We start from the raw sequence: 113,708 nt of genomic DNA on the forward strand, positions 1-113,708 counted from the left end.
GGTGAGATGTTCGTAGGATCGGACGCCATTGCGCTGGCCCCGTTAACCGACCGCATCACTTACCTTGAGGAAGGCGACCGCGCGGTGGTAACGCGCACTTCGCTTGAAATCCGCAACGAGGCCGGTGAACTGGCGAACCGCAAAACCCGCCAGATCAAGCTGGATCAGACACGCGCGGACAAAGCGGGCCATAAACACTTCATGGCCAAGGAAATCACTGAGCAACCTGTGGTAGTGGCCGAGGCTATCCGATCTTACCTGCCCACGGGCGGGGACGAGGTTGTTCTTCCGGGCAATCTTGATTTCTCCAAGCTGGACCGCCTTACAATGGTCGCCTGCGGTACAGCGTTCTATGCCTGCCTTACGGCGAAGTACTGGTTCGAACGTCTGGCCAAAATGCCCGTTGAGGTCGATATCGCCAGTGAATTCCGGTACCGCGAACCTCCGATTCCCGACCGAACGGCGGCTCTTTTTGTGAGCCAGTCGGGTGAAACCGCTGATACTCTGGCCGCGCTGCGCTATTGCGAGGGCAAGGCCGACAAGATTGTGTCGGTGATCAACGTCCCCGAAAGCTCAATCGCTCGGGAAAGCGACATCGCCCTGCCAATTCATGCGGGGGTCGAGATTGGTGTTGCGTCAACCAAGGCCTTCACCTGCCAACTCAGCGTGTTGCTGATGTTGGCTTTGAAAGCAGCCGCTGACCGGGGCACGTTGAGCGATGAGGATTTGGCCGACCATGCCGCCGCGCTGCGTGGCTTGCCAACGGCGCTGAACACGGCGCTGGATCAGGACCCCGCCATCAAGAAATCCGCCCAGCGCTTGTCCGAGACGCGCGACGTGCTGTTCCTAGGTCGCGGCCTGATGTATCCGCTAGCGATGGAGGGTGCGCTGAAACTCAAGGAAATCAGCTATATCCACGCCGAAGGTTATGCTTCGGGCGAACTTAAGCACGGCCCCATCGCCCTGATCGACAAGCACATGCCGGTGGTTGTGATGGCACCGCGCGATGCGGTGTTCGACAAGTCCGTCTCAAACATGCAAGAGGTCATGGCGCGCAAGGGTAAAGTCATTCTGGTTTCAGATGATGACGGCATTGCCGAAGCCGGGGATGGCACCTGGAGCACCATTCGAATGCCTCATATCCATCCTAGCCTGGCTCCGATCCTCTATTCGATTCCGGCGCAGCTGCTGGCCTATCACACGGCAATCGCCAAGGGCACCGATGTGGACCAGCCCCGCAATCTGGCGAAATCAGTTACGGTGGAGTGAACCATGGCCAAGCAATTCCCGGAACTGCACGACGCCCACAGCAAGTTCATCGAAGAGCAGCACATGTTCTTCGTTGGCACCGCCGCTCCGGATGGGCGCGTGAATATCTCGCCCAAGGGGATGGAGTCCCTGCGCGTTCTGGGACCCGGTCGCATCGTTTGGATGAACCTGACCGGCAGTGGCAATGAAACAGCCGGGCATCTGCTGGAGAGCAACCGCATGACCCTGATGTGGTGCTCCTTCACCACGCGGCCCATGATCCTGCGGGCCTACGGCACAGCTCGTACGCTGCATGTCGGAGACGCGGGCTGGGATGAAATGGCTGATCTGTTTCCCAGTCATCGCAGCGCGCGCCAGATATATGATCTGACGATCGATCTGGTCCAAACCTCCTGTGGCTACGCGGTGCCGTTCATGGAATATCAATCTGATCGCGACACCATGCAGAAATGGGTTGATTCAAAGTCCGATGACGATATCCGCGCCTATTGGATGGAAAGGAACCAACAGACGATAGATGGCAAGCCTACGCGCTTGGCCAAATGACCAACGGATGCTGAATACCTACCTCGACCAGATCAAGGCACAGGCTGATCCAGAGCGCGCTGTGCAAATGGCGGCCTATCACAAGGTCGAGCGCCCTTACCTTGGTGTTGCAAATCCCGTTCTGAACGACCTGACAAAAGCTTGGCGTAAGGAGCTGGACGTGCCCGTGCGCGTGGAATTGGCAGACGCCCTGTGGCAAACCAACATTCATGAGGGCAGGCTGGCCGCCGCGAAACTGCTGACACAGGCGCGCATTCGCCCGGATGAGGCAGTCTGGGCGCTATTGCAAAGCTGGCTACCCGATTTCGATGCCTGGGCCGTGGCGGATCACGCCTGCATGGCGCTGCAAAAACGCCTGTCAGCCGACCCGGCCCGGTTGGATCAGGTCGAACTCTGGACGACCTCGGACCATATGTGGACCCGACGCGCGGCGTTGGTGGCCACGCTGCCTTGGACCAAGCAGAACCACCCCAAACCCGACGACTTGGCTCGGCGCGACCGCATCCTTGGGTGGGCCGCAGGTTACGTACCCGACCGCGATTGGTTCATTCAAAAGGCCATCGCGTGGTGGCTGCGCGAGTTGTCAAAACACGACGCACCGAGAGTGGTTGCTTTTCTGGCCGAACACGGAAGCGCGATGAAACCTTTTGCCCGTCGCGAGGCCGGGAAATACCTGAAAGATCAGTTGGAATAGACCTCAAGTTCAACCAATTCGTCGAAGGGCAACAAAAGGGCACGCATCGCGTCAAGGGACAGCCGACTGCCGCCGCTTTCTGGCCCTCTGGCAGGGACCAGAGTGATGTAGGCCTGCGATCCGGTTCTTGGGACCACGACTCGCCCGGTGAATTCGGTGTCAACCAAAGGAGTCTCTAGCCACCGGCCCGGCGTGGTCGGATCACCCAACCCGGCGATGGTCGTCTTTGCCCCGACCCAGCCAACGGCTGTGGCCGCAACGGGCTCGGGCGCAACGGGTTCTTCCACCACGGCCTCTTCAACCGCGACCTCATCCGCCTCGGGTGGGGTTTGGTCCCCACCAAAGACGCGGTCTGTCGTTGACCGAACGGTGTCGCACCCGCACACGAGAACACATAGAGTGATTAGTACATACTTCATGCAGTCAGCTTATCTCTCCGCGCGCATCGGTGCCAGCGCAAAGGAAACTTCGCTCTTGTCGTTGGCGACCCTCGCCTTTACCTATATCGCATGACTGCTCCGCTTATTGACCCGTTCGCACGTGCGATCACTTATCTTCGCGTCTCTGTCACGGACCGATGCGATTTCCGCTGTGTCTACTGCATGTCCGAGGACATGAAGTTTTTGCCGAAGAAGGACCTGCTTACGCTGGAAGAGTTGGACCGCATGTGTTCGACCTTTGTGAAGATGGGGGTTGAAAAGCTGCGCATCACCGGTGGTGAACCGCTTGTGCGCCGCAATATCATGTCGTTTTTCAATAGCATGACGCGCCATCTTGATAGCGGCGCGCTGAAAGAGCTGACGCTGACCACCAACGGTTCACAGCTGCATCGTTTTGCCGACGATCTGTATGCGGCGGGTGTGCGCCGTGTGAACGTATCGCTGGACACGCTGGACGAAGACAAGTTTGCCAAGGTGACCCGCTGGGGTCGCCTGAAACAGGTGCTGAACGGGATCGACGCAGCGCAGAAGGCCGGACTGCGGATCAAGATCAACGCCGTGGCCCTCAAGGGGTTCAACGAAGAGGAACTGCCCTTGATCACAAAATGGTGCGCCGAACGGGATATGGACCTGACCTGGATTGAGGTCATGCCAATGGGCGACATCGGCAACGAAGATCGCCTGGATCAGTATTGGTCTCTCAAAGACGTGCGCAAGGAATACGAAAACCACTATACCGTCACTGATCTGGCCGAGCGTTCCGGCGGGCCGGCGCGCTATGTACGGCTTGAAGAATCCGGCCAAAAGATCGGTTTCATCACGCCGCTGTCCCACAATTTCTGTGAAAGCTGCAACCGCGTGCGGCTGACCTGCACGGGCGAGCTGTATATGTGTCTCGGGCAGGAAGACATGGCCGACCTGCGCGCCCCCCTGCGCGATCACCCCGACACTGAACAGCCATTGGAAGAGGCGATCCGCGCGGCGATCAACCTGAAACCCAAGGGCCACGATTTCGACTACTCCCGCCAAACGGTCGACGGCAAGATGAGCCGCCACATGAGCCACACAGGCGGCTGAAATGCCGGGCATTCCTGGCCGCCCTACGCTACTTTATCACCTGTATTGTGGCCTGACTTCCGTTGCGGCTCCGCTTGTCTGGCGCACTGTGCGCAACAAGCTGCAAGCCGCGGACGTTCCCAAGACCCGACAACAGGAACGCTTGGGGCATGCCAGCCTTCCCCGCCCGGAGGGAGTATTGGTCTGGTTTCACGCAGCCAGCGTTGGTGAAACCCTTTCGGTCATCAGCTTGATCAAACGGCTGGGTGAGCGCTTGCCCGGGGCCGAGTTCCTGATCACCTCTGGCACGCCTACATCTGCCGCGCTGATCGAAAAACGCATGCCGCCCCGCACACGCCACCAATTCCCGCCGCTGGACACCGCGGGTCCCGTACGGCGTTTTCTGGATCATTGGCGCCCGGATACAGGTATTTTTGTCGAAAGTGAAATCTGGCCACGCCTTGTTGTGGAAGGCGCCCGGCGGGATATTCCTTTGGCGCTGCTGAACGCGCGCCTTTCGGACAAATCCGTCGAAAACTGGAAAAAACACCCCGATACGGCTCGGTTCGTTCTGGATCATTTCCTTCTGTTCCTGACCCAAAATGAGAAAACGGCCCGAAACCTGATAGACATGGGCGCACGTCCTGAGCGCGTTCAACCGGGCACGAATCTTAAGGCGATGTCCGACCCCCTGCCCGTAGATCAGGACACGCTGTCTGACATCCGCGCGCAGATCGGGAACCGCCCGGTCTGGATCGCCAGTTCGACCCATGCGGGCGAGGAAGAAACGGTTCTGGCCGCCCATTCCGAACTGCTGAGACGGTGGCCAGATTTGTTGCTGCTGCTGATCCCACGCCACCCTGAACGCCGGTCAGAAGTTACCGCGCTGCTGGACCAAGCCGGACAGAGATCTGCGATCCGCTCGGCGGGCGACAAGATCTCAGAGGAAACTCGGGTGTACGTGGCGGACACGCTTGGCGAAACTGGTACGTGGTACGCGCTTTGCCCCATCGTGTTTCTGGGGGGATCGCTAAAAGAGATTGGCGGCCACAACCCGTTCGAACCCGCGCAAGCCGGTGCTGCGGTGATCACCGGGCCCGGCTATTACAACTTTGCTGAGACATTCGCCCCTTTGATCGCATCAGGCGGCGCGCTGCAAGTGCAGTCCTCGGCCGAACTGGCCGAGGCTGTAGCAACATGGCTTACTGACCAAACCGCGCTGGATAAGGCACGCGCCGCTGCAAAAACTTGCGTGAAGACCCAAAAAACGGCACTGGATGCAGTTGTCGAAACACTCTGCACCCAACTTAGCCTCTCAAGTCCGAATTCAACTGCGTCGGGCTGACGGCAAATCGCTGTCAGGGCTTACCCCCGCCGTTAACCTTCACGCCGCGGGCATCCGTTGCTCGACAATTTCGGCCCACCAGCTACACCCGGCCGGAATAGCCTCATCGTTGAAGTTGTACTCGGGATGATGCACTGCCGCCGTGTCGCCATTGCCAACTAGAATGTAGGCGCCTGGTCGCTCTTCGAGCATAAAAGCAAAGTCCTCGCCGCCCATGATCAACGGCGCCTCATCACAGTTTCCGGACACTGACCGCGCAACTTCTGCTGCAAAATCGGTTTGCTCGTCGCTGTTCACCATCACCGGATATCCCCGGTAATATGTCACCTCAGCCGCCCCGCCGAATGTCGCTGCAACGCCCTGACATATCTCGCCGATGCGTTTTTCCGCCAGATCCCGCATCTCTTTGCTCATCGTGCGGACCGTGCCCTTAAGGTAGACCTTCTGCGGGATCACGTTGAACGCTTTGGACGAGGTTTCAAACGACGTGACCGATACCACAACCTGATCCACGGGGTCAGCATTGCGCGCTGCGATCGTCTGCAACGCCAAAACCGCCTGCGCGGCCATGACTGTGGTGTCTATCGTCTCATGCGGTTTGGCCGCGTGTCCGCCCTTGCCCTCAAACGTGATGTCGAACTGATCGGTCGCCGCAAAGAAAGCGCCCGGACGAATGGCGAAACTGCCGACCGGACGACCGGGCCAGTTATGCATGCCGTAAACCTCCTGAATGCCCCAGCGGTCCATCATGCCATCTTCGCACATCTCACGACCGCCGCCGCCGCCCTCTTCAGCGGGCTGAAAAATCACAACGACCGTGCCGTCAAAGTTCCGGGTTTCCGACAGGTATTTGGTAGCGCCCAGCAACATGGCCGTATGGCCGTCATGGCCACACGCATGCATGGCTCCATCGGTTTTTGAGGCATAGTCCAGCCCCGTTTCCTCGTGGATGGGTAAGGCGTCCATATCGGCACGCAACCCGATCACCTTGCCGCCTGTGTCGGTTTTGCCCTTGATCACACCAACAACCCCGGTGCGGCCAATGCCGGTCACAACCTCATCGCAGCCAAATTCCTTAAGCTTGTCGGCAACCAAGGCGCTGGTGCGGTGCGTTTCGAACAGAATTTCAGGGTTCTCATGAATGTCGCGCCGCCATTCAGTGATCTGACCCTGCAATTCGGCAAAACGGTTTTTGATTGGCATAGTTCTCTCCCATCTTCTTTTGTCGGAGTGTAACCCCGATTGCGCCTTTGTGTCCTTAGTCCAAGCGGGCTGGCCGAAGCGCGCCGGACAGCAAGACGATCAAAACTGCCAAGGGCAACAAGGCCGCGAACGCCAAGCGTAATGTAAGCATTTCGGCAAGAAACCCAATAAGCGGTGGACCGATTAGCAAACCCCCATATGCCAGAGTGGCCACGCTGGCGATGGCCTGTCCCGGTGGCACGTTCAGATCGCTGGCGGCCCGGCTGAACGCCAGCGGCATGATAACGGCGTAGCCGATCCCCATCAGGGCAAACCCGATCAGCGCCAACGCCGGTTCGGCAGTTGAAACAACTGTGAAAACACCCATCGCCGCGCACACTCCGCCAAACCGCGCAGTCGCGACGGGACCAAACCGAGAGATTACGAACCCGCCTGCCAGTCGGAAGGCCACCATGGTCACCGAGAACACCGCATACCCCAATGCCGCAATGCTTTCTTCCGCGCCTGTCACGTCGCGCAGGAATATCGCGCTCCAATCGGCGACGGCCCCTTCTCCAAGTGCGCCGCACAGAGCGGTGAACCCCACAAGGATCAACGCGCCGGACGGCAGCGCGAACACCGCAGCCCCCGAAGATGAGGCCTTGCGTGAAGTCCACCGAACCCTGGACAGTGCCAATGTCAAAGCAACAACAATCCCACCCATCAGCAGAAAGTGCTGCATTACCGTCAGCCCCACCTGCACCGCGCCATACCCGCTAAGCGCGCCCAGCCCAGCACCCAAGCTCCACATCGCGTGAAACGAGGACATGACAGGTTTGTCATAGGCGTGTTCAACCTCGGCCGCCCAGGCATTCATGGCGACGTCCATCGAGCCGTGAAAGGCCCCAAACACGAACAGAAAACCTGCCAACGCCCAAAAGCTGTCAGCCAACGCCAGCAGAATCAGGGACAGCGTATAAAGCACCGCGATAACCCGCGTTATGGATACAGCCCCAAACCGATCGGTAAGGCGACCCGTCACCGGAAACGAACACACCGCACCGGCCGCCATGAACAGCAATCCATAGCCCAACGCCTCATGCGTCAGGCCCAGATGATCCCGCACTGCAGGAATGCGGGACGCCCAGATGCCAAACAGCGCACCGTTCAGGATGAACATGGCGGCAACGGCCCGCCAAGCAGCTGCGATTCCAATCACGGAGTATCCTTTAAGATCGCGTCAAACGGTCCTGTTTTACAGGCTTAGGATACTTTGGCAATCGCGGATTACCTGAGCTTTCCGCGGATCTTCCGGACCGCAAACCAAACGATCAACACCACGGGGATCGTTACCGCTGCCGTCAGGGTACCTTTGCTGACCTCGGAGCTTGTCAGGGGATACAACAGATAGCTGACCAACGAGACGGCATAGTAGCTGACAGCCACAACCGACAATCCCTCAACCGTGTGTTGCAACCGCAAGGCCAGGTCGGCACGGCGGTCCATGCTCTCCAGCAAGGCCTGGTTCTGTGCGCTGCGTTCCACATCCACGCGCGTCCGCAGCAATTCGCCCGCGCGGATCGCCCGATCGGACAAAGCCTGCAATCGGCGTTCGGTCGATTTCACCGTTCGCATAGCAGGATCGTAGCGGCGCATCATGAAATCAGCGAAACTCTGACCACCGTGAAACCGCTCTTCCCTAAGCGCCTCGATCCGTTGGTTGACAATCGCCTCATACGCGCCCGTAGCTCCAAATCGGAAAGAGCATTGGGCAGATAGGGTCTCCAACTCGATCGAAGTTGCCAACAAATCGGGAAGCAACTCGTCAGGATGGGCCGAATTGTTGGTCATCTGGCCCATCAGGTCGGTCAGTTTGCCATCCAAGGCCCCGATGCGGGGCGACAGCTGCTTGACGCGCGCAAAGCCCAGCATCGACATGGCCTTGTATGTCTCGATTTCGCACAGGCGCTGGATGATCCGCCCCGTCCTGCGTCGCCCCGTACCTTCAGCAACGAAAAGGGCAAAACGCATATGCCCTGTGGCATCTATCCGAAAATCGCTGGCACATATGGCCGAGTCGTCCAAAACTCGCGCCACTGCGAGGCTTTCCGGTTCGAACCAATCGGCCAAGGCGGTCTTGACCGCGTCATCCTCTTCGCGATCAACCACGCGCAGCATCACCGAAGTGACCCGCTGACCCGGACAGGTCGACAGCCAGTCTTTCGGAAAAACCTCGAAATCCACTGGGTCGAACGGGCGGTCACTGACGTTCTGCGTAATCGCAGTGTAGGTGACGAATTCGGTATGCTGTTCCCACTTGAGCCAGTGGCGACCGATCTGCCCCGCGAAATGAGTGGCGTTTGGCTGCGGATGCTGCGCACCGTGCCGGTCCAAAAGGTCGATCAGATGCGTCAAGTCCTCACTGCGATCACGGGCCACTGCGGCTACCGGCTTTTTGATCGCCAGAAAAACCACGGTACACGGCGTTTCGGCCACCGGAAAAGGGCGGGCGTGCAGTTCATTGGCCAAGGTATAGCGCAGCGGGTGGTCGTCCATGGGCGTCATGCGGGGCTCCGTTTCGTCCGTGGCACTATACGACACACCCAGAATACATCAATTCCGTTTTTTTTCAGTCACTTACACGGATACAACAGTATACATTCCCGCTATCTCATTGATTTGGCTGCCACAGCTCGATCGGATTGCCCTCGGGGTCGTGTATCCGTGCGAATTTTCCAACCTCGCTGTTCCAGTCCGGGTTGGTCTCAACCTCTATTCCCGCTGCCTTCAGCTGTTTGGTCAGGGCGTCCAAGTCATCAACGCGGAAATTGATCATCCATTGTTGCTCGTCCCGCCCGAAATACTTGGTGTCCTGAGCGAAAGGTGCAAAAACCGTATATCCCTCTCGCTGCTTCCACGGTACTGGATCGTAGTAACTGACGCCCAAGTGTCTCTCATACCAAGCGCTCAACGCTTGAGGGTCGCGCGCACGAAAGAAAACTCCTCCGATACCATTGACCTTTTGCATGCCCTTTCTCCGATACGGCTCGGACCAAGCATATCACACCCAGCGTGTTTTGACTGGCTACCAATATAGCGAAGTTCAGAAGGCAAAGCACGCGGCAAGACAAAGAAAGGGCGCCCTTAGGCGCCCTTGTTACTCGGATTTACCCTTTGATCACTCGATCATAGGTATCAGCTTGTCCAACGACTGCTTGGCGTCGCCATAGAACATGCGGGTGTTTTCTTTGAAGAACAACGGATTTTCGATACCCGAATAACCGGTGCCTTGGCCGCGTTTACTGACAAACACCTGCTTGGCGTTCCAGCATTCCAATACCGGCATCCCGGCAATGGGGCTGTTGGGGTCTTCCTGTGCCGCAGGGTTTACGATGTCGTTCGAGCCGATGACAATGGCAACATCCGTATCCGGGAAGTCATCGTTGATCTCGTCCATTTCCAGAACGATGTCGTAGGGCACCTTTGCCTCGGCCAGTAGCACGTTCATGTGGCCCGGCAGACGACCGGCAACGGGGTGGATCGCAAAGCGCACCTCTTTGCCCTTGGCGCGCAGCTTGCGGACCAGTTCGGATACCGACTGCTGTGCCTGCGCCACCGCCATGCCATAGCCAGGGATGATGATGATGCTGTCGGCATCGTTCAGAGCCGCCGCAACACCATCGGCGTCAATGGCCACCTGCTCGCCCTCGACAGCCATCTGTTCCCCCTGCGGACCGCCAAAGCCGCCGAGGATCACGCTGACAAAGTGCCGGTTCATCGCCTTGCACATGATGTAGGACAGGATCGCACCGGACGAGCCCACCAGAGCACCGACCACGATCAGCAGGTCGTTTCCTAGACTGAAGCCGATCGCCGCAGCCGCCCAGCCCGAATAGCTGTTCAGCATCGACACAACCACCGGCATGTCCGCGCCACCGATACCCATAATAAGGTGATAACCAATGAACAGCGCCGCCAGCGTCATCAGGAACAGCGGGAAGAAACCGCCTGAGCTGGTGTACCAGATCAGACAGATGAACGACAAACCCGCCGCCGCGGCGTTCAAAGCGTGGCCACCGGGCAGCTTGGTCGCAGCCGACGTCACCTTACCTGCCAGTTTGCCATAGGCCACGACCGAGCCGGTAAAGGTGATCGCACCGATGAAGATACCAAGGAACAGTTCAACGTGCAGGATCGCCAGCTCAGCCGAGGTTTTCTTGGCAATCAACGCGGCGAAGGTGCCAAAGCCCTCTTTCGCCAGTTCAACATCTGCCGACGCCAGTGCCTGAGCCACGTTGCCGATTTCAAAATGCGCGTTGAAACCAACAAACACAGCGGCCAGACCAACCAGCGAGTGCATCGCAGCGACCAGTTGCGGCATCTCGGTCATTTGGACGCGCTGCGCCACATATTGACCGATCAGACCGCCGCCGATGATCAGCAGGATCGACAGCAGCCACAGACCCGAACCCGGACCGACCAGAGTGGCAAAGACCGCCAGCGCCATACCGACGATGCCGTACCAGACCGCGCGTTTGGCGCTTTCCTGGTTCGACAGGCCGCCAAGGGAAAGGATGAACAGAACAGCCGCAACAACATAGGCAGCAGTGGTGAAGCCAAATTCCATGTGCCCGGCCTCCTTAAGATTTCTGGAACATGGCAAGCATGCGCCGGGTTACGAGGAAACCGCCGAAGATGTTGATCCCGGCCATGAAGACAGACAGCGCCGCTAGCAGAATAACCAGGAACGACCCCGACCCAATCTGCATCAACGCGCCCACAATGATGATCGACGAGATCGCATTGGTGATCGCCATCAGCGGCGTATGCAGCGAATGCGAGACATTCCAAATCACCTGGAAGCCCACAAAAATCGCCAGCACAAAGACGATGAAGTGCTGCATGAAGCTGGCCGGAGCAACCAGCCCTACCAACAGCATCAGCGCTCCGCCCACACCCAGCAGGGTGAACTGCTGTTTGGTTTGCGCCTTGAACGCCGCGATTTCCTGCGCCTTCTTCTCTTCCGGGGTCAGTTCCTTGACCTCGGGCTTTTTCTGCGCCGCAATCGCCTGCACCTTGGGCGGCGGCGGTGGGAAGGTGATCTCGCCCTCATGGGTCACGGTCGCGCCGCGGATCACGTCATCTTCCATGTCATGATTGATCTGGCCGTCCTTCTCGGGCGTCAGGTCCGTCATCATGTGACGGATGTTTGTCGAATACAGAGACGAAGACTGTGCCGCCATCCGGCTGGGGAAGTCGGTATAACCAATGATGGTCACGCCATTGTCGGTCACGACCTTCTCGTCCGGCACGGTGCCTTCGACATTGCCGCCCCGTTCCGCCGCAAGGTCAACGATGACCGAGCCCGGCTTCATCGCCTTGACCATATCCTCAAGCCACAGCTTGGGTGCCGGGCGGTTGGGGATCAGCGCTGTGGTGATCACGATATCCATTTCAGGCGCAAGCTCACGGAACTTGGCAAGCTGCGCGTTGCGGAATTCTTCCGACTGAACCGAAGCATAGCCGCCGGTGGCTGAACCGTCTTGTTGTTCTTCTTCAAAGTCCAGATAAACGAATTCGGCCCCCATGGATTCGACCTGTTCAGCCACTTCAGGGCGCACGTCGAACGCATAGGTGATCGCACCCAGCGAGGTCGAGGTCCCGATCGCGGCCAGACCGGCCACACCCGCGCCAACGATTAGCACCTTGGCAGGCGGCACCTTACCCGCCGCCGTCACCTGACCGGTGAAGAAACGACCAAAGTTGTTGCCTGCTTCGATAACCGCGCGATAGCCAGCGATATTCGCCATGGACGACAGCGCATCCATCTTCTGAGCACGTGAGATACGCGGCACCATCTCCATGGCGATCACGTTTGCGCCCTTGGATTTGGCCAGTTCCATCCCCTCGTCATTCCCTGCAGGATTGAAGAATGAGATCAACGTCTTACCCTTTGTCAGACGCTTAAGCTCTGTCTCGGTCGGCACCCGAACCTTGGCAATTATATCAGCCGCCTTCCACAATGCCGCAGCTGTTTTAACCACCTCAACTCCGGCAGATTCATACGCTGCATCGGAAAAACCAGCCGCCTGACCAGCCCCTTTCTCGATCAGGCATTCATAGCCCAGTTTCTGCAATTGCACGGCAGACTCAGGCGTCATTGCAACCCTGTTCTCGCCGTCAAAAATCTCTTTCGGTGTGCCTATTTTCACTGGCAGTCCCCCTAAATTTCACTCTGTTCGATCGGGTGAGCGGTATTGTTTGTTAAGCAAACGTTTATCTTGCGCAACATTGTTTCACAAGCATGGCAATCGTTACGCTGTGTCACCAGTTGTGCCATGCTAAATCCATCTGCGTGTTTTGCGTTCATAGCGGGCGAAATCCGCACGAAACGTGCGACGCAAGCGGTCCTCCTCGGGCAGGATAAAGCGGCGCTCCAACACCCAGACAAAAACCGGGATCAATAGCAAAGACAGTACTGCATCGAACCGCAGGACCAACCCAGCAAATATTAGAACATCGCCAACATAGATCGGGTTGCGGCTGCGCTTGTAGATACCCGATTGCACCAGCGCATCGGGTGTTTGATGCGGAACAACGGTTGTTTTGTGACGGCGGAATTCGACCACCGCCATGACCGCAATCAAGATGCCGCCCCCGATCAGAAAACCGCTCAGCAAATCAGTCAAACCGCTTTCCAGTGACAGCCCCATGGGCAGGTGACGCGCCTGTAGCCAAGCCAGCAATACAAAACCGGCAAGCCAAACAGGAGGGATATTGATCCAGCGCATAGTCAGTTCTCAGGCCTTACATCACGTAAAGCACGTGACATTTCTGAGCGCTGTCCTAACGCTTTGAGACCAGATTGGCAAAAGTTCAGGTTGTCGCATCGATGGACAGGCAGAAATGGATAGGATACGCCAGACGAAATCACCGCAACACAGTACGAAGGTAGAGACCCCAGTATGACCGACTTTGCCGCAACCAAAGCCATGTTCGATCTGCCCGAGGGCATCATTTATCTGGACGGCAATTCGCTTGGCCCCCTGCCAAGCACTGCGGGTAAGCGCGTGAATGACATGATGGCTAAGGAATGGGGGCAGATGCTGATCACGGGCTGGAACAAGGCCGGGTGGATGGCTCTGCCCACGGCTTTGGGGGATCGTATCGGGCGGTTGATAGGTGCCGCGCCCGGATCGATCGTGACCGGCGATACCTTGTCAATCAAAGTGTATCAGGCCGCCGCTTCGGCACTGGAACTGCGCCCTGATCGAAAAGTTGTACTGTCGGACAGCGGTAACTTCCCGTCCGATCTTTACATGGTGGAAGGTCTGTTGCGATCGCTCGGGTCCGACTATGAGCTGCGCGTTGTTGCGCCCGAGGATGTGGCCGCAAATATCACAGAAGATGTCGCTGTTCTTATGCTGACCGAAGTCGACTATCGCAGCGGCCGCATGCACGACATGAAAGCGTTGACCGAACTGGCACATGCAAACGGTGCAGTAACAGTCTGGGATCTGGCACACTCTGCCGGTGCGATCCCCGTAGATCTGACCGGCTGCAACGTCGATTTCGCGGTGGGGTGTACATACAAGTATCTGAACGGAGGACCGGGCGCGCCAGCCTTTATCTATGTCGCGCCACGCCTTGCGGATCGGGCACGACCGGCCCTGTCAGGCTGGCTGGGGCACGAGGCGCCCTTTGCTTTCGACTTGGACTACCGCCCCGGCACCGGGATTGAGAGGATGCGTGTTGGAACCCCTCCGATCCTGCAAATGACCGCCTTGTCAGCCGCGATGGATATCTGGGACATGGCTGATATGGCCGATGTGCGCGCCAAGTCCATTGAGCTGACCGAGTTGTTCATTGCCCGCGTCGAAGCAGCCTGCCCCGAGCTTGAACTGGTCAGCCCGCGTGATCCGAACCAGCGCGGCAGTCAGGTGTCGTTCCGCTTTGATGACGGATATGCCGCTATGCAGGCCTTGATTGCCCGCGGTGTGATCGGAGATTTTCGCGCGCCAAACATCATGCGGTTTGGCTTTACCCCACTTTACATCGACGAACAGGATGTGGAAGGCGCGGTTGAGATCCTCGCCGATATCATGAACAACCGCCTGTGGGACGCGCCCGAGTACAAGGTGCAGCAGCGGGTTACCTGACCTCAAGCCCCGCGCCGATCAGGGACGCGATCTGGGCAACCTGCTTTTCATAGGTCTCGGCCCCCGCGCCGGCCAGCTTGAGCCCCTTTAGCGTGGCGGTGATTGTCCACCCGGTTTCGGCTGCATCCGCTGGCATTTTGACCCGACCAGCCTGCGCTTGCTGAGTCAGCCAGTCTGCATAAAGACCCGCCAGTTTAGCTTCGCCCTCGGCAATAATGTCGGCCGCCATGGACTTGGTGTTGTCCAGCATCTCAAGCCCGTGAGGCGAGGCCAATATGGTCGCCATCCCGGCAGTTTGTGCCTGCACTGCACGTGTGAGAACCTCGGGCACCGTGCCTGAGGTTGCCAGCGCCTCGGCCACGGCAGCGCTTTTTTCGGAGTAATAAACCTCAGTCAGTTTTCTGACGATCGCCTCTTTGTTTTTGTAGTGCAGATACACTGCCGGGCGGGACATGCCGGCGCCGCGCGCGATGTCATCCATCGACGTTTTCCGGTACCCATAAGCGGCAAACGCCTGAAAGGCCGATGCCAGGATTGCCTTTTGCCGTGGATCGTCAATTGTGTCCGTCATGTCTGAACCCGTGACATCTTTTGTATATTTTGTCAATTGACACAGTGACATTTTACGACAATTATGTCAGAAACCAGCCACAGCTATGTGAGGTGCGCCATGGCAACCGCCCTTAAGATCAACGGGAAGCAACATCAGATTGACCTGCCCGACGACGTACCCTTGCTTTGGGTTTTGCGGGATGAGGTCGGTTTGACCGGAACCAAATTCGGCTGTGGTGTTGCGGCCTGCGGGGCTTGTACCGTTCATATTGATGGTGAAGCCGTACGCTCATGCCAAGTGGCACTGTCGGATGTCTGGGGCGATGTCACGACAATCGAAGGGATCGGATCGCCTGATGCGATGGCTGCAATCCAACAAGCGTGGGTCGATCACCAAGTGGCGCAATGCGGGTATTGCCAGTCGGGTCAGATCATGCAAGCCGCTGCGTTGCTGGCGGAAAATCCTGCCCCCTCGGACGCGGATATTGATGACGCCATGCAAGGCAACCTATGTCGCTGTGGCACCTACCCTCGCATTCGCGCTGCCATTCATGACGCAGCCAGCAAGTTGAAGGAGGCGTAAACAATGGCATCCGTTGGTAAAATCCTGCGTCGCACCTTCCTTATCGGTTCGGCCGCGATTGTCGGTGGCGTCGCGTTTGGCGCCTATTACGTCAGCCGCCCCGCTGCGAACCCGCTGAAACCCGGTGATGGTCAGGCTGCTCTGAACCCGTTTGTTTTGATCGACCAAAATGGCGTTACCCTTTTTGCCCCCCGCGCCGAAATGGGGCAAGGCGTACAGACGACATGGGCTGCACTGATTGCCGAGGAACTGGATGTCGATCTGGATCAGATCACGGTTCTGCACGGCCCTGCGGCGGCGGCTTACTATAACTCGGCCCTGATAGGGGAAGGCCTGCCCAACAAGGGGTATGATATCTCCGATTTCCAGCACAATCTGGGCGAGGCGTTAGGTGTTCTTGGTAAAACGCTCAGCTTGCAGGTGACCGGTGGCTCGACCTCAATGAAAGACGGGTTCGAAAGGATGCGTCAAGCCGGAGCCTCGGCCCGCGAGACGTTGAAACAGGCCGCGGCGAACCGGCTTGGCGTTGACCGCAGTGAACTAAAAACGGCGTCGGGTCATGTCATCGCCCCGAACGGAGACCAGATCCCCTACACCGAGCTGGCCACTGAAGTGGCCAAGCTTGAGCCGATCGGGGCCCCTCTGCGGGATCCGTCAGAATGGCGCTATCTCGGTCAGACCCAACCGCGTTTGGACATGGTGGAAAAGGCAACGGGCACCGCAGAATTCGGAGTCGACGTTCGCTTGCCCGGTATGAAATTCGCCGCCGTTCGCATGAACCCCAAGCTGGGCGGCGCGATGAGCGGCTATGACGACAGCGCTGCGAAATCCATGCCCGGAGTTGAGAAAGTGGTCGATCTGGGCACCGGGGTCGCGGTGATCGCCAACAACACATGGCTGGCCAATCAGGCGGTCGAAGCGATTGATGTCGACTGGGCAGACGCCCCTTACCCGCCGGACACCGAAGGCATCTTTGCAAAAATTGCCGAAGCGTTTGACGAGGCCCCGAACTCGACCATGCGGGATGACGGCGATGTCAGCGTCACACCCGACGGCGCGACCGAGATTACGGCAGAGTATCAAGTGCCGTATCTGGCCCACGCAACGATGGAGCCGATGAACGCAACAGCGCTGTTTACCGGCGATGCGCTGGAAGTGTGGTGCGGTAATCAGGCCCCGACCCTGATCAAGTTCCGCGTTGCAAACACGGCCAATCTGGACACAGAGGCAGTGCAAATTCACACCACTTACTTAGGTGGCGGTTTTGGTCGCCGGGGTGAGTTGGACTTTGGTGAAATTGCGACCAAGGTTGCCATGGCGATGCCCGGCACTCCGGTGCAGACAACCTGGAGCCGCGAAGAAGACATGCGCCATGACTATTTCCGCCCCGGTGCCATCGCCCGCATGCGGGGCGCAGTTCAGGACGGCAAGGCAGTGCTGATCGACGGCAAAGTCGCGGCGCAATCCTGCACACAGCAGGCAGTGACACGCTATACCGGAATGCCCGGCGCTGGCCCGGACAAAGTACTGGTCGAAGGCTTTTTCAACCAACCCTATGCGGTGCCGAACTACCGAATGAGCGGCCACATCGCCAAATTGGATGTTCCGGTGGGGTTCTGGCGTTCGGTCGGAAACAGCCATAACGGATTTTTCCACGAAACTTTCATGGATGAGATGGCCCACGCCGCTGGTCAGGACCCGCTTGAATTCCGACTGGAGCTGATGAAGGCCGAGCATGCCCCGTCGGCCGGATGTCTGGAAGCCGTGAAGGAAATGTCAGGCTGGACAGGCCAGGCGCCGGATGGTGTGGGCCGGGGCGTTGCCTTCACCTATAGCTTCGGCACTCCGGTTGCTCAGGTCATTGAGGTGGTTGACGAGGACGGCACCATTCGCATCAGCAAGGCCTGGATCGCCTGTGACATGGGGCTGGCCCTGGACCCCGAGAACGTCAAGGCGCAGATGTTTGGCGGCATGATGTACGGGTTGTCAGCCGCGTGTTACGGCGAGATCACCTTTGCCGAAGGTGAAGTCGAGCAGTACAACTTCCCCGACTATGATGCGCTGCGCATGCATACTGCGCCGCAGGTCGAAGTGCGCGTCTTGGAAACCAACCGCCATATGGGTGGCGCGGGCGAACCCGGAACACCTCCGTCGATGCCGGCGCTTGGAAATGCGCTGTTCGACCTTACCGGAGAGCGCGCCCGCAAACTGCCGCTGAATCAGCAGTTTAACCTTCTGATCTGACACGTATCAGGCGGGGTTGGGAACGCTTTCCGACATGGAAAACGGGACATCCACGTCGCTCTTCTGAGCGAAACAGACAGCAGGCTTCAAGCAATCCGGCGAAACGCGGCCCGCCCGCAGGTCGCCCATGTCCGAACGGCCTGACCAAATTTCTGAAACAGCGGTCGAGACACAGGATCGTTGATTGCATCCCATTCCGGGTGCCATTGAACCGACAGAGTAAAACCCGGGGCGTCTTGGATATACATCGCCTCGGGCGTGCCATCCGGGGCATAGCCGTCAATGACCACGCGTTCGCCAACTGTTTTGATCCCCTGCCCGTGCAGCGTGTTCGTCATAACCTCGGTCGCTCCGAACAGTTGATGAAAAACTCCGTCCTCGGACAAGGTCACCACATGGCGCAGCGCAAACTTTTCCTCCAACGTGCCATCGGGTGGCATGCGGTGATTCATCCGACCCGGCAGATCGCGAATTTCTGGGTACAGCGTACCGCCCATGGCCACGTTGACCTCTTGAAAGCCGCGGCAGATGCCCATGAATGGCTGACCGCGCTCGACGCAGGCCCGGACCAGAGGCAGCGTAATCGCATCCCGCGCCCGATCAAACTCTCCATGGGCGTCGGTGGCATCTTCGCCGTACTCCTCGGGGTGCACATTCGGGCGCCCGCCAGTCAGCAGAAACCCATCGCAGACCTCCAACAGTTCCTCGACCGAGACATAGCGTGGGTCGGACGGAATAAGCAGCGGCAGGCAGTTCGAAACATTTGCAACCGCGTCCGAGTTCATCGTTCCGCCCGCATGGGTCGGGTACTCATCATTCAGGATGTAGGAGTTACCGATGATACCGACGACCGGTCGAGACATGCCGCTTCCCTTGCTGTTTTCTTGTTCACGAGAACGCTATCCGCAGTGGATCGAACGTGCAACAAAACACGCCCTGTATGACAGCGCAAGGCTGTGTTCAGTGACGCACAGTGTGATCCAGAAACCTCAGGCGTACGGGAGAGTTGCCCACGCCGGGACCCGAACCTTAAACCGGCACGGCTCTGCCCCGGCGCGGTGATCCAACTCAGCTTTCTCCGGTCAAACCGACAGACTCGATCCCGGCCATGCCTGCAACGACGTCATTGTCGGACGTGTCGCCCGTGACACCAACCGCGCCGATAACAGCCCCTTTGCGATCCCGCAGAAGGATGCCGCCCGGAACCGGCACAACCTGCCCACCATAAACACCGTTGACCGCCGCCATAAAATAGGCCTGTGCCTCGGCCCGCTGCATTTGCGCGGTGCCCGCCATACCCAACATGACCGAGCCATAGGCCTTACCATGCGCGATCGGGAACCGGCCCGGCGCCGCGCCATCTTCGCGTTCAAATGCGATGACGTGCCCACCCGCATCCAGAACAACAACTGAAAGGGGTTTCAGGTCCATCTCACGACCCTTTTCAAGGGTTTTTCGGATGATCGTGCGGGCTTTGCGCAAAGAAACTGCCATTGTCTGTCCTATCGTGTTTTCAGGTTAAAGGCTGGCTTTCAACTCAAGACGGCGGGCATGCAGGACCGGTTCAGTATAGCCCGAAGGCTGTATCCGCCCTTTGAACACCAAATCGCACGCAGCCTGAAAAGCCACGCCATCAAATCCCGGAGCCATTGGGCGATATTCGGGGTCACCTTCGTTCTGGCGGTCCACCACTGCCGCCATTTTCTGCATCGCGGCCATCACCTGCTCTTTGCTGACAACGTCGTGATGCAGCCAGTTGGCCAGTGCTTGAGAGGATATCCGGCAGGTTGCGCGGTCTTCCATCAGGCCAATATCGTTGATGTCCGGTACTTTCGAGCACCCGACGCCTTGGTCGATCCAGCGCACCACGTACCCAAGAATACCCTGCGCGTTGTTCTCAATCTCGCGCGTGATTTCCTCATCGCTCAGATTGCGACCACCCAGTAGTGGTATCGTCAACAAATCCTCAAGCGAGGCACGCGCGCCACCAGCCGCCAGTTCGTCCTGGCGGGCCAACACATCAACACTGTGATAATGTGTTGCGTGCAGCGTTGCAGCGGTTGGGGACGGCACCCATGCGCAGGTGGCGCCGGACTTCGGATGGCCGATTTTGGCCTCAAGCATATCATGCATCCGGTCGGGCATCGCCCACATGCCCTTGCCGATCTGCGCCTTGCCTTTCAGGCCGCAAGCCAACCCGATATCAACGTTGCGATCCTCGTAGGACGCGATCCATGGTGTGCTTTTCATATCCCCCTTCGGCAGCATCGGGCCTGCCTCCATCGAGGTATGGATCTCGTCCCCTGTCCGGTCGAGGAAACCTGTGTTGATGAAGGCCACGCGCGATTTTGCAGCACGGATGCATTCCCTGAGGTTGGCCGAGGTGCGGCGCTCTTCGTCCATGATGCCCAGCTTCACGGTGTTGCGCGGCAAGCCGAGGATGTCTTCGACCATATCGAAAATCTCGACCGAGAATGCCACTTCCTCCGGGCCATGCATCTTGGGTTTGACCACATAAACCGATCCCATGACCGAGTTGCCGCCTTCGCGAGCCAAATCGTGCATGGCGATCAACGTGGTGCAGAGCGCGTCCATCAGACCTTCGCCGATCTCATTGCCCTCGGCGTCCAGAATCGCGGGGTTGGTCATCAGGTGCCCCACGTTTCGCACCAGCATCAATGAGCGACCTTTCAGCTTGGCCTGACCCCCGCCGGCGGTGGTGTACTCCAAATCATCTGCCAACTTGCGGGTAAATGTGTTGCCGGCTTTGGTGACCTGCTCGGTCAGGTCACCCTTCATCAGACCCAGCCAGTTACCATATGCAACCACCTTATCCTCGGCGTCGACACAGGCGACTGAGTCTTCGCAATCCATGATCGTCGACAAGGCCGATTCCAGCACGACATCCGCGATACCCGCCGGATCAGAAGCTCCAATAGTGCTGGAGGCATCAATAACGATCTTGATGTGCAACCCATTGTTTTTCAGCAGAATGAACTCCGGGTTTTCCGCAGCGCCACCATACCCAACGAAACGTGAGGCATCCGCAAGTGTTGGCACCAGCGCACCGTTTTCAACCCGCAACTCAGCCGCATCCGCCCAAGACCCGTTTGCCAAAGGCGCAGCGTCGTCCAGAAACCCCTTGGCCCAAGCGATCACCCTCGCGCCCCGGGCCGCGTCGTACCCGCTGCCGGTCGGCAGGTCACCCAGCGCGTCGGTGCCGTAGAGGGCGTCATACAAGCTGCCCCAACGCGCATTGGCTGCGTTTAACGCGAAACGCGCGTTAGTGATTGGCACTACCAATTGCGGTCCGGGTGTTTGCGCAATCTCCGGATCAACATCGGTGGTTTCAATCTGGAAATCGGTGCCTTCTTCAACCAGATAACCGATTTCGCGCAAGAATGCCTGATACGCGGCGGCGTCGTGCTGCTGCCCTTTCCGCTCCAGATGCCACGCGTCCAATTGCCCTTGGATTTCTTCCCGCTTTGCCAGCAGCGCGCGGTTTTTCGGACCCAGCTCAGCCACCATGCGGGACAGGCCGTCCCAAAATGCGTCAGCAGTTACACCCGTGCCCGGCAGAGCCCGATCTTCGATGAATTCGGCCAGAACGGTATCAACTTGCAGTCCGCTGCGCGTTTGTCTGCTGCTCATGAGGTCCCTCTCTCTCGTGTGTACGCCACTGTATTCCGGATGCATTTAGAACGATTGTTTCCGATAGGCAACGCGCACGAGGCCGCTGCGGTAAAACAGACTTACCAAAACTTCCGATCGCACCGTCTCAGTTGAAGATTGCACCGCTTGCAGCCCACCGCCGCAAGCCATAACGTCGCGCCAGACATGAACCGATGCGAGGCCCCCGATGCGTGACGCAGCCCCTACCACGATCTACCTTAAAGACTACACGCCCTTTGGCTATCTGGTGGACAGCGTGCATCTGACCTTTGATTTGGCCGATCACGCCACACGCGTCACGTCGCGCATTGCTTTCCGCCCCAATCCGGACGCCACAGATCGAACGTTTTTTCTGCATGGCGAGGATTTGACCCTAATCCGCGCCGCCATCGACGGGGCCGAGATCACACCCGATGTCACCGAGACTGGCCTGACCGCCGAAGTTCCAAACGCGCCTTTCATCTGGGAAGCGATTGTCGAGATCGACCCGGGCAACAACACCGCGCTTGAGGGGCTTTACATGTCGAACGGTATGTATTGCACGCAGTGCGAGGCCGAAGGGTTCCGCAAGATCACCTACTACCCCGACCGGCCAGACGTGATGTCCACCTTCACCGTGCGCATAAATGGCGATTTGCCGGTGCTGCTGTCGAATGGCAACCCCTCAGGCAAAGGCAAGGGCTGGGCAGAATGGACCGATCCCTGGCCGAAACCCGCCTATCTGTTTGCTTTGGTGGCAGGCGACCTGATCGCACATCCCGGCCAGTTCACCACGATGTCGGGCCGCGATGTTGCGTTGAACCTCTGGGTTCGCCCCGGCGATGAAGAGAAATGCGCCTTTGGTATGGAGGCGTTGAAAAAGTCCATGAAATGGGACGAAGACGTCTATGGCCGTGAATACGATCTCGATGTCTTTAACATCGTGGCCGTCGATGATTTCAACATGGGCGCGATGGAGAACAAGGGCCTGAACATTTTCAACTCTTCGGCCGTTCTGGCCAGCCCGGAGACGTCGACCGATGATAACTTCGAACGCATTGAGGCGATCATCGCGCATGAGTATTTCCATAATTGGACAGGCAACCGCATCACCTGCCGCGACTGGTTCCAACTTTGTTTAAAAGAGGGTCTGACCGTCTTCCGCGATGCGGAGTTCACCTCTGACATGCGCTCGGCCCCGGTGAAACGCATCCATGACGCCATAGACCTGCGCGCGCGGCAATTCCCCGAAGACAACGGGCCATTGTCGCACCCTGTCCGGCCCGAGAGCTTTCAGGAAATCAATAACTTCTACACGGCCACTGTTTATGAAAAAGGGGCCGAGCTGATCGGGATGCTGAAACGACTGGTTGGGGATGAGGCGTACAAACAGGCGCTAGACCTCTATTTCGACCGCCACGATGGGCAGGCCTGCACCATCGAGGACTGGCTGAAAGTGTTCGAGGACACGACAGGCCGCGATCTGACCCAGTTCAAACGCTGGTACAGCCAATCAGGGACGCCGCGCGTTACCGTGTCCGAAGATTGGGCGGACGGCGTTTATACTCTGACCCTGAAACAACGAACTGACCCGACCCCCGGTCAGTCAGAGAAGCTGCCGCAAGTGATCCCGGTCGCCGTTGGCTTGCTGAGCCCGAACGGGGATGAAGTGCGCCCAACCGAGGTGCTGGAACTGACAGAGGCCGAACAGAGCTTTGAATTCACCGGTCTGGCCGCCAAACCCGTTGCCTCGATCCTGCGGGATTTCTCGGCTCCGGTCATTCTCGAACATGACCATACGGATGCGGAACGTGCCTTTCTGTTGGCCCACGACACTGACCCGTTCAACCGCTGGCAGGCCGGGCGATCGCTGGCGCAAGACACCTTACTGCGCATGATAAAGCACGATGCCGCGCCGGGGGCGGACTATCTGGATGGTATGCTAACCGTGTTGCGGGACAGAGATCTGGACCCTGCCTATCGCGCCTTGATGCTCGGCCTGCCAACGCAATCAGAATTGGCAGCCGCCCTGTTCGAAAGCGGTGAAACCCCTGATCCGATGGCGATTTGGACTGCAGTCGAAACCCTCCGGCAGGCGACGGCCCAACATGTTCAGGACCTGCTACCGCGACTGCTCAGCGAAACGCAGATCGACGCACCGTTCCGCCCCGACGCCGAACAGGCTGGCAAACGCGCGCTTGGCGGTACTGTGTTATACCTGACTTCGCGGCTTGATGGCGGCATCAAAGCAGCCGAAGAATACGCCGCTGCTGACAACATGACCCGCCAGTTGACTGCTCTGTCCTGTCTCTTGCGGGCAGGCGCGGGCCAGGCGGAACTGACAAGCTTTTACAATCAGTGGCAACATGACCGGCTGGTGGTTGACAAGTGGTTTGCATTGCAAGTGTCTACAGCCACACCCGAAGCAACCGTTGACGTCACGCGCGCGCTGACACAGCACGCTGATTTCAATTGGAAAAACCCTAACCGATTCCGCTCGGTCATCAGTGCGCTCGCGATGAACCATGCCGGGTTTCACCGCCCTGACGGGGCCGGATATGAACTGCTTGCGGATTGGTTGATCCGTCTGGATCCGGTCAACCCACAAACAACGGCCCGAATGTGTTCGGCTTTCCAGACATGGAAACGCTACGACGCTGAGCGACAGGGCCTCATGCAAGCGCAGCTGACCCGTATCGCCGAAACACCAAACCTGTCGCGCGATACCACGGAAATGGTGTCCCGTATCCTTGGCGCATGAGCCCGTACAGTTTCACGAGCAACAACCGGACGCGACGCGGCGTCCTGACTCTGATCGGCATCTATGCGGGGCTGTTGGCGCTGGTGATCGTGTTTGATGCAGCATGGTGGCTTGTTGTGTTGCTCGGCCTGACCACCTTGCCTGCCCTTTGGGACATCATACAGGACACTCAAGCAGGGCTGACGTTGGATGCCGACCGGATTCGTTGGTTTTCTGGCAACCGCGAGGGCGAGGTCGCGTTGTCCGAAATTGATCACGTCCGTTTGGACACACGTTGGGACTTTTCGGTGCGCAGCGCACTGGTTCTGACGTCGGACAAACGGATTCGCCTGCCGGATGAGGCTATGCCGCCGCATAAGGAGCTTGAGGCCGTCTTGCAGAAAGCCGGATTGCGGGTTGAGCGGCATCATTTTCGCGTTTTCTGAAACAGTCATAATGAAAAATACCTGTTAGTTTCTGATTTATGCCCAATACAGTGCCGTAAGCTTGAATTTGACCCAACCTTCGGTCAGAGTTTTCGACAAGCGTAAAAGTTGTTTCGATTTCGAGTTTTTCCATGTTTCGGTTTTTCAGGGCACGTCAGGCCCAATCCTCTCATTCTTCCAAAAGCTCTACGCAGAGCCTTCCCAATGTGAATGGCGGCGTGCATTCGACGCTCCCGGATAGGGGGCAATTGAATATCCCATTGGCCGACGTCAAAGCCGAAGACTTGGCGGCCCGCGATGCAATTGGGCGTGGTCGCACGCTGGCCAGACAGGATCGATGGGCAGAATTGTCCCGTCAGATGCGCGCGGCAGACAAAAACCGTGCAGCCGCCCCGGATGGCACACCCATCGCGGATCTGCTTGCCTTTGGCGCTCGGTCCGATGTGGTTCTGGCAGTCGAACACGCGTTGTCGGATGGGAATGCACTGTGCGAGTACGACCTGCTTGGCGGGATTTCCGAGCTTGAAGACGAAATGCGCGCGCACCCGGATAATGCGATGATTGCGCTTGTGGTCGCGCTGACGCATATCGACCTAGCTTGGGCGTGGCGCGGAACGGCAACGGACGCGACCCTTCCGCCATTACACCGTTCCCGTTGTGCAGCCCATTTCGACCGGGCCGCAGCGTTATTGCCGAAATGTCGCGCGGCGTTGCCAGACAGCCCGATCGTCGCCGCCGCAGGCTGCGCACTTTTGGCTGGCCAACGCAAAGCCAGCCTTCGTGTTGCTGATGAATATGAGCGGCTGATCTCGCTAGACCCCAACAATCAGCGCCACATGCGCGCGATGGGCACCCATCTGCTGCCCCAGTGGTTTGGCAGCTACGCAGAGCTTGAGGTTCAAGCCCTGCGCAACGCAGCCCGGACCCACGACATCTGGGGCGCTGGCGGTTACACATGGGTGCAATTCGACGCCATCACCTTTGATGAAGAGGCCTGTGCCCGGCTGGATGTTGAGTACTTTCTGGAAGGTCTCTATGACATTCTGCACCATCGGCCGGATCAGCAAACAGTCAACATGCTATCGGCCTATTGCGCCATCACGATACAGAACGGCCTGAGGCAGAATGAAAAAGCCGAGATTGTACGCGCGCAGATTCACGAGGCCGCACACGGGCTGATCCGCGACCACATGACCGAGCTGCACCCAATGATCTGGGCGCATGCGGCGAACGGGTTCAACAACTCGGTCCGTATACACTCGGCCGAGCGGTTCGCGGCGCGCGGTCAGCGCGATGCACTGCGCGCGATTGGCGACCTGTTCCGCGAGGAGTTGCTCAGCGGCATGGATGTAACCTTTACGCCCACCGGCCTGCAGCTGTCCCAGCACTGATTCCCCCTTGCCCCTAGCCCGTGCCGGGCCTAATACGCAGGCTTAGACTTCTGCGGAAATGAGGCGCGCCATGCTCGACCTGACATACGAAATGCCCAAACCCAAGACCATCGCCGGGGCCAAGCACGATTGGGAACTGGTGATCGGAATGGAGGTGCACGCTCAGGTCTCATCCAATGCCAAGCTGTTCTCGGGCGCGTCGACGAAATTCGGGGCCGAGCCGAATGCAAACGTGGCCTTTGTGGATGCGGCGATGCCAGGTATGCTGCCGGTGATCAACGAGTACTGCGTGGAACAGGCGGTGCGCACAGGGTTGGGCCTGAAGGCAGATATCAACCTGAAGTCGGCTTTCGACCGCAAGAACTACTTCTATCCGGACCTGCCACAGGGCTATCAAATTTCTCAGTTGTACCACCCCATCGTGGGCGAAGGTGAAGTGCTGGTCGAGATGGGCGATGGCACTGCACGCATGGTCCGCATCGAACGCATCCACATGGAGCAGGACGCGGGCAAATCGATCCACGACATGGACCCGCATATGTCTTTTGTCGACCTGAACCGCACAGGCGTCTGCCTGATGGAGATCGTGTCGCGCCCCGACATCCGTGGGCCGGAAGAGGCCGCCGCCTATATCGCCAAGCTGCGCCAGATCATGCGTTATCTGGGCACCTGCGACGGCAATATGCAGAACGGAAACCTGCGGGCGGACGTGAACGTATCGATCTGCCTGCCAGGTTCCTATGAGAAATATCAGGAAACACAGGACTTTTCGCATCTGGGAACGCGCTGCGAGATCAAGAACATGAACTCGATGCGCTTTATCCAGCAGGCGATTGAGGTCGAAGCCCGCCGCCAGATCGCCATCGTCGAAGGCGGTGGACAGGTCGAGCAGGAAACCCGCCTGTACGACCCGGACAAGGGTGAAACACGATCCATGCGGTCCAAGGAAGAGGCGCATGATTATCGTTACTTCCCTGATCCCGACCTGCTGCCACTGGAGATCGAGCAGGCATGGGTGGACGATATCGCCGCCAAGCTGCCCGAATTACCGGACGACAAGAAAGCCCGCTTTATCAACGAGTTCGGGCTGACTGACTATGACGCATCCGTCCTGACTGCCGAGGTAGAGTCAGCCGCGTATTTTGAAGAGGTTGCCAAAGGCCGCAACGGTAAACTGGCGGCGAACTGGGTCATCAACGAACTGTTTGGTCGCCTGAAGAAAGAAGATCACGACATCACCGACTCGCCGGTCTCTCCGGCGCAACTGGGTGCAATCATCGATCTGATTTCCTCGGACGCGATCTCGGGCAAAATCGCCAAGGACCTGTTTGAGATCGTCTATACCGAAGGCGGTGACCCGGCGAAGATCGTTGAAGACCGCGGTATGAAGCAGGTCACCGACACGGGTGCAATCGAGGCCGCGCTGGATGAGATTATCGCCGCTAACCCCGCGCAGGTCGAAAAGGCGAAGGTGAACCCGAAGCTTGCAGGTTGGTTCGTGGGTCAGGTCATGAAAGCAACTGGCGGCAAGGCCAACCCCAAGGCGGTAAACGAGCTGGTCGGCAAAAAACTAGGCTCGTAACGTCTTAATGGCACCCAATCCTGGCGGCAGGTTTTTGCAAAATCCTGCCGCTTTCAATTTTCCGGGTGTTTTCGCGCAATGCTGACTTTCGCCAAATCAACCGCATGTTAAGTTGCCATAACCCGGCAATCAGGAAGATCCAATGCAGCGCTATGAGTACAAGGTCGTTCCCGCCCCGCAAAAAGGCACGAAAGCCAAAGGTGTAAAAACCGCCGAAGGCCGGTTTGCCGCAACGATTGAGCAAGTGTTGAACCAATTGGGTCAAGACGGCTGGGAATATCAACGCGCAGAGCTTTTACCAAGCGAAGAAAGGGCAGGCCTGACCGGATCTACCGTGAATTGGCGCAATGTGCTTGTCTTCCGCCGCGCGATTGAGGCGGTCGAGGTTGCCGCCCCTGTCCCGGAAGAAACCCCCGACGAAACTCCGGTTGCGCAGCCCGTTCCAGGACCAGAAATCGTCACAGCGCCGGAACCAATTTCCGAAGAGGTCAAAGACCCTCCGTTGACGCTCAAGGACGCAAAGATCGAATTCCGCCACTCAGACAAATCATAGGGTTTGGCGTCGCGGCGGCCCATCCCGCATCAAAACCAGGGGCTTGCCAGTATGATCGCAGCACTTTGCGTCTCCAAGCTCTGGGCTGAACTGAAGTAAAGCGCCTAACGCGCGCATTAGGTTCCGATATCCAGTGCCAGCGCATGTATCCGCGGCACGATGTCACCTAACGCCTTGTGCACCGCCCGATGGCTGGCGACACGGGATTGGCCTTCGAATGCACTGGCGCGAATAAACACGTTGAAGTGACTTTCCCCACCTTCCTGATAGCCTGCATGCCCTCGGTGGCTTTCGCTATCATCGACAACCTTCAGCTCTCGCGGGTGAAATGCTGCATCAAGACGTTCATAGATTTCGTCGGTCACGGTCATTTTTTCGCTCGGCAGCAAATTAATTGCCGCCCCCCTCTTCTACTTTTGGCTGCTTAGACTAAACTGCTGCCTCCGAGTCGAGAAGATGCGTTCTTAAGGATCACAGCATGACGAAATCAGACCCTTTCGGATTCGATATGTCCGTCTCCAGCGCCAAAAAGAAAAACCCGCGCGGGCGTCGGGGCATGTCGGGCGCGTCTGAAACTTCGGTCCGGATCTGTGACCACCCTGGGTGCCAGGAGCCAGGTAAATATCGCGCGCCCAAGGCGCCAGACGTGTTGGATGACTTCTACTGGTTTTGCCAGCAACACGTGCGCGAGTATAACCAAAAGTGGAATTTCTTCGACGGCACGACCGAGGCTGAACTGAACGCGCAGCGGTCAAAAGACAAGGTTTGGGAACGTGAAACCAAACCGATGGGTGACCCTGAAGCCCGCGCATGGGCGCGCCTAGGCATCGAGGACCCGCATCAGGTGCTGGGCGAGAATGCCACCAAGAACCCGGGCCGCGCCGCCACAGGCCGCCGCCTGCCCCCGACCGAACGTCGGGCGATCGAGATTCTCGAAGCCAAGGACAGCTGGACCAAGGCCGAGGTGCGCAAAGCCTACAAAAAGCTGATCAAGGTGTTGCACCCGGACATGAACGGCGGCGACCGGTCACAGGAAGAGCAGTTGCAAGAGGTCGTCTGGGCCTGGGACCAGATCAAGGACAGCCGGAATTTCAAGTAGTTGATTTACGACGTCAGCGTATCACGCAGCGCCTCGGCTTCGGAGCGTTTCAGGCAGGGCACGCGCGTTTGCATCCAAATGGATGCAGGGCTGCGTAGTTCGGGAAAAAGCGCACAAAGTTCCTCGGCATCTTCTCGACCGAAAGACAACAGCGCCATATCACCCAGAAACAAGCTTTCGGAAGGTAGCCCATTCGACATCAATATTGCGTGACGACTGCACGCAATATGGTAGTAAGTCACCGCTTCATTGGACCAGACTTGGCGAATTGTCTTGTCGTTGACCAGATGAATCGCAGCGACGAAGACTTTCGGCTCGCCGAACAGCAGTTCTGCGCGCCAGCCTTCCAGAACTATTCTGTGTTGCGGCGAAACGTATAAATCGCGGTCAGGCACCCCCGCGCCAATCGCTCCTTTTTGGATGCGAACCGGGCGCAATCGCGGGTTTCGCTTCAACATTTCCACGCTCAAGGTCTTTTCACCAATCCACTTAATGGGCAGCAGTTCACCACTGGAAACACGGACCTTGTCGCCAACGGATAATTCCTCGACGGCGCGATAGCCTTTTTCAGCTTCTATCAAAGTCCCCTTCACGAAACACGGCACCGTCCCTGCAGGAAGGTCGACAGCTACGATGAGGGAGTCGTTATTACCGTTACCAGGGCCCGTTGATGCGAATATTTCAACAGTAAGCTGTGTGTTTGGAGGAATGACGGCACCTGGGGTTAGTTCGACGCTCAAAACACCGCTTTGCGAAATCGAAACAGAATAGTCGGAAGGGGCCAATCCCCCGGTTCCTGAAACAACGACACTCCATGAAGCTCCTGCTTTGCTCGCGGTGTACAACTGCATAACAGAGGTCGATCCACTGGGGATCGCAATCGAAGAAGGACCTTGAATTGTTAACGCCATTCGCGCCTCTACCGCTTAACATCAAACCGGGAGCAGTCTTTGCATCAGAATATTTTAAGGTTAACTTGTTACATCCACATATTTCAATGTTAGTATTTCTTAGAAATCCGCAGACATGCGTACAGCATCCGAAAATCGGCGCTGTCGCAGGCTTTGCTGATCAACTGCGAACATTGGCGCGTGCATCAATAAGGCCAGTTTCAAAGAAAGCTTTGCCGAGTTCGCAGCACGCGCGGCTTTCCCTTGCCCTTGCCTGCAATATGTTGCACCACACACGGGTTCAGGCCCGACAATACGGGTCGAAGGATAAGGACTACGCACATGGCTGACGGATCGATTGACATCAACGCAAAACCCACCGAAGAAATCTCGGTCCGTGACGTATTCGGCATTGATACCGACATGGCGATCAAAGGGTTTGCCGAAGCAAGCGATCGGGTTCCGGCCATAGACCCGACATACAAGTTCGACCCTGAAACGACACTGGCGATTCTGGCAGGCTTTGCCCATAACCGCCGGGTGATGATTCAGGGGTATCACGGCACTGGCAAGTCCACCCACATTGAACAGGTCGCTGCCCGCCTGAACTGGCCAGCCGTACGTGTGAACCTGGACAGCCATATCAGCCGGATCGACCTGATCGGCAAGGACGCGATCAAGCTGCGGGACGGTAAACAGGTGACCGAGTTCCACGAGGGCATTCTGCCGTGGGCGCTGCGTAATCCGGTTGCCATTGTGTTCGACGAGTATGACGCAGGCCGCGCTGACGTGATGTTCGTGATCCAGCGCGTGCTCGAGCATGACGGCAAGCTGACCTTGTTGGACCAGAATGAGATCATTACGCCGAACCCGAATTTCCGCCTGTTCGCAACGGCGAACACCGTGGGTTTGGGCGACACGACGGGCCTGTATCACGGTACACAGCAGATCAACCAGGCGCAGATGGACCGTTGGTCGCTGGTGTCCACGCTGAACTACCTCAGCCACGATGCCGAGACGATGATCGTGCTGTCCAAGGCTCCGCATTACAACACCGAAAAGGGCCGCAAGACCGTCAGCCAGATGGTGACCGTTGCCGACCTGACCCGGACTGCTTTTATGAACGGCGATCTTTCAACGGTGATGAGCCCGCGGACCGTGATCAACTGGGCCCAGAATGCCGAGATCTTCCGCAATGTCGGCTACGCATTCCGCCTGTCTTTCCTGAACAAATGTGACGAGCTGGAGCGCCAGACCGTCGCCGAGTTCTACCAACGCTGTTTTGACGAGGAACTGCCCGAGAGTGCAGCGAGCGCCAGCCTCGGCTAGTCCATGCATTTCGCCAAGCAACACAGCGTTTTCATTCACGTACCGAAGACCGGAGGAAACTTCTTTACCCGCTGTTTTCTTCGGTTTTCCGATGACGCAATGGTAACCAGCGGTCATCAGGATGGCGCCGACCGGTTTGAGCTGAGTGGTGACACGACAAAATCCAAGCACCAGACGCTAGTTGAGTACAAAGATCTGATTGGTCCGGGTTTTGCCGATTACACGGTATATGCCTTTGCCCGCCCTCCGGTCGAGCGGATGATCTCGCTGTATTACTCGCCCCACCGTTGGATGCGTAAGAAGGACGGCGGTGGCTTTGACCTCGACGCGCGAAACGAACCCATTGATCTGGCGGAATTTAAAGCGCTCGTGTCGTCGAACAAATCTATTTCGGATTTGCTGGACGCCGGGAACATCTCGGGCAGGTTGAAGGTTAACGAAACTGCCCAACATGCGTCGGGCGCGCGCGTATCCCTGCTGGACTTTGCAGACCTGCGGGGCGGGCTCGAAAAATTCGGTCGTGAAAACGGATTTGACCTGACCGATATGCCTGTCCAAAAAGTGAATTCAAGCGCAGTCAATGATCCATTGTCGCTTAACGCTGGGCAGGTGGATCGGCTGAGGCAAATTGTTTTGGAGTCCCACCACGGTAAGGATCAGCAGTTCTTTCCGCGTAAAGGCGTTAAAGGCCTGCTAGACAGCCTTGCAAGGTTTTTCAATCGTTAGGCTTTAACCTTGTTTGCGCCTCTGCACGCGTTGGACGTTTGCTGAGCCGATGCAGGGTTTCGTAGGTTTTAGCGATTACAAGCTCCCCCTGAACAAGAGCTTTAATGCACGAACACAGAGAGGGCAGATACAGCAACGCACCTGTCCAGCTTCCAAATGCTTTCAACCCGATTTTGGTTTGATGGGAAAACAGGGTTCGCCCTATGGCCAAGACACCCGTTTGGCACTAGGTTGCCGGGACAGAACTAGACCGGACTGCCCCGATGAGCAAACCCAACGACAACCCCGCCGATCCGTTCAAAAAGGCCTTGGCCGAAGCCACCAAGGTTATGGCCGACGATCCCGAGTTGAACGTCACCTATACGGTAGACCCGTCTGGGATGACCGGCGAGTCGATGCGTTTGCCACAGGTGAGCCGCCGGATGACGCGCGAGGAGGTTCTGCTGGCACGCGGTACGGCGGATGCCTTGGCCCTGCATCGAAAGTACCACGATGACGCGACCCATACGCGCTATGCCCCCCCGGGGGATATGGCCCGTGATCTGTATGAAGCGATGGAAGTCGCCCGGTGCGAGGCGATGGGCGCGCGTGACATGCCGGGCACCGCGTCTAACATCGACGTCAAGATCGGGCATGAGGCGCTGCGGCGTGGATATGACCAATGCAAGCAACCTGCGGATGCACCTTTGGCAGTTGCCGCAGGCTACCTGATCCGCCATCTAGCCACGGGGCGCGATCTGCCTCCGGCGGCTGAGAACATCATGAATCTTTGGCGCGGATTCATCGAGGAACAGGCTGGCGGAACGCTGGAAAACCTTGATGAAATCCTCTCGGACCAGGCAGAGTTCGCCAAATTCGCCCGCCAGATGATCAAGGACCTTGGTTATGGTGATCAACTGGGTGACGACCCGGATGAGTTGGACGAAGAACAAGAGGATCAGGCCGAGGAAAACGCCGACGAACAGCCTGACCCGGACAGCACTGGCCAAGACGATCAGGACGAACAAGAAGCCGACGCCACCCCGGAACAGACCCAGGAAGAGCAGCAGGATCAATCCCAGGCTCAGGTCTCGATGGACGAGATGTCCGAAGATGAGCTAAGCGATGAGGCCGAGATGCCAGAGGGGGAAGCCCCGCTGGAACCCCCTGCCCCTCAGCCGGCGTCCGAAGCTGATCCAGATTACAAAGTCTATCTGAACACGCATGACGAAGAAATCGCTGCTGAGGATCTGGCGGAACCCGCCGAGTTGGAGCGCCTGCGCGCCTATCTGGACCAGCAGCTTGAACCGCTGAAGGGGGCTGTTAGCCGTCTTGCCAACAAGTTGCAGCGCCGCCTGCAAGCTCAGCAAAACCGAAGCTGGGAGTTCGACCGCGAAGAAGGCATTCTGGACGCTGGCCGTTTGGCACGTGTGGTGGCAAACCCGACCACACCGCTTAGTTTCAAGGTCGAAAAGGATACCGAGTTCCGCGATACCGTGGTGACGCTTCTGCTGGACAACTCGGGGTCAATGCGTGGGCGCCCGATCTCAATCGCTGCGATCTGCGCAGATGTTCTGGCGCGGACGCTGGAGCGGTGCAACGTGAAGGTCGAGATTTTGGGCTTTACCACACGCGCGTGGAAAGGCGGTCAGGCGCGTGAGGCGTGGCTGAACGATGGCCGCCCACAACAGCCGGGCCGTCTGAACGATCTGCGCCACATCATTTACAAGGGTGCGGATGCTCCGTGGCGGCGGGCGCGGCCAAACCTGGGCCTGATGATGAAAGAGGGCTTGCTAAAGGAAAACATCGACGGCGAGGCGCTGGAATGGGCGCACCGCCGGATGCTGGCGCGGCGCGAGCAACGCAAGATCCTGATGGTGATTTCGGATGGTGCACCGGTTGACGATTCAACACTCAGCGTCAACCCCGCAAACTATCTGGAAAAACACCTGCGCGACGTGATCGCCATGGTGGAAAAGCGGAAGATGGTAGAACTTCTGGCTATTGGGATCGGCCATGACGTCACCCGTTATTACGACCGCGCGGTGACAATAACAGACGTGGAACAGTTGGCCGGTGCGATGACCGAACAATTGGCTGCCCTGTTTGACAGCGACCCACGCGCACGCGCGCGGGTGATGGGGATGAAAAAAGCCAGCTGAAACTGGCCTTGCCGCCAATGCGCGGAATTTCCAAAAAGAAGAACGGGTAAAACCCGGTATGGGAGAGGTATGTGATGTTTCAATCCTTTGAGGTAACAGCGCGCCCGGAACAAGGGCCGCCCCGACTGGCGGCTTTGCGCGGTGAGATGGCAATAGAAGGGTTGGACGGGTTCCTGATCCCCCGCGCCGACGCGCATCAGGGCGAATATGTTGCCCCGCGGGATCAGCGCTTGGCTTGGTTGACGGGATTTACCGGCTCGGCCGGGTTCTGCGCGGTGTTGACGGATGTGGCCGGTGTATTTGTCGATGGCCGCTATCGCACTCAGGTCAAGGCGCAGGTCGCCAAAGAGTACACTCCCGTAGCTTGGCCGGAAATCAGCCTCAGCGCTTGGTTGAAAGATCAACTGCCCGATGGCGGCAAGGTTGGCTTTGATCCTTGGCTGCACGCCGCTGGCCAGATCGCCAGCACGCAGAAAGAGCTGGTCGGCAGCAATATCGAACTTGTCCGCTGTGACAATCTGGTGGACCGGGTGTGGGAAGATCAGCCAGAGCCGCCGATGAATCCGATCAAGGCGCATCCGATCGAGTTTGCCGGCGAAACGGCGGACAGCAAAATCACGCGTCTGGCCAAAACCCTGCAAGAGGCTGGCTGTACCGCCGCCGTGATCACCTTGCCCGACTCCATCATGTGGCTGCTGAACATTCGCGGTTCCGATATCGGATACAACCCGGTGGCGCATGGGTTCGCGATATTGCACGCCGATGGTCAGGTCGATCTTTTTATGGCTTCGAAGAAGTTGGTGGTGCCACTGGCGGATCAGGTCACATCGCATGAGCCCGATGGATTTCTGGATGCTGTCGCGGCGCTGAAGGGCAAGGTTCAGGTCGATTTGGGAACGCTCCCGCAGGCCGTGGCGGACGTGTTAAACGATCAGATGGTCGATGGCGGCGATCCCTGTGCCCTGCCCAAGGCCTGCAAGAATGACGCAGAAATCGAAGGCAGCGCCGAGGCACATTTACGCGATGCGGTTGCAGTGATCGAGACGCTGTGTTGGTTGGACGCACAGGCACCGGGTACCCTGACCGAAACGCAGGTGGTCACCCGGCTTGAAGAGAACAGGCGCAGGGATAATGCGCTTCAGGATATCTCTTTCGACACAATCGCGGGCACGGGTCCGAATGGCGCGATCATGCATTACCGCGTGACCGAAGAAACCGACAGCCGTCTGGAAGATGGCCACCTTCTGGTTCTGGACAGCGGCGGGCAATATCTGGACGGCACGACCGATATCACCCGCACCGTTGCCATCGGTACGGTCGGAGATGAGGAAAAAGCGTGTTTTACTCGTGTCTTGAAGGGCATGGTTAACCTATCCATGCTGCGCTGGCCGAGTGGGCTTGCCGGGCGTGATATTGAAGGGATTGCGCGGGAACCGCTCTGGGCCGCAGGGCAAGATTTCAACCACGGCGTCGGGCACGGTGTTGGTGCTTATCTCAGCGTTCACGAAGGCCCGCAACGCCTGTCCAAGGTCAGCCATGTGCCCCTGAAACCGGGCATGATCCTTTCCAATGAACCCGGCTATTACCGCGAGGGGTCTTTCGGAATCCGCATCGAGAATCTTGTGGTCGTGCAGGACGCCGCACCCCTTCCAGGCGGGGACGACGACCGTGCTATGCTGAACTGGCGCACGCTGACTTACGTGCCAATCGACCGGCGGCTGATCGTGGTTGAAATGCTCACGTCTGCGGAACGCGCGTGGCTGAACGCGTATCATCGCGATGTTGCAGAAAAGATCGGGCCAAGGCTGAGCGATGAGGCACGGCGGTGGTTGGATACCGCAACTGCGCCGATCTGACACCGGGCTGTTACATAAACCGGGCAGAGGAGAAGCCCGAAAAAACGAGGGAAGAGAAATGGTTGAGATCACGATTCACAAGGCACCAGGCAAATGGTGCGTCCGTTCCGGTGGGGCCGTATTGGGTGAAAGCACGAATGCACTGGAATTGACCGAGGGAGACCTGCCTTCGGTGATCTACTTCCCGCGCGCGGACATTGCGATGGCGTTTCTGGACATGACCGACAAGACCACGCATTGCCCGCACAAGGGCGACGCCACGCATTTCTCGATCGTCAACAAATCCTCGGTTACTGAAAATGCCGCCTGGAGCTATGAAGACCCGATCCCAGCTATGGCCGAACTCAAAGGCTATGTCGCGTTTTACCCGAGTGATACCGTCAAGGTCGAGCAGATTTAGGTAAGGGTCGCCGAGCCTCTTCTTACCGTTTCATCCATGACACCTATCCATGTTGCACAGCATCGGTGTGCTACGGCTACGAGTGTTCTTCGGCCGCCGTGGCCGCCAGCGCGCGATTATACGCCTTTAGCGCGTCGACGTGAAACAACGCACCTACAGGGTTTTCGCTGCCGTCTTCTTCGACGACCACCACAGGAATACAGGGAATGTCGTCTCGGTCGAAATAGGGCATCGCCGCTTCCAGCGTTGCGCTGGCATTTACACAAAGCCCCTGATTGATCAGGTCCAGCGCCTCGTCTTTCGTGATCGAACGGGGGTCGCCTATCGGTCGCATGACTGCACCGGCGCGTAACATGGCAAGAAGATAAGCCTGCGGTCCAGCCGCCAGATGCACGTCACGTCGTTCCAACTGGGTCAGGAAGAAAGATCGGTCCACCAAACGCGAGGCCAGCGCGGTGGACATTGAAACCGAAACCATCACCGCAATCCCGATCTGCCAATCTCCGGTCAGTTCAAAGACGATCATGGTAGTAGAAATCGGCGCACCCAGAACGGCTGCAGCCACGGCCCCCATGCCTGCAAAAGCATAGAGCGTATGCGTCCCCGATACATCTGGCAGCAGCCCGGTCGCGATCAGGCCAAAGGCCAGCCCGGTCAGTGCGCCGATCATAAGCGAGGGTGAAAACACACCGCCCCCCATTCGGCCGCCCATTGTTATGGCCACAGCAATCGTTTTGATTACGGCAAACAAAATTGCGGTCGTCAGGGTCAGGTCACCCGTCAAGGCGCGGATCGTCGTCTCGTACCCAACACCGATGATATGCGGGAACCAGATCGCCAGCAGCCCAAGCATCGCGCCAGATACCGCCGGACGCAGCCAGCGCGGCAAAGAGATGCGGGTCTGGATGTGGTTTCCGATATCCTCGGCAAAAAAGATCGACCGCATCATCAGCAGGGACACCAATCCGCAGATCAGGCCCAGGATCAGGAACGCAGGAAGCTCGACGTAGAATTGCAGTGACCCTGGTGTTTCAAGAACGAACTCAGTCACATCGCCGTATTCCAACCGGTTGATTACCGTACCGGCGACCGAAGCAATGACGATAGGTGCAAAGGCGTGAACGGCAAAGTGGCGCAACACCACCTCAAGCGCGAATAACGCCCCGGCAATGGGCGAGTTAAAGCTTGCTGATACCGCCGCCGCCACCGCACACCCCAACAGGTCGCGCCCCGTAATACCATCAGCGTGGATACGATTGCTGACCCAGGTCGAAATCACCCCGGCCATATGCACCACCGGCCCCTCCCGCCCGGTCGAACCACCCGTACAGAGAGTGATCAGCGACGCAAAGAATGAGGCAACACCAGCCTTTCCCTCGACCCGGCCATTGGTCAAAGCGGCACCTTCGATTACATCCGCGACCGACCGCACCCGACCATCATCCGTGAACTTGTGCAGCACGACACCCACTATCAGACCGCCGATGATTGGCGTGATCAGGATCAGAACCCACGGCAGTTTTTCAGCGTGGCTATGCAGCAAAAGGATATCATCGGTGTCGTAAACAAACGCCTGCAACGCCTGAATCGCCTTACGAAACCCCAAGGCCATAAAGCCTGCGGCAATACCGATAGCCAATGCAATGAACCAGAACTGAACTTGGCTTGGGCCGCGTCGTAACATGACCCGCCATGCGTCCTTGATCGCGGCCAGAGCCTGATTGAGCTGGTTGCGCAGAACGGTGCGGGTTGATTGGGTCATGGGCTCTCGGGGGTCAATACACACCCTTTAGTAAGCTACGGAGCCGCCTGATAAAAGTGCGATCGCTATGGTTTGAAGGTCGGACCGCGGCAGAATTTCCTCAGGTATCCAACAAGGCACGAGCGGCGGCGCGGGCCTCATCCGTTATGGTGTCTCCGGCGACCATGCGGGCGATTTCATCCACCCGGTCCGGCTGGGCCAGCGGAATGACGGTGGACAGTGTCTGGCCATCGGTTACTTGTTTTTGCACCCGCCAGTGATGGGACGCACGGGCCGCAACCTGCGGAGAATGCGTCACGACAAGCACCTGCCCCCCATGCGCCAGAGACGCCAAACGGCGCCCGACCGCGTCGGCTGTAGCGCCTCCGACACCACGATCGATTTCATCGAAGATCATGGTCCGCGCGCTGTCATCGCCTGTCAGACAAACCTTGAGGGCCAACAAAAACCGGCTGAGCTCACCGCCCGAGGCGATCTTGTTCAACGGTCCTGAGGGCGCGCCCGGATTGGTGGCGACGGTAAAGGCCACCGCATCTGTGCCTTCTGGGCCAGGATCGGTGGCGGTGATTTCGGTCTGAAACACCGCGCGTTCCATTTTCAGCGGTGCCAGTTCAGCCATCACCGCGGCATCCAATTGCCCGGCAGCGCGCCGACGCGCCGCACTCAGGGCTTCGGCGGCGGTATCATACGTGGACTGTGCCGCATCGACTGCCGCTTGCTGATCCGCCAGATCAGCATCACCCGCATCCAGCCGGTTCAGGCGCTCGCGCAGCGTGGTCGCAAATCGACTCAGATCATCAGGTGTGACATCGTGCTTGCGTGCCAACGCACGGATTGCGAACAGACGCTCTTCTGCGGCCTCAAGCTCTGCCGGGTTGAAATCCAAAGCCTGCAGACACGCGTTTACCCCGTCCTGCGCCTCACCCAATTCGATCAACGCGCGACCCAGTGCTGCGATCGGCTCTTCCAGCTGCCCACCTGCATTGTCCGAGACACCTTCAAGCCATCGTACGGCATCTGACATCGCGCCCTCGGCCCCTTCTCCGCCCAGCAGGTCAAACGCGCGCGCGACATCGTCTCTGATGCGTTCGGCCCCCTGCATCATACGGCGCCGCGCATCCAGTTCCGCGTCCTCCCCGGGCTGAGGGTCCAGCTTGTCCAGTTCAGCAACGGCGTGGCGCAGGAATTCTTCTTCGGCCCGCATGGCGGCAAGCGTCGCCTCGGTCTCGGCCAGAGCCTTTCGTGCGCGTGACATTTTCGTCCACGCCCCGCGTACGGCCGCCAGATGCTCGTCCGTTTTTGCATAGGTATCCAGCATCGCCCGGTGCCCGCGCGGGTTCAGCAACCCACGATCATCATGTTGACCGTGCAATTCTATCAGCGTGTCTGACAGGGCGCGCAACACTTCGCCTGAACAGCGGCGGTCGTTGACCCAAGCAGTTTTACGCCCTTCAGCCGTGTTGATGCGACGCAGGATCAGTTCCTCGCCACCCGGCAGGCCAGCCTCGGCCAGAACCAAATGTGCCGGGTGATCAGGGCCAAGTTCGAATACGGCTACAACTTCACCCTGCGCGGCCCCCTGACGTACCAGTTCTGCCCGTCCGCGCCAGCCCAATACGAAACCCAGCGAATCCAGAAGAATCGACTTGCCCGCCCCGGTTTCACCCGTCAAGGCGTTCAAACCCGGCTGAAATGTCAGTTCCAGCCGGTCAATGATCAGCATATCGCGGATATCAAGGGCGCGCAGCATCGGGTCTTAGCGTCCCACGCCTTTAACCATGGCGATTACAACCACTCACCTTTGATAGTCTGGCGATAAATCTGGCTCAGCCAGTTGTTACCGCGGCTCTTCAGGTCCAACCCGCGCGAGGTCAGCAACTGGTAACCTGCGTCGTACCATTCGGACGACTGGTAGTTATAGCCCAGGATAGCACCGGCAGACTGTGCCTCATCCACCAAGCCCAGCGACAAATACGCCTCAATCAGACGATAGAGCGCTTCGGCGGTGTGGGTTGTCGTCTGGAAATCCTCAACAACGACGCGGAACCGGTTGATGGCCGCGGTATAGTGATCCTGACGCAGATAATAGCGCCCGATCTCCATCTCTTTGCCTGCCAGATGGTCGAAAGCCAAATCGAATTTCAGCACAGCCGAGGTTGCGTATTCGCTGTCTGGATAAACCTCGATCACCGTCCGCAAGGATTGCAACGCCTGAAACGTCAGCCCCTGATCGCGACCGACCTCGTCGATCTGGTCATAGTAGCTGAGCGCCAGAAGATACTGCGCATAGGCTGCATCTTCGTCGGTTGGGTAAAAGTCGATATAGCGTTGTGCGGCGGCCCGGCTTTCTTCGTAATTCTTGTCCGTGTGATACGAAAACGCCTGCATGATCAGCGCACGTTTCGCCCAATCGGAATAGGGATACAGACGTTCAACTTCTGAGAAATACCACGCCGCGTCATCCGAGCGATTCTGCGACAGTTCGAATTCACCGCGCGTATAGATCTGCTCGGGCGTGAAGCCTTCCAGATTTTGATTGCGGTCCGCGCCACTGTTGCCGCACGCCGTCAAAACTGCTGTCAGAAGAATCGCGCCCGCGAATCTGACTGCCGCTTTGGTGCCAACCATTCCGCCTATCCTTGTTGTACTGCTTGTCGGGATATACCCCGGATTTGCCCTTGGTCTAGCATATATAATTCCGGGGCAAAACGCCTTAGTAGGTCAGTTCGCGGAATTGTAGACCGGGGCGAACCAATCAGGCAACTTCGGGAATTTCGTCCCAAACTAAACCCTGACCCGGAAGGCGCGCAGCCTGTTCGGGAGTACACAGGATCGGTCGCACCGCGCCTGGCGTTTCAAACAGCTTGCGCAGCAGCGTGTTGGTCATCGCATGACCGGACTTGTCGCCGGTGAAGTGGCCCAGAATCGGACCACCAGCCAAATAGAGATCACCCAAGGCGTCCAGCATCTTGTGGCGTACAGCCTCGTCCGCGTGACGGAAACCGCCGGGCGTCAGAACGTCGTCGCCCTGAACGACGACAGCATTGTCCAGCGTGCCACCCAAGGCCAAACCACTTTCGCGCATTGCCTCAACGTCGGTCCGTCGACAGAAGGTGCGGCAATCGCTCAGCTCACGCGCGAACGAGCCGTTGCGCATATCCAATGTTTTGGTCTGGCTGCCAATCGCGCTGTCTTCGAAATCAATGTGGAAGTCGATGATTAGACCGTCTGCCGGGACGATAGATGCGCTTGCGCCTTCACGCGTCGCGGTCACGGGTTTCAGAACCTCAAAGGCCAGGACCGGGCTGCTTTGGCGGCGCACACCTTTCGCCATAATTCCGCGCACGAAATCGATCGCAGATCCGTCCATGATCGGCACTTCGGGTCCATCGATTTCGATCAGCGCGTTATGCACACCGCAACCAGCCAGCGCGGCCATGATATGCTCCACAGTTGAGACCGATACGCCCGCGTCATTCACTAGGCGCGTACAAAGCGGTGTCCGCTCCACCACGTCGTAGATTGCGGGGATCAGCGCATTGCCCAGCTCAATATCCGTCCGTTTGAACCAGATTCCGTGACCGGCAGCTGCCGGTTTCAAAACCATCGTAGCCGGTTTGCCGCTATGCAGCCCGACGCCTTTAAACGTGATCGGGGATTTGAGCGTATGTTGCAAGGTGAGCCTCGATGAGTGGTGTCCGGCCTAGGCGGTCCGTGTTGGACATTCAGTTAAGGAAGCAAGCGTCAAGGCACAACTCACTCTTTGTAACCGAATGAAACATCAATGTAACAGATCGGCAAAAGCCTGCTTACATACAGCTTAAGTTATGATTTTAAAAAGAAAAGGGTCGCCAAGTGGCGACCCTAAATCGCTAATTTGTTACCCTGCTCAGTTGGCCTGGCGCCGCAAAAAGGCGGGAATTTCGATCCGGTCCTGTTCAGGATCAGTCTCATCATGCGCAGGTGCCGTAGCGTCAGCCTGGCGCACTGGGGGTTGTTGGCGGACCGGTTGAGCAGGTGTATCTGCCGCATGTCCGGTCATCCGATCAATGAGGCGATTGAAGCCGAACCGAGGACGATCCTGCGCCTCTGCCTGAGGCGCCGGTGCTTGTCGCGGAGCCTGCGGACGAGGCGCGGAAAACCCGCGTTCGGATGCAGGAACCTTTTGAACCGCCGTTTGCAAACGCTGCAATGCCTCGGGGGACGGAGTGCCAGCGGCGGGCTTGGGTTGCGGTGCGACGTAGCTTTCCGCGGCATGCTCAACCGGCTCAGGGGTCGGCTCAAACTCTGCCACGCGCGGCTGGTAGGCCGGCGGCGGCAAACCGTCATCATCCTGCTCCGCCTGAGGATGGAACTGCGGCTGTGCTGGTTCTTCTGCCGTCTCGAACAATGACGGTTCGCGGTTTTCTTCGGGTTGCGCAACGGGTTCCGCCATGTCAGCCGCAACAGCGGGGGTCTCATCCTGCTGCGGCTCTTCGGCGGATACAGTGCGTGTCAAAGGGGCTGACATGGTGCGGCGCGCGACCGGAATATCGACGCTTTTTTCGCTGGCATCGATACCGGTGGCCACGACCGACACACGCATGCCGCCTTCCATCGCGGTATCCAACGTCGAGCCAACGATGATGTTCGCCTCGGGGTCCACTTCCTCGCGGATGCGGTTGGCGGCTTCGTCCAGCTCAAACAGAGTCAAGTCATGCGAACCGGTGATGTTGATCAGCACGCCCTTGGCACCTTTGAGGCTGATTTCGTCCAGCAGCGGGTTAGCAATGGCCTTCTCAGCCGCCTGAACGGCACGATCTTCGCCCGTAGCCTCACCGGTGCCCATCATCGCCTTGCCCATCTCGTCCATCACAGCGCGAACGTCGGCAAAGTCGAGGTTGATCAGGCCCGGACGTACCATAAGGTCGGTCACCCCCTTGACGCCCTGATACAGAACATCATCGGCCATCGAGAACGCCTCGGTAAACGTGGTCTTTTCATTGGCCAGGCGGAACAGGTTCTGGTTCGGGATGATGATCAGCGTGTCGACGACTTTTTGCAGGGCCTCAACACCGTCCTCGGCCTGACGCATCCGCTTGGCGCCTTCGAACTGGAACGGCTTGGTCACAACACCGACGGTCAGCACACCCAGTTCGCGCGCGGCTTGTGCGATGATCGGCGCGGCACCTGTACCGGTGCCGCCACCCATGCCAGCTGTGATAAAGCACATATGCGCTCCGGCCAGGTGATCCACGATCTGCTCAATGCTTTCTTCGGCAGCCGCAGCCCCGACAGTTGGGCGGGCACCGGCGCCAAGACCCTCGGTCACTTTGACGCCCAGTTGCACCCGTGATGACGACTGGCTTTGCTGTAACGCTTGCGCGTCGGTGTTGGCGACTACGAAATCCACGCCATCAAGTTGTTTTTCAATCATGTTGTTAACGGCGTTTCCGCCTGCACCGCCAACGCCAAATACTGTAATCCGAGGCTTCAGTTCGTCGTGCCCGGGCATCGAAAGATTCAATGTCATGCTCTGTCCGCCTGTTTTATTGACCCGCCAAAGCGGTGTTTTTCTTACCTGTTCACGGACAATCCTACCGCTCGAAACCCAAAAGGTCACGCCAAAAATAGTCGAATTCCACAAAATATGGAGGAATTAAGGCGCTGCTAAACGGTATTTCGCATGAATTGCGATATGTTGCGGATTGATCTCAATCCACCACAAAATAAGCGAGCACGCGGCAGAGCTGGATCACGCGCCACTGAAAGATCACCGGTTTTGTTAAGCGGAAAACTGCTCATGTCCTGCCGCTTGGCCTCTGACGGACCCTGTAGGTAACTTGCTGGAAATACGTTCGGCACGCAAGACATTTCTTCAGCCAATCTGGGCACTTGGGCAATTCAGGTCGTCCTCGGAGATGTTGCGTACCTCTTGGATTTCAGTGTTATTAAAGCTGGCCAATCGCACCATGAGCCGCCCTTCATACTCAAAGGTCCACCAACAGACCGGCACCCCATCCGGATCGTCATCGTACAGAAAGCAAAGTTGCCCATTAGGCGTGGTAATCTGCCCATATACGCAGCCCCGACCCTCCATCCGCCAAACGGATAGTTCGCGACTCAGAAACTGCTCGGTGCCGACGAGGATACCGCTGGGAAAATCGTAAAACATGGCGGTTTTACCTTGGACCGCGTCCAGGAAAACATCGGGGGAAATCCGAGTCTGAGCGTTGGCCGTAAGCGGAGCCAACGCAACCAACGCCGCGATCCCGAGTGTTCTACCAATTGTCACGGAACCAGCGCATAGCGCGTTTGAGCGGCCGTGCGGCATAGGTGTCGACCGGAATTTCAAAATCCCACCATTCGTCCTGCGGATGTGCTGCAAACAGACTAAGCCCGACGGCCGAGGAAAAACCCGGCCCCGTTGCTGATTGTGGCAGGCCGTGGACGCGTAGGGGTCTGCCTAAACGGACGCGCTGGCCAAGAATACGGGTGGCCAGGCCATCCAGCCCCATGATCTGACTACCGCCCCCGGTCAACACGATCTGCTGACTGGGCATGTGTTCGAAACCGGCGGCATCCAGGCGAACGCGGACTTCCTCCAGAATCTCTTCAACACGCGGACGCATGATACCGATCAGTTCGGCACGGCTGACGGTGCGGCGGTCGTGTTCCCAATCACCGGTATCGCCACCAATATCGATCAGGTCGCGGTCGTCGGCCCCTGTTGCGTGGACACCGCCATTAAAGGTCTTGATCCGCTCTGCCACAGCAGCCGGGACCCCCAAGCCCATCGAGATATCAGCGGTGACGTGGTCCCCGCCCATACGCACGCAATCCGCGTAGATCATGTGCTTTTTCATGAAGATCGACACGCTGGTTGTGCCACCGCCCATGTCAATACAGGCCGCGCCAAGCTCTTGCTCATCCTCCACCAAGGCTGAGATGCCCGACACATAGGCCGAGTTCGCAATGCCGGCGAGTTCAAGATCGCAACGCTTGATGCAGCGCAGGATGTTCTGGATAGCAACGGCATCCACCGTCAACATGTGCATGTCCACGGCGAGCGTCTGGCCCAATTGCCCCCGCGGATCAATCAGGCCGGATCGGTTATCCAGCGCAAAGTTCACTGGCTGGGCATGGAGCACTTCGCGTCCAGCCCCATAATCCGGCACGTCGCAGGCATTCAACACGCGGCCGACCTCAGCCTCGGTCACTTCCTGTCCGTCCAATTCGACCTGCGCGTCCAGCCCATAGGACCGGGGGTTTGCGCCCGAGAAGCAGACAATGACGTGGTCCACTCGGATATCTGCCATCTTCTGCGCGGCTTGCAGCGCAGTTCGAATGGCGCGTTCGGTTTCCTGCATCGCAGTGACTTCGCCGAACTGCACGCCCCGCGACCGCGTTGTTGCGGCACCGATCACCCGAAACCCGGTCTGACCCGCCAACGACCCGATGCTGTTATCCTCGCTTAGCCGACCCGCACCATCGAACCGCAGCACAAGGCAGGCTATCTTGGAACTGCCCACATCCAGAATGGCGACAACACCGCGCTGCATCGCCTGCCTGCGCATTTGCCGCATAGCCCTTTGGGACTGATATAGATCGGTCATCATGGTCGTTTCTGCCCGTTACCCACTGTCGCTTTTGTATTCCACCAGTCTTCGCTGGCGGCTTTGGTCATTCTGATTGTTGGCCGCTGTCCAAGGCGCATATCGACCACAGCCACATCGCGTTCCAACAGGTCCTGCACTTCGTTTACGGCCAACACACGCTCGAGCGCGCGCACGGGACGTTCGGTTGGCAGCATAATGCGCTGGCCACGATCCAGAACTAGGTCCCATCGACGTTCGCCAATACGGACCAGCCCACGCACACGCCCACCTAAGCTGCGGGCCGTGCTCATCAGCGCCAAAGCCTCAGCAACATGATCATCCGCGCCCTTCCCCGCAATCAGCGGCAGGTTGGCGTAGTCTTTGCGCGAAGCGATACGCTCGACATGCGCGCCTGTATCGTCCAACAGCTCGATCCCGCGGCGTGTGCGCCAGACGACAACCGGTTGGCGTTCAACCACGTCCAGCTGAAGAATACCGCCCGGGCGAACACGGACGGTGGCGGACTTGACCGGATCAAGTCCGGTAACAGTGTCCCGAATCTGTTCTACGTCGAGGTCCCAGGAACTGATCGGGAAATCCAGTGGCACAATTTCGCGAATGTCTTCGGACAGATTGGGTCCAGCACCATCAATGGCCATCAGGTTGACCATAAACTCCGGTCGCTGCTGGATTGAGGTCTTGATGTCGGAAACATAAGCAACCGCAGCGTCGCGCCGATCTTCTGAACCGAAGTATACGCCGGCGACAGCAACAAGCAGGACCACGGGCATCCCCAATCTAAGGCCGCGCCGCACACCCCGCGTCAGCATCCAACGCTGAAAGCGATAGCTAAACCGTGACGGTGCTGGATCAAAGCGTCGCGACCTGCGACCGAACAGTCTGACACCGCTTGGGTGCAATCCAGCCTCAGCCTCGTGCCGTGCGCCTGAGGCAAAGTCAGCATCCGGCCCAGTCACTGGTTTGGACCGGTGAATCACCGGCGCGCGGGCGGCTTTCAGCGGTCGCATGAAGCGTCCTCCACCATCCAGGCACACAGCTGGCCGAAGCTGAGCCCACGAAACTCGGCCTGTTCCGGTACCAGCGAGGTGGGTGTCATGCCGGGTTGTGTGTTCGTTTCCAGCAGGAAGAGGCCATCTCTGCCCTTGGTATCGTCCCAGCGATAATCCGTCCGGCTGACGCCCTTGCAACCCAGAACCTTGTGGGCGCGCATGGCGTAATCGAGGCATAGTTCGAATATTTCCGACGGAATTTCAGCAGGCAGTACATGCCACGAACCACCGGGTTTGTACTTGGCATCGTAATCGTACCAGCCATCAGTCAAGATTTCAGTCACGGTCAGGGCGCGGTCGCCCATAACCGTAACCGTCAGTTCGCGCCCGGCGACATATTGTTCGACCATCACCTGATCAGGCATATCATCCGATAGCTGCGGCGGGGTGTTTGTACCTTCCATCACAAGGTAGATGCCAACGCTGGAGCCTTCATTGTTGGGCTTGACCACGTAAGGCGGCTTCATCACATGATCTGCCATCACGTCCGCTTTGGGAAGGATTACACTGTCCGCAATCGGCAAACCGGCTGTTCGGAACACATCCTTGCTGCGTTGTTTGTCCATCGCCAAGGCCGAGGCCAGAACGCCGGAATGCGTATACGGAATGCGCATCCATTCCAGCACACCCTGCACGCAACCATCCTCGCCCCAGCGACCATGCAGAGCGTTGAAAACCACGTCTGGATTGATTTCGGACAGGCGCGCATAAAGGTCGGGACCAGCGTCCAGCTCGACCACTTCAAAGCCTTCTCCCACAAGGGCGGTCGCGCATTCGCGCCCAGAGCTGAGAGACACCTCGCGTTCCGCCGAGGGGCCGCCCATCAACACCGCCACTTTGGGGTTTGTCCTGCTCGACCTACCCACTTCGTGCGCCTCAATGTCCCCGGACCTTATGTCGTGGTCCGTGCTGCGTTATGCCTTTGATCCGTCGCCTTTTAATTGCCTGTTATGGTGCGACGTCTGGGGCTTTAATCTGTCAGCGGATCGCCAACCCGCATGATTTCCCACTCTAGCGTGATGCCACTTGTTTGGTAAACCTTTTTTCGCACCTCTTCCCCCAGACCTTCCAGGTCTGCGGCAGTTGCGTTCCCGGTGTTGATGAGGAAATTCGAATGTTTCGCGCTCATCTGCGCCCCACCAAGAACAGCCCCCCGCATACCAGCATCGTCGATCACCTTCCACGCCTTGAGGTCGTGAACGTCATCAGCCCGGCCGGTCGAAGAGAACCCGGCAGGGTTTCGAAAGGTGGACCCGGCGCTGCGATCCTTGGTGGGTTGGGTTTCGTCGCGTTTTTTCAGTTGCGCTTCCATGCGGGCGTGAAGTTCATCGGGATCGCCCGACGGGCCGTCGAAGGTGGCTGAAACAAGCACCGCGCCTTCTGGGAGGTCGGACTGACGGTAGCGGAAGTTCAGGTCTTCGGCGGTCAGCTCGACAACCTCACCCTGCCGGGTGACGATTGTGGCCTTGCGCAGCACATCCGCTGTGTAGCTGCCATAGCAGCCCGCATTCATCCGCACCGCACCACCAATCGAACCGGGGATCGTCCGCAGAAAGGTCAGGTCCACCCCCGCATCCGCCGCCTTGCGCGCCACATGCGCATCGAGTGCTGCCGCGCCTGCGGTGACGGTGTTGCCCGAGACGTTGATCGCGTTAAAGCCCCGCCCCAGCCGGATCACCACGGCGCGCAATCCGCCATCGCGGACTATCAGGTTCGATCCAACGCCCATTGGAAAGACAGGAACACCCGCTGGCAGATCGCGCAGAAACGCCCTCAGGTCGTCAACATCCGCGGGTTGGAACAGGTAATCTGCTGGCCCACCGACGCGCAACCATGTCAACTCGTTGAGAGACCGGTTTTCGGTGAGTTTGCCGCGAAAGCTCTTGAGGTTCAGATCTGTTTTCGTTTCCGCAACCACGTCCCAATTCCCCATGCGACTATCGCAGTCAGCCCAAACGACAGATGAACCACAATTACGTAGCCAATCCCTGCCCGTGCGATGTCATAGGTTTCAACAGAACGCCAATACAGTGCCAGCCCAAAAAGAACAAACCATAATGCCGTTGCGCCATACGCAAGCCATAGTCTGTTAAGATACGCAGCGCATAGAAAAGTAAGAAACCACCCGACACCACCAACGAGGATCATTAGGTAAAAAGGCAATGCTGAATGCCACATCAGATCGCTCGCTCAAATCCGACGACGCAGCCACCGCCCCAGGTAAATCACTGGCCAACGCAGCATGGACATACCCGCAGCCAGAACAAGCAGCCCGATCCACGGGCCGTTTTCATACGTGACATATCCCAGAATGGGGATACCGACAGCAACCAGGATATAGGCTCGGGTCCAGTGATTATCCTTGCTGGGAAGCATCGCCAGTACATTTGCTGCGACGCCCCAAAGCGCGGCAAGGGCGATCGACCAGTTCATTCAGCAACCTCCCGCCCGGTCCAACGGCGCCAATAAAAGCGGATAGGGTTGCGGAACATGGACACGAAACCTCCGAACGCCAGAACCAACCAGAACCAGCCGTGGTCATAACCCAGCCAGATGATCAGAACCGGCGCACAGATCAGCAAAATGAAACCCGGTGGAAATTGTAGCCGCATCGGAAGCAACCCAACGACTGTGGCGCATATCACCCAGAGGGCCGCAAAGGTCATCGAATAGTCCATTGGCCTCTCCGAAGGCGCGCAGTGGTAAATGTCCGGTTGTTACACTTGCAAGTTGTGCGACAAATATCAGTTTGGGTCAAACGGCTTGTTTTCTTTGCAATCTTACGGGTAAACCGTTTGCCCATGCACTAATGGTTCCTGCACCGAGGCACACAACCATGTCGCCGGGGCGGGCCTGCTCTCGCACGAGGCGCTCAAGGTCATCTTCGTTCAGAAGGGCGCGGGCATGGCGGTGGCCGTGGCGGATCAGGCCCTGCACCAGATCATCGCGTGAGGCGCCGGGAATCGGATCTTCTCCGGCGGCGAAGATATCCGCGATGGCGACCACATCAGCGTCGTTGAAGCAGGTGCAGAAATCTTCGAACAGGTTGGACAGGCGAGAGTAGCGGTGCGGCTGATGAACGGCGATCACGCGACCCTCGGTCGCCTGACGCGCAGCTTTCAGGACAGCAGCGATTTCAACAGGGTGATGCCCATAATCGTCGATGATCGTCACACCATCGACCTCGCCAACCTTGGTAAAGCGGCGATTAACTCCGCCAAAATTGGCCAATGCCTTGCGAATCTCGGCAGTTTTCATGCCGAGGTGACGGGCTACAGCGACAGCAGACAGTGCGTTCGACACGTTGTGGTCGCCCGGCATGGGCAATGTACACCCCTCGATCACGGTGTCTTCGTATTGCAGGTGGATATCGAAATGCGCGACCCCACCCTTGTAGGTCAGGTTCACCGCCCGCACATCCGCTTGTGCATTGAAGCCATAGGTTCGCACGCGGCGGTCGGTAATGCGACCCACCAGCGTTTGCACCTCGGCGTGGTCGGTGCAACACACGGCCAAACCATAGAACGGAAGATTCGAAACGAACTCGTAGAACCCATCGCGCAATTTGTCGAAATCGCCCCAATGCTCCATATGTTCGGGGTCGATATTTGTGACGATTGCGATGGTAGCGGGCAGACGGTTGAACGACCCATCGGATTCGTCGGCCTCAACCACCATCCATTCGCCCTGCCCCATACGGGCGTTCGAGCCATAGGCGTGGATGACACCCCCGTTGATCACGGTCGGGTCAAAATCACCTGCAACCATCAACTCGGCCATCATCGTGGTCGTGGTTGTCTTACCATGGGTTCCGGCAACGGCGATGTTCGAGCGTAGGCGCATCAGCTCGGCCAGCATGTCGGCGCGGCGCACAACAGGCAGCCCCCGCGCACGCGCACCATCAAGTTCCGGGTTACCCGGTTTGATCGCGGTCGACACCACAACGACAGCAGCGTTTTCAAGGTTCTCTGCGCGTTGTTCTACAAAAATCTCAGCCCCCAGACCTGCCAGCCGATCCGTGATTTTCGAGGTCTTCAGATCTGATCCCTGAACCCGGTACCCCAAGTTCAGCAGCACCTCGGCAATTCCAGACATCCCTATCCCGCCGATCCCCACGAAATGGATCAGCCCCACGTCTTGCGGCAGTTTGGTTGCAGGATTCATGCGGTCTCCTTCTGCGCCAGATCTTCGACAAGATGTACCAAGCGCTCGGTTGCATCCGGGGTGCCCGTCGACAGGGCGGCCTGGGCCATCTTCTGCGCCGCTTCCGGGTTGGTCAGAACTGAGGTGATTTGCTCGGTCAGCGACGAAACGTCAAGGGCATTCTCGGGGATCATGATCGCCCCGCCCGCCTGCACCAACCCACGGGCATTAGCAGTCTGGTGGTCGCCAGCAGCCGCGGCAAACGGGATCAGAACCGATGGCCTTCCTATAACCGAAATGTCGGCGACACTGGACGCGCCGGAACGTGAGATAACCAGTTGAGCGTCCGAAATGCGGCGCGGGACATCCTGAAAGAAAGGCTCGACTTCGGCCCTGATGCCATGGTCGGAGTAGAACGCCGCAACACGCGCGCCATCCTCGTCACGGGCTTGATGGGCAACACGGATATGGCCGCGCAGGCCGTCCGGCAAAGCGGCAATCGCACCGGGCACTACGTCGCTGAGGATGCGTGCACCCTGCGACCCACCCATCACCAGGATCGACATCGGATAATCGCCAGGCGGGATATAACCGGCTGCTGCGCGCTCCAGCACGGCGGCACGGACGGGGTTGCCAGTGTGGACCCCTTTGGCGCCTTCGGGCAAGTCGGTGGGCCAAGTGCCGCAGGCGACTTGCGAAACGCGGGTAGCAAATAGTTTGTTGACCCGCCCCAGAACCCCGTTCTGTTCATGGATCATGCGCGGGACGTTCAGCAGGGTTGCCGCGCCCAGCGCAGGGATCGAGGGATAGCCACCGAACCCCACAACAACGTCCGGCCGGTCGCGCATCATCTGCATTGCCATGCTGGTCACGCCGCCCGCAATCTTAGGTCCGACCAGCGCCTTGGCGGCCAGACCACCGCGCGCGAATGTGGCCGAGGACGCCTCGACAATCTCGGTCGAATGCGGAAAACCACTGGTATAACGCGCACCACGCGGGTCGGTGGACAGACGTACGCGCCACCCCTTGTTCAGCATCGCCTCGGCCAGCGCCTGCGCGGGGAACATATGCCCGCCGGTGCCGCCCGCAGCAATCAAAAGATACGGTTTGCTCATCAACCTCGTCCGCGCAGAATGTCACCGAATTCGCCCTGAGGGCGGGTCCGGGTGAAGGCCAGCAACATGCCAACCGCAATACCGCCTGCGATAAGTGACGAGCCGCCATAGCTGACAAACGGTAGCGTCATGCCCTTGGCGGGCAGCAACCGCACTGCGACCCCCATGTTGATCATGGCCTGAACGCCAAAAATGCAGGCCAAACCGGTACCGGCCAGACGGATGAACATATCCCTTTCACGCATCAGGCGCAGCAACGACCGCACGACGATCAGCGCGTAGAGCGCAATGATGATCAGGACCAGAACAAGGCCGTATTCTTCGGCCGCGACCGCAATGATGAAATCCGTGTGCGCGTCGGGCAGTGACCATTTCACCTGCCCCTCGCCCACGCCAACACCGAACAATCCACCTTCACGGATGGCGTTGGTGGCATAGCCGATTTGCGTGGTCGGATCGACTTCCTGATTCAGAAATCCATCTATGCGACGGGCAAAATGTTCTGAATTCGAATAGGCCAGCATTCCGGCCAGCACGACCGCCCCGGCCATCCCCACCAGCAGCAGCATCGGCGCTCCGGCCACGAAGTACATCACGCCCCAGCCAAAGAGGATCAAGCAGGCCTGTCCGAAGTCGGGCTGCAATACCAGCATACCAACGATCGCCATGCACAACGCAAACGACCAAAGCCGCCCCGGAGGCCCGTTAATTTCCTGCGATGCGGCCAGCAACCATGCGGCCACGACGATAAAGCCGGGCTTCAGAAACTCGGATGGCTGCAACGAGCCGAAGCCCAGCGAGTACCAGCGCACCGCGCCTTTACCAAAATCGGTGCCAAAAACGGGCAGAAAGACCAGCGCCACGAAGGCACCCAAAAACCCAAGAATTGCCAGACGCCGAACCAGCGTCGGCGACATCATCGAGGTCAACAGCATCGCAATCAGCGCCAATCCACCAAAGATCGCCTGACGTTCGACATAGTGGAACGGATCAAACCCGTTGCGGCCTGCCAGCGGTGGCGATGAAGCCAACCCAAGCAACAGCCCGATGACAAACAGGATCAGCACGCAGGACATGGTCCAGCGATCAATCGTGCGCCACCACTTTGGTAGAATCGGTTCCCCGCGCTGGTCTTGGACCGCGCCATACACCATCTCAGTCATGAGATACCGCCACTCTCTGCCTCATCCGCGCCTCGTTTTTCGAGGTCTAATAATGAGTCTACAGGGATTTTGGCATTTGGGCCAGCAGAATGAGGGCGCAACAGCGGAAATTGGCCCCCAAAGCCGCCGTTCCGGGTAAGGAAGATAGTTTCCTATCCCGCAGACCTACTTATTCGACAAGATCGTAGTGCTTGATCGTCCGGGATTCGACCAATTCAGCCTCGGCCGGGTCAATATGCGGGCTGTTGTAATCCTCACCCACAAAGGCCTTTAACGCATCCAGACTGCGCCAGACCATAACGAAACTAAACTCGCGCGGCGTTTCCGAACGCGGAGCACCGGGAAGGACCTCAACAATTCCTTCTGTGTTTTTCATTAGGGGTATCGCGGTCTCGTGGAAGAACTCTGAGAACTCCGCCTCTTTACCGGGTCGAACCGTGACTTGGAAAATGCGCATGATCATTGGGGTGCCCTCCTTCAGCGCGGATCCATCTTGATGTCCGCGCTTGCAGAAGTTTACCACAACAGCTCTCGTTTCCCTTGCATTGGCTTTCTGGTCTGCTTCCACTTGATATCCGGCACAATTCACGCCATGCGCTGCCCATGACCTTTGACACGATCATCCTGGGGGCCGGTGCTGCCGGCATGATGTGCGCGGCCCATTGCGGTGGGCGCGTTCTGGTGATCGATCACGCCAAAGCTCCAGGTGAGAAAATTCGCATCTCGGGCGGTGGGCGCTGCAACTTTACCAATATGTATGCTGGACCCGACAACTTCTTGTCGCAGAACTCTCATTTCTGCAAATCCGCATTGGCGCGCTACACACAGTGGGATTTCATCGATCTGGTTGGGCGTCACAAGATCGCTTGGCATGAGAAAACCTTGGGCCAACTGTTTTGCGACGGGTCGTCGAAGCAGATTATTCAACTGCTGCTGTCCGAGATGGACCGTGCCGGGGCTGAGCTGTGGCTGCGCACCGAGTTGAAAGACCTGCGCAAGACAGACTCAGGGTTCATGTTGGATTTTGACCGCGAGGGGCAGCGCCTGAGTGTGACCTGCACCAACCTGGTCCTGGCCACAGGTGGCAAGTCGATCCCCAAGATGGGTGCAACCGGGCTGGCCTATGATATTGCCCGCCAGTTCGGCCTGCGGCTCACCGATACGCGCGCCGCGCTTGTGCCCTTCACATTCTCGGACGGTAAGTTCAAAGACCTGTCCGGTGTATCCTTGCCCGTACGTCTGTCCAACGACCGCACCAGCTTTGACGAGGCGCTGCTTTTCACCCATCGCGGCCTCAGCGGACCGTCGGTGCTGCAACTGTCGTCCTATTGGCGCGAAGGAGAAGCGATCCGGGTCAACATGATCCCTGATCTGCCCCTGTTTGACCTGCTGCGAGATCAGCGACAGGCCGCAGGCCGCAAGGCGTTGACCACCGAATTGGCGCGTCACCTTCCCGCGCGGCTTGTGGATTACCTGTCCCAGAATATCCAGATGCAGGGCAATCTGGCCGATCAGCCCGACTCTGCGCTGACCAAGTTAACCGCAGCGCTCAGCAACTGGGAACTGACCCCCTCAGGCACCGAAGGCTATCGCACTGCCGAGGTCACGCTGGGCGGGATCGATACTGATGACCTGTCTTCAAAAACAATGGAGGCCAAGGATGTCCCTGGCCTCTATGCAATTGGTGAAGCGGTCGATGTCACTGGTTGGCTGGGCGGCTACAACTTCCAGTGGGCGTGGTCCTCTGGCCATGCTGCCGGAACAGCCATCGCAGCCCATTAGCCTACGACGTTATAGCCACGTCCGCGCATGCAGTTGCGCACGATGACTTCCTGGTTCTGGGTATTATTGATCGCACTTGCGCCAGCCCCGACCAAAGCACCCGCCGCCGCTGCACGGCCCAGATTGTCGCTGCTGTCCTGAATGATTGCAGTCGTTGCCGCGGCACCCGCAGCACCAACCGCTGCCGCACCGGCGGTTCTGCCGTCCACAGTACCTTGTGTTCTTGCCAAGGCCTGACAATTTGCAAGATCAGATTGGTAATTCGGTCCAACTGGCCCATCAATAATCGGGACATAATTTGCACCCACATTCGTGCAGGCGGCAATCGCCAGACAAGCGGGAAGGATCAATGAAAACTTACGGTATGGCATAGTCATAACCTCGTGTTGCATTTGCCCGAAGCCAAACGCAATTGCCAAGGCGCGTCAAGCTGATAGCACCCTAACTTGGCCCAACAGGCGGTCTATTGCAAATCGCTATTCCGCAAGCCTTTGCCAAACCTGCGCGGTAAAGTCTTCTCCGCGCTGTTCGAAGTTGTCGTATTGATCAAAACTGGCTGCTGCCGGTGCAAGCAACACGGTCTCTCCCGATTGCGCATCGGCCATGGCTTGCGCAACGGCTTCCTCCATCGTTGTGCAGACCTGCGCCTCAGCTTTTAGCTGCATGGCAAAACCAGCAGCCTCCCGCCCGATCACGTAGGCTTTGATCACTTGGTCTGCTGCGGCGTTCAGGGCGGCCAAGCCACCTTCTTTCTCAAGTCCGCCGCAAATCCACCTGATCTTCTTAAAGGCATTCAGGGCCTTCAATGCACTTTCCACATTGGTGGCCTTGGAGTCGTTCACATAAGTCACGCCGTCAGCTTCGGCGATGATCTGGCTTCGGTGTGGCAAGCCGGGATAGCTGTGAAGCGCGTCCTCGATCACACGCGGTGCAAGACCTAGGGCACGACAGGCCGCATAGGCGGCGCAGGCATTCTGATGATTGTGTGCGCCTGGCAACCCCTTGATCTGGCGCAGGTCAATTGATCCAGCCTGCCGCCCTTTTCGATACTCGGAAAGAAAGCCCTTGCGCGCAAAGACTTGCCAGCCCGGCCCGGTTAGTTTCCGCGACACCGAGATACGGATGACACGATCGTCAACCGGCCCCTCCGAAAGCTGCCCTGCTAAAAAAGCACCTTCTTTTTCATCCACCCCGATGATGGCGCGATCTGGCCCGCCCTCGGCAAACAAACGACGTTTGGCGGCAAAATAGCCGCCCATCCCACCATGCCGGTCCAGATGATCTGGTGAAAGATTAGTGAACACGGCCACGTCTGGCGTCAACGCGCGCGCCAGCTCGGTCTGATAGCTGGAAAGTTCAAGAACAACGACGGACCCGTCTCCGCCGGGTTCGATATCCAGCACTCCGCGTCCGATATTGCCCGCCAACTGTGCCTCACGTCCGGCTTCGGTCAGAATGTGATGGATTAATGCCGCAGTGGTCGATTTCCCATTCGATCCCGTCACCGCAATTACACGCGGCGGAGTGTCATAGCTGTTCCATTCTGACCCTGCAAAGGACCGGAAAAACAGCCCTATGTCGTTGTCTACCGGAACGCCTGCCTCTAGCGCGGCTGCCACAACCGGGTTTGGTTCGGGATAAAGATGCGGAATACCCGGCGACACAATCAGCGACGCCACCCCTTCGAAGGCACCGTTGCGGCGGAGATCGACACAGACGAGCCCCTCAGCCTCGGCCCTTTCCCGCGCGGCTGGATTGTCATCCCAACAAAGCGGTTCGGCCATGCCAGCCCGCAAAGCGCGCGCCGCGGCCAGACCTGACCGACCAAGCCCCAGAACCGCAACTTTCTGACCCGAGAACCCTTTCACAGGGATCATGCCACCCACCTTTTTCTGACGTCCAATTCGCCGCCACACTGCGCAGAAGAAATCACTGATGGCAAGGGCAGCAAAAGGCTCGCGCATCAGCGCGAGCCGGGCCCAACAGGTGGCAGGTGGACCGCAGGTCCGCCGAACCTGGCGGGAGCTTTACCGGACCTTCAAAGTCGCAAGACCAATCATCGCAAGGATCAGCGAGATAATCCAAAAGCGGATCACGATTGTCGGCTCAGCCCAGCCCTTTTTCTCATAGTGGTGATGAATAGGTGCCATCAAGAAAACACGCCGCCCGGTTCGTTTGAAATACAGCACCTGAATGATCACACTCAGCGCTTCGACCACGAACAACCCACCGACTACCGCCAATACCAGCTCGTGCTTGGTCGCCACTGCGATCGCGCCCAACGCGCCGCCCAGTGCCAGCGATCCGGTATCGCCCATAAACACAGCGGCAGGCGGGGCGTTATACCACAGAAACCCAAGCCCACCCCCAAACAATGCTGCGGTAAAGATAAGGATTTCTCCGGTTCCCGGCACGTAATGCACATCCAGATACTCGGTAAAGTCGACCCGCCCGACGGCATACGCGATGACACCCAAGGTCGACGCCGCGATCATTGCCGGCATGATCGCCAGCCCATCCAGACCATCGGTCAGGTTCACCGCATTCGCCGCCCCTACGATAACCACGACCGCGAAGGGAATATAGAAAACCCCAAGGTTGACCAGAGTGTCTTTGAACACCGGAACCGCCATCTGGTTCTGCAAGGCTTCAGGATGATGCAATGACGCCCAAAGCGACGCCAGTACGGCAATTATCACGCCCAGCGCCAGTCGCATCCGGCTCGACACACCCTTTGTGTTTTGTTTCGACACCTTGGCGAAATCATCTGCAAAACCAATCGCCGCATAAGCCAGCGTGACGAACAGCACCATCCAGACATAAGGGTTGTCCCACCGCGCCCAGACCAGCGTTGACGTTACCAACGCGCCAACAATCAGCAACCCGCCCATCGTGGGCGTTCCCGCCTTGGAAAAATGCCCTTCAGGGCCGTCATCCCGGATAGGCTGACCTTTGCCTTGCTTCTTTCGAAGCACGTTGATCAGGGGCTTGCCAAAGATGAACCCAAAAATTAGCGCCGTCAAAAAGGCCCCGCCCGCACGGAACGTGATATAGCGGAAGAGGTTAAAGAAATCGCCTCCATCCGACAGGGCGGTCAACCAATACAGCATGTCAAAACCTTTCCAACGCGGCGATCATGAGCCAGGCGCGCTCCCTTGCCCCATTTTCCGCAAACCGTCAACAATCTGAGCCAGCGCCATGCTCAGTGAACCCTTGGCCAACACCGTGTCGCCTGCGCGGACCAGCTCCGGCAGATGCTCAGCCATTTCGGCGCTGGTTTCACACCACCGCCCACGCTTGTCTTTGGGCAGCGCATCATGCAGCGCCTTCATCAGCGGACCAATACTATGGACTTGATCCACCCGCGCCATCGCGCCAACGCCTGCCAACCCGGCATGCATGGCGACTTCCTGTCCGCCCAATTCCTTCATATCCCCCAGAAACGCAATCCTGCGCGCGGCTTTCGACGCTGCGAGAACATCCAGCGCCGCCTCCATCGAGGTGGGGTTGGCATTATAACTGTCATCCAGCAGCTCGATCTGACCACCTGAAGCCAAGGGTAAGATTTCGCGCACGCCCCTCCCCTTGACCGGCGACCATTGCTTCAGGCCAGCGATTGCGTCGTCAAGATCAACGCCCATCTCAACGCAGGCCGCAAGAGCACCCAGAGCGTTCATAGCGAAATGAGCGCCCGCAGACTGCACATCGTATGTAAAGGTCTGGGTTTCCAGTGTTGCATCGGCGCGGACCGAGCCGTTTACTTGTGCAACGCCGGTCAGGACGTAATCCGCGGCCTTGCGGCCAAAATCGACGATCTTTGCACCCTGATCCCGCGCGGTCTGGCGCAGAATGTTTGCATATTCGATATCGGCATTCACGATGGCCACACCGCCGGGTTCAAGCCCTTCGAAAATCGCGGCTTTTTCATGAGCGATGCCTGCAACTGAATCAAAAGCCTCCAGATGCACCGCCGCCACGGTCGTGACCAATGCCACATGCGGCCGGGCCTGACGGGCCAAGGGCGCAATCTCTCCGGGGTGGTTCATTCCGATCTCGATCACGGCGAATTCGGTATCGCGCGGCATCCGCGCCAACGTCAAAGGTACACCCCAATGGTTGTTGTAGCTGGCGACACTGGCATGAGTTTTTCCCTGCGTTTCAAAGATGGTGGCCAGCATTTCCTTGGTCGACGTCTTTCCCACGCTACCGGTGACACCCACCACACGCGCCCCGGTGCGGGCGCGCCCGGCCTTGCCCAGCGCCTCTAGCCCGGCCTGGACATCCGCGACAACAAGCAACGGTGCATCTTCGGAAACGCCATCAGGGATGCGCGACACCAGCGCGGCACCAGCGCCCTTTTCCAAGGCCTGCGCTACAAAATCATGCCCGTCACGCGCGGCTTTCAGCGCTACAAACAGGTCGCCGGGTTGGAGGGTTCTCGTGTCGATCGACACGCCATTCACGTCCCAGTCGGTTGTTGAATGCCCGCCGGTGGCTTCGGCAGCCTCGGCTGCGGTCCACAGCGTCATGCCACCCTCCCATCCAGCGCGGCCACGCTGATGCTGGCTTGTTCCACGTCGTCAAACGGCAAGACCTGATCGCCGACAATCTGGCCAGTTTCGTGCCCCTTCCCTGCAATCAGCAGCGCGTCACCGGGTTGGAGCGCATCAACGCCGCGCAGGATGGCCTCGGCGCGGTCACCCACTTCGGTGGCGTCGGGTGCGCCCAAAAGGACAGCGGCGCGGATGGTCGCCGGATCTTCGCTGCGAGGGTTGTCGTCAGTGACAAACACAACATCTGCGTGATCAGCGGCAGCTTTGCCCATGAGCGGACGTTTGGTTGCATCGCGATCCCCGCCAGCACCGACAATCGCGATCAGGCGCCCCATGACATGCGGTCGCATCGCCTTGAGCGCCGTCGCTACAGCATCTGGCGTATGGGCATAGTCGACAAAAACCGTTGCTCCGTTTTGGCGTGTGGCAGCCAGTTGCATCCGGCCCCGGACAGTCGTCAGATGCGGCAAGGTTTCGAACACGCGCTCGGGGTCGTCACCCGCCGCGATGACCAGACCGCAGGCCAGCAGAATATTTTCGGCCTGGAACCCGCCGATCAGATTCAGGCGCGCTTGGAGCACTTTGCCTTGCCAGGAAAAGCGCAAATCCTGCCCGGTCGCATCAAAACGCTGGCCCATCAAGCACAAATCGGCATCGCCCGACCCAATCGTTAGAACCGATTGCCCGCGCGCCTCGGCGATTTTGCGGACGTCTGCGCCTTTGGGGTCGCTCATGTTGATCACAACGGTGCCGTCCTGCGGCAGAACACGGTCGAACAGTCCGGCTTTGGCGGCAAAATACGCCTCGAAAGTTTCGTGGTAATCCAGATGGTCCTGCGAAAAGTTCGAAAATCCTGCGGCGGTCAGGTGCACACCGTCCAAACGGCGTTGTTCGAGCCCGTGCGAGGACGCCTCCATCGCGGCATGAGTCACACCGTTTTCAGCAGCTTCGGCAAGGCAGCGGTGCAACGTAATGGGTTCCGGCGTGGTATGCGCCAGCGGGGTTGTCCATGCCCCTTCGACACCCGTGGTCCCAAGGTTGACGGCCGAATGTCCAAGCTCGGTCCAGATTTGGCGGACAAAGGTGGCGACCGAGGTCTTCCCATTGGTTCCTGTAACAGCAACGATGGTCTCAGGCTGCACGCCGAACCACAGGGCGGCGCACCCGGCCAGTGCCTGACGCGGGTCTTCAGCCAAGATCAGCGCGGCGTGCGACGCGGCCAGCTCCTCAGCGGCGATTTCAGCACCCTTGGCGTCTGTCAGGATCGCCGCAGCCCCCATTCGCAAAGCGTATTGGATGAACTCTCCACCATGCACGCGGGTACCGGGCAAAGCGGCGAAAAGAAAGCCGTCCTTTACCTCGCGGCTATCAACGGCAAGGCCAGTGATGTCGGGATTTGCACCACCTCGCGCGGTCAGGGCCAATTGGCTGAGTGTTTTTGTTCTTGTGCCCATGCCCCACCTCTACCGCACAGCCTAATTCGAGGTCAGGGTTATAGCAGCGCTCGCCTCAGGCTCAAGCCGGGGACGCAGGCCCAGTAATGGTGCAATGCGTCCAATCAACTCGGCGGCAACGGGAACCGCGGTCCAACCCGCCGTCCGACGCTTTTCACCATAGGCAACGATGGACGGTTCATCCAAGGTCACGATCAGCACATATTTGGGATCGTACGCGGGGAAGAAGGTCGCAAAAGTGGCAATCACCTTGTCATCGTAATAGCCACCGCGCGGTTTGGGCTTGTCCGCCGTGCCTGTTTTGCCGGCCACATCATATCCGGCAACATCGCCAAAGCTTGCAGTTCCATCCATCACCACACGGCGCAGCATATTCTGCGCTTGTTTGGCCGCGTTCTCTGACATGACGCGCGGGCCATATTGCGGCCCGTTCTTGCGCAGGATGGTCGGGCTGACATAGTGACCGCCATTGGCAATCGCCGCATACCCCGCAGCCAGATGCATCGGGCTGGTCGAAAGACCGTGGCCATAGGAAATGGTTACAGTGCTCAGCTCGCCCCATTTCTTGGGCTTCAGCGGTTCGCCCCCGGCTGCCTCGACGATTTCAAACGGGGTGGGTTCGAACATACCCAGCGCCTCAAGGAAATCCTGCTGGCGTTTTGCACCAATCTGCAAGGCCAGCCGCCCGGTCCCCCGGTTCGAGCTGTGGACGATCACGTCCGCCACGCTGATCTTGCCGTAATTCTTGCCGTTGAATTCACCGATCGGGAAACGCCCGATCCGCATCGGACCCGAGGTATCGATGATCGTTTCGGAATTCACCAAGCCCAACTGCACCGCCTGAGCGGCCGTGAAAATCTTGAAAACCGACCCCAGCTCGTAAACGCCCTGCACATAGCGGTTGAACAGCGGACTGTCCGACGGGTCAAAGCCCGATGTAGGCGGACGTGGGCGGTCGTTCGGGTCGAAAGACGGTAGCGAAGCAGCCGAGACGACCTCACCCGTATGTGCGTTCATCAACACGGCGGACGCGCCCTTGGCATTCATGATCTTCATGCCGCCGTAAAGCACCTGCTCGACCGCAGCCTGAACGGTCAAATCCAGCGACAGCTGCAGAGGCTTGTTGCCGTTGGCCGGGTCACGCAGATAGTCGTCGAATTGCTTTTCAACGCCCGCGACACCAATCACCTCAGCGGCGCTTACGCCCTCGCGGCCAAAGCTGGACCCACCCAGAATATGGGCGGCAAGTTTACCGTTCGGATACAGCCTCATCTCACGGGGACCAAACAGAATGCCGGGATCGCCGATGTCGTGAACGGCCTGCTTCTGTTCGGGCGAGATACGTTTCTTGATCCAAAGGAACTTGCGGTTGCCGGTGAAGTCTGTGATCAGGCGTTCTTTTTCAAGATCAGGGAAAATCGCAACCAGTTGATCAGCGGCGGCCTCGGGGTCGATCATCAAAGGCGGCTGCGCATAGACCGAGTAGGTATCCAGATTAGTCGCCAGAATACGGCCTTCGCGATCGACGATATTTGCGCGCTGCATGGCAATCGCGGCACCGGGGGCACTGGCCAGCGGCTCTTGCGCCTCGGACGTGGCGAGCATACCCATGCGGACGCCAACGACCGAGAACGCACAGAAAAAGAAAAGACCCAAGACCAAAAGACGCCCTTCAGCGCGGGCGCGGGCACGGTCCTTCATATCCTCATGACGCTGACGGATGTTTTCTCGTTCAATTGCCTTGGGGTTTTCACCCCGGGCACGAGCATCAAGGATACGGGCCAGAGGGCGCAGAGGCGTGCGGGTCATGGGATTTGCACCTCACCCAACGCCTGAGTATTTGTAATGGCCTGTAATTCGATCGGATCAACGATGGGCAGGTCCGGATCCTCGGCATAGGCAATCTGATCAGCCCTGCCGAATTGTTCAGCTCGCAGCGGCAACAGGCCCAAACGTTCAAAGTTCAGATCGGCCAGTTCGCGCAGCCGGTCGGGGCGGTTGAGATAGGCCCATTCCGCGTTCAATACAGCCAAACGCACCTGCGCGATCCCGATCTCGCGCTGCAACTTCTGCGTTTCCTTCACCACCTGTTGAGTGCGGAAGTTTTCCTGATATGCCCAAAGCGCCAGCCCAAATACGGACAAGGCAGTCAACACATACAAAACACTCTTCATTTCATCCTTCCCCCGAGTTGCGGCATCCCAATTGCGCGGGCCTCAATTTCCCCCGCTGGAGCATCTGTCCGCACCGCGACACGCAGTTTGGCCGAGCGCGCACGCGGATTTTCCTGCAATTCCTGCGCATCCGGTCCAATGGCCTTGCGTGTTTTGAGCGTGAATTGCGGCTGCTCCTGTTCCACCTCTGGCGCATAGCGGTTGGCACGCCCCGTCTTGCCCGCACGTGACTGAAAGAACCGTTTGACCATCCGGTCCTCAATCGAATGAAAAGTTACAACAGCCAACTGCCCACCGGGCTTCAATGCCCGTTCGGCGGCCATAAGGCCCTGAAACAACTCTTCATATTCTGCGTTTACTGCGATCCGAAGCCCCTGAAAGCTGCGCGTCGCTGGGTGTGACTGGCCCGGTTTCGAGCGTGGTAGGCAAGATTCGATGATTTCAGCTAAACGCAGAGTCGTGGTGATCGGCTCCTGTGCCCGCGCCTTCACTATGGCCTTCGCGATCCGGCGACTCGCGCGCTCCTCACCGTAGTGGAAAAGAATATCAGCCAACTGCGCCTCGGTCGCAGTGTTGACAAGATCAGCGGCGCTTTCACCTTCCTGGCTCATCCGCATATCCAGCGGACCGTCTTTCATGAAAGAAAACCCGCGCTCGGCTTGATCCAACTGCATGGAGGACACGCCAAGGTCCAACACCACCCCGTCCAGGTCCAAAGCGTATTCATCCATCCGCGAAAAAACGCCTTGTTGCATCACCAGCCGGTCGCCATAGGCAGACGCCCACGTTGCAGCCATTTCAAACGCCAAAGGATCACGATCAACGGCGATAACCTTGTCAGCCCCAGCGTCCAGCAGGCCGCGTGTGTACCCGCCCGCACCAAAAGTGCCGTCCAGCCAAACTCCCGACACCGGCGCAACAGCGGCCAGCAAAGGGCGCAGCAGAACAGGGATGTGAGGTTTTTCAGAAGGTGTTTCAGCGCCGGCCATGCCGCTACGCCTCCCTGACGCCATCTAGGAATTCGAGGGGGTCAAAGTCCTCAGGCTGTTCATCCAGCCATTCCTCGGCTGCGGCAAGCTCTTCCGACTCGTAAGTCTCAGGCTTCCAAATCTGAAACGTGTCACCAGCAGCAATAAAAAATGCCTCGCCCTTTAGCCCGATCTTAGTCCGCAGCTTGGCCGGTAGAACAAGACGCCCTGTCTCGTCGACTGTGGTGGGAAAAGACTGCCCGTGAAACATGCGCTGCAGCATTTTTCGTTGCATCGAGCCGCGCGGCAGGGCGTCAATCTTCTCATCGACCTCGTCAATCGCCTGCATGGTATAGCATTCAAGGAATTTTCGCCGGTGGTCGCCATAGACGATCACAAGCTCTGGATTGTCGCCGGGCTGCCAGTTCGGGTCTGAAGATTCAAGCACACGGCGAAAAGAGGCCGGGATCGAGACCCTGCCCTTCGCATCCACCTTGTGGTGGCTTTCACCTCTGAACCTGCGCGCCAAGACGACTGTCCCTTTCGCTTGCGCCCCACCAAATCTTCACGTCCCCCGGATGAAAAACGGCGGGTTGATCTGCTGCCACTGATCAACCCGCCGCATTAACCCGCTGTGCGGGATGTCCAGCTGCGCGCGCCACCTGGGGGGATGTCTGCTCGCCCGCGCGCCGGATCTCTGAGTGATGAAAGCGAGATGCCTGTATGAAACCTGTTTTTTTGGTTCGGGGTCGTTTGGCGCCCCATGTGCCTCGTCCTCATCTTATGATTAAGGGATGACATGGGAATTCATGGAAATCAACAAAAACTTTTGCCAATACCTGCATGCGTTGCAACATAACTGAAGCTGACCCAAATGAAAACTAGCCAAGTTAGACTACATTTGGTTAGTTTATACTTAACATACACAACTGGTAGCGAAATTGCACCCTTACCCTACATTTCCCACAATTTCCCACTTTTTTAAAAAGATCATGAGAATCTCCCACTCAAGTGTTCAAAACTGTCCTTAAATGCGTCGAATCACCCCCAGGCCAAAGCGCGCAGACAGCAAAACCACCGGATATTCACGACACGCCCATAATTTCCCATGCAGGCAGTTACCCGACATCGGTACGAAATCTCGCGTTTCACCGGATTCTCAATTTGCCCAAATTTCAAAGCAACGCGCGTAAAGAAAAAGCAATCTTTAACTCCCCGGTTGCCGCAGGCGTTTGCGTTAACTGCATGGATTGACCTAAAACCTATATTTTAAAGGCACTTATGTCCATTTTCGACCAACGCGTTGATATCTATGCATTTGCTGCATAGCAGCATTGACCATGTAGGCTGTTGTGCAAGCGCAGCATTCCCTTATCTTCAGTCTCAAGCAAACGCCGGAACACATCGGCAAGAACGAAACTTATCGGGTAACGCAGATGGCAGCAGCAACACATCAAACCGTACTTAAAGGCGCACCGGCGACTGGCTTGTCGTCACTGATCGACGTCGCGAAAGCCCGCTTCCTCCGGTACCGCATCTACCGTCAAACAGTTAACGAACTGTCCGTATTGTCGAACCGCGAGCTGGCCGATCTTGGTCTGCACCGTTCGATGATCCGTCGGATGGCAATGCAGGCGGCAGAAGACTACGTCGCGTCCTAGGCGCGCACTCACATACCGAGATCAGGTCCTTCTCCTCCCTTTTGGACCTGTATTTCAGCGGCGATATCTCTCCTCCTCCCTGATATCGCCGCAATTATACCGGCCCAGGATGCCGGACACTGACACACCGGGTACTCCTCCTCCCTTTCCCGGTGTTGAAAGAGCGCGGCGACGTCTTCCTCCTCCCTGACGTCGCCGCGTCCTTACAGATACCGGGATCAGACCCGGGTTCAGATGCATCGGGGCGTTTCTCCTCCCTGCCCTGATGTTCAAAGCGCGCGGTGACGTCCTCCTCCTCCCTGACGTCACCGCGTCTTTTTATATACCGGGTCAAACCCGGGTTCAGATGCATCGGGGTTCTCCTCCTCCCTTGCCCTGGTGTTAAAAAAAACGGCGGCTTCCCTCCTCCCTGGGAACCGCCGTTTTTCATTTCTCAGGCACGAAAAAAGGCGCCACGGCCAACGCCGGGTGCCCATCACAAAAATCGAGCATGTGCCGAAAGGCACATTCTATTTGGTTAAAAAGGCACGTCGTCCTTGGCGGACAGGAACCGCGAGACCACTTTCTTGATCCCCGCTTTGTCGAAATCCACTTCGACCTTGTCCCCTTCGATGCCGATCACCGCACCATACCCGAATTTCTGGTGAAACACGCGTTCACCCATCGTAAAGCTGGCCACCGCAGTTGCGTCGATCACCGTAGTGCGACTTTCGCGCGGCTGAGAGGTTCCGTACTGCCCTTGGCGCGCCTGCATCCGCTTCCACCCCGGAGAGTTATAGACATTCGCTTCAGCCGCGCGGGTTTCGATCCCAGCCGTGGGTTGACCACCGCCGTAAAGCCCCGGAGGTGTCAGCACCTCAACATGATCTTCGGGCAATTCGTCGATAAACCGCGACGGCATTGCATTCTGCCATTGCCCAAACACGCGCCGGTTCGCCGCGAAAGATATCGTACAAACTTCTTCCGCGCGGGTGATGCCCACATAGGCCAGCCGCCGCTCTTCTTCCAAACCCTTGATCCCGGATTCGTCCATGGACCGCTGCGAAGGGAACAACCCATCCTCCCACCCCGGCAGGAAAACAGCGGGAAACTCCAACCCTTTGGCCGCGTGCAAGGTCATGATCGAGACTTTGGCCCCGTCGCCCTCCTGCTCATTATCCATGACTAGGCTGACATGCTCCAGAAACCCTTGCAGGTTCTCGAAATTATCCAGCTGGTTCACCAGTTCTTTCAGGTTTTCCAGCCGCCCCGGAGCCTCAGGCGTCTTTTCGTTCTGCCAATGGGCGGTGTAACCGGATTCATCCAAGATGATCTGCGCCAGTTCGATATGCGAGACCTCAGGTTCTCCAAACCGCATCGGGGCGCCGTCATCAATGACCGAGTCATCGTCGACCTCGATCCGCGGTCCGCGCGTCATCGCGTTCCACCGCGCCAGCCCGTCAATCAACTCTCGCAGCGCCTTGCCGCCCTTGCCCTTGATCAACCCATTGTCGACCGCAATACGCGCGCCGTCGACCAGTGACACGCCATGCTCGCGTGCAGTCATTTGGATCGTCTGCTGCGCCTTGTCACCGAGACCCCGTTTCGGCGTATTTACGATCCGCTCGAACGCCAGATCGTCGCCGGGGCTGACCACGAGCCGGAAATAAGCCATGGCATCGCGAATTTCCATCCGCTCATAGAACCGGGGGCCGCCGATCACCTTGTAGGGCAGGCCGATAGTCAGGAACCGATCCTCAAACGCGCGCATCTGGTGCGACGCACGGACCAGAATGGCGATTTCATCCAACCCAATGGGCCGCACACCGCGCGTCCCGCCCTGCATCGCGTCGATCTCTTCACCGATCCAACGGGCCTCTTCCTCGCCATCCCAATGACCGATGAGCCGAACCTTTTCGCCCTCTTCAGCGTCTGTCCAAAGCTCTTTGCCCAAGCGGCTTTCGTTACCGCGAATTACGTTCGACGCGGCGGCCAGAATATGCGGGGTCGAGCGATAGTTCTGCTCAAGCCGCACCACATAGGCACCCGGAAAATCCTTTTCGAAGCGCAGGATGTTGCCCACTTCGGCTCCGCGCCAGCCATAGATCGATTGATCATCGTCACCAACGCAACAGATATTTTTATGCGCACCGGCCAGAAGACGCAGCCATAGATACTGCGCGACGTTAGTATCCTGATACTCGTCCACAAGAATGAACCGGAACCAACGCTGGTATTGTTCCAGCACATCCTGATGTGTCTGGAAAATCGTAACCATGTGCAGCAGCAAGTCGCCGAAATCCACGGCATTCAACTCGCGCAGCCGGGTCTGGTACTGCGCGTAAAGCTCAATACCCTTGTTGTTATAGGCCCCGGCATCAGCCACAGGCACCTTGTCGGGTGTCAAGGCGCGGTTCTTCCAGTCGTCGATGATCCCGGCAAGCATTCGCGCGGGCCAGCGTTTATCATCAATATTCGCCGCCTGTACCAACTGCTTGAGCAAGCGCAGTTGATCGTCCGTATCGAGAATCGTGAAGTTGGATTTCAGATCGACCAACTCGGCATGACGGCGCAGCAGCTTGACGCAGATCGAGTGAAATGTTCCCAGCCACGGCATTCCTTCCGCCGGCTGCCCAAGCAATCGACCGACCCGCTCTTTCATCTCACGAGCAGCTTTGTTGGTGAAGGTCACGGACAGAATCTCGTTCGGACGCGCGCGACCAGTACTGAGAAGATGTGCGATCCGGGCCGTCAGCGCCTTGGTTTTGCCCGTGCCCGCACCGGCTAGCATCAGAACCGGGCCCTGCAACCGCTCGACTGCTTCGCGTTGGGCCGGGTTCAGTTCGTTCAGATACGGTGTGGGGCGCGCAGCCATGGCACGCGCGGATAATGATGCGCCCTCAAAGGCGTCCATTTCGTCGAAACTGCTCATTTGCCCAAACTACGCTGGAAACGCCGCAAGGGAAAGGGTTTGTTCACGGCTTGTTCGCACAATACTGAAAAAAACCCGTCGCATTTCTGATCAATACACCGGGTTTCGCCTGCACCTATTTCACTCCCTTTGCGCCGGAGCACTTGACGGGCTTGGGTTCTGCCAGCAGGCGCACATAAATCTCTGGGCTATGCATAACAGGTCGAACAGTACCCGGTTTCATCCGGCCTCCGTCGGCACAGTGTTTTGACATCAATCGCCCAAAGGCCCGCTCGTGCATCCTTTCTGGTGGCAGCAGTCTGAAAACCTTGCAGAATCGCGCAACAGGTCGGATCAATTCATATGGACCTTCACAGCTCATTCCCCGGCATTGCCGACCTGAAGCGCCGTGCGCGGCGCAGGGTGCCGCATTTTGTATGGGAATACTTGGCAAGCGGCACCGGGACCGAGGCCACTATGCATCGAAACCGGGCTGCGTTGGATGATGTCGAGTTTCTGCCCTCGATCCTGCATGGCCCAATCGAATGTGAGACTGGTACGCGATTCCTTGGTAAGGACTTTCCCCTGCCCTTCGGTATTGCGCCTATTGGGATGTCAGGGCTGATCTGGCCGAATGCGGAACAATTGCTGGCGCAGGCCGCCGCAGAGGCGGGCGTGCCTTATACCCTGTCGACCGTCGCCAGTCAGAGCCCCGAGGACATGGCGCCACATATTGGACAGAATGCCTGGTTCCAGCTGTATCCGCCAAAAGATCCCGAAATCCGCACTGATATGCTGAACCGCGTCAGAAGTGCTGGTTTCACGACACTTGTGTTGACCGTAGATGTTCCTGTCGCCTCTCGTCGGGAACGGCAGGTGCGATCCGGCCTGACCAATCCGCCCAGACTCACCCCGAGGCTACTGGCCCAGATTGCCCTGCGTCCAACTTGGGCCTTGGGGATGGCGCGAAACGGGATGCCGCGAATGCGGACGCTCGACAAGTACATCGACAGTCACAGCGCCCGCTCACCAACGGCGCATGTCGGCTATCTGCTACGCACCTCACCGGATTTAGATTACGTGAACTGGCTGCGTGATGCCTGGGACGGGCCTTTGATTGTCAAAGGTGTGATGCGCGCAGAAGACGCTGACCGGCTGCAACAGGTAGGAGTTGACGCAATCTGGGTTTCGAATCACGGTGGCAGGCAGTTCGATGGCGCTCCGGCCAGCATTTCCGTGCTGCCCGCCATTCGCGCGGCCACGAACCTGCCGCTTATCTTTGACGGTGGCATCGAAGGCGGCCTGGACATTCTGCGCGCGCTGGCCCTTGGGGCAGATTTTGTCATGCTGGGGCGCGGTTTTCTCTATGGCCTCGCTGCTTTGGGGGCACGTGGACCGGCCCATGTCATCGACATTCTACTGCAGGATTTGCACGCGAATATGGGGCAGATGGGGGTGGCGCAACTGGATCAGATAAAGACACATGATCACGCCGATTGATGCTGCAATGCAGAGCGGGTAAGAAGTTACCGCTAACAAGAGGCGTTTGCGAGCGTTAACATGCCGGTTCTACCCAGAACGACTGATATACGTGCGCTTATTGTCCGCCTATGACACGGCCAAACAAAAAAGACCGGGACCCGATATGACCGATTTCAAAAAGATATTGATTGCCAACCGCGGCGAGATTGCGATTCGCGTGATGCGTGCGGCGAATGAGATGGGTAAGAAGACCGTTGCGGTTTACGCCGAGGAGGACAAGCTGGGTCTGCATCGGTTCAAGGCGGATGAGGCGTATCGGATTGGTGAGGGGATGGGTCCGGTTGCGGCCTATCTGTCGATTGACGAGATCATTCGCGTGGCCAAGCAATGTGGTGCGGATGCGATCCATCCGGGCTACGGCTTGCTGTCGGAAAACCCTGACTTCGTGGATGCCTGTGTCCAGAACGGCATCACCTTTATCGGCCCCCGCGCCGAGACCATGCGCGCGCTTGGTGACAAGGCCAGCGCACGGCGGGTCGCGATCGCGGCAGGCGTTCCGGTGATCCCGGCGACCGAAGTGCTGGGCGATGACATGGATGCCATCCGGGCGGAAGCCGCGGAAATCGGCTATCCGCTGATGCTCAAGGCGTCGTGGGGCGGCGGCGGGCGCGGCATGCGTCCGATCCAGTCCGAAGATGAGTTGGAGGAGAAGGTTCTGGAAGGCCGCCGCGAGGCCGAGGCCGCCTTTGGCAATGGCGAGGGCTATCTGGAAAAGATGATCACCCGCGCGCGCCACGTCGAGGTGCAAATTCTGGGCGACAAGCATGGTGAGATTTACCATCTGTATGAACGCGACTGCTCGGTCCAGCGTCGGAACCAGAAGGTCGTCGAACGTGCCCCTGCCCCGTATCTGTCCGAGGAACAGCGCGCGGAAATCTGCGAACTGGGCCGCAAGATCTGCGCCCATGTGAACTATGAATGCGCGGGCACCGTCGAGTTCCTGATGGATATGGAAACCGGCAAGTTCTACTTCATCGAGGTGAACCCGCGCGTGCAGGTGGAACACACCGTCACCGAGGAAGTCACCGGCATCGACATCGTGCAGGCGCAGATCCTGATCGCCGAGGGCAAGACTCTGGCCGAGGCCACAGGTGCCGCCAGCCAGACGGAAGTGCATCTGAATGGCCATGCGCTGCAGACCCGGATCACCACCGAGGACCCGCAGAACAACTTCATCCCCGACTATGGCCGCATCACCGCCTATCGCTCGGCCACCGGCATGGGTATCCGTCTGGATGGCGGTACGGCCTACGCCGGGGGTGTGATCACGCGGTACTACGACTCGTTGCTGACCAAGGTCACGGCATGGGCGCCAACGCCCGAAAAAGCCATCAGCCGGATGGACCGGGCGCTGCGCGAGTTCCGTATTCGCGGCGTCAGCACCAACATTGATTTTGTCATCAACCTGCTAAAGCACCCGACCTTCCTGTCGAATGAATACACCACCAAGTTCATCGACACGACGCCGGATCTGTTCACCTTCAAGCGCCGCCGCGACCGGGGCACCAAGGTGCTGACCTATATCGCGGATATCACCGTGAACGGGCACCTCGAAACCAAAGATCGCCCAATGCCGCGTGCCGACCTGAAAGAGCCCAAGCCCCCTGCGCTCAAGGCTGAACCCCAGATGGGCACCCGCAACCTGCTGGAGCAGAAAGGCCCGCAGGCGGTGGCCGACTGGATGAAGGCGCAGCGGCAATTGTTGATCACCGACACCACCATGCGGGACGGGCACCAATCGCTGCTGGCGACACGGATGCGTTCGATCGACATGATCCGCGTGGCGCCCAGCTATGCCGCCAACCTGCCGCAGCTGTTCAGCGTCGAATGCTGGGGCGGCGCGACGTTTGATGTGGCCTACCGCTTCTTGCAGGAATGCCCGTGGCAGCGTCTGCGCGACCTGCGCGAGGCGATGCCGAATCTGATGACCCAGATGCTGCTGCGCGGGGCAAACGGCGTTGGCTATACCAACTACCCCGATAACGTGGTGCAAGAATTCGTGCGTCAGGCCGCGCAGAATATCGATGTGTTCCGCGTGTTCGACTCGCTGAACTGGGTCGAAAACATGCGTGTGGCGATGGATGCGGTCGTTGAAAACGGCAAGATTTGTGAGGGCACCGTCTGCTATACCGGTGATATCCTCGACCCGGACCGTGCCAAGTATGACCTGAAATACTATGTCGGCATGGCGAAAGAGCTGCGCGACGCAGGCGCACATGTCCTGGGCCTGAAAGACATGGCGGGCCTGCTGAAACCGGCCTCGGCTAAAATCCTGATCCGCGCGCTGAAAGAAGAGGTCGGGCTGCCGATCCATTTCCACACCCACGACACGGCGGGCATCGCCAGCGCGACCATTCTGGCCGCATCCGAGGCTGGCGTCGACGCAGTTGACTGCGCGATGGATGCCTTTTCGGGCAACACATCCCAGGCAACGCTTGGCACCGTGGTCGAGGCGCTGCGTCATACCGAGCGGGACACCGGTCTAGACATCAAGGCGATCCGCGAGATCAGCGATTACTTCGAGGCGGTGCGCGGCCAGTACGCCGCCTTTGAATCCGGCCTGCAGGCCCCGGCCTCCGAGGTCTATCTGCATGAGATGCCGGGTGGTCAGTTCACCAACCTCAAGGCGCAGGCGCGCTCCTTGGGTCTGGAGGAACGTTGGCACGAGGTTGCCCAGATGTATGCCGATGTGAACCGGATGTTCGGGGATATCGTTAAGGTAACGCCGTCCTCAAAAGTGGTGGGCGACATGGCGTTGATGATGGTCAGCCAGGGCCTGACGCGTGCGGACGTTGAGAACCCCGGAACGGATGTGGCCTTCCCCGACTCGGTCATCGACATGATGCGCGGCAATCTGGGCCAGCCTCCGGGCGGGTTCCCCGACACCATCATCAAGAAGGTGCTGAAGGACGAAGCCCCCAACACCGAGCGCCCCGGCAAGCATGTGCCACCCGTCGACCTGGAAGCCACCCGCGCCGAACTTTCCGGACAATTGGAAGGGATGCAGGTCGACGATGAGGACCTGAATGGCTACCTGATGTATCCCAAGGTGTTTCTGGATTACATGGGCCGCCACCGGATCTACGGACCGGTCCGCACCCTGCCGACCAAGACCTTTTTCTACGGTATGGAGCCCGGTGAAGAGATCACCGCCGAGATCGATCCCGGCAAGACTCTGGAAATCCGGTGTCAGGCCATCGGCGAGACCGACGAAAAGGGTGAGGTCAAAGTGTTCTTCGAACTCAACGGCCAGCCTCGCGTGATCCGAGTGCCGAACCGGATGGTCACATCGGCCACGCAGGCGCGACCCAAGGCCGAAGTCGGCAACCCCAACCATGTGGGCGCACCGATGCCCGGTGTGGTTGCAACAATCGCCGTGACAGCCGGTCAACAGGTCAAGGAAGGCGACATGCTGCTGACCATCGAAGCCATGAAAATGGAAACCGGCATCCACGCCGAGCGTGACGCAACGGTCAAGGCCGTCAACGTCCAGCCCGGCGGACAGATCGACGCCAAGGATCTGCTCGTCGAACTGGAATAAATGGTTCGACTTTACAAGGAACTACCGGCCGCCCGGGGAACCGGGCGGCTTTTTGCGCAGAAGGAAGAACGAATGCTGACTATATCCCCCATCTATGCCGCGCTGTTGGCGATCCTCTACATCGCCCTCAGCGTGAGAGTCATCAGCCAGCGCTTCAACGATAAAATCTCGTACGGCGACGGGGGCAGCAAGAACTTGATCAAAGCCACCAGAACGCATTCCAACTTCGTCGAATACACGCCTTTTGCGTTGCTGCTGATCGCCATGGCCGAACTGCAAAACGCAGGAGGCCTACTCTTGAATATGCTTGGGCTGACATTGCTGGCCGGTCGTGTCTTTCACGCATATGGCTTTGGCCGTACCCCTCAGATCGTAATTTTACGCCGCATGGGAATGCTGCTGACATTCACCGCTATACTGGTTGCTGCCATTGCGAACCTCGCGCTGGCGTTGTGACGTGCGTGGCAGGGCTTAACCCGCCAAAATCCGCGTCTCAATCGGTGGGGCTTGCATGAGAATCGGTTCCACCTTGACCACCTTGTTCTCATCTCGGACACAGATCACGGTTGTCAGCAAGATTAGTGCCGCCAAAAGGGCCGTTTTTATATCTGCACTGCGTGTCATCTTCCTCTCCTCGAACCGGCCAATTCAACAACTGTCATAGTCTTTAACGTGTGGCGCGGGGATTTCCGTCGAAAGATTTTTCCGGCTTTTTGTGTTTTTCCGCTTGCAGGCTTGCGTGGGAATTTATACATCCCTCCTCACTCAACGGCGCGGGCGTAGCTCAGGGGTAGAGCATAACCTTGCCAAGGTTAGGGTCGGGCGTTCGAATCGCCTCGCCCGCTCCATTGAGAGGTCTTTGGACCACATATGTATCTGATGCGGGCGTAGCTCAGGGGTAGAGCATAACCTTGCCAAGGTTAGGGTCGGGCGTTCGAATCGCCTCGCCCGCTCCAGATACCAACACTCCAATATCGCCTAGTCTATACGCTGTCATTGCGCCATTCTGGCGGTACTACGCAACACAGGACATTCACCTTGTCTGAATATGTCATCCGCCCGCTAACTGCTGATGAACTACAGATGGCTGTAGATTGGGCCGGACGCGAGGGGTGGAACCCTGGTCATCATGACGCCGCATGTTTCCACAGCACCGATTCCGGCGGGTTTCTGGGCGGTTTTCTGGATGGTGAGATGATCGCCTCAATCTCTGTCGTCCGCTACGACGATACATTTGCATTTCTTGGGTTCTACATCGTTCGGCCCGAGTTTCGCGGTTCTGGCCACGGGCTGAAAATCTGGCGGCATGCGCTGGCAAATTGCAATGCGCTCAACATCGGGTTGGATGGGGTCGTCGATCAGCAACACAATTATCGCAAGTCGGGCTTTGCCTTTGCCTACAAGAACTATCGTTTCTCCGGAACTGCAAGGGACATACTGGCCAAACTGGAAACAGGGCGGGTTGCTCAGATTTCTGATCTTTCCAGCGTTTCAGATGCCCTGCGGGTTTATGATCGCAGTCTGTTCCCCGCGCCGCGCGATGCATTTCTTGAACATTGGCTGAGTGCATCAGGCCATATCTCAAAAGTGTATGTCGATAGTGGCAGGATCAGGGGGTTTGCCACGCTGCGCCCCTGCATGAATGGATACAAGATTGGCCCCCTGTTTGCGGACACAGGTGAGATCGTAAAGGCGTTGCTTGGCGCAGTTCTTGGCACGCTTCCTGAGAGACACGGCGCACATGAGATATTTGTGGACATGCCGCAGCCCAATGCATCGGCCATGGCGTTGGCGGACGAACTTGGGCTGAGCAAGGTGTTTGAAACGGCGCGGATGTATTCGAATCACGAACCAGATATCGACCTGAACCGCATCTTTGGCGTTACGACGTTTGAGCTGGGCTAGAACGCCTTGAACGTCATCGTGGTCAGGGACCGTTCGATATTTGGAATCACCAGAAGGTTTTCCGTGATGAAATGCCCCACATCCTTGTCTTCGGGGATGTAGAGCTTCAGCAGCAGGTCGTATTCACCGCTGGTCGAATAAAGCTCGGAGTGGATTTCGCGCAAGGCGATTTCTTCGGCAACCTTGTACGTGGTGCCGGGTTTGCAGCGGATCTGGATGAAAACGCAGGTGGACATGGGCCGTGCCTTGTTGGTTGAATTGCTGGCAGGCTGGCATGAGGCGCGCGCGGGCGCAATCCCCTGCAACAGTTTGCACTGATTACCACGTGCGGTCTGGATAAGCCGCCCCAACCCCGTCTATAAGCGCGCCTGTAGCAAAAGGAATTCGCCCATGCGCAGCGCAAAGATCAGCCGTCAGACCGCCGAAACCGAAATCTCGGTCGAGGTCAATCTGGACGGCGCAGGCATATATGACAACCAGACAGGTGTCGGGTTTTTCGATCATATGCTGGACCAGCTTGCGCGCCATTCACTGATCGACATGACAATCCGCGCTAAGGGTGATTATCACATCGACGATCACCACACGGTCGAGGATACCGGCATCGCGCTGGGGCAGGCTCTGACACAAGCCCTGGGCGACAAAAAGGGCATCCGTCGGTATGGCGAGTGCCACCTGCCCATGGACGACGCGCAGGTCCGCTGTGCGCTGGACCTGTCAGGCCGCCCATTCCTGATCTGGAACGTGGACCTGCCGACACCCAAGATCGGCGCGTTCGATACCGAGTTGGTGCGCGAGTTCTTTCAGGCGCTCAGCACCCATGGCGGCATCACACTGCATGTCGACCAGTTGCACGGCCTCAACAGCCACCACATTGCCGAGGCTGCCTTTAAGGCCGTGGCCCGCGCCCTGCGTCTGGCGGTTGAAACTGACCCGCGCAAGGCCGATGCGATCCCGTCCACCAAAGGCGCGCTGTAAATGCTGACAGCCATCATTGATTACGAGAGCGGTAACCTGCACTCGGCCGAAAAGGCATTTCAACGCATGGCACGCGAAGTGGATGCGGGTGAGGTCGTAGTGACCTCGGACGCGGATGTTGTTGCGCGTGCCGACCGTTTGGTTCTGCCGGGCGACGGTGCGTTTCCGGCCTGCGCCGCCGAATTGCGCGGACATAAAGGCATCTATGACGCCATGGTTGAGGCGGTTGAACAAAAAGGCCGACCGTTTCTGGGAATCTGCGTTGGTATGCAACTGATGGCCACGAAGGGCCATGAATACTGTGAAACGGACGGGCTTGACTGGATCGCTGGCGATGTGGTGCGGATTGAACCGTCAGACAAAGCGCTGAAAGTCCCCCATATGGGTTGGAACGATCTGGTGCTGGAAAGCGACCACCCCGTGTTTAGCGGGGTCAACTCCGGCGATCACACCTATTTTGTCCATTCCTACCATTTCCGGGTGAAAAACCCGGCTGAACGGTTGGCTTACGTGGATTATGGACAGGAGGTCACGGCCGTGATCGGCCGCGACACCATGGTTGGCATGCAATTCCACCCCGAGAAAAGCCAGGATGTGGGCCTGCGTATGATCGGAAATTTCCTGAACTGGGCGCCCTAAGCCTTATTGAACGCGAGTCCAGGTCTGCCCGCGGCAGATCAGGCCACCGGCGACACAGCCTTTGACGGTCAGCTCGTTCTGGCCGTCCAGCGTCATCTTCGAGTTATATGTCTTGTCCCGGTCCGGGGCCCAGATCTTGCCATTGTCATAGCTGCCGCCGCCTTCCGGGATCATATCCCAGATGATCTGCTTGCCTAGGTTCTCATATTCCAACTGCTCGTTCCCATCCGCGTCAAAGGCGGTATCGATGGTGCCGCAAATGGCGCTGCCGCATTCGGCAATCGTGACGTGCAGATAACCGCCGGTATCCCCCGGAGCGGTCTTCCACAGCCCGTCGACAGGATCGGCGGCCAAGGCGGTTGTTGCCAGCACTGCCAAACCCGCCGCAAGAGTAAATGTTTTCATGAGTGTCTCCCTGTTTTGTGGCCAGTCTGGCCCGCCATTCGCCACCGGGCAAGATTGACTTTGCGTCGCGTTGCATCCCCTACCCTGCATGTGCGATACGCCGCGCGAGTAACCTCTGACATAGGGCCGCATAAAATGATCCTCTACCCCGCCATCGACCTAAAAGACGGCCAAGCCGTGCGCTTGCTGCGCGGTGAAATGGACAAGGCCACCGTTTTCAACGACGACCCGGCCGCGCAGGCCCGTGCCTTTGTTGACGCAGGGTGCGAATGGCTTCACCTTGTGGACCTGAACGGTGCCTTTGCAGGCGAGCCGGTGAACGCCGCGCCGGTTGAAGCAATTTTGAAGGCCTGCAATGTTCCCGCACAGCTTGGGGGCGGCATTCGTGACATGGCCACGATTGAGACCTGGATCGACAAGGGTCTGGCGCGCGTCATTCTGGGCACCGTGGCGGTTGAGAACCCCGACCTCGTGCGAGAGGCTGCAAGAGCCTTCCCGGGCAAAGTTGCCGTTGGCATCGACGCGCGCAATGGCTTGGTTGCCACCAAAGGCTGGGCTCAAGAAACCAACGTGCAGGTCACCGATCTTGCGCGCAGCTTCGAGGATGCGGGCGTTGCCGCCATCATCTATACGGACATCAACCGCGATGGTGCGATGCAGGGTCCAAATGTCGAAGCTACCGCAGACCTGGCGCGCGCTGTATCGATTCCGGTGATCGCTTCGGGTGGCGTTTCATCAATCGCTGACCTGATCGCGCTGCGCGATTGTGGCGTCGAACTGAACGGAGCGATATCGGGGCGCGCGCTCTATGATGTTGCGATTGACCTGAAAGAGGCGTTGTTTACGCTAAAAAGCTAATCCTGACTGTGACACCGGGTTGGAACATTCGCTCCCCACTGCCTCCAACGGCTTGGAAAGAATGTCTCGGCTTTACCAGAGCGCGGTTCTTTCAAACAGGAAAGGTAGGATTTCCAATGATCAGCTTAGCGCCCGCCCGTGCAGACGGCGTTCTTTGGCTTGAGTGATTCATCAGCGCCGGATTTGCCGCCCTCAAGGTAAGCTGCCATTTTCCCCTGCGTGCGACGATTCCCGCAAGGCCCGAAAACGAAAAAGCCCCATAGTCCTGCAATCAAGCAGATTTCGAAGGGTGGGCTGTGCCAACAAGCCGTGTTGCCAGCACAGTCGATCAACTATTCCGCCGCGATAGACGTCAGCTTTGCCAGCGCCCCCCGCATCTTTTCAATGACCGGGGATGCATCAACACCGTCTAGATCATCCATAGTCTCTTTGGGGTCTTCATAGGCCAACCAAACCTGACCGTTTTCGTCCTCGTATGCCTGCACTTTCAGCGGCAAGAATAATCCTGCACGCGGATCAATCTGCATAGCGGGCGTACCCATCGCGGGGTTGCCGAAGATCAGCACTTGATTGGCTGGAATGGTCAGCCCAACCTTTTCGGCCCCAGCTGCGTGATCAATGCGTGCAAAAACGGTTGCACCCGCATTACCAACAGCGTCCTCAAACGCATCCAGCGCCTCTGACACCGATTTGTCTGTGCTAACCTTGATGATATCGTCTGCCATCGCTGCGACGGTTCCTCCTAAAACGAAAACAGTTGCCAAAATGAAACTGCGCATCTCATTAATCTCCCGCTGAATTTGGGCGTAAACTTCCCGGGTTTGAATGGCCTTGCAATCACAAGTCCGGCATCATCGACGCGGTGTTTGCCTCTGCTGTCATCTGATTGACCCACCCAAGAAGGCTGGCCCTCGAATCGATCTCAGATCGTAAACAATTTTGGTCAAACTTGCATAGTTTGCACAGATCGAACTCAAAGAAGGGGAGTGGCAGCCTTTGGTTGCTGACGGTCGGGTTCCTTGGACAGATGACAAGGCCAACCTGTTCTCAGCTCTCAAGATACTGCGCAATGACTGACCGAAGGACAGGCATCCACTGATTGGCCGGTGTCACGCTGTTCGGCACTGGCATCGGCGGAGCATTATCGGTAGAGGTGCGGCAACAAAGGATGCCGCCATGCTAAAAACTCGCATCATACCCTGCCTCGATGTCGCTGATGGCCGTGTGGTCAAGGGCGTGAACTTCGTGGGCCTGCGTGATGCAGGCGACCCGGTGGAATCAGCCAAGGCCTACGACGCCGCCGGCGCGGATGAGATTTGCTTTCTGGACATTCACGCCACCCACGAAAACCGAGGCACCATGTTTGACGTTGTTCAACGCACAGCCGAGCAGTGTTTCGTTCCCCTGACTGTGGGCGGCGGCGTGCGCACCAAGGAAGATGTTCGGGCCCTGCTTCTGGCCGGAGCGGACAAGGTAAGTTTCAATTCTGCCGCAGTGGCAAATCCGGACGTGGTCGCCCAGGCAGCGGATCAATTTGGCAGCCAATGCATCGTCTGCGCCATCGACGCCAAGACCGTCAGCCCCGGTAAGTGGGAGATTTTCACGCATGGTGGTCGCAAGCCCACCGGGATCGACGCCGTGAAGTTTGCCAAAACTGTCGTCGCCAAAGGCGCGGGTGAAATCTTGCTGACATCAATGGACCGGGACGGCACCAAGGCCGGATTTAACCTACCACTGACACGCGCCATCTCGGATGCGGTGGATGTACCCGTGATCGCTTCGGGCGGGGTGGGTAATCTGGATCATCTGGTTGAAGGCGTGACACACGGTGGCGCAAGCGCGGTTCTGGCGGCCTCGATCTTTCACTTTGGCGAATATACGATCCGTGAAGCCAAGGAACACATGGCTGCTGCGGGCATCCCGATGAGGTTAACATGAGTATTCTACACGATCTCTCCGCCACCATTGAGGCCCGCAAAGAGGCCGATCCCGACTCCAGCTGGACCGCCAAATTGTTGGCAAAAGGTCCCGAAAAATGCGCCGAAAAATTTGGAGAGGAGGCAGTCGAAGCCATCATCGAAGCCGTCAAGGGTGACAGGGCCAGCCTGACAGCCGAAGCGGCGGATGTGCTATATCACTTGCTGGTCATGCTGGCGGCACGCAATGTCGCGCTGGATGACGTCCTGAACGAGTTGGAACGGCGGCAAGGGGTCAGCGGGATCGCTGAAAAAGCTGCTCGCCCCAAGGGCTGAACGACAGGGTTCCGTCAACTCGTCCTCGCCTTTATGATCAGGTTTCACAGTCAACGGATCATAGGGCCAAGGGATGATCAGGATTATGGCAGCTATGCTGGCCTTTGCGACGCTGACCGCCTGCGCGTCCCCGCCCCCGTCAACCGGGGACGAAGTGCAGCGACTCGCCAGTGAAATCCTCAGTCTTGGGCCGGATGTTGACCCAGAAGAAGCAAACCGAGCCTCCCGGATCGCCTATTCCTATACGGCGCAACTGGTGCAGGAATACGAAATCACTGACCCCCCGTTGATCCACAACGCCAAGGTCAACAAGGGTCTGCGCCCTCGGGGGCTGTGCTGGCACTGGGCCGAGGATATTGAGCGCCGCCTCAAGCAAGAGAACTTCCAAACGCTCGAATTGCACCGCGCTATCGCCAATGCGGACAACCCGTTCAGGATCGACCACAGCACTGCCATTATCAGCCGCAGAGGCGAAACACTGTATGACGGCGTGGTGCTGGATCCCTGGCGGTACGGCGGGGTGTTGTTCTGGTCTCCGCTGGTGGAGGACACGAAATATGAATGGGTGCCGCGTGACGCCGTGTTGCAGCAACGCCGCGTCGAGCAATATGGTGAGCTTTTACCCTACGTCAGTGAATAGGATCAGATTTTGGAAGAGATCACGCCGGTCGCAAATCCACCCAAGCGCAGCTCACCAAACAGGCGTTGATATTCGATTTTTGGGCATCTGTTCATAATCACGTCCATACCCTGACCTTGCGCCTTGGCGGCGGCATCGGCGTTTTCCACCCCGATCTGCATCCAAACCGTGCGTAGTTTGGGCAGCACGTCCAAGGCTTCGTCGACGATCGGCGGCACCGCCTCGGACCGGCGGAAGATATCGACCATATCAACCGGCTCGGAAATCTCAGACAATGAGGCGCGCACGGTCTGACCGAACAACTCTTTCCCCGCATGGCCCGGATTGACCGGGATAACCGTAAACCCTTTCAACGATAGATACCGCGCCACGTAATAGCTTGGCCGCACCGGATTCATCGACACACCAACTACAGCGACCACCTTGGTACGCTGCAGAATCTCTTTCAGATATTTATCAGGATACGCTGTCATGGCCGCACCATATTCTGACAAACCAAAAGAAAAAAGCGCCCAGGCCGTGCCTGAGCGCCAGTTGTTGGAACGAGGGACAGTGAAATGACCCGCGGCAGTTCCGTTCCGCGGTCACTGTGTCATTTAGGCATATGATCAGAGAAAAAAAGAGGTTGAGCAAATTTTTGTGATGACAATTCACAAAAATCGACAATTTGCTCATTTGTTGTGAAGAATTCCGGGCCAATGCGCTTCGGCCATGCGGATATATTCAGCCGAGTCAGTGCGCCACATCCGTTCAACTTCCAATGAATGGGTCATATACAGCCGTCCGCCAACCACTTGCCAGGCCATCGGGTCAGAACCGGTTAGTGATCCGTGGGCCATTGCGTAAGCGCAGTAGCCACCGAACTGAGGCGCAAAGGCGCGAGGATCACGCTCGAATGCCTCACGGTTTTTGGCGGTCGCGAATTGCCATTTGGCCCCCCGCCACACAACTGCGTGTTCCGATTTTCCCTCTATCGGCGCATCTGCGTCAAAATAGGACACCACATCATAGCCTGCCATTGCCGCTCCCTCTGTAGCAAAGAAAAACGGCATATCCTGCGCTGTGGCGGCAGGTGCGATCATGGAGGCGGCCGCTGCGGCCAACAGAAAACGACGAGTAAGCATGGCAGAAATCAATTTGATCCTTTCAAATAATCAAATTGCAATTCTTGCGCCTTTGCGAAACCCCAGTTAACGGGTTTGTGATCATCAAAACGACTCTGAGGCCACTTTAATCAAAGATATCCTCGACGACATCCCATGCCTCTTCCAGCAAGCGCGAAAAAATGGCCTTTCTCTTCTTCTTTTTGCTCTTCCGGTATGCCGTGGGCGCGTTCTTGACGTCTCGTTTTATCTTTTCGTCGTTCAGCTTGCGCTTGGGCACCATTTTGATGTCATGCAGCGGCGCCCCGCAACTTGAACAGCTTAGCTCGTGGCGTTTCTGCCCCCTCAGAACCAACGCAGCGCGGGTCCCGCAGTAACAGCAGGTGACGATTTTGGACGGGCTTGGAATGGGGGCTCTCCTGTCTACTTGTGCCTTGAGGCATATAGGGCGATTGCGGCTGCATTTGAGACGTTAAGCGACCCAAAACCCCCGGCTGCGTCGATTTTCACCAGTTGATCAACAGTTTCCTTGGTTTTTTGCCGCAGGCCCGGCCCTTCGGCTCCAAGCACCAGCGCAACTGGCTGATCCAGCTTGCCACCCAAGGCCGTTTCAATGGTCTGGTCGGCCTCACCATCCAGCCCCAGCACCACAAAACCCATGTTTTGCAACTCAACAATTGTATCCGCCAGATTGCGGACCCGAAGATAGGGTTGACGCTCCAGCGCACCGCTGGCGGTCTTCGCCAATGCACCTGTCTCGGGCGCCGAGTGGTGCCGTGTGCCGATGACCGCACTGGCCCCTAATACTTCGGCCGAGCGCAGGATCGCCCCGACATTGTGAGGATCTGTTACCCGATCCAGCAAAAGCACGCGTGGATGCTCACGGCCAATGCAGTTTTCCGCCAAACCGCCCCACTCCAGAGGTTTGACCTCAAGAGCAGCGCCCTGATGGACAGAGCCCGGATCAATCGGCGCAGTAAACTTGCGCGGATCAACCATTTCGGCCTCAATCCCTGCAAATTCAATGGCTTCGGCCAATTTATCCCGCGCATTCCGCGTGACGATCAGGCGCAACTTCTGCCGGTTGGGGTTCATCAACGCGTCGCGCACGGCGTGTATGCCGAACAGCCAGACGGATTCCGCTGCTGCCGCCTTGCGCGCCTGTTCCTTTTCGACGACCCATTTGGGTTTCTTCATTTCATGGGCCTCCGGGCCGGGAATTCGGTTTCCTGCGTCAAAGCGAAATTTTCCTGTTGACGCTCCTTCAAGGCGCTAGTAATCACGCCTCCACGTCAGGTCAACGCCTGACAGTGGGCGACAGGCCGCAAGGTGTGGCAGGGGACTGTAACTCCCTCGCGGAGACGCACGCCTGGTTCGATTCCAGGGTCGCCCACCATCTTCTTTGCAGAATGATGAAGCTCTTACCACAGCGCATAATCGCTTTCTGGAAGCGCAAAGCCGTAGCATTTCATAATTTGGCAAGGCCTCATAGATCGTATTTACAATTGAGGCTTTTTCATCTTGATATCAATGGATTGAAGAAGATCTCTCAGCACTGATTACCAAGAAAGCGTCGCGCCAAGGATCACCAACCGGAGCCTTATGTAGGTCAATCTGCAAAATTGGCGCGACAAGGCCAGTCTCACTCAGGCAGCTGCTACCCGTTGTGCGTCAACGCGGTCAAACCACGCTACAATAGACTCAAGGTCAGCCGCGACCTTTTCCGCCGCGCCGCCCGCGAAGTCCTGAAACTTGTCACTGTTCAGGCCATTCACACCAACCAGTACCGGAATGTCCTTTGCCAGCGCCTCGGCAATCACAGGACGAAAGCCGCGCCCGTCAGCCTCATGCTTGCCGAACTTGTTGATGATCAGCAACTGAGGGGCGTCATCCAGCGAATTGGCAACCAACCCAACGGCCTGCTCCAGCGCCGCAGGGTCCAGGCGGCAGCCCCGCGAATGTTCTCCCAGCGACTGTGAGATACGTATCATCTCACCGTCTGGCAACACGCGGACGTCCATGTCGCATTTGCTGCTATCGGTGCATTCGGTGTTGGTTTGCACCACGCCGGCAAGATGCGCGCCAGCGGCCAGTAGATGCTGTGCAACTTCGCTCAGAAGCCGATCGGTCGCGCCGCGGTCGGTGGTTGTGACATAGGCCAGATACATTCAGAGACCCTCGAAAAAATATCGTGCCCATTCAGATAGCACGCATAATCCGATCCGACCACTCCCAGCGTTGCGGCAGAGGTGGCAAACCGATCAAAGCTGCGTGCATGCCTAGAAGCAGCACCGAGCGGGAAAGGGCTCGACCCAGCTTTGTCATCTTCCTTATTTCTCGGCTTCGATGCAGTCTTGGGATTTAGGCTGGCCTTAGCCCAAACAACTGGGGCGAAGCGCTGAAAATGCTCTGTTATTTCAGGTGCGGCTCAATATGTAACACCCAAACACGACAACAAAGGGTACCGATGCACCATTTCGATGATATATTTCTTATGGCCGCCGCCCGGCACGGCGGGCCTGACGCCATAGAGGCCAAGCTGACCAAACCCAAAAGCGTTACAGAGCTTGCCGCGCTGCCTGACGATCGCTGGCTGTCGATTTTCGCTAAGTGCATTTTTCGGGCTGGATTCAACTGGACAGTTATTGACAGTAAGTGGGCGGGGTTCGAGGCCGCATTTGACGGGTTCGACGTTGGCCGCTGTGCATTCATGGATGACGAGACATTCGACTCCCTGCTACGGGACACCCGTATCGTGCGCAACGGTGCCAAGATCGCTGCCGTCCGGGACAATGCGGCGTTTCTGCTAGAGCTGCGTCAGGAAGGTGGTGCGGGCCGCGTTCTGGGCAGTTGGCCGTCCACCGACTACGTAGGACTGCTGGCTATGTTAAACAAAAGAGGCACACGTTTGGGTGGAAAGTCGGCGCAATATGCTATGCGCCTTGCCGGTCGCGACAGTTTTATCCTGTCACAGGATGTCACTGCCCGGCTGATCGCTGAAGGCGTGGTCGACAGGCCACCTAGCTCGAAAAAGGCAATGATGGCCGTACAGAACGCTTTTAACATGTGGATGGATCAATCCGGACGATCACTGACAGAAATCAGCCGCGTTTTGGCAATGACCCTGTGAAAAGCAGTTGCAGTGCGGGTGCTTGCCATTAGGCTCTGATCATGACCTGTCGCATCCTGATGATGGCTCTTGTTTTGCTAGTGTCCTGCGGTCGCCCGTTGACCGAGCAGGAACGCAGCTTTGCCGATACCGTTCAGGGTGAGACGCTCAACCTGGACCGTGTGCGCCTGGTCGAGGGGGCTCCGGTCGCGCCGGTTACCTTTTATCGCAAATCACGGCCCCGCCTCGCCTGCCGCGAACGCATTCTGCCGCCTTCTGAAGAAGGCATAGTGACCGCAAAACCGGCCGCCGTTGCCCTGTTCAATCGGGTTTATTTCACCCGCGACTGGTATCTTGAGGACTATATGTCCGAATTCCCCGAACAGATGAACCTGATTGCAGCGATGCTTCTTGCGCATGAGTTGACCCATGTCTGGCAATGGCAAAACCGGGAAACCACCGGCTATCACCCGCTGCGCGCCGCAGCCGAACATGGCGGCAACTCGGACCCGTACCTGTTCGATCTCAACACATCGCCGAACTTCTTGTCCTATGGGTTTGAACAGCAAGGCGCGATCGTCGAGGAGTACGTCTGCTGCCGGGCGCTGGACCCAAAGGCACCCAGAACCCAGCGAATTCACGACATGCTGAGCGTACATTTCGATCTGTCACCACTGCCAGAGCAGTCACGTGACCGCGACATCGTGATCCCGTGGAACGGCGCCAAGACCGAAGGCATTTGCAGATAAGAACTACTGCCCTTGCAGCGTTTCGAGATAGGCGACCAAATCCACGATCGGCTGGCTTGTCAGAATCGGCTGCCCCTCTGGCGTTTTCATTGAGGTATCCTGCCCGTCAAAGTAAGGCCCATAGACCGGCATCGGGCTACCATGGCTGACCAATGGGTCGCGCCCATCGATACGCGCCACCACGCGGGCGGTTGGGAATACGCCATCTTCGTTGGCTAGTTTCGTCAGGTCCGGTGGTGGAATCAACAAAACACCGGCCATTGGGCCTTGCCCGGCTGCATCGATCCCGTGGCACGTTGCACAAAAGTGCCGGTACAACTCGGCCCCTTCCCCGACGTCCTGCGCCGCGGCCTGTGTAGTTGCCATCAGTGTTCCGATAGCAGCTATACGAAGTAGCTGTCTGCTCATCGCATCCTCCTGTCACGATTGACATTTACAGGCTTGCTCGCTGCGGTTCTTGGCACAATGATCCAGATCAACGAAGCAGATGAGCAGTGGCAATAATACAATACGTCTTCATCATGCTGACTGGCGGAGCCCATCACTCAACTGGCCTGAGCACCCCACCTTCCAATCGCAGTTTGCGGTCCATCCGGGCGGCAAGGTCCATGTTGTGCGTGGCAATCAGCGCTGACAGCCCTTCTTCCCGCACCAGCGCCATCAGCGCGTCAAACACCTGATCAGATGTCTCGGGGTCCAGATTTCCGGTTGGTTCATCGGCCAGCAAGATTTTGGGGGTGTTGGCCAGCGCTCGGCAGAATGCCACGCGTTGTTGTTCGCCCCCTGACAAAGCCGCTGGACGGTGATGCGCGCGCGGCGCAACACCAACGCGGTCCAACAAGGACATCGCCCTATCTTGGGCCGCCTTCTCGGACACACCGTTGGCCAATTGCGGCAAGGTGATGTTTTCCAGTGCCGTGAACTCGGGCAGCAGGTGGTGGAACTGATAGACGAACCCTACGTCCTGCCGTCGGATCGCCGTGCGGGTCCGATCCCCCTTGCCGTTGACAGTCTTGCCCGCGATTTCCACGGACCCGACATCTGGCGTGTCCAGCAACCCCGCGATGTGCAACAGGGTAGACTTACCCGCTCCGGATGGTGCCACCAGCGCAACAGCTTCGCCCGCGCGCAACTCCAGATCAGCACCGCGCAGCACTTGAACTTCACCCGGCGTGCCCTTCAGGTAGGTCTTGACCAGCCCGTTCAACCGCATCGTCACTTCATTCATACCGCAGCGCCTCAACCGGGTTGAGCCGCGCCGCGCGGCGTGCCGGGAAATAGGTAACAAAGAACGACAACCCCAATGATAAACCAATCGCCTTGAGCACATCCGACAGATGTAGTTCGGCCGGCAAGGCATAGATACCGCGAATAGACGGGTCCCAAACGCCGCCTCCCATGATGTAGTTCACGAATGAGAATATCGGATCAATATAGATCGCAAACAAGCATCCCAGCAGCACACCCAAAGCAGTGCCGATGATCCCCGTAAACGCACCGCAAATGAAGAAGACGCGCAGGACCGAGCCTTCGCTCAGCCCAATGGTACGCAGGATACCGATATCGCGACCTTTGTTCTTTACCAGCATGATCAGCCCCGAAACTATGTTCATCGCAGCGATCAGAACAAGGATCGACAGGATGATGAACATCACATTGTCTTCAACCTCAAGCGCCCGCAGGAACCCGCCCGACGCGTCCTGCCATGTCCATATCTGGCTTCGCTCTCCGGCGGCTTCGAGGATTGGGATCAGGATCGGCGTCAGTTCTTCGGGCCGCTCGACCATTACCTCGATCTCGTCAGCCACACCCTCGCGGTTGAAAAAGCTCTGCGCCTGTTCGAAGGGCATATACACGCGCGTCCTGTCGATATCGTATCGCCCGGCCGAAAACACATAGACGACCCGATACGCATTTACGCGCGGCGATGTACCAAAGGCCGTCTTCACTCCGTTGGGCGAGGTCAGCTTGATCGTGTCCCCAACCGTTGCCCCGATACCCCGTGCGACACCTGATCCAATGGCAATGACATCTTCGCCATTCTGAAACTCGGACAGATCGCCCACGGCCTGTTCGCTTTCCGCAACACCGGGCAGGTCCAGCAGGTCATCCGGTTGAATGCCAAACACCTCAACCCCGTTGCTGCGCTCGCGATTGGTAATCAATACCTGCCCTTTCACCAAGGGCGCTGCACGCTCTACTCCGGGAACCTGTGCGATGCGGTCCGCCACATCGTCATATTCCGCGATGGTGCGATCCAACTGGCCCTGAGCATCAAAATTGCCTGCCGAATAAACCGTGACATGCGCATTAGCCCCCAGAATGGTGCCCACGAACTCGGCTCGGAACCCGGACCTTACGGCCAAGGTCGCAATCAGGGCAAATACGGCCAGCGTGATTCCAATGAGCGAAATCCAGGTCATCACGCTGACGCCGCCCTCGGCCCGGCGGGCACGCAGGTATCGCCAGGCGATCTTCCATTCAAAGGGGGCAAAGGGCGGGGGCGTCTTGGCCATATCTGCTCCGGGTGGTTTTGTTTGGCGCGACACTTTCGGCATTTCCTTGGATGGTCAAGTTGATATCCACCCCCTGCGTCCGGATGGGCGTTTCCGCGACCGCTGCGCATAGTCTTCGACACGAATCATACGAAAAACCATCGCAATTGATCTGGTCAGAGGTGATATCAGAGCGCAACCTTATACCCTTGGTTGTGACGCGCTTCACAGACATCCCCGAATTGTTTCAGGTATGAAGTCAAAAAGGCCGTTGCGTGAGGGACTGAACTCAAAATGCAACAATTTCCTCAGCAATTTTATTTCGCCTTTTGCCAATTTTTAGAAATTTTGTCACCCTGAATACAAGGGGGATACCATTTTAAGAGCGGGAGACGCTCATGTTAGTAAAGAGTAATACGGTTTTTTTGGACCCGACTTTAGTCCGAAAGGCATCTTCAGAACTTGATTGTGAAACTGCAGCGCTTTTGCGTGCAACAATTCGCCCTGTGTTTGACACTGCGGCAAGTTGGGCAAGCTTGGCTGACATCCTAAAGGAAAAGGGATATCGTCTGGCGTTTCGCGACGGGCGCTTGTGCATCACGGACCGCGCAACCGGAGACAGAGTGTGCGGGATACGCTTTCTTGGGTTCGAACTGCGCGAATTGGTCAAACGCCTCGGGCGTCCGATTGTTGTCGCACGCGGTAACACCGCGGATGGCGATATTCTGACGAAACGGCCAAAACCGTAACAGACCTAGTAACTACGCCAGAACTGTGCTTTGCGGCGCAGCGTCTTTGTCAGGCTGTAGAATGCAGCCCGGGCAATGGCCGGATGCGACAGAGATTTCAACAAAATAGCAGCTGAAACCCGTACTGGCAGATGGCCCTGCCTGTACCATCCAATCCTTTGTGCGTCGGTATATCCAGACATATCGCAAAACTGGCTATAGTTTTTCAGCCAGACTGCGGCCATTTCCGCACCTGCGGCATCTGTGTCTGCTGACACTCCTCCGATCCGAAACAGCGATATTGGTCGCTGCAACCGATGGCCGGAATGGCCAGACAAAATCATCCGCAAAACCATGTCATAATCCGCGGCAATGCGGAACTGCAGGTCATGACCACCCATTTCCTGAAAAACCGCCTTTTTCAAAACCATCGCATTATGGCCGAATGGCAGGCGTTGCAGGATGGATTTCGGCGTAAGCCGGCGAGCGTGGCGGCGATTGCCCTCATCATCAAAAAAAACCGTCTCACCGTAAACAAAGTCTGGTTTGTCCGGCTCAAGCGCTTTTTGAACATCTAGCAGGCTGTCGGCGCCCGCAAGCAAGTCATCCGAATTGAGGAAAAGAATATACTCACCCGCGCACCGCTGAACCGCCTGGTTCATCGCATCGTAAAGGCTTTTGTCTGCCTCGCAGATATACAGCACGGGAATGGGGTTTTCAGTGTCCGCGATCTTTTGAATCGCGGCCTTCAAAAGGTCTTGCGTGCCGTCGTCGGATTGACCGTCCCAAACCACATGCTCGATGTCGCGGAACTTTTGATCCTGAACACTGTCGAGGGCAGCGAGGATTTGTTCCCCGCGCCCTGCTTCGATCAGGTTTCGCGTTACCGTAACGACCGAGATCAGCGGCCGTTGATCCTGTTCAGGCAATTTGCTCATAGATTTCGGCAACTTTTGTAACGGCGGCTTCGGGGCTCAGTCCTTCGCTTTCGCCGGTCCGGCGGCAGGTCAGCTCGACCACGCCGTTTTTCAACCCCCTCGGACCAACGGTGATGCGCCAGGGCAGACCGATCAGGTCCATGGTGGCGAACTTGCCGCCTGCCCGCTCGTTCCGGTCATCGTAGAGCGGTTCAAGCCCCAGCGCGGTCAGAGCGTTATAGATTTTGTCACAGGCTGCGTCGGCTTCTTCATCACCTTGTTTCAGGTTGACGATACCGCAATGGAACGGCGTGACACCTTCAGGCCAGATGATGCCCTTGTCGTCATGGCTGGCTTCGATGATCGCGCCGATCAGGCGGCTAACACCGATGCCGTGGCTACCCATGTGAACGGGAACCGGTTTGCCGTCCGGGCCTTGCACGGTCGCACCCAGAGGCTCGGAGTATTTGGTGCCGAAATAGAAAATCTGGCCAACTTCGATCCCACGTGCCACTCGGCGACGCTCCTCGGGGACCTGGTTGAACAACGCCTCGTCATGGGTTTCGTCCGTACGCGCATATTTCGAGGTGAACTCTTCCAGGATGGCCTGACATTGCTCGCGGTTATCGTAATCAATGTCACGGTCACCAAACGTCAGGTCGGTGACGGCACTGTCATAGAACACCTCGGACTCACCAGTGTCAGCCAACACGAGGAATTCATGCGTATCATCGCCGCCGATAGGGCCAGAGTCGGCACGCATCGGGATCGCTTGCAGACCCATACGTTCATACGTGCGCAGGTAACTGACCAGATGGCGGTTATACGCGTGCAGCGCGTCCTCTTTAGTCAGGTCAAAATTGTACCCGTCCTTCATATAGAACTCGCGCCCACGCATCACGCCGAAACGCGGGCGGATTTCGTCGCGGAATTTCCATTGGATTTGATACAGCGTCAGCGGCAGGTCTTTATAGCTGCTGACGTTGCCACGGAAGATATCGGTCACCAACTCTTCGGCGGTCGGAGTATACAGCATGTCGCGGCCATGGCGGTCCTGCATCCGCAGCATTTCCTGACCGTAATCGTCATAGCGGCCGGATTCACGCCACAGGTCGGCCGATTGCAGGATCGGCATCTGGATCGCAATATGCCCTGCCCGCGCCTGTTCCTCGTGCACGATGTTTTCCAGTTTGCGCAGGACTTTGAAGCCCAGCGGCAGCCACGAATAAATCCCGGCGGCGGCCTGCTTGATCATCCCGGCGCGCAGCATCAGCCGGTGGCTGACGATCTGAGCCTCGGACGGGGTTTCCTTGAGAACGGGCAGAAAGTAACGACTGAGGCGCATTTTGAACCTTTAAAGGTGAATTTGGACTTCAAAGCTGCTTATTGCAAAGCCCCGCCGGGGGCAATCGGCATTGGTGATTTTGCGACCCCAAGGTCAGATGGCTTTTTGAATTGACCCATCAGTCAGGTTCTTCAATTGTGACAAAAATGTAAATTTCCGAGGCACCTATGCAGACCATTCAAGAACCCGCCCGTCAAATCCCCGTTGTCCATCAGGCCGACGTCCTGGTCGTTGGGTCTGGACCCGCCGGGCTGGCCGCTGCGTTGGCCGCAGCGCGTGCTGGGGCCGAGGTGTCTCTGGTCGATCGGTTCGGCTGTATGGGCGGCAACATCACCGTTGTCGGGGTCGAAGGGTTTGCCTGGTATCGCCACGAACAGACGGTTGAGGCGGGCGGTATTGGCATGGAGTTCGAACACCGCGCCAAGGACATGGGTGCAGCGGTGCCGGAAAGCCAGTCACTCAGCTATGAGCTGGACAGCGAAGGGTTCAAACTGGTGGCAGACAAGCTGGTCGAAGAAGCTGGTGTGCATCCCATGCTGCACCGCCAATTCGTCGCGCCCATCATGGACGGTGACCGGATCACCGGTATCATCACCGAATCCAAGGCCGGACGAGAGGCGATCCTGGCCAAGGTGGTTATCGACGCGACCGGAGACACCGACGTGGCCCATCGCGCGGGTGCTCCGACCTACAAAACCGCACGCGAAGAGATGATGGCTGCTTCAGTCATGTTTCATCTGGCTGGTGTGGACAAACGCGCCTTTATAGAGGGCGTAAAGGCCGACCCGCAAACCTACAAGGATTGGGGCGGTGGCGGAGAGTGGAATATCGAAACCAGCGGAAAAGAGGACGACATGTTCTCACCCTTCGTTCACAAACCGTTTCAGCAAGCTATCGAACAGGGGCTGATCCCGCCGCATCTGAACACCATCGCAGGCACTTGGGGCGCGATGCACGACACGGGCGAGCTGACCTATATGAACCTCATCCACCTCGCAGAAATTGACGGAACCGACCCCGATAGTCTGACGCGCGGAGAGATCGAGGGCCGCCGGCAGGCCATGCTCGCCATCGACGCGCTGCGCCGCTTCATGCCGGGTTGTGAAAACGCCCGGCTGCGAAACTTTGGCATGACAATCGGTATCCGGGACACACGCAAGATCGACGCGGTCTACAATATGACCGAGGCCGACGCCCGCCATCAGGGCCGGTTCGAGGACACGATAGGCATTTACCCCGAATTCATAGATGGTTACGGCATCCTAATTCTGCCGACCACGGGGCGTTACATGCAAGTGCCCTATCGTTCGATGCTACCAAAAGGGATAAAGGGGCTGTTGGTCGCGGGCCGTTCGCACGGGGCTGACAAGGTGGCCCATGCCGCTACGCGGAATATGGCGTGCTGTGCGGTTATGGGTCAGGGCGCAGGTATTGCTGCCGCTTTGTCGCTGAAAAGCAATCAAGAACTTCACGCATTGAACCTTGCGCCAGTTCATACCGAGCTTGACCGCCAAGGTGTCAGGATTCACTGATGGGCCGCATTCCGACGATTGACATCACCCCGCTGCGCGACAAAGGACATCCGGGCTATGACCTGACCGTCAGGCAAGTGATGGATGCCTGCGCGGATATCGGGTTTCTGTCGATCTCTGGAACCGAGATATCCCCCGATACAGTCCAACGCATGCGCACCTGCGTGCAGGCCATCTTTGACATCGACGAAGATGCGAAATGGGAACAGGCGATTACCCGCGAAAATTATCGCGGTTTCATCCCGTTGGGATTCTTCACGCCGAATGATGGGTCTGGCACGGCGGACAAATACGAAGGGTACAAGCTGCACTACGAGGTGGCCAATGATGCACCGATCCGCAGTGAATGCGCCCTTTATGGCCCGAATGTCTGGCCGCCGCAGGTGCCTGAGGCGCAGTCCGTCATCCTCGGCTACTGGTCGCAACTGGACCTTGTAGCCGATACCCTGTTGGGCGCGCTAGAGACCGGTCTGGGGCTGCCCGCCCGCCAGTTGCGCGACGCTTTCCGCGATCCGATGACAAATATGACGCTGCTGCACTATCCCCCTCAGGCGCCTCATGAGGACGGCTACGGCATCCATCCCCACAAAGACACCGACGCCCTGACCATCATCGCCCCCGACCCAGTTGGCGGGCTGGAAGTGCAAACCCGTGACGGAGACTGGATCACCCCCGACTGTCCGCCGGGCGGCTTTGTCGTCAATATAGGCGACATGCTGGAACTGTGGTCAGGCGGTCGGCTCAAATCCACGCCGCATCGCGTGGTGAATCGTTCTGGCCGGGAACGCTATTCCTTCCCTTATTTTGCAGTACCCCGCCACGACGTAATCGTGGCACCGCTGCTCACGCCCCTGCCGTGGTTTGACCGTCCCCCGGTGCATTGCGGCCATTGGTCAGCTGAAACATGGCGCACAAACTGGCCTGATGAGACAGCGAAGGATACAACGCCTGAGCTTGGGACGCTGCGCGATTGACGACCCGTATTGCAACGGACATGAACAGCTTGCATCACAAGGCCGCATACGCCAAGAACGCCAGCAAGAGCCGATAACAAGGGGACAACCATGGCGTTGCCGGTGAAAGATCAACTCAGGTACTGGGGGGTTGCAACCGCAGTTTTTGCCCTGCTGCTCTGGGCGCTTGGCGACGTTCTGCTGCCCTTCGTGATCGGTGGTGCAATTGCATATTTCCTTGATCCAATTGCCGACCGGATCGAGGCTTTGGGTCTGTCACGTATGGCGGCGACCGGAATCATCACCATTGTTGGGGTTCTGGGCTTTTTGCTGATCGTTTTGATGGTCGTACCCGCGCTGATCACGCAGCTTGTTGATCTGGTCGACGTACTTCCAAGCCTGTTCCAAGAGCTACGCGGGTTTATCGAAAGGCAGTTTCCATCAATTCTGGACACCAACTCAAGCTCGCATCAAGCGCTCGTCTCTTTGGGCGAGACTTTGAAAGCAAAATCCGGGGACGTTCTGCAATCGGTCGTGGCCTCTCTTGGTTCGGCGATCAACGTGTTGTTCCTGTTGGTCATTGTCCCGGTTGTCACGGTCTACATGCTGCTGGACTGGGATCGCATGACGGCCCGCATCGGAGAGCTGCTGCCCCGTGACCACGCCCCCACGATCAAGCGCCTCGCGGGCGAGATTGATGACGTTCTGGCCTCGTTCGTGCGCGGCATGGGGACTGTATGCCTGATACTTGGCACCTATTATGCTGTGGCGCTGATGGTCGTTGGCCTGCAATTCGGCCTGATTGTCGGTTTTATAGCGGGTCTTGTGACGTTCATCCCGTATCTGGGCGCGTTGATCGGCGGTACGCTCGCGATCGGCCTCGCCCTGTTTCAGTTCTGGGGCGATTGGATTCAGATCGGGTTGGTCGCGGGCATCTTTGCACTTGGCCAAGTGACCGAGGGCAATTTCCTCACCCCCAAGCTGGTTGGCAGTTCGGTTGGCCTGCATCCGGTCTGGCTGCTGCTTGCCCTGTCGGTCTTCGGCGCATTGTTCGGTTTTGTCGGCATGCTGGTCGCCGTGCCTGTTGCGGCCGCCCTGGGGGTTGTGGCCCGGTTCCTGACCTCAGTCTATCTGGACAGCCGACTGTATACCGGCATTGAAGGGCAGCAACAGGAAGACGAGTAGATGGCCCAACAACTGAGTTTCGATCTGCCGGCGAAAACTGCGCTTGGCCGTGAGGATTTCTTTGTCTCCCCCGCCAACGCGCTGGCTGTTGCAATGATCTCGGCCACGTCATGGCCCGGTAACAAGCTGGTCCTCAGCGGTCCTGCCGGGGCAGGTAAAACACATCTGGCCCATGTCTGGGCCGCTGAAACCGGTGGGCGGATCATCCAGGCCCGAGACGTGCGCCATCAGGACGTTCCCGAACTGGCCCGCACACCTGTTGCCGTTGAAGACGTGCCGATGGTCGCTGACGATATCGAACAGCAGAAAACCCTGTTTCATCTGCACAATCTGGTACTGGCCGAAGGGCGCGCATTGTTGATGACGGGGCGTTTGGTGCCGAAACTGTGGCAATTGCCGCTACCCGATCTTCAAAGCCGGATCGAGGGCGCGCATCACGTGGCGCTTGATCCGCCCGACGATGCGCTTTTGGGCGCGGTGCTGGCCAAGCTTTTCATCGACCGCCAACTGAACCCCGGACCTGACGTGATTGCTTATCTTGTCAAACACATGGACCGGCGTTTCGAAACCGCGGCCGAGGTCGTGGCGCGGCTGGATCACCTTGCCCTGTCGGAAAAGAGAGAAATTACGCGCGCGCTTGCGGGGCGGGTCCTGAACGCGGATGTGACGGATGTCACATCCGACAATTGACCAAAACGCGGCGATTTCGCATTGTGGCACCGAAATACCTGGAAGAAACATGGATCAGATCGCAGCAACCGACATCCCGGACTGGGGACCTTTCGGAAAACCGTTGTTCGATAATCCTGAGGTCCGCGCCCTGTCGCGGGTCGGTGTGGTCGATGTGGGGTCAAACTCGGTCCGCATGGTGATCTTCGACGGAGCGGCACGATCTCCGGCCTATTTCTTCAATGAAAAAGTGATGTGCGAACTGGGGGCCGGGCTGTCGGAAACCGGTCATCTGAACCCTCGCGGGCGCGTCCGTGCGATGGCAGCTCTGCGTCGGTTCCGGCGGTTGGCGGATGATCTTGGACTGCCCGGTTTGCATGTTGTCGCAACCGCAGCCGTACGCGAAGCCAGCGACGGCGCCGAATTCTGTGAAGAGGTTAAATCGGAAATCGGGCTGAGCGTTCAGATTCTTGATGGTGCTGAAGAGGCGCGGCTGTCGGCGCAAGGCGTATTGCTTGGCTGGCCGGGTGCCTATGGTTTGGTTTGCGACATTGGCGGCTCGTCCATGGAATTGGCCGAGATCGGTGCCGGAGAGGTCGGTCACTGTCTGACATCCGCCCTGGGCCCGCTGAAGCTGCGTGACATCAAGGGCGGACGACGTGCGCGAAAGGCACATATAAAAGAAGCAATGGAAGACCTGCGGGATCAACTGGGGCCTCAAAGGGATCGTCTGTTCCTTGTGGGCGGCAGTTGGCGGGCATTTGCACGTCTGGACATGCTGCGGCGGGGCTATCCCCTGAACGTTCTGCATGAATACCGCATGACCACCAAACAGGTGCACGAAACAATTAAGTTCATCGAAAAAGGAGACCCGGCCGAGTTGCGCAGCTTGGCTGGTGTCTCGGGGTCTCGTATGGCCTTGATACCTTATGCAATGGATGTGCTCGCGCGGTTGATCCGCACGTTCAAACCCAAGGATATCGCGATTTCAAGCTATGGCATACGCGAGGGGTTGCTGTACGAGCAAATGCCGCAAAACCTGCGTGATCGCGATCCACTGATCGAGGCCAGCCGGTTCTCCGAGGCCAAGGACGCGCGCCTGCCCGGTTTCGGCAAGCACCTTTACGATTTCGTCATGCCCCTGTTCAAATCAGCGCCTGAAACGCGCGTGCGCCTGATCAAGGCGGCTTGTCTGCTGCATGATGTAAGCTGGCGCGCGCATCCCGACTATCGGGCCGAGGTCTGTTTCGATTATGTCACCCGCGCCAATCTGGGCGGGCTAAAGCACTCTGAGCGGATTTTTATCGGGCTGGCCCTGCAACACCGGTACCGCAACAAACGTGAGGGCAACCGCTTTGCCCCATTGTACAAACTGCTGGGCGAGCAGGACCAGAAACAAGCTGAGATTCTCGGCAAGGCCATGCGTTTCGGTGCCATGCTATGGATGCAAAGCGACGCGACGATGGGCACCCTGCGGTATTTCCCCAAAAAGCGCCAGCTTGAACTGAGGCTGCCCAAAGCAGGATCCCCTTTGTTCACCGAGGTGGCGGAGTCGCGGCTGAACTCATTGGCTTCGGCCCTGAAATCCGAAACCCGCGTGATCGTCAGGGGATAAGGGCTAAATCTCTGTCGCCCCGTCAGCTTCTTCCTGGCTTTCCTCGGGCACTTCGGGTTCGTCCGGAATGCGTTTCTTGCGAATGATGATATCGCCGTTTGGCAGCATCTCGGGCGCTTCGTAGGCGCTCCAATCCTCGATCTCATCCGCCAGTTCGGCAAGCGCTGGTCCCATCTCTTGAAAGAAGGACTGCATGGCCGGTCCGAACTTGCCAACGAGACCCTGTAAATCTTCCAGAGCAGGCTCCATTTCCTTACGCAACCCTTCAAAAAACAGCTCGGCCCCCTGCTCCATCAGGGACTTGCCGGTGTCCTCTTCGGCGTGGGAGGGCAGCGCCAGCGCAACCGAAAGCGCACAGATAGGAACAAGACGTCTCATAGGCACAAGTATAGGGGCTGCTGTCCGTTGATGAAAGGCTACAGCTCAATATCCAGTGAGACGGGAAAATGGTCAGATGCGGTCAGCAACGCCTGGTGCAAGTCGGTCATGGCGCGACATTTTTCATCTTTGAACGGGTGCCAAATGCGCCAGACCGGTCGCCGCGCACGCAGGTCTTCGCTGACCATGATGTAGTCCAGTAAAGCCTCAAGATGCTGCCCATTATCAAGGTCAAAACGGGCCGTTGATGGTATTGGATTCACCTGTCCGGCGTGAGGATCGAACAAGCCAGTCTGCAACAGAATTTCGACCGAGGATCGACCAAAAAGGTTTTCGAACTCATCCAACCCCGGCCCGTCATTCAGATCACCCAGCAGGATAACGTGTTCTCCGACAGCGATATGTTGTGAAATCCGGCGCGATAACCACACTGCCTGCGCAAGTTGTTTGCGGCGGTTTGCGATCGAGATTCGGATTGCCTCATCCCGCGTCTCGGCCCCGTGCGGCGCTTTGGATTTCAGATGCGCACCAATCAGGCGTAGGTGCACCCCGGATCGTGTCTTAACCGCCAGCTCCATCGGAGGTTTAGAGAATAAAACTCTGTCCTCGGTCGCGTCGATATCCAGGTCAATTCGAAACACATCGTCAAACCGGGGGGCCGTGTCGTCGCCTGCAATCGGATCATGCCTTACGGTCATCACATCGGGGTCGTACAGCAGGGCTAGCTCCTGATGGGTTTCGTTTGCAAATCCCATCGCCGCATGCGAGGTGCGCAGGTCAAATGCCTCGGCAAAGTTCAGCAAGGCTCGGATGGTATCCTGTGTTCTACCGGTGTTTGGGGCTTCGACGATCATAAATGCATCTGCGTCAACCGCTGTCAGAACCTTGGCGATGGCCTCAACTTGCTGTGCCTTGGTTATGTTGAGACGACCCGACCAGCTGTCATTGACGATCAGGTTGTCGTTTCGGTCAAACAAGTTGGCGAACCATTCGATATTATAGGTCGCGAACCGCATCCCTGTCAGGCCTGCGCGCCGTTGATTTCGTCCCACGCGCGATTTATGTCGATCATCTTCTTTTCGGCAAGTCGAATGGCTTCTTCAGGCACCCCGCGCGCCATCATCGCATCAGGATGGGTTTCACGCACCAACTGCCGCCAGACCTTGCGGATATCTGGCAGTGGCATGTCGCGCGGCACACCCAGAACTGTGTACGGATCACTCGGCGCGTCAGGAACAAATCGTGTGCGCAGAGCCAGGAACTGAGCCTCAGTCTGGCCGAAAATCCGGCTGACTTGCTCCAGAAACTCATTCTCGTTCGGATGATAGAACCCATCTGCCATGGCGATGTGAAAAAGCCCCTCCATCAGATCGCAAAGCGTGGTCGCATCATCTTCGAACATGCGGGCGATTTTTCGGGCGTAATCCTGATATCCGGCGACATCGGTTCGGGCCATATCAAAGACGCGGGCCGCGTTGGCTTCGTCCTTGCGCGCAATCTGGAAGACTTCCCGGAACGCGGTAACCTCATCCCGTGTCACCTGCCCGTCAGCCTTGGCCATTTTTGCACCCAACGCAATTACCGCAATCGCAAACGCGACCGAGCGTTCGGGCGGAGCGCGCAGTTTTTCAAATACTGCCGTCAGGCTTTCACCTTGGGAAAGCGCGCTCAGCGCGTCGGATATACGAGTCCAGATCGACATAAATGCACCCTATCGCTCTTGTTCACCACTGTCAGGTGCCACCGATCACCCTGAGGCGAGAATTTTCTGCATCAACAAAAGATCCAAACGTTTTCCCCACTTAAGGCCCACCTCGGGCATATGGCCAACTTGCCTGTACCCAAGCGCGGCGTGAAACGCGACCGCACCCGCATTGGCCGATGAAATTCCTGCGACCAGAACGTGTATGCCCTGTTGCCGCGCAGCATCCTCAAGCGCGGACAGCAAGGCGCGCCCGATCCCCTGCCCACGCGCCTCTGGCGCCAGTTGAATGCTATGCTCGCGGCATTCCGCATATCCCGGCCCGTTTCGAAATGCGCCATAGGTCGCAAACCCCAGAACCTGTGCGTTTTCTTCCGCCACCAGAAAGGCGGGACCGCGTGCTTGGATATCCTTGGCTACGGCATCAACCTCACGCTCGTCAGTGGTGAATGTCACCAGCGTTTCGCGAATGATCGTGTTGGTGATTTCCGCGATTGCAGTTGCATCCCCGATCTGGGCTTGACGGATGTTCATTCCAGGACACGCGGACCATGAGGCGTTTCAAATTCAGCACGCAACGCGGCTGGACCGGTGTCAAACACCACGGTTTCCAAATCTCCGATCAAGCGCGCCAGATCCAGAGCGTCGGGGTGGAAAACCACCAGTCGCTTTAGGCGGCAGCCGCTGTCTTCAAGCATTTTGGCCGGGTGAAGATCACCATGCCATCGGATCAGTGCCGGAAACAGGTTATCGAAAGGCAACCGCCCATTGGGGGGCACCGCCATTTGCCACCTTAGCGCGCCTCGGGCCAGCTCGACCGGCTTTCCTGCATCATCGGGCAAGATGGACAATGCCGCATCAATGTCCGAGACCCGACAAATCCAGTTTGTCAGCCGGGCTGAGCCAGAAAACCGGTCAAGGTCAAACCACCGAGTAGGCTGTGGCTGGGGCGCATTGGGGTCGATTGCAATCGCCTCAAGGTACAATCCATCGCGCAACCCCAGCAGACGGTTATGCGTGCCAAAAGTTTCATGTTTGCCGCCACCCTGAAGCGGCACCCCCAAGGCGTGTTCGACATAAGCGGCTGCCTGTTCCAGTGTCTCACCCGCAACGGCCAAATGATCCAGCAACACGTGCGACCTCCATCAAAAACGACCAGACCCGTATGGATCTGGTCGCATGTACCCACCACTTGCAGAGATCACAAGATTTTTCAGAGAAAAATCCGGCTGATCTTAAGCTTTGGCTTCTCTGATGAGCCGCAGTATATCTTGTGCTGCACTGGGGATGTTCGTACCTGGGCCAAAGATCGCCTTTACACCGTGATCATAGAGGAACTGGTAGTCCTGCTGCGGGATCACACCGCCGCAAATGACAATGATATCCTCGGCACCGGCTTTCTTCAGTTCCTCAACCAGTTGCGGCGCCAGCGTCTTGTGGCCAGCGGCCTGAGAGGAAATTCCGACAACATGCACGTCATTGTCCACAGCATCCTGCGCTGCCTCGGCAGGGGTCTGGAACAGCGGGCCAACGTCCACGTCGAACCCGATATCCGCAAAGGCTGTGGCGATCACTTTGGCACCGCGGTCGTGACCGTCCTGCCCCATTTTGACAACCAGCAAACGGGGGCGGCGACCTTCGGCCTCGGCGAAGTCTTCGATGGATTTCTGAATCGCAGCAAAGCCTTCATCGCCCTCATAGGCAGCGCCGTAAACGCCAGCCAGTGTTTTTACTTCGGCGCGGTGACGACCGAATTCTTTTTCCATTGCCATGCTGATCTCTCCTACGGATGCACGGGCGCGGGCGGCCTCAACGGCGGCGGCCAGCAGGTTTCCACCCTCGCGGGCGGTAGTGGTCAGATTGTCCAACGCCTGTTGGCACGCGGCGTCGTCGCGGGTGGCGCGGATGCGTTCCAGTCGCGCGACCTGGGCTTCACGCACGGCGACATTGTCGACATCCAGAATATCGATCGGGTCTTCCTGTTCCTTGCGGTATTTGTTGACGCCTACGATGACTTCTTCGCCCCGGTCGATCATGGCCTGACGGCGGGCGGCGCTTTCCTCGATCCGCAGCTTTGGCATGCCCGAGGCAACGGCCTTGGTCATCCCGCCCATCTCTTCGACCTCTTCCATCAGAGCCCAGGCTTTTTCGACCAGCTCATTCGTCAGGCTTTCGATATAATAAGAGCCGGCAAGCGGATCGACCACATCGGTCACACCGGTTTCCTCCTGCAGCACCAATTGCGTGTTTCGCGCGATGCGGGCGGAGAAATCGGTGGGCAGCGCGATCGCCTCATCCAGCGCATTGGTGTGGAGCGACTGGGTGCCGCCCAGAACCGCGCTCATCGCCTCATAGGCCGTGCGGATCACGTTGTTATAGGGGTCTTGTTCCTGCAACGACACACCAGACGTCTGGCAGTGCGTGCGCAGCATCTTTGACCGTTCAGACTTCGCACCAAAATCTGTCATCACCCGGTGCCACAGCGTGCGGGCGGCACGCAGTTTTGCGATCTCCATGAAAAAATTCATGCCAATGGCAAAGAAGAACGACAGACGGCCCGCGAACTTGTCAACGTCCATCCCGGCCTGTGTCGCGGCGCGAACATATTCACGCCCATCCGCCAGCGTATAAGCCAGTTCCTGCACGAGGTTCGCCCCAGCCTCTTGCATGTGATAGCCGGAAATTGAGATCGAGTTGAATTTCGGCATCTCGTTCGACGTGTATTCGATGATATCCGAGATGATCCGCATCGACGGCTCGGGCGGGTAGATGTAGGTGTTGCGCACCATGAACTCTTTCAGAATGTCGTTCTGAATGGTTCCGGACAGGACGGATTTGTCGTGGCCCTGCTCCTCTCCTGCAACGATGAAGTTTGCAAGAATCGGGATCACCGCGCCGTTCATCGTCATCGAGACCGAGACCTTGTCCAGCGGAATGCCGTCAAACAGGATTTTCATATCCTCGACACTGTCGATGGCCACACCGGCCTTGCCGACGTCACCAACCACGCGCGGATGATCGCTGTCGTATCCTCGGTGCGTCGCCAGGTCGAAAGCGACGGAAACGCCCTGTTGGCCCGCCGCCAGATTTCGGCGATAGAACGCGTTGGATTCCTCGGCGGTCGAGAAGCCTGCATACTGCCGGATTGTCCAAGGGCGCCCGGCATACATCGTGGCCTTTACCCCGCGTGTAAACGGACCAAACCCCGGCAAAGACCCCATATGCGGCAAATTGGCGGTATCTTCTTGCGTATAGAGCGGTTTGACATCGATGCCTTCCAAGGTTTCCTTGGTCAGATCTTCCAACGGACGCCCGCGCAGCTCTTTCTCGGCTAGGGCTTGCCAGTCTTTGGTATCGGTCATGGCGATTTCCTTTTCTTTATTCGGGTCGCGTCGGAAGGTCATCCGCGCGATGTGATATCCGACAGGGCCGGTTCAGGCCCGGTCAAACGCAAGTTTTTGAACGCCGGGTGCATTTCGTCGGTCGCATTCACAAACACAGGGGCTATATTCAACTCAACAGGAGGACTTATGACACGAACGCTTGCCCTTGTTTTCTTGGTACTATTCCCGCTGGCCGCAGTGGCTGCCGACGGGTCTGCACCGGCAGAGGATGACTTCGTCCGGCCCGTTGGCGACAGCGAACTCAGCGAGTTTCTGTGGGTCAGTCGACCCATCATCGTCTTCGCCGACACACCCGCCGACCCCCGGTTCCAGCAACAGATCGACATGCTGGTCGAAGGCGAGGCAGCCATGCGTGATCGCGATGTGGTCGTGCTGACAGATACAGACCCGGCCGCGCGCTCTCCGATCCGATCGGAACTGCGGCCGCGCGGGTTCCAGATGGTGTTCGTCGACAAGGACGGTGTGGTCAAACTGCGCAAACCCGCACCATGGAGCGTGCGCGAGATTGGCCGTTCAATCGACAAGACGCCTCTGCGCGAACGCGAGATCCGCGAACGACGCGAGGGCGGGTGAACGGCCTCACCACGCCCGGCGCGACGCGCCGGGACCATCCGGAGATATGGCGAACACAAGGTCATGGTCATTCGAATTCGATGATCACATCGTCCACGGCAAGGCTGTCGCCCGGGCCAGCGTTGATCTTGGCAACGACACCCTTCTTTTCGGCCCGCAGGATGTTCTCCATCTTCATCGCCTCGACCGTGCACAGCGCCTGACCTTCCTGCACCTCTTGCCCCACTTCGACATCGATCTTTACGATCAGGCCGGGCATCGGGCAGAGAAGCATCTTGGATGTATCAGGCGGAAGTTTCTCGGGCATCAGTCTGGCCAATTCTGCCTGACGCGGACGGCGCACATGCACCTTCAGGTCCGCGCCGCGGTTTCGCACACGGAACCCGCCCGATATTTTGCCGACCTTCATCACAAGCAGGCCACTATCCACGTCAACAACGGCCAGTTGATCGCCGGGGGTCCAGTCCGATGAGACACGTAGAGTCTCACCATCATCGAATTTGACCGTCGCACCCTGTTTGTCGGCTTTGACCTTCACATCAAATTCCAGCCCCTGCAACGCGACGTTCCACCGCTTGCCCACCTTGCGCTCGTGATTGTCCATACGGCCCGAGACACGTGTGCGGCGAATCTCGGCCACCCGATGCATCGCCGCGCAAGAGGCCGCGATCCTGCGCAGATCAGCTTCGGACAGTTCTACGCCGGCAAACCCGTCCGGGTATTCCTCAGCAATGAAGGCGGTGGTCATATCGCCGCTGATGAATTTCGGGTGGTCCATCACAGCAGACAGGAACGGCAGGTTATGACCAATGCCTTCCACCTCAAAGCTATCCAGCGCCACGCGCATCGCCTCAATCGCGGCCTCACGCGTCGGGGCCCAAGTACAAAGCTTGGCGATCATCGGGTCATAATACATGCTGATCTCGCCACCTTCGTAGACGCCCGTGTCGTTTCGAACCGCGGCCTCACCCGTGGGCGCATCCCCCTGCCATTTGCCGTTGGCTAGCATCGGACCAGCAGCGGTTTCCTGCGGGGGGCGATACCGGGTTAGACGACCAATCGAGGGTAGGAAATTGCGGTACGGGTCTTCGGCATACAGGCGGTTTTCAATGGCCCAGCCAGTCAGGGTTACATCGTCTTGCGTGATCGTCAGCTTTTCACCTGCCGCTACGCGGATCATCTGTTCAACCAGATCGACACCGGTGATCAGTTCGGTGACGGGGTGTTCGACCTGAAGGCGCGTATTCATTTCTAGGAAGTAGAAGTTCTTTTCACCGTCGACGATGAACTCAACCGTGCCTGCACTGGCATAGTTCACAGCCTTGGCCAGCGCGACGGCCTGTTCTCCCATTGCCTTGCGGGTTTCTGGGTCAAGGAATGGCGACGGCGCCTCTTCAACTACCTTCTGGTTGCGACGCTGGATCGAACATTCACGCTCGCCCAGATAGATCCCGTTGCCGTGGGTGTCGCATAAAACCTGAATCTCGATATGGCGAGGTTGAGTCACGAATTTCTCGATGAAAATCCGGTCGTCCCCGAACGAGTTCGCAGCTTCGTTCTTGGATGACTGGAAGCCTTCGCGCGCTTCTTCATCATTCCAGGCGATCCGCATACCCTTGCCGCCGCCGCCGGCGCTGGCCTTGATCATGACCGGATAGCCGATTTCGTTTGATATCTTAACCGCCTCATCGGCATCGTCGATCAGCCCCATATATCCGGGAACCGTAGATACACCTGCATCCTGAGCGATCTTCTTCGAGGTGATCTTGTCGCCCATCGCCTCAATCGCGCCTTTCGGAGGTCCGACAAACGCGACACCTTCAGCCTCAAGTGCCTCGGCAAATTTGGCATTTTCCGACAAGAAGCCATAGCCGGGGTGCACCGCCTGAGCGCCACTTTTCCGAATGGCGTCCATGACCTTGTCGATGACAATGTAGGACTGGTTCGCAGGCGGCGGCCCGATGTGCACCGCCTCATCCGCCATCGAAACATGCAGCGCGTTCTTGTCTGCATCTGAGTAAATGGCGACCGTGCCGATACCCATCTTGCGCGCGGTTTTTATAACGCGGCAGGCGATCTCACCCCGGTTGGCGATCAGGATCTTGTTGAACATGGAACGTCCTTTGTCTTGGTGTTTTGGAAACGCGAAACGCCGCCACAGGGTTTTAGCCCCATGACGGCGTTTTGCGCGATTACGGTCAGGACGACAGGCGCCCCGAAGATTGTATTAGTAACAGTTCCGTTGTGTTTTGCAGAATAGCACGTTGCCGGCGGCACCCACCGCGGCACCGACGAACGGATCGGCGTTGAGGACCGCCGCGCCCAGCGCGCCTGCGCCCCCGCCCAACAGCGCCTGTTCGCCGGTCGAGTCACCACAGGCCGCGAGGCTCGTACAGGTCGCAACGGCCAGGAAGAATTTTGAGAATCGCATACGCTCTGCCTCTTTTCAGTTATTGATTCACTGAAGCGCAGATGCAGCAACCGGGGGTTGATATTCAATAACAAGCGCGGTTTTTTCGGGTTTTGCGCAGGTTTATGCCGTAGGTCGCGCGCAAAGAAAAACGCGGGCAAGACGTTGTGGGTTTCACAAGCCTGCCCGCGCAAGGAAGGGGTACGGAATAGTAGGTGCTTGTGCGGCGCAGGCAAAGTAGAGCCGCACGGCACAGGTAGAATGCACGCGGCGTAACAGGCGGCAAAGACTGAAGTGTTACCTGTTGGGATTCCGGCTGGAATCTGCCCATGCAACAAAACGCCGCGCAAATTAGTGCCGAGAGAAATAGACCTCGACGCACATGCCCCAAGGCGCGTCACCGTCACAATTCTGTTACACGCGGCGACAATCACAGCACGCTGCAAAATTACGTTAACGCTATCAGTCTTCAGCAATTCGGCAGGAATTTTCGGTGGTAACAGGGTTTTAGCAGTGGCCATCACAGCAGCGTGATTTTTAATCAAGAAATTCGCACATTTCCTTGAATTATAAATAGTTTTTCGTCTCAGTCTCGTGATTTCCTTGAATAACCGCTGCGTGAAAATGTGCGCGTGCATAATTGCACACAAGGAAACACCCAAATGAAAAGACGAAATACGAAGGCAATCCTGCTCACTGCAACAGTACTGAGTGCAACGAGCACGCTTGCCTTTGCCGAAGACGCACAAACCCAAGCCGAGCTGGAAGCTCTGCGCGCCCGGGTTGAAGCTCTCGAAGCCAATAGCGCCGGTTCCGGAACCGGGGATCTTCGTGTCGGTAGCACATCCTTGGATGTCTACGGCTACGTCAAAGCCGACTTCTTCTATGACTTCGACTTTGATCAAGGCGACACGGCCTTCGTGAACGTTATCGGTGAACCCACTGCCGCGACCAACGGAAAATTTGGTGCCACAGTTCGCCAATCGCGGGTCGGATTGCGCACTCTCACGCCCAGCGACATCGGCGACATCGGTGGACAGTTGGAAGTTGACCTGTTTGGCTCGAGCGGTACTGCCGAATTCCGGATACGCCATGCCAATATCACGATCGGCGACCACTGGTTGATCGGTCAGACCTGGACGAACTTCATGGCGCTGGACTCTTATCCCCGCACGGTTGAATTCAACGGACCTGTTGGCGTTCTGTTTGCCCGGACACCGCAGGTGCGCTACACCGGCAAACTCGGCGCTCACACCACGTTCACCGCGTCTGTGGAAGAAAACGTCGGCTCCTCGAACTCGGATGACCCTGTTCTGACGGCCGCTGTTGAGTTCAAAAACGATAAGTATAGCGCCCGCGCGGCTGCCCTCTACAGCAAGGCAAAGTCGGGCAATACCGAGGTTGACCAAACCGGCTTCACTGTCGGTGCCACGGCCAAACTCTGGAAAGGTGGGCTTTTCACGGCCAACTACACCGACGGTGAGGCAATTGGCCCGTACCTGATCGGTGGCGGTGATGCGATCGTTGGCGGCCGGGCCAACGACGCGGACGGCTACTCGCTTGAGCTCCGCCAGGACATAGGGGAAAAACTGAACATCGGTATCGCCTATGGTAGCGAAGACTATGACCTTGCGAGCTCGACCGGTACGCTGGCTTTCACCGAACTCGAAACGATCCACGTCAACGCGTTCTACAAAGCCACGGATAACCTGACCCTGAGCGCCGAATACTTCTACGGCGAGCGGAATGACGCGCCTACGGGCCGGGATTTCGACGGCGACCGTATTCAGCTTGCCGCGCAGCTGAACTTCTAAGCACACAGCCCTGCCCTGCCCGACACCGGGCAGGGTTTTTTCCGAAGACACGTTCGGGTGGGTATGCACTACAGCGGCCTGCACGGCTTAACGCACCTCGTTGAAAATATCCGGAAACGATATGCGCGCCGCGTCCACATCTATCACCAGCAAGGCCTCGTAGCTGGCCGGATCAAACGGATCTTCGGCAGCAATGACTTCGCGCTCGAATAGCCAACTCAGCCGACCCGCGTCCAAGTTGCCGCGTTCGAAAGGTTGGTCGCCAAAATGCTGCCACAGCGCCTCCATGAAGGCCGCATCGGCACGACGGTCTGCGGGCTTGCGATCCCGGAACCGTTCGCGCCGAGAGATCGGCGTGATACCTTTTGGGTTGGCACGGCGAATAGTGAACTGAAAATCGGTTCCGGGAAGCCGTCCGGGGAATCCACGGTGTTTCAGCATATCGCCACCTTTTTGTCGATCATATAAAGGGAAACATGCCCGTTCCCCCACGCAGACAGAATCATTATGCGCACCTCCAAAGCCGCATTTGGTTTCAGAAACGTCCGGTTTTTTCGAAAACGTTTCATGGTCAGAAGCCCTCCCAGATACATTGGGATTGCTCCAGCCGATAGGCTTCGAAGAACTGAGTTGCATCGGGCGCCGACCGCCCGAATTCGATAGGCCGGTCAGACAGAGAAATAACAACCCGCGCCGGTTCGAGATCGTATTTGGCGACATAGGCGACCGCAAGCGTCTGACACAAATGCGCCATATCGACCGAGGCCACATCATATCCGATCCGCCCCACCGTCGAACCGATCTTGGGCGCGATAAATCGAAACCTGACCCACAGCTCACCCGGACTGTTGTCCAGCAGCACATCGGTCAGATGTACGGGCTGTCCAGACGGCACCGGCAACAGGTTTTCGGATTTGGCGAAGGCAGGGTTGACGCATGAAAGACATATCAGAGCAAGAGCGCGACCCCAGACCTGCAAGGTGCAGGCTCCTCTCTCCGGGGTCGCGCGCGCTTGGCTTAAGGCCCGCGCTTTTCTATGTCTGATAGGGCTATTCATTTATCAGCTTTATTCTCTATGTCAAACGCTCTGGTTGTCCCGCCTGCCACGGTTTGCACGCACAGCGTTCTGCTACCGACGCACCCGTCGCGTTTTCCTCTACAGCGGAATATTGTCGTGCTTTTTCCACGGGTTTTTCAGTTTCTTGTTGCGAAGACTCGCAAATGCGCGGGACACACGGCGGCGGGTGGATTGGGGCATAATCACCTCGTCAATAAAACCACGCTCAGCCGCAACGAATGGGTTGGCGAAGCGGTTTTCGTAGTCTTGCGCGTGCTGCGCGATTTTCTCATCGTTGCCCAGATCGGCGCGGTGGATGATCTCGGTCGCGCCTTTGGCCCCCATCACAGCGATCTCGGCTGTGGGCCAGGCATAGTTGAAATCACCACGCAGATGCTTTGAAGCCATAACGTCATATGCGCCACCATAGGCCTTGCGGGTGATAACAGTGACCTTCGGAACCGTCGCCTCGCCATAGGCAAACAACAGCTTGGCGCCATGCTTGATGACACCGCCATATTCTTGCGATGTCCCCGGCAAAAAGCCCGGCACATCCACGAAAGTCAGGATCGGAATTTCGAAACAGTCGCAGAACCGCACGAAGCGCGCGGCCTTGCGGCTGCTGTCGATGTCCAGGCAGCCGGCCAACACCATCGGCTGGTTCGCCACGACCCCAACGGTCTGTCCCTCCAGCCGGATAAAACCGGTGATGATGTTCTTGGCGTAGTCTTCCTGAATTTCGTAGAAATCACCCTCATCCGCCACCTTGGTGATCAGCTCTTTCATGTCATAGGGAGTGTTCGGATTGTCCGGGATCAGAGTATCCAGCGAGGTTTCGACCCGTTCCGGGCTGTCAAAGAAGGGACGCACCGGGGGCTTTTCACGGTTGTTCAGCGGTAGGAAATCGACAAGACGGCGTACTTCGGCCAGTGCTTCGACATCATTCTCGAACGCGCCATCGGCGACCGAGGATTTCTTTGTGTGGGTCGATGCGCCGCCCAGTTCTTCGGCGGTGACAACTTCGTTGGTAACGGTTTTTACGACGTCGGGGCCGGTCACGAACATGTACGACGTGTCTTTGACCATAAAGATAAAATCGGTCATTGCCGGGCTGTAAACCGCGCCACCAGCGCAGGGCCCCATGATGACGCTGATCTGCGGCACCACGCCCGACGCCATGATGTTCCGCTGGAACACCTCGGCATAACCCGCCAGCGACGCCACGCCTTCTTGGATTCGCGCCCCGCCCGAGTCGTTGATCCCGATAACCGGCGCGCCATTCTGGATCGCCATATCCATGATCTTGCAGATTTTCTGCGCGTGGGTTTCCGACAGCGATCCGCCGAACACGGTGAAATCCTGGCTGAACACATACACCATCCGGCCATTGATCGTACCCCAGCCGGTCACCACGCCATCGCCCGCAGGTTTTTGATTTTCCATCCCAAAATCTGTGCAGCGGTGGCTGACGAACATATCGAACTCTTCGAAACTGCCTTCATCCAACAGCAGGTCGATACGTTCGCGCGCGGTCAGCTTACCGCGGCCGTGCTGTGCGTCGATGCGCTTTTGCCCACCGCCCAGCCGTGCTTCGTTGCGACGGTTTTCAAGCTCTGTCAGGATGTCTTTCATGGCGCTAATCCCCTGTGAATTTTGCGCGACACTATACCCAGACGCGCCTAACCCAAAGCGTCTTTCGGCAAATTTGCAAATGTTTGAAAACTTACAGCTGGAAAACTGTAAATTAGCTAATCTATCTCTTTCAGTCACGTTCTTGCATGGCATTCCTTGTTGAGCTTAATGTACACGTGAACCATGCAGTTCAGTTCAAGTCAGGCGCACCGCTCGCCCCCCACAATTTACACTCTCGTATTGCTGTCGGGGCTGTCGGCGCTCAGCCTGAATTTGTTCCTGCCCAGCCTGCCGAACATGGCGCTGCATTTTCAGACCGACTACAAGGTCATGCAATTGTCGATTGCGCTGTATTTGCTGGTTAATGCAGTGCTTCAAATCCTGATCGGGCCGATTGCGGACAAAGCCGGACGACGACCTGTTCTGCTGTGGGGCTTGGTGCTGTTCCTGGCCGCTACGCTAGGTTGCATCTACGCCCCGAATGCCGAGGTTTTTCTGGCTTTTCGGATGTGTCAGGCCATCGTGGTCGTGGGCATGGTACTCAGCCGGGCGGCAGTGCGGGACCTGTTTGAACAGGACAAGGCGGCTTCAATGATCGGGTATGTGACGATGGGCATGGCCGTCGTCCCCATGATCGGCCCGGCCATTGGCGGCTTTCTGGAAGAGAGTTTTGGGTGGAAGGCGAATTTTTGGCTGCCCTTCGCGCTTGGCGTAATGACGCTGGCGCTGACCTACTTCGATTTTGGCGAGACTTCGGTCAAAAGCGGCAAAACGCTGATACAGCAATTCCGCGAATATCCTGAATTGCTGCGCTCTCCACGCTTTTGGGGCTATTCGATGTCCTGCGCGCTGTCATCAGGTGCGTTCTTCGCCTATCTGGGTGGAGCGCCGTTCATCGGCACCGAGGTGTTCGGCCTGAGCGCCGCACAGATTGGCGTCCTTTTTGGCGCTCCTGCGGTCGGGTATTTTGTAGGCAACTTTCTCAGCGGTCGGTACTCGGTTCGTTTTGGTGTGAACCGGATGGTCTATTGTGGGTGCTGGCTGACCACAATCGGCATAGCGTTGTCCGCCGCTCTGTTTCTTTTGGGTCTTGGAACGGCGCTCAGCTTTTTCGGGTTCATGACCTTTGTCGGTGTCGGGAATGGAATGACAATTCCCAATGCCACCTCCGGTGCCCTGTCTGTACGCCCGCATCTTGCCGCGACAGCTTCGGGTCTAAGCGGAGCGATCATGCTGGGCGGCGGTGCCGGGCTAAGCGGTCTGGCTGCGGCCCTGTTGACCAAAGACACCGGGGCGATGCCATTGCTGTGGCTGATGCTGGCTACTTCGGCGCTTGCCGTCTGCGCCATCAGTTTGGTTATCTGGCGCGAGAAGAAGCTGGGCCTGTAACACAGCTTGCACCTGACAGTTTGCAAAGTTAGCTTGCGCTGAGGGAAAAGTTGCAAAGGCACGCCATGGCCACCCAAAAACTTTACGCTGGCGCAAAACTGCGCGAGATGCGAACGCGTCTGACCCTGACGCAAAAGGACTTCGCTGCCAAACTGGGCGTTTCGCTGCCTTATCTGAACCAGATGGAGAACAACAACCGGCCGATCTCAACGACGGTTGTTCTGGCGCTGGCGCAGGAATTCGGCATGGATGTGACCGAGCTGAGCACAGGCGACAGCGAGCGTCTGGTCTCGGACATGCGTGAGGCGCTGGCTGATCCGGTATTCGATGACACCATGCCCCCGCTGGCCGATCTGCGACTGACTGCGTCGAATGCGCCGGCCCTTGCGCGCGCATTCATCGCGCTGCACCGCACCTACAGGCAAACGCATGAGCGGCTGGCTTCTTTGGATGAAGCCCTGGGTCGGGAAGACGCGCGAATTCAGGCCAGCCCCTGGGAAGAGGTGCGCGACTTCTTCCATTACTGCGACAACTACATCGATGCGGTCGACCGCGCGGCCGAGCGGTTTGCCACACGTGCAAACGACGCTGGGGGCATTCGCTCCACAGCAATCGACAGCCTTGGTGAACGCGGCATCCGGGTGCAATTTGTGGATATTGACGAAACCCGAAAATACGACGCCGACAGCAAAACCCTTCAGCTTTCCTCGCGCACTGCGCCACAAACGCAGGTGTTCCAACTGTTGTTGCAGATGGCGTTGATCAGCCAGGATAAATTGCTGGAAGCAACGTTGGATTTTGCCAAGTTTCAAAGCGACGAAGCCCGCGCTATCGCCAAGATCGGTCTGGCCAATTATTTCGCCGGGGCTTCACTGATGCCCTATGGTGCGTTTCTGGCAGCCGCGCAAGAATACCGTCACGATCTGGAACTGCTCAGCAATCGCTTTGGCGCATCGATCGAACAGGTTGCACATCGACTGTCTACGCTGCAACGTCCGGGCGC

At 57.9% G+C, this 113,708-nt stretch carries 108 protein-coding genes and 3 tRNA genes (2 of these 111 running past the window's edge); 46 read left to right on the forward strand and 65 right to left on the reverse strand.

Annotation, left to right across the window (positions count from 1 at the left end):
* The 3 genes in view from glmS to AVO44_RS08890 are tightly spaced (at most 7 nt apart) and all read left to right on the forward strand, a layout consistent with a single transcriptional unit that may run on beyond the window.
* Nucleotides 1–1,269, forward strand: the 3' portion of a protein-coding gene (glmS, locus tag AVO44_RS08880) for a glutamine--fructose-6-phosphate transaminase (isomerizing) (RefSeq protein WP_068335578.1). The gene continues 552 nt to the left of window position 1, outside the view; 1,269 of the gene's 1,821 nt are visible here — the last part of the coding sequence; the start codon falls outside the window, past its left edge; the stop codon is at nucleotides 1,267–1,269.
* Between the two features lie 3 nt (nucleotides 1,270–1,272).
* A complete protein-coding gene (locus tag AVO44_RS08885; protein ID WP_068335580.1) occupies nucleotides 1,273–1,815 on the forward strand; it encodes a pyridoxamine 5'-phosphate oxidase family protein in 543 nt (180 codons plus the stop codon).
* A 7-nt stretch (nucleotides 1,816–1,822) separates the two neighbouring features.
* Nucleotides 1,823–2,509: a DNA alkylation repair protein gene (locus AVO44_RS08890; protein ID WP_068335583.1), complete on the forward strand. Its 687-nt coding sequence runs from the start codon at nucleotides 1,823–1,825 to the stop codon at nucleotides 2,507–2,509.
* On the opposite strand, the gene AVO44_RS08895 is transcribed toward AVO44_RS08890, so the two are convergent.
* Nucleotides 2,497–2,928, reverse strand: a complete 432-nt coding sequence (locus AVO44_RS08895; protein ID WP_068335586.1) for a hypothetical protein — start codon at nucleotides 2,926–2,928, stop codon at nucleotides 2,497–2,499. The two genes, AVO44_RS08890 and AVO44_RS08895, sit on opposite strands and share 13 nt — an antisense overlap.
* A 90-nt stretch (nucleotides 2,929–3,018) precedes the next feature.
* Between AVO44_RS08895 and moaA the strand changes: the two genes are divergently transcribed.
* Both moaA and AVO44_RS08905 read left to right on the forward strand, forming a co-directional pair.
* Nucleotides 3,019–4,026, forward strand: a complete 1,008-nt coding sequence (gene moaA / locus AVO44_RS08900; RefSeq protein WP_068335589.1) for a GTP 3',8-cyclase MoaA — start codon at nucleotides 3,019–3,021, stop codon at nucleotides 4,024–4,026.
* 1 nt (nucleotide 4,027) lies between these two features.
* Nucleotides 4,028–5,350 (forward strand): 3-deoxy-D-manno-octulosonic acid transferase, encoded by a 1,323-nt coding sequence (locus AVO44_RS08905; RefSeq protein WP_068335592.1) that lies wholly within the window; start codon nucleotides 4,028–4,030, stop codon nucleotides 5,348–5,350.
* A gap of 39 nt (nucleotides 5,351–5,389) precedes the next feature.
* Here AVO44_RS08905 and AVO44_RS08910 read toward each other — a convergent pair whose 3' ends face one another.
* The 7 genes from AVO44_RS08910 to AVO44_RS08940 form a co-directional block, all read right to left on the reverse strand.
* On the reverse strand, nucleotides 5,390–6,553 hold the full coding sequence (locus tag AVO44_RS08910; protein ID WP_068335595.1) for a M20 aminoacylase family protein: 1,164 nt from the start codon (nucleotides 6,551–6,553) through the stop codon (nucleotides 5,390–5,392).
* Nucleotides 6,554–6,608: 55 nt separating this feature from the next.
* Nucleotides 6,609–7,751, reverse strand: a complete 1,143-nt coding sequence (locus AVO44_RS08915) for an MFS transporter (protein ID WP_068335597.1) — start codon at nucleotides 7,749–7,751, stop codon at nucleotides 6,609–6,611.
* 68 nt (nucleotides 7,752–7,819) lie between these two features.
* Nucleotides 7,820–9,097 carry a DUF3422 family protein gene (locus AVO44_RS08920; RefSeq protein WP_068335599.1) on the reverse strand — a complete coding sequence of 426 codons (1,278 nt, stop codon included), beginning with the start codon at nucleotides 9,095–9,097 and terminating at the stop codon, nucleotides 7,820–7,822.
* A 106-nt stretch (nucleotides 9,098–9,203) separates the two neighbouring features.
* Nucleotides 9,204–9,560 (reverse strand): VOC family protein, encoded by a 357-nt coding sequence (locus tag AVO44_RS08925; RefSeq protein WP_068335602.1) that lies wholly within the window; start codon nucleotides 9,558–9,560, stop codon nucleotides 9,204–9,206.
* Between the two features lie 150 nt (nucleotides 9,561–9,710).
* Nucleotides 9,711–11,159 (reverse strand): NAD(P)(+) transhydrogenase (Re/Si-specific) subunit beta, encoded by a 1,449-nt coding sequence (locus tag AVO44_RS08930; protein ID WP_068335605.1) that lies wholly within the window; start codon nucleotides 11,157–11,159, stop codon nucleotides 9,711–9,713.
* A gap of 13 nt (nucleotides 11,160–11,172) precedes the next feature.
* Nucleotides 11,173–12,744, reverse strand: a complete 1,572-nt coding sequence (locus AVO44_RS08935) for a Re/Si-specific NAD(P)(+) transhydrogenase subunit alpha (protein ID WP_068335608.1) — start codon at nucleotides 12,742–12,744, stop codon at nucleotides 11,173–11,175.
* A 129-nt stretch (nucleotides 12,745–12,873) separates the two neighbouring features.
* A complete protein-coding gene (locus AVO44_RS08940; protein WP_068335611.1) occupies nucleotides 12,874–13,323 on the reverse strand; it encodes a methyltransferase family protein in 450 nt (149 codons plus the stop codon).
* 174 nt (nucleotides 13,324–13,497) lie between these two features.
* Between AVO44_RS08940 and kynU the strand changes: the two genes are divergently transcribed.
* Nucleotides 13,498–14,691: a kynureninase gene (gene kynU / locus AVO44_RS08945; RefSeq protein WP_068335614.1), complete on the forward strand. Its 1,194-nt coding sequence runs from the start codon at nucleotides 13,498–13,500 to the stop codon at nucleotides 14,689–14,691.
* On the opposite strand, the gene AVO44_RS08950 is transcribed toward kynU, so the two are convergent.
* On the reverse strand, nucleotides 14,684–15,262 hold the full coding sequence (locus tag AVO44_RS08950; protein WP_068336344.1) for a TetR/AcrR family transcriptional regulator: 579 nt from the start codon (nucleotides 15,260–15,262) through the stop codon (nucleotides 14,684–14,686). The genes kynU and AVO44_RS08950 overlap by 8 nt on opposite strands.
* A 99-nt stretch (nucleotides 15,263–15,361) precedes the next feature.
* Here AVO44_RS08950 and AVO44_RS08955 point away from each other — a divergent pair, with 99 nt between their 5' ends.
* Complete coding sequence (locus AVO44_RS08955; protein ID WP_068335617.1) at nucleotides 15,362–15,826, forward strand: (2Fe-2S)-binding protein; 465 nt, start codon at nucleotides 15,362–15,364, stop codon at nucleotides 15,824–15,826.
* A 3-nt stretch (nucleotides 15,827–15,829) separates the two neighbouring features.
* Nucleotides 15,830–18,070, forward strand: a complete 2,241-nt coding sequence (locus AVO44_RS08960) for a xanthine dehydrogenase family protein molybdopterin-binding subunit (RefSeq protein WP_068335620.1) — start codon at nucleotides 15,830–15,832, stop codon at nucleotides 18,068–18,070.
* Nucleotides 18,071–18,156: 86 nt separating this feature from the next.
* Here AVO44_RS08960 and AVO44_RS08965 read toward each other — a convergent pair whose 3' ends face one another.
* The 3 genes from AVO44_RS08965 to AVO44_RS08975 all read right to left on the reverse strand — a co-directional run bounded on the left by AVO44_RS08965 (nucleotide 18,157) and on the right by AVO44_RS08975 (nucleotide 21,721).
* Nucleotides 18,157–18,933, reverse strand: coding sequence for a gamma-glutamyl-gamma-aminobutyrate hydrolase family protein (locus tag AVO44_RS08965; RefSeq protein WP_068335624.1), 777 nt, complete (start codon nucleotides 18,931–18,933; stop codon nucleotides 18,157–18,159).
* Between the two features lie 205 nt (nucleotides 18,934–19,138).
* Complete coding sequence (locus AVO44_RS08970) at nucleotides 19,139–19,564, reverse strand: GlcG/HbpS family heme-binding protein (RefSeq protein ID WP_068335627.1); 426 nt, start codon at nucleotides 19,562–19,564, stop codon at nucleotides 19,139–19,141.
* Between the two features lie 24 nt (nucleotides 19,565–19,588).
* A complete protein-coding gene (locus AVO44_RS08975; protein ID WP_068335630.1) occupies nucleotides 19,589–21,721 on the reverse strand; it encodes a malate synthase G in 2,133 nt (710 codons plus the stop codon).
* Nucleotides 21,722–21,929: 208 nt separating this feature from the next.
* Here AVO44_RS08975 and pepN point away from each other — a divergent pair, with 208 nt between their 5' ends.
* The 5 genes from pepN (at nucleotide 21,930) to AVO44_RS09000 (ending at nucleotide 28,433) form a co-directional block, all read left to right on the forward strand.
* Nucleotides 21,930–24,482, forward strand: a complete 2,553-nt coding sequence (pepN, locus tag AVO44_RS08980; protein WP_068335632.1) for an aminopeptidase N — start codon at nucleotides 21,930–21,932, stop codon at nucleotides 24,480–24,482.
* Nucleotides 24,479–24,907, forward strand: coding sequence for a hypothetical protein (locus AVO44_RS08985; protein WP_068335635.1), 429 nt, complete (start codon nucleotides 24,479–24,481; stop codon nucleotides 24,905–24,907). Before pepN ends, AVO44_RS08985 begins: the two co-directional genes overlap by 4 nt.
* Nucleotides 24,908–25,038: 131 nt before the next feature.
* Nucleotides 25,039–26,298 (forward strand): hypothetical protein, encoded by a 1,260-nt coding sequence (locus AVO44_RS08990; RefSeq protein ID WP_068335638.1) that lies wholly within the window; start codon nucleotides 25,039–25,041, stop codon nucleotides 26,296–26,298.
* Nucleotides 26,299–26,368: 70 nt separating this feature from the next.
* Complete coding sequence (gene gatB, locus AVO44_RS08995) at nucleotides 26,369–27,880, forward strand: Asp-tRNA(Asn)/Glu-tRNA(Gln) amidotransferase subunit GatB (protein WP_068335643.1); 1,512 nt, start codon at nucleotides 26,369–26,371, stop codon at nucleotides 27,878–27,880.
* 142 nt (nucleotides 27,881–28,022) lie between these two features.
* Nucleotides 28,023–28,433 carry a DUF4177 domain-containing protein gene (locus tag AVO44_RS09000; protein ID WP_068335647.1) on the forward strand — a complete coding sequence of 137 codons (411 nt, stop codon included), beginning with the start codon at nucleotides 28,023–28,025 and terminating at the stop codon, nucleotides 28,431–28,433.
* 116 nt (nucleotides 28,434–28,549) lie between these two features.
* On the opposite strand, the gene AVO44_RS09005 is transcribed toward AVO44_RS09000, so the two are convergent.
* The gene (locus tag AVO44_RS09005; protein WP_068336346.1) at nucleotides 28,550–28,804 is read right to left on the reverse strand and encodes a BolA family protein; all 255 of its coding nucleotides are present in this window, start codon (nucleotides 28,802–28,804) and stop codon (nucleotides 28,550–28,552) included.
* A 107-nt stretch (nucleotides 28,805–28,911) separates the two neighbouring features.
* On the opposite strand from AVO44_RS09005, the gene AVO44_RS09010 reads away from it, so the two are divergent.
* Nucleotides 28,912–29,532 carry a J domain-containing protein gene (locus AVO44_RS09010; protein ID WP_068335650.1) on the forward strand — a complete coding sequence of 207 codons (621 nt, stop codon included), beginning with the start codon at nucleotides 28,912–28,914 and terminating at the stop codon, nucleotides 29,530–29,532.
* Nucleotides 29,533–29,537: 5 nt separating this feature from the next.
* Here the strand turns inward: AVO44_RS09010 and AVO44_RS20680 are convergent, their stop codons facing one another.
* Nucleotides 29,538–30,443 carry a Hint domain-containing protein gene (locus AVO44_RS20680; RefSeq protein WP_082677451.1) on the reverse strand — a complete coding sequence of 302 codons (906 nt, stop codon included), beginning with the start codon at nucleotides 30,441–30,443 and terminating at the stop codon, nucleotides 29,538–29,540.
* A 321-nt stretch (nucleotides 30,444–30,764) separates the two neighbouring features.
* On the opposite strand from AVO44_RS20680, the gene cobS reads away from it, so the two are divergent.
* The 5 genes from cobS to AVO44_RS09040 all read left to right on the forward strand — a co-directional run bounded on the left by cobS (nucleotide 30,765) and on the right by AVO44_RS09040 (nucleotide 36,874).
* Nucleotides 30,765–31,751, forward strand: a complete 987-nt coding sequence (gene cobS, locus AVO44_RS09020) for a cobaltochelatase subunit CobS (protein WP_068335655.1) — start codon at nucleotides 30,765–30,767, stop codon at nucleotides 31,749–31,751.
* A gap of 3 nt (nucleotides 31,752–31,754) precedes the next feature.
* Nucleotides 31,755–32,477, forward strand: coding sequence for a sulfotransferase family 2 domain-containing protein (locus tag AVO44_RS09025; protein ID WP_068335659.1), 723 nt, complete (start codon nucleotides 31,755–31,757; stop codon nucleotides 32,475–32,477).
* A 263-nt stretch (nucleotides 32,478–32,740) separates the two neighbouring features.
* Nucleotides 32,741–34,618 carry a cobaltochelatase subunit CobT gene (gene cobT / locus AVO44_RS09030; protein WP_068335662.1) on the forward strand — a complete coding sequence of 626 codons (1,878 nt, stop codon included), beginning with the start codon at nucleotides 32,741–32,743 and terminating at the stop codon, nucleotides 34,616–34,618.
* 74 nt (nucleotides 34,619–34,692) lie between these two features.
* Nucleotides 34,693–36,474, forward strand: a complete 1,782-nt coding sequence (locus tag AVO44_RS09035; protein WP_068335664.1) for an aminopeptidase P family protein — start codon at nucleotides 34,693–34,695, stop codon at nucleotides 36,472–36,474.
* A gap of 58 nt (nucleotides 36,475–36,532) precedes the next feature.
* On the forward strand, nucleotides 36,533–36,874 hold the full coding sequence (locus tag AVO44_RS09040; RefSeq protein ID WP_068335669.1) for a DUF427 domain-containing protein: 342 nt from the start codon (nucleotides 36,533–36,535) through the stop codon (nucleotides 36,872–36,874).
* A 76-nt stretch (nucleotides 36,875–36,950) separates the two neighbouring features.
* Here the strand turns inward: AVO44_RS09040 and AVO44_RS09045 are convergent, their stop codons facing one another.
* From AVO44_RS09045 to AVO44_RS09120, 16 genes are all read right to left on the reverse strand, one after another.
* Nucleotides 36,951–38,636: a chloride channel protein gene (locus AVO44_RS09045; RefSeq protein ID WP_068335671.1), complete on the reverse strand. Its 1,686-nt coding sequence runs from the start codon at nucleotides 38,634–38,636 to the stop codon at nucleotides 36,951–36,953.
* A gap of 100 nt (nucleotides 38,637–38,736) precedes the next feature.
* Nucleotides 38,737–40,386 (reverse strand): DNA repair protein RecN, encoded by a 1,650-nt coding sequence (gene recN, locus AVO44_RS09050; protein ID WP_068335674.1) that lies wholly within the window; start codon nucleotides 40,384–40,386, stop codon nucleotides 38,737–38,739.
* A 35-nt stretch (nucleotides 40,387–40,421) separates the two neighbouring features.
* A complete protein-coding gene (locus AVO44_RS09055; RefSeq protein ID WP_068335676.1) occupies nucleotides 40,422–41,264 on the reverse strand; it encodes an outer membrane protein assembly factor BamD in 843 nt (280 codons plus the stop codon).
* A 127-nt stretch (nucleotides 41,265–41,391) separates the two neighbouring features.
* On the reverse strand, nucleotides 41,392–42,312 hold the full coding sequence (gene lpxC / locus AVO44_RS09060; RefSeq protein ID WP_068335679.1) for a UDP-3-O-acyl-N-acetylglucosamine deacetylase: 921 nt from the start codon (nucleotides 42,310–42,312) through the stop codon (nucleotides 41,392–41,394).
* A gap of 213 nt (nucleotides 42,313–42,525) precedes the next feature.
* Nucleotides 42,526–44,148: a cell division protein FtsZ gene (ftsZ, locus tag AVO44_RS09065; protein ID WP_068335682.1), complete on the reverse strand. Its 1,623-nt coding sequence runs from the start codon at nucleotides 44,146–44,148 to the stop codon at nucleotides 42,526–42,528.
* Between the two features lie 345 nt (nucleotides 44,149–44,493).
* Entirely contained in the window at nucleotides 44,494–44,910 is a 417-nt protein-coding gene (locus AVO44_RS09070) for a hypothetical protein (protein WP_068335684.1), read from the reverse strand.
* Nucleotides 44,897–46,231: a cell division protein FtsA gene (gene ftsA / locus AVO44_RS09075; RefSeq protein ID WP_068336348.1), complete on the reverse strand. Its 1,335-nt coding sequence runs from the start codon at nucleotides 46,229–46,231 to the stop codon at nucleotides 44,897–44,899. The genes AVO44_RS09070 and ftsA overlap by 14 nt, the downstream gene beginning before the upstream one ends.
* Complete coding sequence (locus tag AVO44_RS09080) at nucleotides 46,231–47,241, reverse strand: cell division protein FtsQ/DivIB (protein ID WP_082677452.1); 1,011 nt, start codon at nucleotides 47,239–47,241, stop codon at nucleotides 46,231–46,233. The genes ftsA and AVO44_RS09080 overlap by 1 nt, the downstream gene beginning before the upstream one ends.
* The gene (locus AVO44_RS09085) at nucleotides 47,229–48,149 is read right to left on the reverse strand and encodes a D-alanine--D-alanine ligase (protein WP_082677453.1); all 921 of its coding nucleotides are present in this window, start codon (nucleotides 48,147–48,149) and stop codon (nucleotides 47,229–47,231) included. Before AVO44_RS09085 ends, AVO44_RS09080 begins: the two co-directional genes overlap by 13 nt.
* Nucleotides 48,150–48,253: 104 nt before the next feature.
* Nucleotides 48,254–49,216: a UDP-N-acetylmuramate dehydrogenase gene (gene murB, locus AVO44_RS09090; RefSeq protein ID WP_068335690.1), complete on the reverse strand. Its 963-nt coding sequence runs from the start codon at nucleotides 49,214–49,216 to the stop codon at nucleotides 48,254–48,256.
* Between the two features lie 257 nt (nucleotides 49,217–49,473).
* Nucleotides 49,474–49,716, reverse strand: coding sequence for a DUF2484 family protein (locus tag AVO44_RS09095; protein WP_068335694.1), 243 nt, complete (start codon nucleotides 49,714–49,716; stop codon nucleotides 49,474–49,476).
* Nucleotides 49,713–49,961, reverse strand: coding sequence for a DUF2484 family protein (locus AVO44_RS09100; RefSeq protein ID WP_099045656.1), 249 nt, complete (start codon nucleotides 49,959–49,961; stop codon nucleotides 49,713–49,715). Before AVO44_RS09100 ends, AVO44_RS09095 begins: the two co-directional genes overlap by 4 nt.
* A gap of 76 nt (nucleotides 49,962–50,037) precedes the next feature.
* Complete coding sequence (gene murC, locus AVO44_RS09105; RefSeq protein WP_068335696.1) at nucleotides 50,038–51,447, reverse strand: UDP-N-acetylmuramate--L-alanine ligase; 1,410 nt, start codon at nucleotides 51,445–51,447, stop codon at nucleotides 50,038–50,040.
* Entirely contained in the window at nucleotides 51,444–52,541 is a 1,098-nt protein-coding gene (locus tag AVO44_RS09110) for a UDP-N-acetylglucosamine--N-acetylmuramyl-(pentapeptide) pyrophosphoryl-undecaprenol N-acetylglucosamine transferase (RefSeq protein ID WP_068335698.1), read from the reverse strand. The genes murC and AVO44_RS09110 overlap by 4 nt, the downstream gene beginning before the upstream one ends.
* The gene (ftsW, locus tag AVO44_RS09115; protein WP_068335700.1) at nucleotides 52,541–53,704 is read right to left on the reverse strand and encodes a putative lipid II flippase FtsW; all 1,164 of its coding nucleotides are present in this window, start codon (nucleotides 53,702–53,704) and stop codon (nucleotides 52,541–52,543) included. Before ftsW ends, AVO44_RS09110 begins: the two co-directional genes overlap by 1 nt.
* Before the next feature lie 169 nt (nucleotides 53,705–53,873).
* A complete protein-coding gene (locus AVO44_RS09120; RefSeq protein WP_068336356.1) occupies nucleotides 53,874–54,167 on the reverse strand; it encodes an antibiotic biosynthesis monooxygenase family protein in 294 nt (97 codons plus the stop codon).
* 140 nt (nucleotides 54,168–54,307) lie between these two features.
* Here AVO44_RS09120 and AVO44_RS09125 point away from each other — a divergent pair, with 140 nt between their 5' ends.
* Nucleotides 54,308–55,486, forward strand: a complete 1,179-nt coding sequence (locus AVO44_RS09125; RefSeq protein ID WP_068336359.1) for a BaiN/RdsA family NAD(P)/FAD-dependent oxidoreductase — start codon at nucleotides 54,308–54,310, stop codon at nucleotides 55,484–55,486.
* Here AVO44_RS09125 and AVO44_RS09130 read toward each other — a convergent pair.
* The 9 genes from AVO44_RS09130 to mraZ form a co-directional block, all read right to left on the reverse strand.
* A complete protein-coding gene (locus AVO44_RS09130; RefSeq protein WP_233421961.1) occupies nucleotides 55,483–55,857 on the reverse strand; it encodes a glycine zipper family protein in 375 nt (124 codons plus the stop codon). The genes AVO44_RS09125 and AVO44_RS09130 overlap by 4 nt on opposite strands.
* Nucleotides 55,858–55,962: 105 nt before the next feature.
* A complete protein-coding gene (gene murD / locus AVO44_RS09135; RefSeq protein WP_068336361.1) occupies nucleotides 55,963–57,363 on the reverse strand; it encodes a UDP-N-acetylmuramoyl-L-alanine--D-glutamate ligase in 1,401 nt (466 codons plus the stop codon).
* A 150-nt stretch (nucleotides 57,364–57,513) separates the two neighbouring features.
* Nucleotides 57,514–58,596 carry a phospho-N-acetylmuramoyl-pentapeptide-transferase gene (gene mraY / locus AVO44_RS09140; RefSeq protein WP_068335706.1) on the reverse strand — a complete coding sequence of 361 codons (1,083 nt, stop codon included), beginning with the start codon at nucleotides 58,594–58,596 and terminating at the stop codon, nucleotides 57,514–57,516.
* Between the two features lie 24 nt (nucleotides 58,597–58,620).
* On the reverse strand, nucleotides 58,621–60,015 hold the full coding sequence (locus AVO44_RS09145) for a UDP-N-acetylmuramoyl-tripeptide--D-alanyl-D-alanine ligase (protein ID WP_068335709.1): 1,395 nt from the start codon (nucleotides 60,013–60,015) through the stop codon (nucleotides 58,621–58,623).
* Complete coding sequence (locus AVO44_RS09150) at nucleotides 60,012–61,493, reverse strand: UDP-N-acetylmuramoyl-L-alanyl-D-glutamate--2,6-diaminopimelate ligase (protein WP_068335712.1); 1,482 nt, start codon at nucleotides 61,491–61,493, stop codon at nucleotides 60,012–60,014. Before AVO44_RS09150 ends, AVO44_RS09145 begins: the two co-directional genes overlap by 4 nt.
* 21 nt (nucleotides 61,494–61,514) lie before the next feature.
* Nucleotides 61,515–63,302, reverse strand: a complete 1,788-nt coding sequence (locus AVO44_RS09155; protein WP_068335715.1) for a peptidoglycan D,D-transpeptidase FtsI family protein — start codon at nucleotides 63,300–63,302, stop codon at nucleotides 61,515–61,517.
* The gene (gene ftsL / locus AVO44_RS09160; RefSeq protein WP_068335718.1) at nucleotides 63,299–63,667 is read right to left on the reverse strand and encodes a cell division protein FtsL; all 369 of its coding nucleotides are present in this window, start codon (nucleotides 63,665–63,667) and stop codon (nucleotides 63,299–63,301) included. The genes AVO44_RS09155 and ftsL overlap by 4 nt, the downstream gene beginning before the upstream one ends.
* Nucleotides 63,664–64,656, reverse strand: a complete 993-nt coding sequence (rsmH, locus tag AVO44_RS09165) for a 16S rRNA (cytosine(1402)-N(4))-methyltransferase RsmH (RefSeq protein WP_068335721.1) — start codon at nucleotides 64,654–64,656, stop codon at nucleotides 63,664–63,666. Before rsmH ends, ftsL begins: the two co-directional genes overlap by 4 nt.
* Before the next feature lie 4 nt (nucleotides 64,657–64,660).
* The gene (mraZ, locus tag AVO44_RS09170; RefSeq protein WP_082677454.1) at nucleotides 64,661–65,164 is read right to left on the reverse strand and encodes a division/cell wall cluster transcriptional repressor MraZ; all 504 of its coding nucleotides are present in this window, start codon (nucleotides 65,162–65,164) and stop codon (nucleotides 64,661–64,663) included.
* A 907-nt stretch (nucleotides 65,165–66,071) separates the two neighbouring features.
* On the opposite strand from mraZ, the gene AVO44_RS09175 reads away from it, so the two are divergent.
* Nucleotides 66,072–66,296, forward strand: a complete 225-nt coding sequence (locus tag AVO44_RS09175; RefSeq protein WP_068336363.1) for a DUF1127 domain-containing protein — start codon at nucleotides 66,072–66,074, stop codon at nucleotides 66,294–66,296.
* Nucleotides 66,297–66,813: 517 nt separating this feature from the next.
* Here the strand turns inward: AVO44_RS09175 and AVO44_RS09180 are convergent.
* Nucleotides 66,814–69,207, reverse strand: a complete 2,394-nt coding sequence (locus tag AVO44_RS09180; protein ID WP_068335727.1) for an ATP-dependent helicase — start codon at nucleotides 69,205–69,207, stop codon at nucleotides 66,814–66,816.
* Nucleotides 69,208–69,549: 342 nt separating this feature from the next.
* On the opposite strand from AVO44_RS09180, the gene AVO44_RS09185 reads away from it, so the two are divergent.
* The 3 genes from AVO44_RS09185 (at nucleotide 69,550) to AVO44_RS09195 (ending at nucleotide 74,725) form a co-directional block, all read left to right on the forward strand.
* The gene (locus AVO44_RS09185; RefSeq protein ID WP_068335730.1) at nucleotides 69,550–70,686 is read left to right on the forward strand and encodes an alpha-hydroxy acid oxidase; all 1,137 of its coding nucleotides are present in this window, start codon (nucleotides 69,550–69,552) and stop codon (nucleotides 70,684–70,686) included.
* 145 nt (nucleotides 70,687–70,831) lie between these two features.
* The gene (locus AVO44_RS09190) at nucleotides 70,832–74,269 is read left to right on the forward strand and encodes a pyruvate carboxylase (protein ID WP_068335732.1); all 3,438 of its coding nucleotides are present in this window, start codon (nucleotides 70,832–70,834) and stop codon (nucleotides 74,267–74,269) included.
* Nucleotides 74,270–74,341: 72 nt separating this feature from the next.
* Nucleotides 74,342–74,725, forward strand: coding sequence for an MAPEG family protein (locus AVO44_RS09195; RefSeq protein WP_068336365.1), 384 nt, complete (start codon nucleotides 74,342–74,344; stop codon nucleotides 74,723–74,725).
* 15 nt (nucleotides 74,726–74,740) lie between these two features.
* On the opposite strand, the gene AVO44_RS21020 is transcribed toward AVO44_RS09195, so the two are convergent.
* Nucleotides 74,741–74,893: a hypothetical protein gene (locus tag AVO44_RS21020; RefSeq protein ID WP_157769957.1), complete on the reverse strand. Its 153-nt coding sequence runs from the start codon at nucleotides 74,891–74,893 to the stop codon at nucleotides 74,741–74,743.
* A gap of 149 nt (nucleotides 74,894–75,042) precedes the next feature.
* On the opposite strand from AVO44_RS21020, the gene AVO44_RS09200 reads away from it, so the two are divergent.
* The 3 genes from AVO44_RS09200 (at nucleotide 75,043) to AVO44_RS09210 (ending at nucleotide 76,174) form a co-directional block, all read left to right on the forward strand.
* Nucleotides 75,043–75,117, forward strand: a tRNA-Gly gene (locus tag AVO44_RS09200).
* A gap of 33 nt (nucleotides 75,118–75,150) precedes the next feature.
* Nucleotides 75,151–75,225, forward strand: a tRNA-Gly gene (locus AVO44_RS09205).
* Nucleotides 75,226–75,307: 82 nt separating this feature from the next.
* Entirely contained in the window at nucleotides 75,308–76,174 is an 867-nt protein-coding gene (locus AVO44_RS09210) for a GNAT family N-acetyltransferase (protein ID WP_233421962.1), read from the forward strand.
* Here the strand turns inward: AVO44_RS09210 and AVO44_RS09215 are convergent.
* Nucleotides 76,171–76,410, reverse strand: coding sequence for an Lrp/AsnC family transcriptional regulator (locus tag AVO44_RS09215; protein WP_068335738.1), 240 nt, complete (start codon nucleotides 76,408–76,410; stop codon nucleotides 76,171–76,173). The genes AVO44_RS09210 and AVO44_RS09215 overlap by 4 nt on opposite strands.
* Before the next feature lie 154 nt (nucleotides 76,411–76,564).
* Here AVO44_RS09215 and hisB point away from each other — a divergent pair, with 154 nt between their 5' ends.
* Nucleotides 76,565–77,152, forward strand: a complete 588-nt coding sequence (gene hisB / locus AVO44_RS09220; RefSeq protein WP_068335741.1) for an imidazoleglycerol-phosphate dehydratase HisB — start codon at nucleotides 76,565–76,567, stop codon at nucleotides 77,150–77,152.
* Nucleotides 77,153–77,791, forward strand: coding sequence for an imidazole glycerol phosphate synthase subunit HisH (gene hisH / locus AVO44_RS09225; protein WP_068335743.1), 639 nt, complete (start codon nucleotides 77,153–77,155; stop codon nucleotides 77,789–77,791).
* Between the two features lie 3 nt (nucleotides 77,792–77,794).
* Here the strand turns inward: hisH and AVO44_RS09230 are convergent, their stop codons facing one another.
* Nucleotides 77,795–78,196 (reverse strand): DUF2147 domain-containing protein, encoded by a 402-nt coding sequence (locus tag AVO44_RS09230; RefSeq protein ID WP_068335745.1) that lies wholly within the window; start codon nucleotides 78,194–78,196, stop codon nucleotides 77,795–77,797.
* A gap of 135 nt (nucleotides 78,197–78,331) precedes the next feature.
* On the opposite strand from AVO44_RS09230, the gene hisA reads away from it, so the two are divergent.
* Nucleotides 78,332–79,054, forward strand: a complete 723-nt coding sequence (gene hisA / locus AVO44_RS09235; RefSeq protein ID WP_068335747.1) for a 1-(5-phosphoribosyl)-5-[(5-phosphoribosylamino)methylideneamino]imidazole-4-carboxamide isomerase — start codon at nucleotides 78,332–78,334, stop codon at nucleotides 79,052–79,054.
* Nucleotides 79,055–79,386: 332 nt separating this feature from the next.
* Here hisA and AVO44_RS09240 read toward each other — a convergent pair whose 3' ends face one another.
* Nucleotides 79,387–79,833 (reverse strand): DUF302 domain-containing protein, encoded by a 447-nt coding sequence (locus AVO44_RS09240; RefSeq protein ID WP_068335749.1) that lies wholly within the window; start codon nucleotides 79,831–79,833, stop codon nucleotides 79,387–79,389.
* 397 nt (nucleotides 79,834–80,230) lie between these two features.
* Here AVO44_RS09240 and hisF point away from each other — a divergent pair, with 397 nt between their 5' ends.
* From hisF to AVO44_RS09255, 3 genes are all read left to right on the forward strand, one after another.
* Complete coding sequence (gene hisF, locus AVO44_RS09245) at nucleotides 80,231–80,992, forward strand: imidazole glycerol phosphate synthase subunit HisF (RefSeq protein ID WP_068335752.1); 762 nt, start codon at nucleotides 80,231–80,233, stop codon at nucleotides 80,990–80,992.
* Nucleotides 80,989–81,306, forward strand: coding sequence for a phosphoribosyl-ATP diphosphatase (locus AVO44_RS09250; protein WP_068335755.1), 318 nt, complete (start codon nucleotides 80,989–80,991; stop codon nucleotides 81,304–81,306). The genes hisF and AVO44_RS09250 overlap by 4 nt, the downstream gene beginning before the upstream one ends.
* Before the next feature lie 73 nt (nucleotides 81,307–81,379).
* On the forward strand, nucleotides 81,380–81,946 hold the full coding sequence (locus AVO44_RS09255) for a hypothetical protein (protein WP_068335758.1): 567 nt from the start codon (nucleotides 81,380–81,382) through the stop codon (nucleotides 81,944–81,946).
* A gap of 2 nt (nucleotides 81,947–81,948) precedes the next feature.
* On the opposite strand, the gene AVO44_RS09260 is transcribed toward AVO44_RS09255, so the two are convergent.
* The 4 genes from AVO44_RS09260 to rlmB all read right to left on the reverse strand — a co-directional run bounded on the left by AVO44_RS09260 (nucleotide 81,949) and on the right by rlmB (nucleotide 84,246).
* Entirely contained in the window at nucleotides 81,949–82,419 is a 471-nt protein-coding gene (locus AVO44_RS09260; protein ID WP_068335760.1) for a CoA-binding protein, read from the reverse strand.
* Nucleotides 82,420–82,617: 198 nt separating this feature from the next.
* Nucleotides 82,618–83,070, reverse strand: a complete 453-nt coding sequence (locus AVO44_RS09265; RefSeq protein ID WP_233421963.1) for a YHS domain-containing (seleno)protein — start codon at nucleotides 83,068–83,070, stop codon at nucleotides 82,618–82,620.
* Nucleotides 83,071–83,176: 106 nt separating this feature from the next.
* Nucleotides 83,177–83,458, reverse strand: a complete 282-nt coding sequence (locus AVO44_RS21815; RefSeq protein WP_082677455.1) for a hypothetical protein — start codon at nucleotides 83,456–83,458, stop codon at nucleotides 83,177–83,179.
* A gap of 14 nt (nucleotides 83,459–83,472) precedes the next feature.
* A complete protein-coding gene (gene rlmB / locus AVO44_RS09270) occupies nucleotides 83,473–84,246 on the reverse strand; it encodes a 23S rRNA (guanosine(2251)-2'-O)-methyltransferase RlmB (protein ID WP_068335763.1) in 774 nt (257 codons plus the stop codon).
* 115 nt (nucleotides 84,247–84,361) lie between these two features.
* Between rlmB and AVO44_RS21025 the strand changes: the two genes are divergently transcribed.
* Nucleotides 84,362–84,445 (forward strand) — tRNA-Tyr (locus AVO44_RS21025).
* Between the two features lie 250 nt (nucleotides 84,446–84,695).
* Here the strand turns inward: AVO44_RS21025 and AVO44_RS09275 are convergent.
* Nucleotides 84,696–85,217 carry a DUF2478 domain-containing protein gene (locus tag AVO44_RS09275; RefSeq protein WP_068335766.1) on the reverse strand — a complete coding sequence of 174 codons (522 nt, stop codon included), beginning with the start codon at nucleotides 85,215–85,217 and terminating at the stop codon, nucleotides 84,696–84,698.
* Between the two features lie 299 nt (nucleotides 85,218–85,516).
* Here AVO44_RS09275 and AVO44_RS09280 point away from each other — a divergent pair, with 299 nt between their 5' ends.
* Nucleotides 85,517–86,179 carry a DNA-3-methyladenine glycosylase I gene (locus tag AVO44_RS09280; protein ID WP_068335769.1) on the forward strand — a complete coding sequence of 221 codons (663 nt, stop codon included), beginning with the start codon at nucleotides 85,517–85,519 and terminating at the stop codon, nucleotides 86,177–86,179.
* Nucleotides 86,180–86,220: 41 nt separating this feature from the next.
* Complete coding sequence (locus AVO44_RS09285; protein ID WP_068335772.1) at nucleotides 86,221–86,907, forward strand: hypothetical protein; 687 nt, start codon at nucleotides 86,221–86,223, stop codon at nucleotides 86,905–86,907.
* A gap of 3 nt (nucleotides 86,908–86,910) precedes the next feature.
* On the opposite strand, the gene AVO44_RS09290 is transcribed toward AVO44_RS09285, so the two are convergent.
* The 3 genes from AVO44_RS09290 to AVO44_RS09300 form a co-directional block, all read right to left on the reverse strand.
* Nucleotides 86,911–87,315: a c-type cytochrome gene (locus tag AVO44_RS09290; RefSeq protein WP_082677456.1), complete on the reverse strand. Its 405-nt coding sequence runs from the start codon at nucleotides 87,313–87,315 to the stop codon at nucleotides 86,911–86,913.
* Between the two features lie 133 nt (nucleotides 87,316–87,448).
* Nucleotides 87,449–88,135 carry an ABC transporter ATP-binding protein gene (locus AVO44_RS09295; protein WP_068335778.1) on the reverse strand — a complete coding sequence of 229 codons (687 nt, stop codon included), beginning with the start codon at nucleotides 88,133–88,135 and terminating at the stop codon, nucleotides 87,449–87,451.
* Nucleotides 88,128–89,423, reverse strand: a complete 1,296-nt coding sequence (locus tag AVO44_RS09300; RefSeq protein WP_068335781.1) for a lipoprotein-releasing ABC transporter permease subunit — start codon at nucleotides 89,421–89,423, stop codon at nucleotides 88,128–88,130. Before AVO44_RS09300 ends, AVO44_RS09295 begins: the two co-directional genes overlap by 8 nt.
* A 515-nt stretch (nucleotides 89,424–89,938) precedes the next feature.
* Here AVO44_RS09300 and AVO44_RS21580 point away from each other — a divergent pair.
* Nucleotides 89,939–90,151: a hypothetical protein gene (locus AVO44_RS21580; protein WP_233421964.1), complete on the forward strand. Its 213-nt coding sequence runs from the start codon at nucleotides 89,939–89,941 to the stop codon at nucleotides 90,149–90,151.
* A 5-nt stretch (nucleotides 90,152–90,156) separates the two neighbouring features.
* Here the strand turns inward: AVO44_RS21580 and AVO44_RS09315 are convergent, their stop codons facing one another.
* Complete coding sequence (locus tag AVO44_RS09315; protein WP_068335790.1) at nucleotides 90,157–91,068, reverse strand: glycosyltransferase family 2 protein; 912 nt, start codon at nucleotides 91,066–91,068, stop codon at nucleotides 90,157–90,159.
* Complete coding sequence (gene proS / locus AVO44_RS09320) at nucleotides 91,052–92,392, reverse strand: proline--tRNA ligase (protein ID WP_068335793.1); 1,341 nt, start codon at nucleotides 92,390–92,392, stop codon at nucleotides 91,052–91,054. Before proS ends, AVO44_RS09315 begins: the two co-directional genes overlap by 17 nt.
* A 167-nt stretch (nucleotides 92,393–92,559) precedes the next feature.
* Between proS and AVO44_RS09325 the strand changes: the two genes are divergently transcribed.
* The 5 genes from AVO44_RS09325 (at nucleotide 92,560) to AVO44_RS09345 (ending at nucleotide 98,346) form a co-directional block, all read left to right on the forward strand.
* On the forward strand, nucleotides 92,560–93,924 hold the full coding sequence (locus tag AVO44_RS09325; RefSeq protein ID WP_068335796.1) for an FAD-dependent oxidoreductase: 1,365 nt from the start codon (nucleotides 92,560–92,562) through the stop codon (nucleotides 93,922–93,924).
* A complete protein-coding gene (locus tag AVO44_RS09330; RefSeq protein ID WP_068335799.1) occupies nucleotides 93,924–94,898 on the forward strand; it encodes an isopenicillin N synthase family dioxygenase in 975 nt (324 codons plus the stop codon). The genes AVO44_RS09325 and AVO44_RS09330 overlap by 1 nt, the downstream gene beginning before the upstream one ends.
* 90 nt (nucleotides 94,899–94,988) lie before the next feature.
* On the forward strand, nucleotides 94,989–96,062 hold the full coding sequence (locus tag AVO44_RS09335) for an AI-2E family transporter (RefSeq protein ID WP_068335801.1): 1,074 nt from the start codon (nucleotides 94,989–94,991) through the stop codon (nucleotides 96,060–96,062).
* Nucleotides 96,063–96,752, forward strand: coding sequence for a P-loop NTPase family protein (locus tag AVO44_RS09340; RefSeq protein ID WP_068335804.1), 690 nt, complete (start codon nucleotides 96,063–96,065; stop codon nucleotides 96,750–96,752).
* Nucleotides 96,753–96,801: 49 nt separating this feature from the next.
* Complete coding sequence (locus AVO44_RS09345; protein ID WP_068335807.1) at nucleotides 96,802–98,346, forward strand: Ppx/GppA family phosphatase; 1,545 nt, start codon at nucleotides 96,802–96,804, stop codon at nucleotides 98,344–98,346.
* Between the two features lie 3 nt (nucleotides 98,347–98,349).
* On the opposite strand, the gene AVO44_RS09350 is transcribed toward AVO44_RS09345, so the two are convergent.
* The 6 genes from AVO44_RS09350 to scpA form a co-directional block, all read right to left on the reverse strand.
* Entirely contained in the window at nucleotides 98,350–98,724 is a 375-nt protein-coding gene (locus tag AVO44_RS09350; protein WP_068335810.1) for a hypothetical protein, read from the reverse strand.
* A gap of 38 nt (nucleotides 98,725–98,762) precedes the next feature.
* Nucleotides 98,763–99,740 carry an endonuclease/exonuclease/phosphatase family protein gene (locus AVO44_RS09355; RefSeq protein WP_068335813.1) on the reverse strand — a complete coding sequence of 326 codons (978 nt, stop codon included), beginning with the start codon at nucleotides 99,738–99,740 and terminating at the stop codon, nucleotides 98,763–98,765.
* 5 nt (nucleotides 99,741–99,745) lie between these two features.
* Nucleotides 99,746–100,426 (reverse strand): molecular chaperone DjiA, encoded by a 681-nt coding sequence (locus AVO44_RS09360; protein ID WP_068335816.1) that lies wholly within the window; start codon nucleotides 100,424–100,426, stop codon nucleotides 99,746–99,748.
* 45 nt (nucleotides 100,427–100,471) lie between these two features.
* The gene (locus AVO44_RS09365; RefSeq protein WP_068335819.1) at nucleotides 100,472–100,960 is read right to left on the reverse strand and encodes a GNAT family N-acetyltransferase; all 489 of its coding nucleotides are present in this window, start codon (nucleotides 100,958–100,960) and stop codon (nucleotides 100,472–100,474) included.
* Nucleotides 100,957–101,559 (reverse strand): VOC family protein, encoded by a 603-nt coding sequence (locus tag AVO44_RS09370; RefSeq protein ID WP_068335822.1) that lies wholly within the window; start codon nucleotides 101,557–101,559, stop codon nucleotides 100,957–100,959. Before AVO44_RS09370 ends, AVO44_RS09365 begins: the two co-directional genes overlap by 4 nt.
* A gap of 102 nt (nucleotides 101,560–101,661) precedes the next feature.
* Complete coding sequence (scpA, locus tag AVO44_RS09375; RefSeq protein ID WP_068336371.1) at nucleotides 101,662–103,788, reverse strand: methylmalonyl-CoA mutase; 2,127 nt, start codon at nucleotides 103,786–103,788, stop codon at nucleotides 101,662–101,664.
* A gap of 168 nt (nucleotides 103,789–103,956) precedes the next feature.
* Here scpA and AVO44_RS09380 point away from each other — a divergent pair, with 168 nt between their 5' ends.
* Nucleotides 103,957–104,403: a DUF4174 domain-containing protein gene (locus tag AVO44_RS09380; protein WP_068335824.1), complete on the forward strand. Its 447-nt coding sequence runs from the start codon at nucleotides 103,957–103,959 to the stop codon at nucleotides 104,401–104,403.
* Nucleotides 104,404–104,470: 67 nt separating this feature from the next.
* Here AVO44_RS09380 and AVO44_RS09385 read toward each other — a convergent pair whose 3' ends face one another.
* Together AVO44_RS09385 and AVO44_RS09390 are read right to left on the reverse strand one after the other, a co-directional pair.
* Nucleotides 104,471–106,516, reverse strand: coding sequence for an acetyl-CoA carboxylase biotin carboxylase subunit (locus AVO44_RS09385; protein ID WP_068335826.1), 2,046 nt, complete (start codon nucleotides 106,514–106,516; stop codon nucleotides 104,471–104,473).
* 114 nt (nucleotides 106,517–106,630) lie between these two features.
* Nucleotides 106,631–106,834: a hypothetical protein gene (locus AVO44_RS09390; RefSeq protein ID WP_068335828.1), complete on the reverse strand. Its 204-nt coding sequence runs from the start codon at nucleotides 106,832–106,834 to the stop codon at nucleotides 106,631–106,633.
* Nucleotides 106,835–107,475: 641 nt separating this feature from the next.
* Here AVO44_RS09390 and AVO44_RS09395 point away from each other — a divergent pair.
* Nucleotides 107,476–108,627 (forward strand): DcaP family trimeric outer membrane transporter, encoded by a 1,152-nt coding sequence (locus AVO44_RS09395; protein WP_068335831.1) that lies wholly within the window; start codon nucleotides 107,476–107,478, stop codon nucleotides 108,625–108,627.
* Between the two features lie 87 nt (nucleotides 108,628–108,714).
* Here the strand turns inward: AVO44_RS09395 and AVO44_RS09400 are convergent, their stop codons facing one another.
* The 3 genes from AVO44_RS09400 to AVO44_RS09410 all read right to left on the reverse strand — a co-directional run bounded on the left by AVO44_RS09400 (nucleotide 108,715) and on the right by AVO44_RS09410 (nucleotide 111,316).
* Nucleotides 108,715–109,068 (reverse strand): hypothetical protein, encoded by a 354-nt coding sequence (locus tag AVO44_RS09400; protein ID WP_068335833.1) that lies wholly within the window; start codon nucleotides 109,066–109,068, stop codon nucleotides 108,715–108,717.
* Nucleotides 109,069–109,198: 130 nt separating this feature from the next.
* Complete coding sequence (locus AVO44_RS09405; RefSeq protein ID WP_233421965.1) at nucleotides 109,199–109,606, reverse strand: DUF6497 family protein; 408 nt, start codon at nucleotides 109,604–109,606, stop codon at nucleotides 109,199–109,201.
* A 177-nt stretch (nucleotides 109,607–109,783) separates the two neighbouring features.
* Nucleotides 109,784–111,316 (reverse strand): acyl-CoA carboxylase subunit beta, encoded by a 1,533-nt coding sequence (locus AVO44_RS09410; protein WP_068335836.1) that lies wholly within the window; start codon nucleotides 111,314–111,316, stop codon nucleotides 109,784–109,786.
* A 183-nt stretch (nucleotides 111,317–111,499) separates the two neighbouring features.
* On the opposite strand from AVO44_RS09410, the gene AVO44_RS09415 reads away from it, so the two are divergent.
* Nucleotides 111,500–112,705 carry a multidrug effflux MFS transporter gene (locus AVO44_RS09415; RefSeq protein WP_068335839.1) on the forward strand — a complete coding sequence of 402 codons (1,206 nt, stop codon included), beginning with the start codon at nucleotides 111,500–111,502 and terminating at the stop codon, nucleotides 112,703–112,705.
* 65 nt (nucleotides 112,706–112,770) lie between these two features.
* A protein-coding gene (locus tag AVO44_RS09420; protein ID WP_068335842.1) for a helix-turn-helix domain-containing protein crosses the window boundary here: on the forward strand, nucleotides 112,771–113,708 show its 5' portion. It continues 463 nt past the right edge of the window; the window shows 938 of its 1,401 coding nt (coding positions 1–938); the start codon lies at nucleotides 112,771–112,773; its stop codon lies off the right edge, out of view.

It is taken from the genome of Ruegeria profundi, assembly GCF_001507545.1.
GTDB lineage: Bacteria > Pseudomonadota > Alphaproteobacteria > Rhodobacterales > Rhodobacteraceae > Ruegeria > Ruegeria profundi.

Coding starts and splice junctions, on each gene's coding strand:
- ftsL (WP_068335718.1), bottom strand. CDS start 63,667: ATGAAGAGTGTTTTGTATGTGTTGACTGCCTTGTCCGTATTTGGGCTG.
- AVO44_RS09365 (WP_068335819.1), bottom strand. CDS start 100,960: ATGAACATCCGTCAAGCCCAGATCGGGGATGCAACTGCAATCGCGGAA.
- AVO44_RS09385 (WP_068335826.1), bottom strand. CDS start 106,516: ATGTTCAACAAGATCCTGATCGCCAACCGGGGTGAGATCGCCTGCCGC.
- AVO44_RS09250 (WP_068335755.1), top strand. CDS start 80,989: ATGAGTATTCTACACGATCTCTCCGCCACCATTGAGGCCCGCAAAGAG.
- AVO44_RS09040 (WP_068335669.1), top strand. CDS start 36,533: ATGGTTGAGATCACGATTCACAAGGCACCAGGCAAATGGTGCGTCCGT.
- AVO44_RS09005 (WP_068336346.1), bottom strand. CDS start 28,804: ATGACCGTGACCGACGAAATCTATGAACGTCTTGATGCAGCATTTCAC.
- AVO44_RS09300 (WP_068335781.1), bottom strand. CDS start 89,423: ATGGCCAAGACGCCCCCGCCCTTTGCCCCCTTTGAATGGAAGATCGCC.
- AVO44_RS08890 (WP_068335583.1), top strand. CDS start 1,823: ATGCTGAATACCTACCTCGACCAGATCAAGGCACAGGCTGATCCAGAG.
- AVO44_RS08950 (WP_068336344.1), bottom strand. CDS start 15,262: ATGACGGACACAATTGACGATCCACGGCAAAAGGCAATCCTGGCATCG.
- AVO44_RS09240 (WP_068335749.1), bottom strand. CDS start 79,833: ATGCGCAGTTTCATTTTGGCAACTGTTTTCGTTTTAGGAGGAACCGTC.
- AVO44_RS08960 (WP_068335620.1), top strand. CDS start 15,830: ATGGCATCCGTTGGTAAAATCCTGCGTCGCACCTTCCTTATCGGTTCG.
- AVO44_RS08910 (WP_068335595.1), bottom strand. CDS start 6,553: ATGCCAATCAAAAACCGTTTTGCCGAATTGCAGGGTCAGATCACTGAA.
- ftsA (WP_068336348.1), bottom strand. CDS start 46,231: ATGACCGATCTATATCAGTCCCAAAGGGCTATGCGGCAAATGCGCAGG.
- AVO44_RS09180 (WP_068335727.1), bottom strand. CDS start 69,207: ATGAGCAGTTTCGACGAAATGGACGCCTTTGAGGGCGCATCATTATCC.
- hisF (WP_068335752.1), top strand. CDS start 80,231: ATGCTAAAAACTCGCATCATACCCTGCCTCGATGTCGCTGATGGCCGT.
- AVO44_RS09035 (WP_068335664.1), top strand. CDS start 34,693: ATGTTTCAATCCTTTGAGGTAACAGCGCGCCCGGAACAAGGGCCGCCC.
- AVO44_RS09190 (WP_068335732.1), top strand. CDS start 70,832: ATGACCGATTTCAAAAAGATATTGATTGCCAACCGCGGCGAGATTGCG.
- AVO44_RS09045 (WP_068335671.1), bottom strand. CDS start 38,636: ATGACCCAATCAACCCGCACCGTTCTGCGCAACCAGCTCAATCAGGCT.
- AVO44_RS09280 (WP_068335769.1), top strand. CDS start 85,517: ATGCACCATTTCGATGATATATTTCTTATGGCCGCCGCCCGGCACGGC.
- AVO44_RS09175 (WP_068336363.1), top strand. CDS start 66,072: ATGGCAGCAGCAACACATCAAACCGTACTTAAAGGCGCACCGGCGACT.
- AVO44_RS09120 (WP_068336356.1), bottom strand. CDS start 54,167: ATGATCATGCGCATTTTCCAAGTCACGGTTCGACCCGGTAAAGAGGCG.
- AVO44_RS09285 (WP_068335772.1), top strand. CDS start 86,221: ATGACCTGTCGCATCCTGATGATGGCTCTTGTTTTGCTAGTGTCCTGC.
- AVO44_RS09145 (WP_068335709.1), bottom strand. CDS start 60,015: ATGACGCTGTGGACCGCAGCCGAGGCTGCCGAAGCCACCGGCGGGCAT.
- murB (WP_068335690.1), bottom strand. CDS start 49,216: ATGGGGAATTGGGACGTGGTTGCGGAAACGAAAACAGATCTGAACCTC.
- AVO44_RS08940 (WP_068335611.1), bottom strand. CDS start 13,323: ATGCGCTGGATCAATATCCCTCCTGTTTGGCTTGCCGGTTTTGTATTG.
- AVO44_RS08895 (WP_068335586.1), bottom strand. CDS start 2,928: ATGAAGTATGTACTAATCACTCTATGTGTTCTCGTGTGCGGGTGCGAC.
- AVO44_RS09350 (WP_068335810.1), bottom strand. CDS start 98,724: ATGAGACGTCTTGTTCCTATCTGTGCGCTTTCGGTTGCGCTGGCGCTG.
- AVO44_RS09100 (WP_099045656.1), bottom strand. CDS start 49,961: ATGGACTATTCGATGACCTTTGCGGCCCTCTGGGTGATATGCGCCACA.
- AVO44_RS08990 (WP_068335638.1), top strand. CDS start 25,039: ATGTTTCGGTTTTTCAGGGCACGTCAGGCCCAATCCTCTCATTCTTCC.
- kynU (WP_068335614.1), top strand. CDS start 13,498: ATGACCGACTTTGCCGCAACCAAAGCCATGTTCGATCTGCCCGAGGGC.
- hisA (WP_068335747.1), top strand. CDS start 78,332: ATGATCCTCTACCCCGCCATCGACCTAAAAGACGGCCAAGCCGTGCGC.
- AVO44_RS09055 (WP_068335676.1), bottom strand. CDS start 41,264: ATGGTTGGCACCAAAGCGGCAGTCAGATTCGCGGGCGCGATTCTTCTG.
- AVO44_RS09275 (WP_068335766.1), bottom strand. CDS start 85,217: ATGTATCTGGCCTATGTCACAACCACCGACCGCGGCGCGACCGATCGG.
- AVO44_RS09080 (WP_082677452.1), bottom strand. CDS start 47,241: ATGCGACCGCTGAAAGCCGCCCGCGCGCCGGTGATTCACCGGTCCAAA.
- ftsZ (WP_068335682.1), bottom strand. CDS start 44,148: ATGACATTGAATCTTTCGATGCCCGGGCACGACGAACTGAAGCCTCGG.
- AVO44_RS09255 (WP_068335758.1), top strand. CDS start 81,380: ATGATCAGGATTATGGCAGCTATGCTGGCCTTTGCGACGCTGACCGCC.
- AVO44_RS09290 (WP_082677456.1), bottom strand. CDS start 87,315: ATGAGCAGACAGCTACTTCGTATAGCTGCTATCGGAACACTGATGGCA.
- AVO44_RS09400 (WP_068335833.1), bottom strand. CDS start 109,068: ATGCTGAAACACCGTGGATTCCCCGGACGGCTTCCCGGAACCGATTTT.
- AVO44_RS09260 (WP_068335760.1), bottom strand. CDS start 82,419: ATGACAGCGTATCCTGATAAATATCTGAAAGAGATTCTGCAGCGTACC.
- AVO44_RS08975 (WP_068335630.1), bottom strand. CDS start 21,721: ATGAGCAGCAGACAAACGCGCAGCGGACTGCAAGTTGATACCGTTCTG.
- AVO44_RS09185 (WP_068335730.1), top strand. CDS start 69,550: ATGGACCTTCACAGCTCATTCCCCGGCATTGCCGACCTGAAGCGCCGT.
- AVO44_RS09095 (WP_068335694.1), bottom strand. CDS start 49,716: ATGAACTGGTCGATCGCCCTTGCCGCGCTTTGGGGCGTCGCAGCAAAT.
- scpA (WP_068336371.1), bottom strand. CDS start 103,788: ATGACCGATACCAAAGACTGGCAAGCCCTAGCCGAGAAAGAGCTGCGC.
- AVO44_RS09380 (WP_068335824.1), top strand. CDS start 103,957: ATGACACGAACGCTTGCCCTTGTTTTCTTGGTACTATTCCCGCTGGCC.
- AVO44_RS08930 (WP_068335605.1), bottom strand. CDS start 11,159: ATGGAATTTGGCTTCACCACTGCTGCCTATGTTGTTGCGGCTGTTCTG.
- AVO44_RS08925 (WP_068335602.1), bottom strand. CDS start 9,560: ATGCAAAAGGTCAATGGTATCGGAGGAGTTTTCTTTCGTGCGCGCGAC.
- AVO44_RS09345 (WP_068335807.1), top strand. CDS start 96,802: ATGGATCAGATCGCAGCAACCGACATCCCGGACTGGGGACCTTTCGGA.
- AVO44_RS08920 (WP_068335599.1), bottom strand. CDS start 9,097: ATGACGCCCATGGACGACCACCCGCTGCGCTATACCTTGGCCAATGAA.
- AVO44_RS09315 (WP_068335790.1), bottom strand. CDS start 91,068: ATGAGCAAATTGCCTGAACAGGATCAACGGCCGCTGATCTCGGTCGTT.
- AVO44_RS09025 (WP_068335659.1), top strand. CDS start 31,755: ATGCATTTCGCCAAGCAACACAGCGTTTTCATTCACGTACCGAAGACC.
- AVO44_RS08905 (WP_068335592.1), top strand. CDS start 4,028: ATGCCGGGCATTCCTGGCCGCCCTACGCTACTTTATCACCTGTATTGT.
- ftsW (WP_068335700.1), bottom strand. CDS start 53,704: ATGACTGAGATGGTGTATGGCGCGGTCCAAGACCAGCGCGGGGAACCG.
- AVO44_RS09010 (WP_068335650.1), top strand. CDS start 28,912: ATGACGAAATCAGACCCTTTCGGATTCGATATGTCCGTCTCCAGCGCC.
- AVO44_RS09340 (WP_068335804.1), top strand. CDS start 96,063: ATGGCCCAACAACTGAGTTTCGATCTGCCGGCGAAAACTGCGCTTGGC.
- cobT (WP_068335662.1), top strand. CDS start 32,741: ATGAGCAAACCCAACGACAACCCCGCCGATCCGTTCAAAAAGGCCTTG.
- mraY (WP_068335706.1), bottom strand. CDS start 58,596: ATGCTGTATTGGTTGACCGCCCTGTCGGATGGAGGCGATTTCTTTAAC.
- hisH (WP_068335743.1), top strand. CDS start 77,153: ATGCTGACAGCCATCATTGATTACGAGAGCGGTAACCTGCACTCGGCC.
- AVO44_RS09335 (WP_068335801.1), top strand. CDS start 94,989: ATGGCGTTGCCGGTGAAAGATCAACTCAGGTACTGGGGGGTTGCAACC.
- moaA (WP_068335589.1), top strand. CDS start 3,019: ATGACTGCTCCGCTTATTGACCCGTTCGCACGTGCGATCACTTATCTT.
- AVO44_RS09130 (WP_233421961.1), bottom strand. CDS start 55,857: ATGCCATACCGTAAGTTTTCATTGATCCTTCCCGCTTGTCTGGCGATT.
- AVO44_RS08965 (WP_068335624.1), bottom strand. CDS start 18,933: ATGTCTCGACCGGTCGTCGGTATCATCGGTAACTCCTACATCCTGAAT.
- AVO44_RS09195 (WP_068336365.1), top strand. CDS start 74,342: ATGCTGACTATATCCCCCATCTATGCCGCGCTGTTGGCGATCCTCTAC.
- AVO44_RS09330 (WP_068335799.1), top strand. CDS start 93,924: ATGGGCCGCATTCCGACGATTGACATCACCCCGCTGCGCGACAAAGGA.
- AVO44_RS09000 (WP_068335647.1), top strand. CDS start 28,023: ATGCAGCGCTATGAGTACAAGGTCGTTCCCGCCCCGCAAAAAGGCACG.
- AVO44_RS09410 (WP_068335836.1), bottom strand. CDS start 111,316: ATGAAAGACATCCTGACAGAGCTTGAAAACCGTCGCAACGAAGCACGG.
- AVO44_RS20680 (WP_082677451.1), bottom strand. CDS start 30,443: ATGGCGTTAACAATTCAAGGTCCTTCTTCGATTGCGATCCCCAGTGGA.
- pepN (WP_068335632.1), top strand. CDS start 21,930: ATGCGTGACGCAGCCCCTACCACGATCTACCTTAAAGACTACACGCCC.
- recN (WP_068335674.1), bottom strand. CDS start 40,386: ATGCTGCGCGCCCTTGATATCCGCGATATGCTGATCATTGACCGGCTG.
- AVO44_RS09125 (WP_068336359.1), top strand. CDS start 54,308: ATGACCTTTGACACGATCATCCTGGGGGCCGGTGCTGCCGGCATGATG.
- proS (WP_068335793.1), bottom strand. CDS start 92,392: ATGCGCCTCAGTCGTTACTTTCTGCCCGTTCTCAAGGAAACCCCGTCC.
- AVO44_RS09390 (WP_068335828.1), bottom strand. CDS start 106,834: ATGCGATTCTCAAAATTCTTCCTGGCCGTTGCGACCTGTACGAGCCTC.
- hisB (WP_068335741.1), top strand. CDS start 76,565: ATGCGCAGCGCAAAGATCAGCCGTCAGACCGCCGAAACCGAAATCTCG.
- rsmH (WP_068335721.1), bottom strand. CDS start 64,656: ATGGCCGGCGCTGAAACACCTTCTGAAAAACCTCACATCCCTGTTCTG.
- murC (WP_068335696.1), bottom strand. CDS start 51,447: ATGAATCCTGCAACCAAACTGCCGCAAGACGTGGGGCTGATCCATTTC.
- AVO44_RS08970 (WP_068335627.1), bottom strand. CDS start 19,564: ATGGCAGTTTCTTTGCGCAAAGCCCGCACGATCATCCGAAAAACCCTT.
- AVO44_RS09230 (WP_068335745.1), bottom strand. CDS start 78,196: ATGAAAACATTTACTCTTGCGGCGGGTTTGGCAGTGCTGGCAACAACC.
- cobS (WP_068335655.1), top strand. CDS start 30,765: ATGGCTGACGGATCGATTGACATCAACGCAAAACCCACCGAAGAAATC.
- AVO44_RS09150 (WP_068335712.1), bottom strand. CDS start 61,493: ATGGGCACAAGAACAAAAACACTCAGCCAATTGGCCCTGACCGCGCGA.
- rlmB (WP_068335763.1), bottom strand. CDS start 84,246: ATGAAGAAACCCAAATGGGTCGTCGAAAAGGAACAGGCGCGCAAGGCG.
- AVO44_RS09360 (WP_068335816.1), bottom strand. CDS start 100,426: ATGTCGATCTGGACTCGTATATCCGACGCGCTGAGCGCGCTTTCCCAA.
- AVO44_RS08955 (WP_068335617.1), top strand. CDS start 15,362: ATGGCAACCGCCCTTAAGATCAACGGGAAGCAACATCAGATTGACCTG.
- AVO44_RS08885 (WP_068335580.1), top strand. CDS start 1,273: ATGGCCAAGCAATTCCCGGAACTGCACGACGCCCACAGCAAGTTCATC.
- AVO44_RS09415 (WP_068335839.1), top strand. CDS start 111,500: ATGCAGTTCAGTTCAAGTCAGGCGCACCGCTCGCCCCCCACAATTTAC.
- murD (WP_068336361.1), bottom strand. CDS start 57,363: ATGATCCCTGTGAAAGGGTTCTCGGGTCAGAAAGTTGCGGTTCTGGGG.
- AVO44_RS09355 (WP_068335813.1), bottom strand. CDS start 99,740: ATGCGGTTCGCGACCTATAATATCGAATGGTTCGCCAACTTGTTTGAC.
- AVO44_RS09395 (WP_068335831.1), top strand. CDS start 107,476: ATGAAAAGACGAAATACGAAGGCAATCCTGCTCACTGCAACAGTACTG.
- AVO44_RS09325 (WP_068335796.1), top strand. CDS start 92,560: ATGCAGACCATTCAAGAACCCGCCCGTCAAATCCCCGTTGTCCATCAG.
- AVO44_RS09295 (WP_068335778.1), bottom strand. CDS start 88,135: ATGAATGAAGTGACGATGCGGTTGAACGGGCTGGTCAAGACCTACCTG.
- AVO44_RS09110 (WP_068335698.1), bottom strand. CDS start 52,541: ATGAGCAAACCGTATCTTTTGATTGCTGCGGGCGGCACCGGCGGGCAT.
- AVO44_RS09265 (WP_233421963.1), bottom strand. CDS start 83,070: ATGCTTACTCGTCGTTTTCTGTTGGCCGCAGCGGCCGCCTCCATGATC.
- AVO44_RS09155 (WP_068335715.1), bottom strand. CDS start 63,302: ATGACCCGCACGCCTCTGCGCCCTCTGGCCCGTATCCTTGATGCTCGT.
- AVO44_RS09215 (WP_068335738.1), bottom strand. CDS start 76,410: ATGTCCACCTGCGTTTTCATCCAGATCCGCTGCAAACCCGGCACCACG.
- gatB (WP_068335643.1), top strand. CDS start 26,369: ATGCTCGACCTGACATACGAAATGCCCAAACCCAAGACCATCGCCGGG.
- AVO44_RS08985 (WP_068335635.1), top strand. CDS start 24,479: ATGAGCCCGTACAGTTTCACGAGCAACAACCGGACGCGACGCGGCGTC.
- AVO44_RS21020 (WP_157769957.1), bottom strand. CDS start 74,893: ATGACACGCAGTGCAGATATAAAAACGGCCCTTTTGGCGGCACTAATC.